The following is a 115,343-nucleotide window of genomic DNA, read 5'->3' on the forward strand; positions in this document are numbered from 1 at the left end:
GATGGTAGTTGGACCTTTGGTCCTGTGAGAGTAGGTCGTTGCCATGCTGGGTGAGAGTTTTCAAGCGTCCCTTAGGGGACGCTTTTTTTGTGTGGGAGGAAGGCCAGGGGTTAAGCCTACTAAGTTAGAAATTAGGCTAGCTAATAAGTAAAGTACTTTTATAGCTCTCGATATAATGAAATACCAATCTAAATTATCACAGTAATTAGCTTCAAATCCCTATAATATAGGATATCTAGCGTATAAGCACGGTAAGGAATATGAGTTTTATATTGTTTTCATTATAGAGTTGATGGTATACTATAGGAATAATAAGTCAGACCCTCCTCTTATTTTGAAAGAAGATTGGCAAGCCAAGACTTAGTCAGCTCAGACTAGCTTGCTAGCTCTTTCAAGGGGGACGAGGTCTAAGTAGCGAATGCGGAGGCTGGGGGGACCTAGCTTCTTTTTGTATATCAATCATTATATCGTCTCCTCAAGGAGACGGACGACTAGCTGCTTTTCATGCGGCCAGTTTGGTTCTTATATTAGTTCAAAGGAATGACGCAACATGTCCATGATTCTCTCTCTTTATCTGACCCTTATGCCAGTCATATTGTCAGGTATTGCCAATATGATATTTTGTAAATCTTCCCTATTAGACTCAGTCAATCAACCCATTGATGCTGGACGTCTACTAGGGGACGGTCGTCGTCTTTTTGGGGCCAATAAGACTTGGAAGGGATTCTGGGGGATGGTGGCCTGGGGCTTACTTGCTCAATTAGTTTGGTCCTATTTTCTGGCGAGTCAGCCGGATTTAGAGAAACTTCATTTAATTTATGCTCATTATCCGAATAAGCTAGCGACTAACCTTCCGCTGGGGATACTCTTGGGCTTGGCCTATGTGCTTTTTGAATTACCTAATTCTTATCTCAAGCGTCGCCTAGATATTTCGCCAGGTAAGACCGCTAAGGATGCTTGGAAGTATCCCTTTATTTTACTGGATCAGATTGATTCCTTAATCGGGATTCTCTTGGTCCTACACCTTTATATTTCGTTAGATTGGGCACAAGTCATTGGACTATTGCTTGTAGGGACATTGACCCACTTAGGAGTTAATCGTCTATTGTATCTAGCGAAACTGAGACAAAATCGATTATAGGAGTAATAAGATGGATACACTCTATCAAGCCAAACAGACCCCAAGCTATGGGGGGAAAATTAATCATCTTTTGGATCTTAGGCAGCTCAATCTCCCAGTACCAAATGGGCTTATTCTATCAGCCGAGCAAGTTATGACTTGGCTAGCTGATTGCTGGCCAGAATTAGCAGCCCCAAGACTAGACTGGGGTAAGTGGCTCAAGTTAGATCGAAAAGTGGTGCAAGACCGGTTAGAAAGTCAGAATCTGCCTGCTAAATTGGAGGAAGCTCTAGGAAATTTTATAGAGGACGGTAAGACCTATATTGTTCGCAGTAGTGCTCTCTTGGAGGACCAGGCGACTACTTCTTTTGCCGGTCAATATGACTCGATAGCAGATTGCCAGACGATGTCATCAATTGCAGCTGGGATTAAGGCTTGCATCTTGTCATTACTTAAACCTCAAGCCCTTGCTTATTGGCATCGCCAAGGGCAATCCTGGCAGGACTTTGGCTTAGCCATTTTAATCCAGGAGCAATGTCAGCCTGATTATAGTGGAGTCTACTTCACCTTGAACCCTGAATCTAATCAAGACCAAGAGATGCTGATTGAGTATGTAGCGGGAGCGGGAGAGCAGTTAGTCAGTGGTCGCGTGAATCCAAAGCGACTAAGCTTAGCCTGGTATGAGCCGGATTTGAAGCTAGTTGCAGCCAGTGGTCTATCTCAAGCCCTACTGGCCAGACTTCATGAACAAGCCATGCTTATTAGCGCCCACTTTGGTCGCCCTATGGATGTCGAGTGGTGTGCATGCGGTGACCAAGTCTATCTAGTTCAGGCTCGCCCTATGACGACGCTGCCTACTCGAGTCAGCCAAGGACGGTGGACGACAGCTAATTTTCGCGATGGCGGTGTGGCAGCTCAATCCTGCCCTAATCTCATGTGGAGTCTCTACTTTGATGCTTGGCAAGAGTCCTTGTCGAGCTTCTTGGAGGTCATTGACTTAGCCCCTAGTGGTCCTATGCCGGACTTGATGCGTCGGCATCATGCTCGTCCCTACTGGAATTTAGGGGTAGTCAAAGCAGCCATGCAGCAAATTCCTGGTTACATTGAACGGGATTTCGATGATGAGCTAGGGGTTAATAAGGATTACGAGGGTAGAGGATACCGAAGTCAGTTAAGTTTGGGTCTTCTGACACGCTTCATCAAGGTGGCTTGGAAGACGCAAAGCCTTACCAAAAAGTTCATGAAAGCAGCCCCTGATAACTTAACTAATTTACAGGACAACTTTAAGCAGCTAGAGTCCGAGATTGCAAGCCTAAGTTACGAAACGCCCTTGGAACAAGTTGAGACCCTCTGGCGTCAAGTCATCTTAAACTGCTACAGAAAAACGGAGCAGACTTATTTCTGGCAAGCCTACATCAATACGGTCCAGCTCTCCATGCAAAAGACACGGCTACTCAAATGCTTAAGCCAAGACCAGTTCTTTCAATTGATTGCAGACCTAGGTAATATTTCCCATACCCAGCCTTTAGAAGAAATGCTAGCCTTAGCTAGTATGATTCGAAATCGGCCCCTGATAAAAGACGATTGGACGCAGCAAACATTACCAGGTTTAGTAGAACTTGCTCAGCAAGAAGGGCAGCGGGATGATTTTAAGGCCTTGGCTGATTTTATGGTTAAGTTTGGTCATCATTCAAGGCGGGAACTGGACTTGAGGGTACCAAGTTACATGGAAGAACCTGAACAAATTTTAGCGCTAATCCAACGCCTAGTGCTTGACGATGCTTATTATGATAAGGCGCAAAAGTCTCTGGTCAGTCAGCACAAGGAACAAGGGCTACCTAGTGGCTTGACAGGACGTCAAAGCCGCAAGATTAAGAAGATTGCGACCTCCTTGCGTCACTTATTGTGGTGGCGAGAAGAATTTAAGGATTGCTCAACTCATGCCTACCACCTGATTCGGCAAGTCAGCCTGGCTTTGGGTCGAGCCTATCTTAAACAAGGCTACCTAGAGCAAGTGGAGGATATCTTCTATCTGACCAAATGGGATCTCTTAGCCTTCATGAATGACAAAGATAGAAGTATTGACATACAGCAACTAGTCAAGCAGGATCGCCATTATTGCCAGTCCTATGATAAATGTCAGGCGCTAGGAGACTTAACAGAAGGTAATTTCCAACCGCTCCCACAAGGCAGTCGGGAAGCTTACTTGAGTGGTATGCCTGCTAGCAGTGGTCAGGTCACGGGGCGAGTGCGCGTGATTTTAGACTTGGCAGATATAGCTAGCATTCAACCGGGTGAGATTTTAGTGACAGCTTATACCGATACGGGTTGGAGCTATGTCTTTGGCATCTTAGGAGGCCTGATTACGGAGACGGGCGGGGTACTCTGTCATGCCTCCATTGTGGCCCGTGAATGTGGTATTCCGGCTCTGGTTTGTGTCCAAGAAGCAAGCAAGAGGCTCAAAACGGGCATGCTAGTCACGCTAGACGCAGAGAAAGGAAAGATTCATCTACATGAAGATTAAAAACTATTTGATTGGAGAGTATGATAAGTCGGTCATACTTACTTACTTGGGAGCGGCCTTTGCCTTAGTAGCTATCTATTGGACCTTACAAGGGCAGGTCCGGCTAGCCATGATGGCCTTTATCCTTAGTGGAATTTGTGATCTCTTCGACGGTGTAGTGGCTAGACGCTTACCACGGACACCAGAACAGGAACGTTTTGGCATTGAAATTGATTCACTCTGCGATATGATTAGCTTTGCTACCTTGCCAGCTTTTCTCCTCATGTCCCAGCTAGCGCTTGGACCTGCCAATCTCTTGCCTGCTATTATCTATGTGCTAGCAGCGGTGACGCGCTTGGGGCACTTTAATCGCTTGGCCAAGCATGATGAGGGGAGTGGGCAATATTTTGTCGGGGTTCCCGTTACTTATGGTGCCTTGTGCTTTCCCTTAAGCTATCTATTAGGTCAGTGGCTGGCTCCTGGATTCTATACTTGGCTGTGGTTGGGATTAGCCATACTCTTAAGTGGCCTATTCGTCTGGAACCAGCCCGTCCCTAAGCCTAACAAGAAGGCTTATCTGGCTTTTGCCTTATTAGCAATTCTTAGTCTAATCGGGCTTTGGGTCTTGCCTTATGGTTAAGGTCTACCAGCGTCAAAGTGGTCAGGTCATAGAGCCTGCAGTCTATCAAGAAGGCTTGGTTAATCGCCTCTATCAGACTAGATGGGGGCGGTGGCTCCTCCCTCTCTTGACACGGCCTAGCATCTCCTATTTGCTGACCCTAAGTGATTACTTGCCCTGGTCAAAAGCTAAGGTAAGAAAGTTCCTAGAGACCTATGACCTGTCTCTGGCTGACTACCAAGAGGGGACCTATCCCCACTTTGCAGCCTTTTTCCAGCGAAAAATTCAGCCAGATTTACGCCCTGTCTGTCCAGAAGGGCAAGTATTAGCCGTAGCCGATGCCAAATTACAAGTTTTTGATATTCATGAAGACTTAAGTTTGGTCTTAAAGGGTCAAAGCTATGATTTGGCAGAGTTATTGGAAGATGACCAACTAGCGCAGGCCTTCCAAGGTGGGCTAGCCTTAGTATTTCGTTTAGGGGTCGAAGATTTGCATCGTTATTTAGCCATTGAATCTGGGGTAATTGTCCATCAGAAAAGCATCAAGGGCAAGTTGCATAGTGTAAGGGAAGTAGCCCAAGCCCAGCGATTGATTTATCGTGAGAATAGCCGGCATTACTGTCTGATTGAGACAGAAGAGGGGCCAGTTCTCCAGATGGAAATTGGTGCACTGCTAGTCGGTCGAATTTATAACCATCATCAATCTTACCTAGTCAGAGGCCAGGAGAAGGGCTATTTTGGCTTAGGTGGGTCCACTATCGTCGTACTATATCCAGCCAATCGTATTGAGCTGGACCAAGATATTAGATATTACTCAGACTTAGGTATCGAAAGCCAGGTCAGAATGGGTGAAAGGATAGGTGTTAAACATGTTTAAGCGTTTAGCGATTTATTATAAGGAAATGTTTCCGCTGGGGTCGCGTTTTATCGTGGCAGCCATTATGTTTTTCGAGATTTACTTTGTCCTCTTGTTAAATGACGGGGTGACCAGCTTTAATTTCAACCATCAAGAATTGATTGGGATTTTCACCATTTTTGTATTCTTAATGATTTTACGTATTGCAGATGACTTCAAGGACTATGAGACCGATCAACGACTCTTCCCCCATCGGGCTTTACCGTCAGGTCGGGTCAAGAAGAAGGATTTAGCTATCGCCTTAGCCTTTATCGTCACGGTCTCTGTTATGTTGAATATCTTCTTCATGAATAATATCTTTTGGTTCCTCTTCCTCTATATCTACGGAACCTTGATGTCTTTCTGGTTCTTTAAGCGAGATAAAATTCAAAATTCATTGCCTTTAGCCTTGGTGACCCATAATCCGGTCATGATGATTCTGAATCTCTATACTATTTCCTTCGTATGCTATAAGTATAATCTGCCCCTATTGTCAGTTCCGACCGTTCTCTTGGCCTTCACCATGTACTTCCCAAGCTTGATTTGGGAAGTCTGTCGTAAGATTCGAGCACCAAAAGATGAGACAGAATATGTAACTTATTCCAAGCTCTTCGGTTATAAGAAGGCTACCCGTTTCATCGAAGTAGTCACCATTCTAGATATTATGACCAACTTCCTTCTGCTCTGGAATATTTCCCATGTAGGGGTCGTGGTCTTGGTGCTTAATGTTATCTGGATGACGGTTCAGTTCGAGCAATTCATTAAGGATCCAACGCTCTTCAATATTCGGGAAAGAGTTGAGCGTTATACCTATATTACTGAGACCACCATGGTCGTCTCAGTAGCTGTCTACCTTTTGATGGGAGTCTTCTAATGAAACAAGTCTATGATCTCCAGAAAGTGGGGGGGAAAGCCTACCACCTCATGGAAATGACCAAAGCGGGGTTACCAGTACCTAGTTTTGCGGTCTTTGCCTTTGACTGTTTTGATCGAGCGGACAGCATGGATTTTCTAGCTAGTCAGGAAGCAGCCTATCAGGCGGGGAATCTAAGTTTGGATCAGCTGAGTCAAGAACTACTGGCTTGGGCTAAAGAGAGTTTTGCTAAGGAAGATTTAAGTCCTGTGCTGAGCTGGGTCAAGCAAACTTTTCCATCTGGTCAGGTGCGTTTGGCAGTTCGTTCATCTGCTAACATTGAAGATGGTGCCGTCTCGTCCTTTGCCGGACAATTTGAAAGCCAGCTAGATGTCCCAATCGACCACTTACCCCAGTCTCTAGAGCATACTTTCTTGTCCCTCTATCAGGTATCCGCTCTGGCCTATCTCTTCAAGCAAGGGATTAGCCTGCCAGAAGCTCAGATGAACTGTCTGGTTCAAGTCATGATTAAGGGGGATTTATCAGGTGTTTATTTTACAGCCAACCCTAAGGGAATTCTTAATGAACACATTGTGGTTGTGGGACAGGGATTAGGTGATCAAATTGTAGAAGATAAGGTGCCTACTAGCATGGTGACTTATCATCCGGCAGATCAGCTATCCTATACGGAACAAGAGCCAGGCGCCCCAAGTTTAACGACTAGTCAACTAGGGGAGCTAGAATCCTTAGCCCAGCAAGCCATGACGCTTTTTGGCCCCTATCTGGATTTGGAGTTTACCTTCCAAGGAGACCGGCTCTACATCTTACAGGCTCGTCCCATTACTACCTTGCCACAAGGCAAGCAAATCATTCTGGATAATAGTAATATTGTGGAGAGCTATCCAGGTCTCTCCACACCCTTAACTATCAGTTTTATTCAAGAAGCCTATGCGAGTATATTCCGTGGCTTGGCTCAAAGATTGGTGGGGAAGGGGGCAGCTGAACTGGCTGCCTATGAGCCGACCTTCCAGAATATGCTCTGTCCAGTCAATAGTCGAGTCTACTATCAAATTCAAAGTTGGTACCAGCTTCTGCAATTGTTGCCTTTCTCTAAAAAAATTATTCCTATCTGGCAGGTTATGCTGGGAGTGAGGGAGACGGAAGTACCGGCCATGCCGGTCCATCTCTCGCCTTGGAAGCGACTTAAGATTATGGGCCGAATTATGCGCGAGTTTTTCACTGCGCCTAAGCAAATGGCCCAGCTAGAACAGGAATTCATCCGGATTCAAGCAGTATTTCAAGAGCGCTTCTCGCCAGATGCGGATTTGGAGCAGTTGACAGCTCTAGTCGGACAGCTTAAGGATGAGATTCTAGCGCATTGGGACATTACCTTGATTAATGATCTTTATGCCTTCGTCTATACGGGTTTATTGAAAAAGTCGCGTCAAGGGCAAGATGTTCAGGCAGAAATTGCCGGTATTGAACAGATTGAAAGTATGCGGCCGGCTCTAGCCCTTCAGGACTTAGTTGGGGAGCTCAAGGATCCCAAGAACCATGCTCTTCGTCAGGCAATAGAAAATGAAGATGCAGCAGACTTTTTAAGTCGACAAGATCCCTTAGTAACCAAGATTCGGGATTTTATCCAAGAATTTGGTGACCGAGCACCCGAAGAACTGAAACTAGAAACACCGACCTTCCGTACCCATCCACAAGGCCTCTTATCCTTGTTAGTTCAAATGTGCCAGCAAGAAGCCCCTGACCTAAAAGCCTCAAATGCTGCAAGCAATCAACCAAGGAGTTGGTGGACGGGCTTTTTACGCCGTCGCGCGATGACTGGCGTGAAGTACCGAGAAAGCTCAAGACTAAATCGGACACGGATTTATGGGATGATGCGGATGATTTTTCGAGCCATTGGGGCGCAACTTGCCAAGCAAGGCTATTTAGAGACAGAAGAAGACATCTTCTATCTGACCAAGGAAGAAATCTTTGAATTGGCCAGACAGCCACACTCAGTATCGGACCTGATTGCAGAAAGACGTGCTAAGCTAGCGGGTGACAAGACCTTACCTAACTTCAGTCGCTATGTCTTCTTGGGTCAAGTATTTGAGAAGTATGTGCGATTTTCAGGGCAGTCACGTAGCCAGTTGAGTCGGGCAGAACACCTGCAAGGGATTGGTTGCTCGCCTGGTCGGGTTAAGGGCCAAGTGCTAGTAGTGGACGATGTTCAAGCCATTGAATCTGCTCAGGGTAAGATTATGGTAACCAGAATGACAGATCCAGGGTGGGTCTATCTCTTAACTCAAGCCCAAGGGGTCATCGCTGAGCAGGGATCCCTCCTGTCTCATACAGCCATTATTTCGCGTGAGCTAGGCATTCCATCAGTTGTGAATGTGCGGGGTGCTACGCAATTGCTGAAAAGTGGGGATTGGATTGAGATGGATGGCTTAAGCGGCCAAGTAACCATTTTGGAGGAGGCGGACCATGCTGACTATTAAAGCTGTGCAGCCTCATTCGCCGGAGCTAGTCGACTTTCTAGCCTTGCCGCAGAAACTTTACGGCAAGGGGCACTTAATGCAGACACCTGAAGAGGAAGCAAGTCTGATTAGTGGGACCCATCCACTTAGCCCGGAAATAGAAGTGAGAGCCTTTGTCGGTTACCAAGATCAGCAAGTTCAGATTCGGGGTTTGCTGACTTATTATCCAGTCGATGGCACTTGCTTCTTAGGCTATTTTGAGTCCCTAGATGATGTGGACACGGCCAAGCAGTTTATAGCTTACATAGCAAATCAGGCCCGTAACTTAGGGGCCGAAAAACTCATTGGTCCTGTTCAGGCTAGTTTTTGGTTAGGCTATCGCATGCAGCTATCTGGCCACGAGGACTTACCTTTTACTGGCGAGCCCCATCAGCCGGCTTATTACCCCAAACTCTGGGAGGCAGCGGGATTCAAATTGACCGAAAGCTATCTGTCTAATTTCTATCCTAAGGTAAGTCCCACTACCCAGGAAGCAAAACTAGCTAAGCGTTATGAGGCTGCCTTAGCAGCGGGGATTACCATTCGATCTCCCCACAAGTCGGATTGGACTGAGGTGTCCTTACAAGTGTTTGAACTCTTGAATCGACTTTACCGAGATTTTCCTATTTACCGTTCCTTGCAAGGGGCACAATTTAGTGCTATTTTTGAGAAGTATCGTTATATTTTGGATTTTTCTATGGTTAAGTTGGCCTATCAGGAGGATAAGCTAGTGGGTTTTTTGATTACCATGCCAGACTATGGAGTCTTGGTTTATCAAAAGTTAAATTTATTTACTTTAGCCAAATTATTTTGGACTAAGCATCGAGCCAAACGCTACATCATACTCTACCTAGGAGTAGATCCGCAGTATTTGGGTTTGGGGTCAGCATTGAGCTATTCAATTTTTAAGCAAGCTCAAGCCAGAGGGGCTTCTGCCGTTGGCGCCTTAATACATCAGCATACCCTGACACGTCACTATGCTGCTGACTTACAGGGAACTAGCCATACTTATGGGCTCTATCAACTCTTACTATAAAAAAGCTCGCACTTGGGATAAGTGCGAGCTTTTTACTTGGTTTTAAATAGAGGGACTAGGATTTCTGAGATTTAAGGCTTTTCGTCACTAACCGCATCAATTGATGGGCCAAAGCCAGGTTCACCACCATGAAAATTAGCCCTAGCAAGGTCCAGATTAGGAGGCTTAGGAGGCTATAGTTCGTTTGATCGATTACTTGCTTGATAATCAAGATGCTGGGTGGAAGCAGCACTAGGCTGCTAGCTAGGGCAGGAATATATTTTCTGATCAGGATGCTTTGGATCAGGTGGATGAGGAGATGCAGGCTGAAGGCTATGAAGGCCCCTAGCCAGACCAGATAGTTAGCAAAATACAGGCTAGCGCCGGTGATGATAATCACCACTAGATACTCCTCTAAGACTGCCAGAGCAAAGCCTGAAGGGGAAAAGTGATCATAAGCAACAGCAATTCTAGGGTACTTGTCTAAAATCGCTTGATTTTTGTCCAGCCATGGACCAAAGCCAATGATTTCTTCCATCTCATGTAGCATAAAAATGACGGGAAATAACCATAAGAGATTTTCCATAATTTGCTTCCTCTCCTTGTTTTTTTACTTTTGTATTGTAGCGCTTCAAGACCAGCATTTCAATCATACTGCATGTATAAAATAGACAGCTAGATGAGACTTTGGGTTATAAGATGAGAATCCTATAAGATTAGTTGTTTTCTCACTGTATTTAAGCTAAAATGTAAGGCTAAAGACTTGTTTCTGAGCACCGTTTACGGTACACTAGGCGTGAGAATACGTATACATAGAAAGAGAGAGAAATACTGTGACAGATTTAAATCCAAATCAGGCGGTGGGATTGGCTACCAAAGCAGTCAGAACGGTTGATTTTGATCAAGAATTTGCCTATGACGGACCTTTAGGTGCCTTTTATACACCTCAATCAACTCGTTTTATCGTTTGGGCACCAACGGCTAAGAGCGTGACCGTTGAACTTTATGAATCCAACCAACCGGATAGTGACTTGGCTAGCGTCCATGTTATGCAACGTGGTGAACGCGGTACTTGGGTCACTGAAATTTTAGGGGACTTGCATCTAACAGCCTATACTTATTTATTAGACCATGGTTCATTAGGCCTTAAGCGCAGCCAGGATCCTTATGCCATTGCGGCGGTAGTCAATGGTGACCGCAGTGTGGTGGTCAACCCAGCAGCCACTCAAGTGGAGGGCTTTGACCGTATGCCGTCTTTTGGCAAGGCGACCGATGCTATTATCTACGAACTTAATGTCCGCGACTTCTCAGTAGCGGAAGATTCTGGCATTTCAGCCAAAGGTAAGTTCTTAGGTCTTGCCGAAGCAGGCACTCATACCTCTAAAGGCCAAGTAACTGGTTTAGACTATCTTAAGTCGCTGGGCTTTACCCATTTGCAATTATTACCAATTTATGATTATGCGACAGTAGATGAGACAGAAGCCAAGCCATCAGCCTACAACTGGGGCTATGATCCTAAGAACTACAATGTGCCAGAAGGCTCCTACGCGACGGATCCTTATGATCCGCTTAGCCGGATTTTAGAGCTCAAGCAAACTATTAAGACCCTTCACGACAATGGTCTGCGCGTCATTATGGACGTGGTCTATAACCACGTTTATCAGTTTGACTTGCAAGCCTTCCAGAAGATTGTGCCAGGTTATTACTTCCGTTATGACCAGGCAGGTAACTTGTCTAATGGGACTGGGGTCGGTAACGATACTGCTTCTGAACGCTATATGATGCGCCGCTATATCTTGGATTCCATCCTTTACTGGACACGAGAATTCAAATTAGATGGCTTCCGCTTCGACTTAATGGGGATTCATGACGTTGAAACCATGTTGGCCGTACGTCAAGCCCTGAATGAAATTGATCCTTCCATTATCGTTTTAGGCGAGGGTTGGAACCTAGGGACTATGTTGCCTTATGAAGATAAGGCTGCCCAACACAATGCCTACCGTATGCCAGGAGTGGCTCATTTCAACGATTCCATTCGTAATGCCCTCAAAGGTGGTAACTTCAACAAGCAAGAAGGCGGCTATGTCAATGGACGTCCTGATTTAGAAAAGTTAGTGGCTCAGAACCTCTTAGTAGGGATTCCTAACTCGGCCTATGCTAGTCCGGACCAAGTCGTCCACTATGTTGAGGCCCACGATGACTTAACCCTTTATGACAAGTTGTGTTACACTCATCCGCATGATTCTGAAGAAGTTCGTGTTCATCGAGCCTTAATGGCGACCAGTTTGGTCCTCTTGGCGCAAGGGATTCCCTTCATTCATGCTGGTCAAGAATTCTTAAGAACCAAGAGACTGATAGAGAATACCTACAATGCACCGGATGAAATCAACCAATTTGACTGGAACCGAGTAGCGGATCATCAAGACACGGTGGATTATGTCCGCGGCTTAATCAAGTTACGTAAGAGCTCACCACTTTTCCGCCAAAACTCTTATGATGAAATTCTCAACTCTCTGGCTGTTTACCAGTTACATGACGGTGTCATTGCCTACCAATTAGAGGATGAGAATTCAGCATATTTCGTTATGATTAATGCTAATGATTGGCGCATGCCGATCACCTATCTGCCACATGGCCTCTACCGCAAGGTAATTGTCGACTATACGGCACCATTGGAAGAAGGCCAAGTCTTCGACCTTAATGGTCACTACGAAATGCCAGGCCTGTCTGTGACCGTCTTGGAACGCGTTGAGAAGGCAGAATAAGTACACAAATCAATCCGACCACTCAAGTGGTCGGATTTTTGTCTTTCAGCATGCAAAAAAAGAGCCACCAGAGCGACTCTTTGACTTCTCGATTCTCCTTAGCCTTCTACGGGGAAGAGGTCTAGAATTTGACCGGTGTAAATATCGCAGACGAATTGGTAGTGAACCAGTTGTTCCCCTTCATAGCGACTAATGCCCCCAATATAAACTTGAGGTTGGCTTTCTAATTCAGGGTATTCAACCGGAACATAGTGAATCCAAGAACCTTCAATCGGTCCTTGTTTAGCAAATTCAGCCTTAACTTCGGCTAGGACCCGGCTCGGGCGTTTAGGTTGGGATTCCAAGTAAAAGAGGGTCCCAGCCACGCCGACAATGGCGCCGGTTAAGAGCAGGAGGCCACCGACGAGGCCTTTACGTGGAGTAGATGACATAGTATTTATCCTTCTTTCATAGGTATGGTGCGCGCTCTATCGAGGAGCGGTAGGTGGGGGCGCACAGGCTTGTGCTCCGTACTCTTAGTGTAACACAAATTCGAGTACAATTCATTGATTTTACTAAGCGCTCGTGAGATAATAAAAAGAGTAAAATCTACCTATTTATAATGGCGAAGGAGGTAGCGGTGCGACCGCGACAGGCATGACATTACAAGGCTTTGACTTAATCAAACATCTGACCGAATTACAAGGGATTTCGGGCAATGAAGGGCAGGTTCGTCGCTTCTTGCAGGAAGAGTTGACACCCCTAGTTGATAAGATCGAAGTATCTGGGATTGGTAACCTCTATGGGATTAAGTATGCCAAGGAACCAGAAGCACCACGTCTCATGCTGGCAGCTCATATGGATGAAGTGGGCTTTATGGTCCGTCAGATTACCTCGAATGGTCTCTTAACGGTGACACCTATTGGGGGCTGGAACCCTTATAGCATCTCAGCTCAACGCTACACCCTTCAAACTCGCAAGGGAGATTATGTCTGCATTTCATCATCTGTGGCTCCTCACTTATTACGGGGCAAGGATGGGGCGGCTAAGTCAGTGGCGCCTGAAGATATCCTATTTGATGCGGGCTTTATTTCCCGCGAAGAAGCCTTGGAATATGGTGTGCGTCCTGGCGATTCCATTGTACCTAAGACAGAAACTGTCTGGACAGCCAACAAGCAAGCCCTAATCGGCAAGGCTTGGGATAACCGCTATGGCTGCGCCGTGATGTTAGAAGCCATGCGGGCAGTCAAGGATAAGAAGCTAGCGGCCACCATTATTGCGGGGGCTAACGCTCAGGAAGAAGTCGGTTTGCGTGGAGCAAAAGGGGCCGTTCATCGCTACCAACCAGATGCCTTTATTGCCGTAGACTGTTCGCCAGCCGATGATACGGATGGCAACAAGGATAAGTTTGGACAGTTAGGGGGTGGCTTCCTCTTACGGGTGCAAGACCCAGGCCACATCACCCACCGCGGTATGCGTGAGTTCTTGCTGGATACAGCAGAAACCCACAAGATTCCATACCAATACTTCTTCTCCAAAGGTGGAACCGACGCGGGTGCCGCTCATGTCAGCAATGATGGGGTGCCTTCAGCTGTTATTGGAGTCTGCGCCCGTTACATTCACGGTCACCAAACCCTTTTCCGTATGGATGATTATGAGGCAGCCAAGGAAATGGTCATCAAAGTCCTAGAGACTTTCGACAAGACAAGCTTAGCGACCATTCGCGCCAATGTCTAAGGACAGACTAAACAAACTAGAAATTTCAGACAAGTAGACGAAAGGAAGACAAGAAATCATATGTGGTTAGCATTCTATAATCCTGGAGGCGTCGGTGACGTGCTCCTTCTCACTAGTGGTCCCGTTTCTTCACACGAGATTGACCCAGATAGCAAAGGTCAGGTAACCGCCCTGCGCCATCATCAATCTCAAGCCATTGTGGGCTATAACCTCTTCGGAGTGGCTGACTTGAACTTAACTGGAGAGGGTCCTGTGACCTTGACTGCCGAGCAAGTGGCTCAAGTCAATGCCCGTATTCAAGCGGCGGGCTTCGATCAAGCGGTTAGCTTTGATGCTTCACCACGCTTGGTCGTTGGTTATGTGGAAGAATGTGTTGACCACCCAGATAGTGACCACTTACATATTACGCAAACACGTGTAGCGGCTGACACTGTCCTACAAATCGTCTGTGGGGCAGCCAATATTGAAGCCGGCCAAAAGGTCTTAGTGGCTCAACCAGGTGCCGTTATGCCAGATGGCTTAATCATTTGGCCAGGCCAATTACGTGGCGTTGACAGCAATGGTATGATTTGTTCTACACGCGAACTAGGTTTGGATGCCATTGAAAATAAACCAGGTATCTGGGTATTGAAAGATGACTTAGCAGTCGGTACACCACTTGAGCAAGTCATCGCCCACTATCAAGGCTAGTTAGCCATTTAGGTGATCAAACTAGCAGCATCAAGCAAGACCAGAAGATGAAAGGACGGTGGCTTATGAAGGACTACCAAGGACCCGCTTACCAGAAGCGGAATGTAAATTACGACAACCGACGTTTTAACCGGGAATCCCAATCGCCTTCAAGCAAGGGCGCCCCTTACAAATTCAAGTCTGCGCTAGAAGAAAAGCAAGAGACCAGCCGGGGCCATCGTCCTGTCTATCATCACGAGCAACCTTGGCGGGATCAACCGCAAAAGATGATTGATGCCAGTCAGACACCACCGCCAGCTACGACAGAGGAGCCATTGGAAGAGGCTGACTATCGGGTAGCCTACCGTGAGCGCCGCAACAGCAATCCAAACCAGCGCTTCAATTCCGATTTGGTGCGGGAACGCATGATGTCAGAGCCAATCGAAGAGGAAAGTCCCGCGCCTAGCTATCGACCGGGTGAGGAGCTAAGATTGCCACAAACCCATTCTGACCGTTTGGATCGTGCCCACGTAGCACCAGCCGAGCGGCGACCTCAAAATGACTGGCCCAAGCCAGGCCAAGCTAGCCGTCGACAGCAAGACCGCCAGGTTCTGGATGAATTTTTAGAAGCGCCGACTTCTCAGCAATCACGCCAAGCTTGGCAAGCTAGCGCCCAAAGAGAGCGGGAGCATCATGAGGCCAGCAGCCAACGTCAAGTCTCGGATGCCCAGGCTAAGTTCCAGTCTATTTTAGAGAATGGGCGAGATAGCCAGGAAGTGGCAAGACAGGCAAGGGCAGAACGTTTCCAACCTAAGGAACTACCTAAACCTTATCAGCCACCGCAATCGCAAGCTGTGACGGAAGTCGGGGTCTCTCGTGAGATTTTGGCCCGTATGCGTAAAGACAAGGACAGTTATTTATTATTTGAAGACTAGAAATTAATTGAGTGAAAGGACGTGTGTAGGTTGATTATGGACAAAGCAACAACCTATCATTTTGTGGGAATCAAAGGTTCAGGCATGAGTGCTCTCGCGCTTATCCTGGTAGGAGAAGGCTATAAGGTACAGGGGAGTGACGTAGGGAAGTACTTCTTCACCCAACAAGGCTTAGAAGCTGCGGGTGTGCCTATGATGGAATTCTCGGCTGACAATATTCAACCTGGCCTGACCATTATTGCAGGCAATGCCTTCGGCGATGACCATGAAGAATTGGTACGGGCGCGCGAATTGGGCTTGCCAATCTACCGCTACCACCATTTCTTAGGTAAATTGATTAAGGGTTATACTAGCATTGCTGTTTCGGGCTGCCATGGTAAGACCTCAACCACAGGTCTTTTGGCGCATACCCTCAAGCACTTAGCCCCTCTATCTTACTTGATTGGGGACGGGACCGGTTATGGTCAGGAATCTGCCAAGTACTTTGGTCTAGAAGCCTGCGAGTATCGCCGCCACTTCCTGTCCTATGCACCAGATTATGCTATTATTACCAACGTGGATTTTGACCATCCTGATTATTTCACTTCTATTGATGATGTCTTCTCAGCCTTCACTAGTTTTGCGGGCCAAACCACGAAAGCTGTAATTGCCTGTGGGGAGGATGCTTATCTACGCCAATTAAAAGCGCCAGTCCCTGTCTACTACTATGGCTTTGACAGCAATTCAACTGTCTATGCAACCAATGTTGAACGGGCTCAAGATGGGTCTTCCTTCGATGTGACCTTTGAAGGCAAGTTCTTAGGACGTTTCCATGTGCCGACCTATGGTAAGCACAATATCTTGAACGCCTTGGCGGTCATTACGGTCTTGACCTTGGAAGGTTTTCCGGCAGATGCCATTGCCCAAAACCTAGCGACCTTCACTGGTGTCAAACGTCGTTTCAGCGTTAAGACAGTGGGGGATTTAACCATCATTGACGATTATGCCCACCACCCAAGCGAAATCAAGGCGACCATTGATGCAACCAAGCAACGCTATCCAGACAAACGCTGTATCGCGGTCTTCCAACCTCATACCTTTAGCCGGACAGTGGCCCTGCTCAATGAATTTGCTGAAGCACTTAACCTAGCAGACCAAGTCTATCTCTGCGACATCTTCAACTCTGCCCGTGAGCAAAGTGGGGAAGTCACCATCCAAGACTTGGCGGCCTTAATTGACCAAGAGGTGGAGATTATTTCTAGCGAGCACCTGTCTCCGCTTATGCAATACAAGGACGATGTCATTGTATTTATGGGCGCAGGTGACGTAGATAAGATTGCCCAACGCTTTGAAAAAGAATATGCCCGCCTACATCCAAATGTCCTCTAAGACTGATTTGGCGGCTAAGACCTAACACTTAATACAAGTCATCACGATCAGCCATTCTTAGCGGCTTGTCCTAAGGGATGCTGCTGGATTGGCTGATTTACTTTGCTTCTGGCTATTAGAGTCTAGGAGCTTATCATTAACACTTAAGGAGGCGCCCCATGACCCAGCGCAAAATTTTACTGATTGATGGAAGTAGTTTGGCCTATCGGGCCTTCTTCTCCATTTTGGATATTGAACGATTTAAGAATAAGGCAGGTTTACATACCAATGCCTTGTTTAGCTTTAACCGCATGCTGGATGGGGTTTTAGACCAATTTAAGCCTACCCATGTCTTGGTGGCTTTCGACAAATCAGGTCATACCTTCCGGACGGAACAATACCCAGAATATAAGGCAGGACGCCAAAAAACACCGGGCGAGTTCCGCGAACAGCTACCCTATTTCCGGGTGCTCTTGGATGCCTATGGCATTAAGTACTACGAATTACTCCACTACGAAGCGGACGATATTTTAGGTACCTTAGCTAAGGCGGCAGACCCAGACGACCAGGTCATGATTGTGTCGGGGGATAAGGACTTGACCCAATTAGCCAGCGACCAGGTGACAGTCTATATCACCAAAAAAGGCGTAAGTGAGCTAGAGCCTTACACGCCTGCCAGCATTTGGGATAAGTACCAGCTGACGCCCCAACAGATTATCGACCTCAAGGGTCTAATGGGCGATAGCTCGGATAATTATCCGGGCATTGAACGGGTAGGGGAGAAGACCGCCCTCAAGTTGCTCCATCAATTTGGAACGGTCGAAGGCCTCTATCAAGGTTTGGATCAACTCAAGCCTTCCAAGATGAAGGAAAACATTATTCGGGACGAAGCCAATGCCCGCCTCAGCAAGTCACTAGCTCGCATTGTCCAGGATGCGCCACTAGAAATCACCCTCGACGATTGCCAACTAGGACAGCGTGACCTAGCTCAGTTAAGTGAATTTTATGTCCAAATGGATTTCCGTAGCTTCCTAGCCCAACTGCATCAAGGGGCGGAAGTCGTCGCTAGTCAAGAGACCACTCGCTATCCCGTGACCTGGTTGGAGTCAATTGAAGATGACCATGTCAAGGCAGCTGGTGCCTTCTATCTGGAGACGCTCAGCGAGAATTATCATTTTGCGCCAGTCCTGGCGGTAGCATGGACCCAAGGCGACCAGGCTTATGCCACAAGTGGCCAAGTTGCCTTTGCTAGCTCAGCCTTCAGAAAATGGCTAGAAGATGGGTCTCTTCCTAAAATCAGCGCAGACCTCAAGCGAGACAGCATCTTGTTGGACCATCAAGGACTGACACTGGCGGGTGTGACCTTCGATGTGGGCTTGGCGGCTTATTTGGTTGATGTCGAGAAGATTAAGGATCTGACTAGCCTGGCCACCTATCTAGACTTGGGCATCCAAGTCCAGCTGGATGAAGTAGTCTATGGCAAGGGTGTTAAACAAGCTCTGCCAGAAAATGAGCGTTTGGCCCAACACTTGGCCGACAAGGTTTCACTTTTGGACCAGGCCGTAGCCCCCTTGACCCAACAGCTAGATGATCTGGGCATGACTCAGCTCTACCAAGACATGGAATTCCCCCTAGCTCAAGTCTTGACGGACATGGAGAAAAGAGGGGTAGCGGTCGATGTGGCCACACTGGATCAGATGAATGACTTGCTCTTAGCACGTTTAGAAGAATTAGAGGCCGAAATTCAAGCATTAGCAGGACAAGCCTTCAATCCTAATTCGCCTAAACAATTGGGTGAAATCCTCTTCGAACGCCTAGGCTTGCCGGTCATTAAGAAGACCAAGACTGGCTACTCGACGGCAGCCGATGTCCTAGAAAAACTCAAGGATGCCCATCCCATTGTGGCAGCTCTACTGACCTATCGCCAGCTAGCTAAGCTTCAGGGAACCTATTTGGCTGGTTTACCTAAGTTTATTCAAGCCGATGGCAAGATTCACACCCGCTTCGTCCAAACCCTGACCCAGACCGGTCGCTTATCCAGTGCGGATCCTAACTTGCAGAATATCCCCATTCGGATGGAAGAAGGTCGCAAGATTCGTCAGGCCTTTGTGCCGTCTGAACCAGGCTGGCAACTCTTTGGTGCCGACTATTCGCAAATCGAGTTGCGGGTGCTGGCACATATTTCAGGTGATCCTCATATGAAACAGGCCTTCTTGGAGGGGCAAGACATCCATGCGGCGACCGCACGACGGGTCTTTGGCCTTTCGGATGATGCGGTGGTGGACAGTGACATGCGACGCCAAGCCAAGGCGGTTAACTTTGGGATTGTCTATGGTATTAGTGACTACGGCCTGTCCCAGAACTTGGACATGCCGCGTAAGGAAGCCAAGGCCTTTATCGACCGCTACTTGGCCGAATATCCAGGCATCTCAACCTTTATGCAGCAAGTTGTGGCTCAAGCCAAGAAAGACGGCTATGTCAGCACCTTGTGGGGTCGGCGACGTGCCTTACCGGATATCTATTCCAGCAACTTTAACTTGCGTTCCTTTGCAGAGCGGACGGCTATGAATACGCCAATTCAAGGGACGGCTGCCGATATTATTAAGGTAGCCATGGTGGCCTTAGATCAGGCCATTCGTCAACGCGGCCTCCAGGCTCGTCTGCTCTTACAGGTGCACGATGAGTTGATTTTAGAAGCACCTCAAGAAGAAATCACCATTTTAGAAGACTTGGTGCCGGAAGTTATGGAGGGCGCTGTTAGCCTATCAGTACCACTCAAGGTAGAAGCAGCCAGTGGCAACAACTGGTATCAATTAAAATAAGGTTCAGGCTCCTTAGCGAGCCCGACCTAGAAAGGAAGTGACTTATGCCAGAATTACCCGAAGTAGAAACGGTACGGCGTGGCCTGACTAGTCTGATTGAGGGCAAGACCATTGCGGAGGTTCAAGTTTTCTGGCCTAAGCTAATTGACTTAAAGCCCCAAGAGACATTGGCTCAGTGGCAAGACTACTTGTGTGGCCAGACCATCCAAGCGGTGGGGCGGCGGGGCAAGTACTTATGGCTGGATTTTGGTTCTCAGGTGCTAGTTTTTCATTTGCGAATGGAAGGTAAGTGCCATGTCTACCCACCAGGTCAGGAGCCTAAGACCAAGCCCAAGCATGTGCATCTAATCATGACTTTTAAGGACGGTAGCCACTTCCATTATGAAGATGTCCGCAAGTTTGGACGTTTCTCTTATATGGCTAAGGACCAATTAGAAAGCTATTTTGCCAGCAAGAAGTTAGGACCTGAGCCCACCCAGGAAACCTTTGACTTATCCCATTTTCGAGCTCAGTTAGCGTCTTCTAAACGGGCGCTTAAGCCCCTCTTGCTGGACCAGACCTTGGTGGCTGGTTTAGGCAATATTTATGTAGATGAAGTCTGCTTTAAGGCGCGGATTCATCCGCAAAGACCGGCCTGCGACCTTACTGTCCATGAGGTCAAACGCCTGCATGCCACTATTATTGAGATTTTGGCGGCGGCTGTGCAGGCGGGTGGTTCTACCATTCGGACCTATCGCAATTCCTTGGGAGCCGCGGGAACCTATCAGGAGTCCTTGGCTGTCTATGGCCGAGTAGATGAGCCCTGTGAACGTTGTGGTCGCCTGATCCATAAGGTTCAATTAGGTGGGCGAGGGACCCATTTCTGTCCGCATTGTCAATCCTCTCGCCTCAAGCATCCGCTAGGAGGGAAAGGCCATGCTTAGAATTGGTTTAACAGGGGGGATTGCCACGGGTAAATCCACTGTATCTAACTATTTAAAGGAACTTACCTATCCATTGATTGATGCGGATGTAATTGCCCGTCAGCTAGTGGAACCTGGCCAAGAGGGCCTGGAGCGTTTGGTGGCGCGATTTGGTAGGGGAATTCTGGATGAGTCAGGTGCCCTTAACCGCCAAGTCTTTGGTCAGCGTCTCTTCGGAGATGCCCGGTTGCGCCAGGAGGTGGATCAGCTTTTGCATCCACTCATTTATGAGGCCTTGGAGGCGGAGAGTCAGCGTCTGGCCCAGGCGGGAGCACAGCTTGCCTTTTTCGATATTCCCTTACTCTATGAGACAGGCTATGACCAAAAAATGGATCAGGTCTGGGTGGTTTATCTGCCCCATGACTTGCAAGTTGAACGGCTAATGGCCCGTAATGGCTGGAGCCAGGACCAAGCGGAGGCAGCCATTGCTAGCCAAGCATCTATTGAAGCCAAGCGTCAGCGGGCAGATCTAGTCATTGATAATCAGGGAACCTTAGCGGCGACCTTTGCCCAGGTAGATCAGGCTTTAAGCCGTCTCTAGCTTGTTCCTCTGACAAGAATTCGTTATAATAGAAAGGAAAAGCGCCCTCTGGCGCCAGAAGATAAGGAGGGAACCCTATGGAATGTCCAAAATGCCATCACCAAAACTCCAAAGTTAATGACTCCCGGCCTGCTGATGGTGGGGCGGCAATCCGGCGGCGGCGGGAATGCCTCAACTGCAAACATCGTTTCTCTACCTATGAACGTATTGAACAGATTCCTTTGCTAGTCATTAAGCGTGACGGTACCCGAGAAGAATTCAGCCAAGAGAAGCTACTGCGCGGCATTGTGCGTTCAGCTGAAAAACGGCCCATTACCATGGAACAAATGCAGGCATTGGCCCAACAAGTAGAAAACAAGATTCGCGAAATCACTGACCAGGAAATTGAATCAGAACAAATTGGAGAATTTGTGATTCCGCTCTTGATGGAATTAGATGAAGTGGCCTATATTCGCTTTGCCAGTGTCTATCGCCAATTTCACTCGCGTGAGAGTTTCTTAAAAGAACTCCAAGCCCTACAAGATCGTTTAAGTGAGAAAAACGATAAGAAATAATGACTTGACTCAAGTCAAATTTAGAAAGGAGGTCCCACCATGTTAAGTCCCTTACAGCCCTTTCGGGTTCGGCAGCAAGCGCCCTTGTCCCAGCTACAGCAGGTGACCCTGCGCCAATGCTATCAGCCTGTCATCGGCACGGTGGGGCTAGCCTTCTATCTGTCTTTAACGGATTACGCGGGAGCGGACGGGGCCTGGAGCCCAGCGGTCATGCATGCTAGTCTGATTGATCAACTGCAAGTTTCGCCGGCCGACTTAAATCAAGCCCGCGGATACTTGGAGGCCTTGGGCTTACTCAAGTCCTATCAACCTAAGAAGGTCCAGGGCAATGCCCAGACTCAATTAGTGTCCTATGAAGTCATAGCGCCACTTGAGGTGGGGAGCTTCTTGCAGCACCCCCTTTATGCGGCTCTGCTGATGAATAAGATTGGGGATCAAGCCTTCTATCGCTTGATGCGCCGCTTTGAATGGGAAGAGATGGATGCTAGCGAATATGTGGAAGTGACCCAGTCCTTCAGTCAGGTCTTCGACTATCCATCAGACCAAGCTATCAAAGATGCTCAGAACCAGGATGCTTTATCTGGCTCCTACCGTCAGCAGACCGCCCCTAATCCAGCAGAAGCCAGCTTGGACCAAGAGAGTCAGGATAGTTTCCGTTATGGTCAGGTTCTGGATATACTAGAAGCGGCCCAAGTCAATAGCCGACTCTTCACGCGGGAACTGCGCCAGCAAATGGCCAGTCTCCATCAAGTCTATGGCTTTGACGAGGAGCAAGTGGCGACAGTCATTAAATTGGCCTACCAAGACCAGACGGAACAAATTGCCATGGATCAATTACCGAGTTTGGCTAAGCGCTATAAGGCTAGCCTAAGCAGCAAGGAATCGGCTTCTAGCCAGGCGGGCCAGCTCAAAGACCAGATTCAAGCCCGGGCCCAAACCTTGCGGGAACAAGGCCACTATAGCAAGAATCAGGCACAAATTATTGCTACGGCGGAGATTTTGCCACCGCTGGCCTTTCTCAAGCAAGTCAAACAGGCCAAGGGTGGCATCCGGAGTGACCAAGAGGGCTACAACCTAGAAGCTGCCTTGGAAAAGGTCAAACTATCGCCTGCCATTGTTAACCTAGCAGTCTATTACCTCTTGGTCATGGAAGGGCGCGACCACCTTTACAAGTCTAATTTTGAAAAATTACTGGATGAGTGGCAGCAAAAGGGGATTAAAGAAGTCCACCAAGTCTTCCGCTATATCGAAGACAAGCGCCAGGCCCAAGCCAAGAAGGATAGCCAGGAGTCAGGACGACCTTATGGTCGGACTCACAAGGGAGCCGGGCCCCATCAGCGCCAAGAAGTGGTGCCTTCATGGTTAGCCAAGCAACGTCAAGAAGGCCAGGATTCAGGTCAGGCATCAAGCCAAGCCAAGCCTGAGGCTAGCCCAGCTGCTAGTCAAGCCACCCAGACCTTCGTCAATCCATTTAAGAAAGGGTCAGCCCAGGAGCTAGACCACTAGAGGAGGAATCTTATGGAGACAATCCAAGACGTCATGCGTCAGATTATGAACCAGCCCCATCTGCAAGAAATTTATGAGCAGGCAGTGGCCTTGGTCCGCCAGGATGAAGCCATTCAAGCCTTCCTCCGAGAACATCAAGCAGAATTAAGTGGGGAAATGATTCAAAATTCCCTTTCAAAACTCAATGAGTTTCGCCTAGAACGTCGGGCGATTGAAGCAGGACAGGCAGGGACTAACCCAGGCTACCAGCCAGAATTATTCATTAACCATAATTTTATTGATGTCCGCTACAAGCCAACCACCGATTACTTAGCTAGCCTCAAGGCCCGTCGCCAAGCCGCTAATTTGGATAACCGCATGATGGCAGATGATGTCCGCCAGGCTCATTTGGCTGATTACATTATTGATTCGCCAGAACGCCAGGCCTTAATTAATGCGGTGACGCAATTTATGCAGACCTATCACCAAGACCCTAAATCAGCGCAGGGTCTCTACATTACGGGCCCTTACGGGGTAGGCAAGACCTATTTATTGGGGGCTTTAGCCAATCATTTGGTGGAAGAAGAGGGGGCGACGGTGACTTTCTTACACTTCCCAACCTTTGCTTCTGATATGCGGGCTTCTATTCGGGACAATAGCACCCAAGCCAACTTGGATAAGGTCAAGCAGGTGGATGTCTTAATGCTAGATGACATGGGCGCCGAGTCTGATCCATCGGGCTGGGTTCGAGACGAAGTCTTGGCCATTATTCTAGAATATCGTATGCGGGAATCGTTACCGACTTTCTTCACTTCCAACTTTTCTCTAAAAGAATATGAAGAAGTCCTAACCTATAATCAAAAAGGCATTAGCCTAGCCAAGGCAGGCCGTATCATGGAGCGGGTTCGTTACCTAGCTCGTGAGATCACCCTCGATGGGCCAAACCGCCGCCAACTCAAACGGCAAGGATAAGGAGTAATAGAATGAATCAACCAGAACCTAATGAACTGATCAAGCGTTATCGGATGACTCGTTTTCTCATGGTCATCGTCTTGGCTGTCCAACTATTCGTCCTGGCAGCCTACTACTTCAAGGAAAAGCAAACGGTCTTAGCCTTTCCTATGATTGTTAATAGCCTTTTCTTGGCTTTGGCCTTGACCCATTTGCGACATATTAAGCCTCGCGATTAAACCAATCAATCCTATTAGCCTCGTTCTATTGGAACGAGGCTTTTTCTTATGATTAGGGGCTTGTCGGATGGGCGCTCGTTACATACAATAGAAGTAAGAAAAAGCAAGGAGTGGATGTCAGATGAAGGTCTTGGTGACAGGACATGGGGGCTTCGCCTTAGGCATGGCGGAAGCCAGTAGGATGATTGTAGGTGACCAGGAGCTTATCGACTGGTTGCCTTTTGAGGAAGGCACTAACCTTAGTGACTACCAAGCTCAAGTCGCTGCTAGAGTCGAGACGGATGGGGAAAAAGGGCTCTTGATTCTAACAGATTTTAAGGGGGGCACCCCCTTTAATGTTAGCATGCTGCTGTCTCAGGGGCATCCACAAGTCGCTGTTCTGGCAGGAACGAATTTGGCCATGATTATAGAAGCCATTGATCAGGCTCCCACAGCGAGTTCAGTGACTGACCTGGCGGATCACTTAGTGGTCATAGGACGCCAAGGTCTGCTTAAGGGAGTTTTGCAAGCGCGGAACTAGGCTTCCTTATCATGCGCGGCTTTTAGCTTCTAAATTTATTTCCTAGTAAATTCAAAGTAATTTCCTAAAAAAATACCTGCTTTTAGTCGCAAGAGCAGGTTATTTTAGTGTATAATAGGAAAGAATACACTGGCAAATCGATGGAGAGGAGTGGACATTATGGCAACGCTGAAAGACGTGGCCAAGAAGGCTAATGTCTCTAAAATGACGGTCTCTCGAGTAATCAATCACCCCCAACTGGTGACGGATGAGCTCAAGCAATTGGTCTATCAGGCCATGGAAGAACTCAATTATCGACCTAATATGGCGGCCAAGGCCCTAGCCCAGAACCGGACCCTAATTGTTAAGGTCTTAATTCTGGAAGAAATGGATGCGACTGAACCTTATTATATGAACCTCTTATCTGGAATTGCCAAAGGTTTAGATAAGTACCAATACTCCCTCCAACTCATGACGGAGAATACCATTGATACAGGGAATAGTGATGGTTATATTATTACGGGCATGCGAGAATCCGACTATGAATGGATTCGTAAAATTGACAAGCCCTTGATTCTCTACGGCGAGAATACCTACGGGGTGCCCTTTGTCGATTCAGATAACCGGCAGGCTGAATTTAAGGCCACTGAGTATGCCTTTAAGAAAGGCTATGACCACATTATCTTTGTTGGGATTGACGTACCAGAATACTTCGAACGCCAACGGGAGCAAGGCTATCAAGATGCTATGGCGCAACATCCAGATCACACGTCGCAAATTCACCGCATTCGGAATTCCTCGACTGCGGCAGCAGAATTGGTTGAGCGTCTGGACGCACATTTGGAACCTAACACATGCTTCGTCTGTGCCTCAGACCGCATTGCCTTAGGCATTCAGCGGGGGCTCAAGTCACTGGGCAGAACCATGCCGGACGATGTTGGGGTTATTGGCTTTGATGGGGTCTTTTTAGACCAGATTGCTAGCCCGCAGCTGACGACTGTGAAGCAGAAAGTCTTGGACATGGGAATTGCCTGTGTGGAACAGCTCATGCGCTTAATTGAGGGAGAAAGCCTCAAGGAAAGGGCCTGCTACTTTGAAGCAGATTTGGTGGAACGAGGTTCGACACGAGCCTAGGTTCTTTTACTACCTATTTAGACGGGGACATGGTAAACTAAGAATGATAAGTACCTAGAGGGGGATATAGAATATGACGGAAGAACGGCTGACGCGGACAGAGCGCATGCGTCAAGAGAAAAAGCGGGGTAAGAAGCCGACCAAGGCTGAAAAACCAGCTAAAGAAGCAAAAGTAAAGAAAGAGAAGCCGCAAAAACAAGGTAAGAAGAAGCGTAAGGGTGGCTTCTCTTGGCGGATTTTCCTAGCTGTCCTGCTCTTCTTAGCAGCAGCGGTACTCTTCTTATTGGATCCAATTAAGAACTACTTAGTGCGTCAAGGTCAAGAAACCAACGCTGTGACGGAATTAAACCGTGATAAGCGGGCTGAAATTGAGTCTAACGAGAAGAAGGAAGTAAGCTATGACTTTGGCGTTATCAAACCGCTAAACCCATATGATGTGATTTCTAGCGGCGTTAATCCTAAGGACCTACCAACAGTCGGTGGGGTAGCCATGCCAGATGTTGGCATGAACTTGCCAATTTACAAGGGTGTGACTAACGAAGGTATGTACCTAGGTGCAGGGACCTTGATGCCTAATCAGAAGATGGGGGAATCTAACTACGCCATTGCCAGTCACCACTCCATCCACAAGGGATTGTTGTTTGAACCTTTAATGCATGCCAAGGTAGGTCAAGCAGTCTACCTAACAGACTTGGATAAAGTCTATAAATATGAAATCAACTATATCGATGAAGTAGACCCAAGCCGAGTTGACTTGATTGAGCCAACTGCCAACCCAATTTTGACCATGGTGACCTGTGATTCTTCACTAACCATGCGGGTAGTGGTACAAGCTAAATTAGTGGATACTAAACCGATTGAAGAAGCAACTTCTGAAATGGTCAAAGCCTTCGAAGCTAAACAAACCATTCCAACTAATAACTAAACAATAAGAAACCCCAGACAGGATGTCTGGGGTTTCTTATCTTATATCCTAGCTAGAATGATGATGGTGGCATTGGCAGGCACCAGGTGGGCACTGGCATGCGACTGTTTGAGGAGCGGATTTGACTTGTTCTTGGAGCTGGGCAATTAAGGCCTGACAGTCAGATTGGCTGAGAGGGTTAGTGGCTAGTAAGTGGGCTAGATAGTGGGCCCGTGTTTTTGTGCAGATTGGGTCTAAGGCAGCCTGAAGGCGACCCAGTGCAGCCTCTTCTTGACTAATAGTAGCATGAAACTGGAAGGGGCTTGTGTCCTGGGCTTTATCTAGGTAGCCCTTTTGGATTAAGCGTGAGAGTAGGGACTTAATGGTTCCCACCTTCCAGTCGGTGCTGGCAGACAGGGTATCGATAAGCTGGCGGCTGGTAATACCAGGTTGCGTCCAAACGACACGCATGAGGCGCCATTCAGCTTCACTAATGTGAGGATGACCTAGCTTGGCTTGAGTGAATGTATCCGTCATAGGCGGGCTCCTTTCCGTAAATAAATTACACTTGTCATCTACTAGTCTAGAGGGTGGTTATTGGCTTGTCAAGCAAGGAGCACAAGATATAGCGCTGGGCCAAATCGCTAGGCTTGAATTAGCCTGATTTAACTAGGGTAGACAGGCTTTTCACCACTACATCTTGTGTTGTCTAGAGGAATCGTGCACTAAATGTTGGGGCTTAAGGCTTGTTTTTCGCCCCAAATATGGTAAGATAGAACATGTTGAAAAATCTATTCAGGGAGGTGTTGAAATTGCTAGTAGTCTACTTATCCATCACAGGTCAAACCCGCAAGTTTGTCAATAAATTAGACTATCCCTTGTTGGAGATTACTCCAGACTCCGTCTTCACTGAAGTCCAGGAACCCTATATTGTGGTCGTGCCGACTTATGAGAAGGAAGCAACCGAGATCGTCAATGAATTTATTGAAGTGGGCAATAACCGCCATTATTTTAAGGGCGTTGCCGGTGGTGGTAACCGCAATTTTAATACCTTATTTGGTTTTACAGCCAAGGATTTGGCCCGAGACTATCAAGTGCCTCTCTTGCACTTGTTCGAATTTCAGGGGTCCGAAAATGATGTTAATAAATTGAAAGAGAAGGTGGAACAACTTGGATAAACCAGTCTTAAAGAGTCGTCCGACTGAAGTCACTTACTTCAAACTCAATAATGAATTAAACCGTCCCGTTGATGGTAAAATCCCTCTCAACAAGGACCGGGAAGCCGTGCGTGCTTATTTCCTAGAGCACGTTAACCCTAACACGGTCTTCTTCTATTCTTTGGAAGAGAAGATTAACTACTTGGTAGATAACGACTTTATCGAACGGGAATTCATTGAGAAATACCCAATGGAGTTCATTAAGGAGCTGATTTCTAGCACCTATAAGATGAAGTTCCGCTTCAAGTCCTTCATGTCTGCCTTCAAATTCTATACCCAATATGCCTTACGGACCAACGATGGGGCCCGCTACTTAGAGCGCTATGAAGACCGTATTGCTTTTTGTGCCCTCTTCTTAGCGGACGGAGACCAGGAATTAGCAGTCCGTTTGCGGGATGAAATGATCAGCCAACGCTATCAACCCGCAACCCCAACCTTCCTCAACTCAGGGCGTAAGCGCCGTGGGGAGTTGGTTTCTTGCTTCTTAATTCAAATTTCTGACGATATGAACTCAATTGGTCGGGCTATCAACTCTGCCCTACAACTGTCTCGAATTGGTGGTGGGGTAGGGGTTAACCTGTCCAACCTACGAGCTGCTGGTGACCCGATTAAGAAGATCGAGAACGCCTCTAGTGGTGTGGTGCCGGTGATGAAGCTCTTGGAAGATAGCTTTAGCTATTCCAACCAATTAGGCCAACGTAACGGAGCCGGGGCAGTCTACCTCAATGTCTTCCACCCAGATATTGTCTCCTTCCTATCAACCAAGAAGGAAAATGCGGATGAGAAGGTGCGGGTTAAGACCCTGTCTTTAGGGGTCGTGGTACCAGATAAATTCTACGAATTAGCCGCCAAAGATGAGCCTATGTACCTCTTCAGTCCATACGATGTGGAACGCATCTATGGCCGTCCATTTGCCTATGTGGATATTACGCAAGAATACGACAACTTGGTTAACAACCCTGAAATCCGCAAATCTAAGATTTCAGCACGTGACTTGGAAAATGAGATTTCTAAGCTCCAACAAGAATCGGGCTACCCATATATCGTCAACATCGACACGGCTAACCGGACCAACCCAATTGATGGGACCATTACCATGTCCAACCTCTGTTCTGAAATCCTTCAAGTTCAACGGCCAAGCCATATTAACAACCGTCAAGAGTTTGAGGTGCTAGGGACCGACATTAGCTGTAACTTGGGTTCAACTAACATTCCAAACATGATTGAATCGCCTGACTTTGCCTCATCTGTGGAGACTGCGGTTCGGGCCTTGACCTATGTCACCGACCACTCTAACATTGAAGCAGTGCCAACGGTTAAGCACGGCAATGATTTGGCCCATACTATTGGTTTGGGCGGCATGGGCTTGCATACCCTCTTCGCCATCAACCAAATGGAATATGGCTCACCAGAATCAGTTGAATTGACTGAAGCCTACTTCTATGCCCTCAACTACTACACCTTAGTAGCTAGCAACAAGATTGCTAAGGAACGTGGCAAGAGTTTTGACAACTTCGAGAATTCTAAGTACGCGACAGGTGAGTACTTCGATGCTTATATCCAAGCACCATTCCAAGTAACTTCTGAAAAAGTGGCAGCTATCATGAGTAAGGTGGCCTTGCCAACAGCAGATGACTGGCGTGCCCTCAAGGAAGCAGTAGCGGCTCATGGCCTCTACCACCAAAACCGTCTAGCCATTGCCCCAACCGGCTCTATCTCCTATGTCAACGAGACCAGTGCTAGCTTGCACCCAATTACGCGTCTGATTGAAGAACGTCAAGAGAAGAAGACAGGGAAGACCTATTATCCAGCGCCAATGCTGTCTAACGAGACCTTACCTTACTATAAATCTGCCTATGATACCGATATGCGTAAGGTGATTGATGTCTATGCGGCGGCCCAAAAACACATCGACCAAGGCATGTCCTTAACCCTCTTCATGCGTTCAGAATTGCCAGAAGGCATGTATGAATGGAAAGAAGGCCGGACCAATAAGATGACGACACGTGACCTTAACATCTTACGTCACTATGCTTGGAAGAAGGGCATCAAGTCCATCTACTATGTACGGACCTTTACGGAAAATAACGACGAAGTCGGCAGCAACGAATGCGAAAGCTGCTCGATCTAGGAGGCGTCAGACATGACAGACAAACAATACTTTAACCAAATTCTTTCCCAGAAGAACAACATGCCAGTAGCTTACTATAAGGCCATCGACTGGAACAAGGTCGAAGACATGATTGATAAGTTAACCTGGGAAAAACTAACCGAGCAATTCTGGTTGGATACCCGGATTCCGGTTTCTAATGACTTGGATGACTGGCGGACCTTGTCCATGGCCGAGCGCGACGTAGTGGCCAAAGCCTTCGGCGGCTTGACCCTCCTGGATACCCTTCAATCTGAAGAAGGGGCGGCGCTCATGAAGGATTTTGTCCGGACCCAACACGAAGAAGCGGTCTGGAACAATATCCAGTTCATGGAATCTGTTCACGCTAAGTCTTACTCCACCATCTTCTCTACCTTAAATACCAAGGCCGAAATCGAGGAGATCTTCGAATGGACTAACACCAACGAGCAGCTCCAGTATAAGGCTAAGAAGATTAACGAAATCTACCAATCTGGCCATGGCCTCAAGATTAAGGCAGCCTCTACCATGTTAGAGACCTTCCTCTTCTACTCAGGTTTCTTCACGCCACTTTATTACTTAGGTAACAACAAGTTGGCCAACGTAGCAGAAATCATCAAGCTCATTATCCGTGACGAGTCAGTCCACGGGACCTATACAGGTTATAAATTCCAATTGGGCTACAATGAATTGCCAGAAGATCAGCAAGCGGAACTCAAGATGTGGGTCTATGAACTCTGTATGGACCTCTACCAAAATGAAGCCAAATACACCCAGTCCCTCTATGACCAAGTAGGTTGGACTGAAAAAGTTAAGGTCTTCATTCGCTATAATGCCAATAAGGCGCTTCAAAACTTAGGTTTTGATCCACTCTTCCCGGATACAGCAGAAGATGTTGATCCAATCGTCATGAACGGGATTTCGACCGGAACATCCAACCATGACTTCTTCTCACAAGTAGGTAACGGCTACCTCTTGGGTGAAGTGGAAGCAATGGATGACGAAGACTATTCTAAATGGCTATAAAAAGAAAGCTAGGACTGCGGTCCTAGCTTTTTCTTTTGACTTAATTGGCTTAGAAATTCTCTCTTACATAGGCATCTAAGGCTAAAAGGGCATCGGCCACATCGCTAGCCGTGAATTTTTGGGCCATTTGATGAATGGTTTCGCCATCTTGAGTAGCTAGGGCGCCGACTTTGACTAGGTCTTCATAGGCCACACCAGCTAATTTCACTTCTTCCAAGGTAGTTGGGAGCCCCAAGGCTTGATAGAAGCGGATGTAGCGGTCTAATTCTTCTTTAGGACGATTTTCCAATACCAATTGGGTCAGGGTCCCATAGGCTACCTTTTCCCCGTGAGTTAGACTGTGAATATCGCCATGCAAGGCAGTAAAGCCATTGTGGATAGCGTGAGCAGCAGCCAGCCCACAAGATTCAAAACCAATCCCACTCAGTAAGGTGTTCGCTTCTACCACTGCTTCTAGGGCTGGCGTCACGACCTTAGCATGGGCTGCAGCAAGCGCTTGGAGGCCATTTTCAAAGAGGGTGGCTTCGCAGGAACGGGCGATGGCTTCAGCTGCAATACTTGGACTGCCACCGGCCATGGTTGCGCCATATGCTTCAATGACAGCACGACCTTCAACCCAGGTAGCTAGGGCATCGGCAATCCCAGAAGCTAGCAGGCGCACAGGTGCTTGGGCAATGACTTGGGTGTCTACTAGGACTAGTTCAGGGTTCTTGCTGTAGAAGAGGTAACGTTCGAAGACGCCTTCTTCTGAGTAAATCACAGAGAGAGCCGAAGTAGGCGCATCAGTCGAAGCGACCGTCGGCAAGATAGCCACCGGTACCTGCAGTTTGTCAGCAATGGCTTTGGCGGTATCAATGGTCTTACCACCACCTAAACCAAGGATGACTTGAATGTCTAGGTCACGACCTACTTGGCTAACGCGGTCAATTTCCACGTCTGAAGCTTCCCCATGGAAGGCTTCGTAGTGAACAAAGGCACTGTGAGCTTTGAGGTCTTCTTCTAACTGACGGCCGGCAATTTCATAAACAGTCGAGTCGGCTAGTAGGAGTGCGCGCTTACCTAGAGCGAGAATATGGTCTAAGCCAGACTTGAGCACGCCTTTACCTTGGACATAACGAGAAGGACTTGCAAATACTTTTTCCATCAAACATCACCTTTTCTTTCTAGATTTGTGGCTGGGCCACTATAACCTCAGTCTAGCACTGGAAGGCTTGTGAAGCAAGTGAAAGACCTTTCATCTTGTGTTGTGTCCCTCGTTCACAAATTTTCTAATTTTTGTCGGGGGAAGGTCCTTTTATGACTGAGGTATAGGCAATCTCTATCTAAGTATAAACTATATTCTTAAATTCAATAAAATACCATATTTTATATAATCGACTTTCAATCTGATAACAGGAGTGCTATACTTAAAGCATAGAATTCTATGACAAACCTAGAAAGAAGGATCTGATAACATGGACTTTACAGGTAAAAGAGCCATTGTCACAGGTGGTGCCAATGGGATCGGGAAAGAAGTCGTTCGCGGTATTGTCGAAGGCGGTGGTTCCGTCATTATCGCCGATATCAATGAGGTAGCAGCTCGGGCAACCATTGCCGAATTTGGTCCAGCCGTTGATTTTGTCCACATGGATTTAAGTGACCATGAGGCCATTGAGACCGCTATGCAAAGTATTCTGTCTAGACCTGAACGCGTGGATATTCTAGTCAACTGTGCTGGGGTCATTTCTGCTAAGCCATTTGATCAATTAAGCTATGAGGAATGGGAACGTACTATCCGGATTAATCTGACCGGTTGCTTCTCTACTATCAGCCAGATTTTCCCTTATTTCAAGGAAGCGGGCGGGGGTCGTATTGTCAACGTCTCCTCAGTAGCCGCTAAATTAGGGGGTGGCCTCTTAGGGACGGCCGCCTATGCCTCTTCTAAGGCGGGCTTGAATGGGCTGACCAAAGCAATTGCCAAGGAAGGTGGTAAATACGGTATCTACTGTAATGCAGTTTGCCCATCCTTCACCCGGACTGAAATGACGACCGTCCTATCTGAAGACGCTGAAAAGAGCCAACGTGTCATCAGCATGATTCCGCTAGGCAAGCGCGCCGAACCGGTTGAAATTGCCCAAATGATTCTCTTCTTCGCCAGCGATTTAGCAAGCTTCATCACTGGGGAAATTGGCGACTGCGACGGCGGCATTACCTTAGATGGTTGATGTCTAAAAGTCCATCTATCTGAAGGGAGCCAAGCAAGATGCAAAAAGCCAAAAAATTCAAAATCCCTGGGGACATTATTATTATCCCTATGTTTATCGGCTGTGCCATTAACAGCCTGCTACCACAGGTCCTAGAAATTGGGGGATTCACCACCCCAATTGTTAAGGGGGCCGGGCCTCTAGTCGGGGCCTTCCTCTTCTTCATTGGGGGGACCATTTCCTTAAAAAATACGCCTAAAGCGGTAGGCCGCGGGGCAGCTATCATCCTATCCAAGATTACCGTCTCCGTTGTCCTAGGGCTCTTAGTAGCCAAACTCCTAGGCGATAATTTCTTGGGCCTGTCAGCCCTCGCCATCATCGGGGCCATGTCTGTGGCCAATAATGCCATGTATGCCGGCATTGTCGATGTCTACGGTAATGAAATTGACGCCGGCGCAGTGGGCATTACTACCCTTAGTGTCGGGCCGATGGTGACCATGGCGGCCTTAGCTTCAGCGGGCTTGGCTAATATTTCCATTTGGAACTTGGTCGGGACGGTCTTGCCCCTGGTCCTAGGGATTGCCCTTGGGAATGCCTTTCCTTTTATGAAGAAAGCTCTATCCAATGGGGTGCCTGCCATTATTATGATTGTAGGTTTCTGCTTGGGGGCCAACATGAGCTTCGGCCAAATTCTTGAAGGTGGTCTGCCGGGTATCCTCTTAGGGATTCTGACCACCGCGCTTGGCGGGGCAGTTGCTATCTGGGTGGACCGGTCTACAGGCGGGTCCGGGATTGCTGGTGCAGCCATTTCTAGTACGGCAGCCAGTGCCATTGCGACCCCAGCAGCCTTGGCGGCTGTGGATGCTAGTTTTAAGGGACTGGAGTCAATCGCCACAACTCAAATTACGGCCTCCGTTATCGTGACGGCTATTTTAACGCCACTCTTGACCGCTTGGGTAGCCAAACGTAATCAGGAAAAGGGCATTGACAGCAAAGCAATCTAAAAAAGGGCCAGCAGAAGATGCTGGCCTTTTTTAGTGGGTTACTTGCTCAGTGGCTGACTTGCCTTGTGGTCGTCTGAATTTGAAAGTTGACGCTTTTAACTTATAAGTAAGTGGAGGAAAGTGACTTTTCAATATGAGGAAAAAACAAACTAAGTTTAATAATTATTTCTAAGATAAAAAGCGCGCCATAGAGACGCGCTTTTTTGACTTTTTAGGAGCCCCAGAGGATTTCGCAGTGGGGACCAACTGTGTCCTGGAAGGACTCAATAGGGGGCTGGTCAGTCACAATGTAATCCAAAGCAGAGTAGTTACTGAGCTTGAAATAGTGGCTGGTATTGAACTTGGAGTGGTCAGCCAGCAAGATGGACTTGTCGGCATTAGCAATCATCTGCTGTTTAAGCATAGCCTGATTGTGGTTGGCCTCGTAGGCAGCGTAGCGATCAAGCCCGCGGCAGGAGAAGAAGGCCAGGTCGGCATGAAAGTTATTGATGAACTGGGTGGCAAAGTCACCCAAGGCGGAGTTGGTACCAAAGTCGATATGGCCACCCGATAGGAAGAGAGTGACATTTTCGAAGTTGTTGAGTATGCGCGCCGCCTCAATCCCATTGGTAATGACGCGCAGATTCTGGTGGGGGGATAGATAGGGAATGAGACTGGCAGCAGTGGTAGAGCTGTCGATGAAGATGGAGAGATTATCGGTGATAAAGGTAGAGGCAATATCGGCGATAATTTCCTTGCTTCTTTGTTCCTCATGAGCACGCGCAGAATAGGTGTACTCAATGTTGTTGCTGTTGGCTAGGCGAACTTCCCCGTGACTGCGGAGAATCTTGCCGTCGCGCTCGAGCGCAATCAAGTCGCGTCTGAGAGTAGAAGTGGAGCAGTAGACGAGTGACTCAAGTTGCGTGGTGGAGATGACTTTCTTTTTGCCGAGAATATCCATAATACGGCTCATCCGTTCAAAAGAAACCATCCATTATCCCTCCTTGATGAACAAATTTGAACACTTCTGACTATATTATAGCATTATTTTTGACCATTTACCAATAGCGCTTTCATCTATTGTAAGCGATTTTACAACGAGGTATCATTATCTTAAAGAAAGGGATGATTGTATGAATCAAGAAGAACGTTTGGTCAGAGACCAAATTTGTGACGTGTGCCACAAAATGTGGCAACTAGGTTGGGTAGCCGCCAACGACGGGAATGTCTCAGTTCGCTTATCTGACGACACGATTATCGCGACCCCAACTGGCATGAGCAAGAGCTTTATTACACCTGAGAAGCTAGTCAAGCTTAATTTGCAAGGTGAGATTTTGGAAGCCAATGAAGGCTACCGTCCATCAAGTGAGATTAAGATGCACATTCGTTGCTACCAAGAGCGTGACGACGTCAAAGCAGTCGTTCATGCCCATCCACCAATTGCCACAGCCTTTGCCTTGGCTCACATTCCGCTAGACAGCTACTCACTGATCGAATCAGCCATTGTCATCGGTTCTATTCCAATCACACCATTCGGGGTGCCATCGACTATGGAAGTGCCAGATGCCATCACCCCATACCTACCAGAACATGATGTCATGCTCTTAGAAAACCATGGGGCTTTAACAGTAGGGAGTGACGTCATCACCGCTTACTACCGCATGGAAACACTAGAACTGGTTGCTAAGTCTACCTTCCATGCGCGTCTCTTAATCTCAACAAAGGGGATTGAAGAAGACGAAATCGCCCGGCCAACCCTAGAGCGACTTTTCGCTATGCGGGCTAACTATAAGGTAACCGGCCGCCATCCGGGCTATAAGAAATACAATGCGGATGGAACAGTTAGAGAATTGGAGGAATAATCATGAGTCAACATCCACGTATTGGGATTCGCCCTACAATTGACGGTCGTCGCCAAGGCGTAAGGGAATCCCTCGAAGTCCAAACCATGAACATGGCCAAGAGTGTGGCTGAGTTGATCAGCAGCACACTCAAGTATCCTGACGGCCAACCGGTTGAATGTGTTATCTCACCTTCAACGATTGGACGGGTGCCAGAAGCAGCCGCTTCTCACGAACTCTTCAAGAAATCCAATGTCTGTGCAACCCTTACCGTGACCCCTTGCTGGTGCTACGGGAGCGAGACGATGGATATGTCACCAGATATTCCACATGCCATCTGGGGCTTCAACGGGACTGAACGTCCGGGCGCTGTTTACTTAGCCGCTGTTTTAGCTTCTCATGCGCAAAAGGGGATCCCAGCCTTCGGTATTTACGGTCACGACGTACAAGAAGCCGATGATACTGAAATTCCTGCTGACGTTAAGGAAAAGATTCTACGTTATGCGCGGGCTGCTTTAGCAACCGGCCATATGCGCGACACGGCTTATCTGTCAATGGGGAGTGTCTCCATGGGGATTGGCGGGTCTATCGTCGACCCAGACTTCTTCCAAGAATACTTGGGTATGCGTAATGAATCGGTCGACATGACTGAATTCACCCGTCGGATTGACCGCGGTATCTATGATCCAGAAGAATTTGAACGTGCCATGACCTGGGTTAAAGCTCATATCAAAGAAGGCCAAGACCGCAACCGTCAAGACTTAGTTCTTTCACCAGAAGAAAAAGCCAAACAATGGGAATTCGTCGTTAAGATGTTCATGATTGGTCGCGACCTCATGCAAGGTAACCCTCGCTTAGCAGAACTAGGTTTTGAAGAAGAAGCGGTGGGCCACCACGCCCTAGTGGCTGGTTTCCAAGGTCAACGTCAATGGACTGACCACTTCCCTAACGGGGACTTCATGGAAACCTTCCTTAACACTCAATTTGACTGGAACGGTATCCGTAAGCCTTATATCTTCGCCACTGAAAATGATGCCCTCAACGGCGTGTCCATGCTCTTCAACTATCTCTTGACCAATACGCCACAAATCTTCGCTGACGTACGGACCTACTGGAGTCCTGAAGCAGTAGAACGGGTAACCGGTCATAAGTTAGAAGGTCATGCAGCGAATGGTTTCCTTCATTTGATTAACTCTGGCTCATGTACGCTCGATGGTACCGGCCAAGCAAGTCGTGATGGGCAAGCCGTGATTAAGCCATTCTGGGAATTGGAACAAAGCGAAGTCGATGCCATGTTGGCGAACACAGACTTCCCACCAGCTAACCGCGAATACTTCCGTGGCGGTGGCTTCTCAACTCGCTTCTTGACTAAGGGTGGCATGCCAGTGACCATGGTTCGCCTCAACCTCCTCAAGGGCGTGGGACCAGTCTTACAAATTGCGGAAGGTTACACCTTAGAATTGCCAGACCAAGTACACCACACCTTAGATAACCGGACCGATCCAGGCTGGCCAACCACTTGGTTCGCACCACGCTTGACCGGCAAGGGTGCCTTCACTTCTGTCTATGATGTCATGAATAACTGGGGCGCTAACCACGGGGCTATCTCTTACGGCCACATTGGGGCAGACCTGATCACCTTAGCATCCATGTTACGGATTCCAGTCAACATGCACAACGTAGCAGAAGAAGATATCTTCCGTCCTAAGAACTGGAGTCTCTTCGGTACAGAAGATTTGGAAGCAGCAGACTATCGCGCTTGCCAAACCTTAGGCCCAATTCATAAGTAGTTAAGCACTTGGCGTCAGCGGGGCTGGGTTTCAGCAAGCTAGCTCCCAGGACGCTGCTTTAAGAAAAGGAGGGTCACCATGACCAAAACGATTATCTTAGCCTGCGTGGGTGGGCTGACCACTTCAATGTTGGTTGAACGCATCAATGAAACCATCCACAAGGATCAACTGGACTACTCTTTCTATTCAGTTGGGATTACCGGGATTAACAACCTCAAGAATATTGATGTCTTACTCCTCAGCCCACAATTAGCCTATTTAGAAGAAAAAGCTAAGGCTAATCTATCTGTCCCTGTAGGGGTCATTTCAGATTCAGACTTCGAATTAATGCAAGGGGAAGCGGTGCTCCGTCAGGCCGAAACCTTGATGGGCGTCAGCCATGAGTGAGGAAGTCCAAGCAACAAGCCCAAGTCAAGCCTTGATGCAGCTGATTCTCAAATCCTCTAAGGCCACAGGTCAAGTCTTGGCCGCCATTCAGGCCGCCCAAGAGGGAGATGCAGCGGCTAGTCAAGACTTGTTGACTCAAGCCCAAGCCCTCAATATGGAGGCGCATAACCTTCAGACGGGTCTAATTCAATCGGAGCTTCAAGGCCAGGAAGCGCCTGTCAGCCTCTTAGCCGTTCATGCTCAGGATCACTTTATGAACAGCCACTTATTGGTGCAAGTTGCCGATATCCTGATTGGCCAAGCTCAGACCATCAAGACCCTAGAAGAAAAGTTAGAAAAATTGGAACAAAAAGTAGGTGAAATTGCATGAGTCATCCAGTCATATTAGAAATGAAAGGCATCGTCAAGAGCTTTGGTCCTGTCAAGGCGCTCAAGGGCGTCGATTTCGACTTACGGGCCGGCGAAGTGCATGCCTTAATGGGTGAAAATGGGGCTGGTAAGTCCACCCTCATGAAGGTCCTGACCGGGATATACGGTGCCAACGAAGGTACCATCCTCTACCAAGGTAAGCCGGTTGCCTTCACTCGTCCTATTGATGCCATGGATGCCGGGATTGTCATCGTCCACCAGGAATTGAATATGATGAACCACCTGAGTGTGGCCCAAAATATCTTCATCGGACGAGAAACGGTTAAGAACCACTTCTTCTTGGACGACGGTGCTAGCATTAAGAAGGCCAAGGAACTCTTTGACCTCTTGAAGCTAGATATTAACCCCTCAGAGAAAGTGGGCAACCTGACCGTTGGTAAGCAGCAAATGGTCGAAATTGCCAAGGCCCTATCCATGGAAGCCAAGGTCATTGTCTTCGACGAACCAACAGCTGCCCTGACCGAATCCGAAATCAATGAGCTCTTCGTCATTATTGATGATTTACGGGCCAAAGGTGTCGGCATTATCTATATTTCCCACCGGATGGATGAAATCGCGCGGATTACCGACCGCGTAACGGTCATGCGGGACGGGGAATATGTCGGAACCGTTAATACCAAAGACACGACCAAGGATGAAATTATCGCCATGATGGTTGGTCGGACTATTTATGAAGATCCAAAGGCTGCCTCGACGGTGGCACCGGACGCGCCAGTGGTGCTTGAAGTAGAACATCTCAATGCTGGCTCCAGTGTCAAAGACGTCAGCTTCAAGTTACACAAGGGTGAAATTCTTGGCTTCTCTGGCCTCATGGGGGCAGGGCGTACCGAAGTAGCGCGGCTCTTGTTTGGTGCAGACCAAAAAGACAGCGGTACCATCCGCATCAAGGGCAAGGAAGTGACCATCAAGTCACCACAAGATGCCATTGCCAATGGGATTGGCTATCTGTCAGAAGACCGCAAGCGTTATGGCTGTATCGTGGATATGACCATCGCCAACAATACGGTCATGACTAACCTAGATGCCTACATTCACTCGGGTCTCATCAACGATGGGGAAATCGTCAAAGCCAGCGACCGCTTCGTCGCTTCTCTTAAGACCAAGACCCCATCCTCCAAGCAGCTGGTTCGCAACCTATCCGGGGGGAACCAACAAAAAGTCGTTATCGCTAAGTGGTTGGAACAGAACAGTGACATCCTAATCTTCGACGAACCAACCCGTGGGATTGACGTCGGGGCTAAGAGTGAAATCTACCGTCTCATGAATGATTTGGTTGCCCAAGGCAAATCCATCATTATGATTTCTTCAGAATTAACCGAAGTTTTGCGGATGAGTGACCGAATTGTCGTCATGTGCGAAGGCAGAAAAACCGGTGAGCTCGACATCAGCCAGGCAACTCAAGAACGGATTCTGGCCTTGGCGACTGACCGCTAGACTAGCAGATAGAGGTGTATAAGCATGAAAGATCAACAGTCCTTATGGATGAAACTAGAAAAAACAGTTGGCTTACAAAAGCTGATTGCGCTGATTGCCCTGATTGTCATCTTTGGCTTCTTCGCAATTTCCAGCGAATCCTTCCGCTCGTTTGATACAGCGGTCAGCATCTTAGATGCGTCTTACTACATTGGGTTCCTAGCCATTGGGGTAACCTTCGTTATCATTACCTCAGGGATTGACTTATCAATTGGGACGGTGATGATGTGCTCGGCCATTATTGGTGGGGTCCTTCATACCAAACTAGGCTGGCCACTCTGGCTTTCACTTTTGGCAATCTTAGTGATAGGGGGTGTATTCGGTTTATTTAACGGGATTCTGATTGCCAAATTCGGTTTGCCACCATTTATTGCGACCTTAGGTACCATGATGATTTCACGGGGGCTTTCTTCCATCGTCTCCAACGTTCAGAGTGTGACCTTCCCATTACGGGGTACAGGCGAAGGCTGGTACAAGGACTTGTTCCGGACCAAGGAAAACTTCCCAACTGGTTTGATTGTCCTCATTATCATCGCCATCATCGCTGCCATTGTCCTTAATAAGACTAAGATTGGGCGTTATATCTTCGCCATCGGGTCTAACAAGGAAGCAACCCGCTTATCTGGGGTTAACGTCATTAAATGGGAAGCCATGGCTTATGTCATCAGTGGTCTCTTCGCAGGTCTAGCAGGGATTGCCTATGCAGCGACTTATTCTACTATCTTACCAGGTACCGGGAACGGGATGGAACTTGATGCCATCGCCGGTGTCGTGGTCGGGGGTACTTCCTTGGCCGGTGGGGTCGGGTCAGTACTTGGGACCATTATTGGGGTCTTCATTATGTCAGTCCTCAAGATTGGTTTGCCATATATCGACTTACAACCACACTACCAATTATTCATTACTGGTTTCGTCGTGATTATCGCAGTCTACTCCGATATCTTGATTCGTCAAAACAAGAAAAAATAGGATCAAGGGGTCAGATGGCTATGGCCTAGTCGTTATGAGGGATTAAGGTCATGGGTCACAACTCTAAAATACACAAAAAAAAGGAGCAACCTATTATGAAAAAGTCATTTAAACTTGCTATCGCAGCTTTTGCATCCTTATTAACCTTGGGTGGTGTCTCCAGCACTGGCTTCGTTGCACATGCTGAAGAAACCCGCGTAGAAGTTATCGCCAAAGGTTTCCAACATGACTTCTGGAAAGCTGTTAACAAAGGGGCTGAAAAAGCTGCTAGCGAATTAGGTGCTAAGATCAACTTCGTTGGGCCACAAAACGAAACAGCGATTGCAGAACAATTGGAACAATTGAACAACGCCATTAACAAGAACCCTAAAGCCATTGCTTTAGCAGCTTTGGATACAGAAGCTGAATTAGATGCTATCAACATGGCGCTCAGCAAAAACATTCCAATCATTGGGTTTGACTCTGGGGTTCCAGGGGCACCAGAAGGGGCGATTAAGGCAACTGCTTCAACTGACAACCACGCAGCAGGTGGGAATGCAGCTGAACACCTATTCCCAATGTTAGAAGGTAAGGTCAAAGACAAACCAGTTCGTATTGGGGTTATCTCTCAAGAAGCCAACTCACTCTCTATCACGCAACGTACTTCTGGTTTCATCGACAAGATGGTCGAACTCTTTGAGAAGAAGGGCGTTAAAGTAGCCGTTGTCGGTCACGATAAGTTCAAGAACGATGTAGCGGAAGCAGACGCCAAAGTCATTATCGAAGTACGGGTACCTGCTCAAGTAGACGATGCGGCTGGTAAGACAGAAGCTTCTACTGTCTTAGAAAAAGCAGATACTATTGCGATCTATGGTTCTAACGAATTTGCAGCCAAGGCCATCATCAACGCTAACGGTGGTTTCTCTGAATCCAAATTAGGAGCAGACAAGATCTTAGCAGTTGGTTTTGACTCTGGGGCACTCCAACAAGATGCTATCCGTAAAGGTATCTTCGTTGGTTCTGTTACCCAAGACCCAATCCAAATCGGTTACCAAGCAGTGAAATTAGCAGTTGAAGCAGCTCAAGGTAAAGAAGTCAAAGACGTGGATACTGGGTCCAAGTGGTATGACGCTAAGAACATCGACTCTGATGAAATCAAAGCCCTCTTATATGAATAAGAAAACCATGTAAACTCTAGTGGAGGCGAATGCCATGACGCGCATGAAACTTTTGGCCATTGACCTGGGGGCGAGCTCAGGTCGCGTAATGCAAGCCATTTATGATGGACAGACCCTCCAACTCACTGAGGTGCACCGGTTCGCTAACGAACCGGTCAGCCTCAATGATGGCTTGTACTGGAATATTTTACACTTACAAAACGAAATCAAACGCGGCATCAAGAAGGCGACTCAAGTCGATGATATTCCCATTCGTTCTATTTCGGTAGATACCTGGGGTGTCGACTATGCCTATTTGGATCAAGCGGGAGATATGATTTACCTGCCACACTGCTATCGTGATAACCGCATGGGTTCTTATGAAGCAGACTTCTATCAAGCTATGGCGCCAGAAAAGCTCTTTGACTTGACGGGGGTTCAGCCAGCGACCATCAACTCGGTCCTACAGCTCTATGCGGACTTGCAGGAAAAACCACATCTCAAGCAAATCGCCCAAAAGGTCCTCTTTATGCCGGATTTGATTAACTATCTACTCTGTGGGGTAGCGGCAACCGAATATACGATTGCCAGCACCTCAGGTTTGTTATCATCCAGTCACCCGGGGAGCTTCGAAGACAAGGTCTTAGACAGCTTCGGGATTCCAAAAGACTGGTTCGGGCAAGTGACCAAAGGCGGGCGCATCTTGCGCCAATTATCGCCACGCATTACTCAAGAGCTCAAGATTGAGCCTTTTGACGTGATCGCAGGGGCGGGCCATGATACAGCCGCGGCTGTGTTGGCTATCCCTTATGCCAGCGACCAACCAACGGCCTTTATCTCTTGCGGGACCTGGTCCTTGGTAGGCTTGGAGTCGGATCAACCGGTCTTGAGTGCAGCTGCTTATGAAGCTGGCTTAACCAATGAAGGCTGCTTCGACGGTCGCTATCGTCTGCTCAAGAACACCACTGGCCTGTGGATTCTGCAAGAATTGCAACGTGATTGGCGCTTGCAGGGTGAGGAACTATCCTTCGCTCAAATGGCCGAATTAGCTCAAGCAGTGACCGACAACCAAACCTGGATTAATCCAAATGATGCGATTTTTGCTTCGCCTCATGATATGGAAGCTAAGATTAAGGAACGTTGTCGTCTGACCAACCAAGCGGTTCCTCAAACCAAGGGACATGTGGTCAGAGTAGTCTTAGAAAGTTTGGCCCTTGCTTATCGGCAGACCTTGGATCAGTTGGAGCAACTGACTGGCCAAAGCATCGACGCCATTCATATGGTGGGCGGCGGGATTCAAAATCGCTTGCTCTGTCAGTTAACGGCTAACTTCTCCGGGCGTCCTGTCCGGACGGGGCCTATTGAGGGCAGTGCCCTGGGCAATATCTTAGCTCAACTCTTGACCTTGGGTGAGATTAAGACCCGCCATGAGGCCCAAACCTTAATTAAAAACAGTGAAACAACACATGATTATGAGGTAGCGGACTTGCCTAATCGTGACCAAATCTATGCTCGCTACCTAGAATTGACGAAAGGTGGTCAATAAATGCTTAAACATATACCAGCTATTTTGAGTCCAGACTTAGTCAAATATTTGATGGAAATGGGTCATGGAGACGAATTAGTCATTGCGGACGCCAACTTCCCGGCTCATCGCTTGGGCCAGCGTGTCATTCGCGCTGATGGTCATGGGGTTCCAGAACTCTTGGACGCCATTCTGACCCTCCTGCCTTTGGATCCTTACAGTGATTACCAAGCAGGTCTAATGCAGGTGGTGCCAGGGGACCCAACGGTTCCGGTCATCTGGGAGGACTACAAGGCCATCCTAGACCGTCAGACCCAAGACCAAGGCTATCAAATCAAAGAAATCGAGCGGTTTGCCTTCTATGAACAAGCCAAAGATGCTTATCTCGTAATCCAAAGCGGGGAGACCGCCCTATACGGCAATATCATTTTGAAAAAAGGCGTGCTCTAGCCACGTCAAAAATTGCAATAGGAGTGAACAATTATGTCAACATTTTATGTACCAGCTATTAACTTAATCGGTAAAGGGGTGATTAATGAAGTTGGTTCTTACGTCAAAGAATTAGGCTACAAGAAAGCTCTCTTAGTAACGGATACCTTCATTGCTTCTAGCGATATCTTACCTAAGGTGACTAAACCTTTAGATGCAGAAGGAATCAACTATGTAGTCTTCTCAGATGTCGATCCTAACCCTTCATGTAAGAATGTCTGGGATGGTCTTAAGGCCTTACAAGAAAACAACTGTGACTTCATTATTTCACTCGGTGGTGGTTCACCACAAGACGCAGCTAGCTGTATCTCGGTTATGGCAACCAATGGTGGTAAGCCTCAAGACTACGAAGGTTTGCACAAATCAGCTAAGAAAGGTTTGCCAGTTGTGGCCATCAACACAACGGCTGGGACTTCTGCTGAAATTACCATTAACTATGTCATTACCGACGAAGAACGTAAGGTTAAAATGGTCATGGTTGACAAGAATAGTTTGGCGCTGATCTCTGTTAACGACCCTGAATTAATGGTATCTAAACCAGCAGCTCTAACGGCTGCAACCGGTATGGATGCCTTGACTCACGCGGTAGAAGCCTTGGTAACACCAGGTGCTTATGGCGTCACCAAGAAACTCTCGATCGGGGCAATCGAATTAATCAAGGAATTCTTGCCACGAGCAGTGAAGGATGGGCATGATATCGAAGCCCGTGAAGGCATGGTCAACGCTATCTTCTTAGGTGGTATGTCCTTCAACAACGCTGGTTTAGGTTACGTCCACTCCATGGCTCACCAACTAGGGGCAGTTTATCATTTACCACACGGTGTCTGCTGTGCCATGTTATTACCAGTGATCGAACGTGAAAATGCTAAGCGCGTACCAGCGGCCTTCCGTGATGTGGCTAAGGCTTTAGGTTTACAAGTTGAAGGTAAATCAGATGAAGAATGCGCTGCTTATGCTATTAGTGAAATCGAAAAATTGTCTGAAACAGTGGGGATTCCTAAGAAGTTAACCGAACTAGGTATTGAAGAAAAAGACTTCGACTTCGAATATCTATCCAAGAATGCCATGATTGATGCCTGCGCACCAGGTAACCCATTCACCCCAACCTTGGAAGAAACCATTGCCTTCTATAAGGAACTCTTCTAGGACCTAACTAGCAAAGATTGATAAGCACCCCATGGCCAAGTTGGGGTGCTTGTTTTAGTTTATGGGAGCCTTATAACTATTGCCTATAACACATGCTAGATTTTTCGTCTAACAGCATAGCTTGACCCTGGCTTAGGACTTAGGTATAGTGAAAACATAGGAAACACGTTGAAGAGAAGAGTAGGGATCAATCCTTGTCTAGAGAGCTTGTGGCGGGTGGAAGCAAGCCTAGGATCTCCTTACAAATGGTCTCAGAGTGGGCGCTTGGCTTAAACCAACGCACGGGGGCACCCGTTACCATGACAGAGTCCTAGCGGACTCACAGAGGCCTTGTCGGTGACGGCAGGGTGAATGAAGGTGGTACCACGAGTGACGCTCGTCCTTTTCCCTAGGGGAGGACGGGCTTTTTTTGTCTTCTCCCGTCAAAAATCAGCCATCAAAGGAGAATCACATATGTCCATTAAAAGTTTTGCCAAGAAAATTACCCTTACCACACTCGCTGCCCTTAGCTTATTTGGCGCGGCCCTGCCTGCATCTGCTGCGACTAAGGTTACGGTCAGCAGTATTGGCTCTGACTACGATGTCTGGAAGTTCATTGCTGAGTCAGAAGAAGCCAAGAAAGCAGGCCTAGAGATTGAGGTCAAAGAAATTGATGGGGGCTTGCCACTTAACAAGTCTGTAGCGGATGGTATCGTGGATGCCAATGCCTTCCAGTCTTTGGGTTACTTAGACGCCTTCAATAAGGAATCCGACAATGCTTTGGTACCGATTGGGACAACCTATATCGAGCCAATGGGGATTTATTCTAAGAAATACAAGAAGATTGAGGAAGTCAAGGAAGGAGCTGTGGTGGCCTTGGCTGATAACCCAGCCAACACTACTCGAGCTTTGCGCTTGCTTGAATCAGCTGGGCTAATCAAGCTCAAACCTGACTTTGATGATGGCGTGGGGACACCCGATGATGTCATTGAAAACCCTAAGAAGCTAGAATTCAAATTAATTGATGACACCACTGCGGTTCGGGTCTTAGACGATGTGGACCTCTCCATTATCGGTAACACCATTGCTTTGGAAGGCGGCCTTAACGTTCTCAAGGATGCCATCTACAAGGAAGAAATCAACGACTCAACCAAGTCACGTATTAACGTTATCGCCGTCAAGAAAGGCCGCGAGAAAGACGAGAAGCTACTTAAACTAGTGGAACTCTACCACACTCCTAAGGTCCAAGAATTCATTAAGGAAAAATTCGAGGGTACCAAGGTAGAAGTGAAAAAAGACATTAAAGATGTCTGGAAGGAAGCTGAATAATGAAAGTAGCCATCGTAGCCGCCATGCAGGAAGAGTTGGCGCCTTTCCGCCAACATTTTGGAGCCAAGCAGCTAGTCTTTGAACAGGCTAAGACTCGCATAGAAGCGGTCAACCCACCTGAGGGGACCGAGATTAGTCAGCTCTACTTAGTAGAGTCTGGCATTGGAAAGGCTAATGCTGCCGCCTGCGCTGCCTGGCTCTTAAGCCAGGTAAGGCCAGACCTAGTCATCAATACTGGGTCGACGGGGTGCTTTGAGCCAAGCGTGGCCTTAGGTGACGTAGTCGTGAGTGACCGTTTTGTCTATAGCGATGTGGATGCTACAGGCTTCGATTACGCTTGGGGGCAGGTGCCACAAATGCCAGCCCATTACCCGGTTGCAGCTGACTTGCTGACTAATCTGCTGGCCCATTTCCAAGGGGCAGGAAAGTCCTATCAGGTTCATGTGGGCACCATTGCGACGTCAGATTCTTTTATGAGCGATCCACAGAGGGTAGCGGAAATCCTGGAACGGCAACCAGGCCTCCTAGCTTCTGATATGGAGAGTGCCGCCCTAGCTCAGGTCCTAGCAAGTTCAGCTTGTCAGGTTCTCAACATTCGGGGCATCTCTGATCATGTTGGCGCCCATGCTCCTCAACTCTTCAAGGATAGTCTGGCACTAGCTGCTCAGAACGCTTTTGATGCGGTACTGACTGTTCTCTATCAAGAAAACTAAGAAAAGTCGAGACTCAGGTCTCGGCTTTTTATTTGTTCTAAAGGAGCGACAATGGGCTATAGGACGCTTTTGTCTTGTTTGGGTTGTCAAAAAATCATTTTAAAAAAAGAGGCATAAAAGGCGGTCTTGCTCACTTTACATGTATAGACTATTACTGTCGCAACAATATCGTAATAATTCATAAAAATAACTAGCAGATATTGCCTTTGAAATCTTAACATAAGCTATTGGAAATCCTATTCTGATAGTGTATAATGAGTTGTCGAAAGATTTTATTGTTCGTAACGATTCTGAAAGAAAGGAAGGGTTTAATGAAATTGAAAAGTCAATTTATGCGTAAGTTCTACCAGATTTTGGCGGTAGTCCTTTTAATTGTGGGGACACTTTTGCCAACTGTGGTGACTTATGCGCAAGAAGTAAGTGCTGACGAATCAACCACGCCCCCTATCGTGGCACCTGTCAGCTCAGAAGAAATCAAGACGGAGGAGGTGACACCAAATCCAACGCCAACCAACCAAGAACCTGCGGCTCCAGCTCAAGAAGCATCCAGTCAGGAATCAAGCAGTGAGTCTGGTTCAACAGGTCTTCGTTCCGCAGATGTCAACGGGGTTTTAAAAATGAGCCTCAACAACAACACCGGGACAGACGCTAAGTACACCACTAGCTCCCACGTTGGGGAAGTGGCAGTCGATGGTTCAGGTCTCAATGATACCCTAGAGGGTGCCTATGTTGAGATTCGGGTCCCTGCTAAGTATGTGGAGACCATGGCAGCAACGGCCGGTGGGGTGGCCAAGGCAGCTGGGGTTCTGACTCAAGATGGGGACAACTACCTCTTGACGGTTCCTCTTAACGCCATTGATCGGACAACCTCAGGGAGTTTCCCATTTAGTATTAAATTTAAGGATCGCTTAACACCAGACGGTTATAGTGTTCAACCTCGGGTGGCCATTCGCCAAGCAGACCGTCGTGTCATTGCAGGTCCATCTTCTGACTTGACCTTCAATGTCAAAGCAGATAAGCCACAACTGCAAAAATTAGTTAAAGGTAACACCTTAGATATGTTTGTCCAACAAGACGTCTATGGTGGGGAGACTGATGGCGGGGACTACCTTAACAGTAAGGCCTCTGACGTGCCATTCTACTTCTTCTTGTCACCACAAGGGATTACCAACCAAACTATTCAGGAATACCGGGCTAATCAAACCTATCGTTCCTATGAAACCATTGTTATCAAGGATACCCTTCCTACTTATGAAGGGGTAGGCGGCCAGACCTTGACCGCAACCTTTGACCCAGCTAAAAACCCAGGCTGGACTGATAATGGTGATGGGACGGTTTCTTATACGGTAACCAACCCAGACCCAGCTTCAGGTGGGGCAGAGACAACCTTGCGGAATGTACGTCTGCGTTTGTCCTTCCCAAATGCTAAGTATAAAAATGGTAACAAGCAAATCGTTCACAAGAATAATGTGGAATTAACCATGACTCCTTACCAACAAGGGCCATCGGAACCTGCTACTGTCTTGAATGATGATGTGCCATTTACCTTGACTAGCGAATTGGTGCCTGCCGGCATGTTCCGTAAGATTGCCAATAATGCTAGCCGACTCCGCTTGCAGCCACAAGCCAACCATGTGGTGGAAGCCTTCTGGAGTTTAGCCTTCCGGAATACATCTGCTTTGCCTGTATCGCAACTGGTCATGGAAGATACCCAATTGGATTCACGTATGTACCCATACAGCCTGACCGTGAGCGGGACCTTAAATATTCCACTAGAAATTTATGGGGTTGGGGAAGATGGCAGTGAAACCTATATCGATACCCTATCGCGTACTAAGCGTTCTATTGAGAATATTGATGACCAAGCTTGGGCTCAAGTTCAAGAACAGGTTGCCAAGGTCCAGAGTGGGGAAATTAAAGATACCGAGGCTGTAGCCGCTACCCGTAAATACAAGGGAATTCGGATTAAGTTGCCCGCAGGTGAGAAACATATGCCAACCACTGGTTTTGCCTTGCAATACCGGACTCGCCTCTTAGACCCATATAACACTAAGCTTCTAACAGACGAAAAGTTCTATAACAACACGGCTACTTTAGATGTTGCCTTGGAAACAGAGGACGGCTCAGAAGTAAGACCTAGACAGTTGACCTCATCAGCTCGTTTTATCGCTGATAAACTAGAAGAGACGGTTCAATTCGACAAAACCACCAAAGTCAACCAAACAGGCACCTTAGGTGAGCAAGTTGTTTATCGTCTAGTCTTCTCTAACTTCGTCGTTTCGCCGGCCCGTGCCTATCGTAACGCCAAGTTTATTGATATCTTACCTCAAGGGGTAACCTTCAAGAGTGCTAGTGAAGAATTAGCAGCTGACAAGGGCAAAATTAAGAATGTTGAAGTAGTGGAAAACTATAACAACTCGGGTCGGACGGCTGTCATTATCGACTTAGGGACTATCCCAGCCTTCTCAGAGACAAAACCTAACTTCCCAATCTTAGTAGAAGGGACCATCAATGAAGGGGCCATTCCAAGTAAGATTCAGAATGCTAATAATAACGAAGATAACCATGCTTACTTCATTTCTGATGAATATGACCCACTCCCTGATGGCATCAAATCTACTTCTTTAGTAGATAATAAGTTCGGTATTCAAGTCAATGGTAAGACACCAGCTCAATTAATCGGGGCTTCCTCAGTGACTACAGTTAACCTACCATCCGAAATTGCTTCTACTAAATACATTCGCCGCAAAGGGGAAAGCTTCCATACCAAACCAGTTATTACTGACTATGATGAAGCCTTCGACTATCGTCTGCAAACACGGAACTTCTCAGTTCTGCCAATGAGACACTTTGTCTTGTATGACCGCCTACCATATAGTGGGGATGTGAATACAAGTAAATTCTCTAACCTCTTAACTGGGCCACTAACGGTGCCAGAGAAATACACGGTTTACTATCATACCGCTGCTGACATGACCAAGAATGCGGGTCAAGAAGTAGGGCGTGATGGCTGGATGACGGCTGATCAAGTCGCTGACTTTACCCAGGTAACAGCTATCAAGATTGTCTTGAACCAAGGTCAAGTTGTAGAGCCGGGTGAAATCATCAACTTCAATGTGCCAATGAAGGCACCTGCCTACACTAACGGCTACATTAACCGTGAGAAAGCAACTAACTTCTTCTCAACCAACCGGGATGCCAATGACTTGACTAGCTTCGGGGATACCAATGCGGTTGTTAACCAATTACCACAGTATATTCCAGTTGCTAAGAAATGGGTCAAAGAGAAAAACTTAGACCAAGTAGTCTTTGAACTATTCCGTAAGAGTCAACCACGCGATGTTTTAGCAAGCATGACCCTGAACGAAGCTAATGGCTGGAAGGGGATCTTCAAGCGTCTGGACAATGGCCAATTGCTAGATCCTAACGTGACGGATTACGATGTGCGAGAAGTGTTACCAGATCGTTATGCTTTGGACTACAATATCACTTCTTCTTATGATGCTACTAACCCTGGCTCAGATGAAGACGAGCATGTCTACGAGATTACCAATGAACGTAAGGTTCGTCCTTACTATGTCGTTAAGAAGTGGGAAGACGACAATAACCGTCTAGGCAAGCGAGTTCCAATCAAGGTTCAGCTCAAGCAAAACGGCCAAGACTACCGTGATCCACTTGATATCACAGAAGCGGACCGTTGGGAAATTACCATTCCAGACCTACCAATCATCACCAACGTTAAAGAGATTGAGTATAGCGCGGATGAGCTTAATGTACCAGCTGGTTACTACAAGGAAATCGTGTCTAACGGTAACACCACTACTATTACCAACAAATTACCTTTACCAACTGGGGCGAATGTGACCTCAGAAGGCATTCAAGGCGCTAGCCAAACCGGGACTCCTAACTTTACACCAGGGACCGTCACCATTAATAGTCAACCAATTACGGTGGCGCTCAAGGCTAACAGCTATCGCCTAGTGGTAGATGGCCAAGTAACGGAAGCTACTTCGACACCGGCTCTGAAAAATGGCCAACAAGTCGGGACCTACACACTTGATCAAGCAACGGGTCAAGTAACTTTCCAACCTAATAAAGACTTTACAGGTCAACCAGATCCAGTTAAGGTTCAGGTTGAAGACGAACATGGCACGCCAGCGACTGCGACCTACACGCCAAATGTTTTAGGGACACAGCCTACAGGGCAAGATGTCACTTCACAAGGCATTCAAGGCGCTAGCCAAACCGGCACGCCAAGCTTTACACCTGGTAAAGTTACCATTGGGGGTAAAGAGGTAGAAGTACCACTTAAGGCTGACAGCTACCGTCTAGTAGTCAATGGGCAAGCCATTGACGGAACTTCAACGCCAGCCCTTAGTGGTGGTGTGGAAGTCGGGACTTACACCTTAGACCAATCGACTGGTCAAGTAACTTTCCAACCTAAGAAAGACTTCGTTGGCACGCCAGATCCAGTGACTGTTCAAGTCAGCGATACTAATGACAAGACAGCGACTGCGACTTACACACCAACAGTCGTCGGGACTGAACCAAGTGGCCAAGACAAGGAAACCCAAGATATTCAAGGTAAGACTCAAAGCACTACCTTGACCTTCACTCCAGGAACTGCCAATGTTGGTGGGACTGATTATACAGTGCCACTTAAGGACAATAGCTTACGCTTTGTAGTGGATGGTGCAGTAACCGAAGAAACCCAAATCGATGCCAAAGATTCGGCCGGGAAGGTCATCGGACGTTACACACTTGATCCAGCAAGTGGTCAAGTCACTTTTGAACCTAACAAGGACTTTGTTGGGACCGCGGCACCTGCTATTGTGCGTGCTTGGGATACCAACGACATGACGGCTGATGCTAGCTACACTCCTACCGTCGTAGGTGTAGTGCCTAGCGGAAGCACCAAGGAAACCACTCACGTTCAAGGACATGAGCAATCTGGCTTGGTAGAATTTACACCAGGTAATGAGCAAGTGCCAATGGACGACCAAGTGGACGCAGTCTTTGACAATGGCGAGAAAGAAATCACCATTCCTAAAGAAGGGACCTACCGTGTTGCCAAAGACGGAACCGTCACCTTCACTCCAGAGAGAACTTTTGTCGGCGACGGCACCGGTGTGACCGTTATTCGTGTCGACAAGAATGGCACCCCTGCACGTGGCAAGTACATTCCACATGTCCTAGCCGTTAAACCAAGTGCACAGGATGCTGAAACAACCGACATTCAAGGTAAAGAACAAGTAGGACAATTAACCTTTACCCCAGGGACGACCGCAGTAGATGGCCAAGATTATTCTGTGCCTATTGCGGCTAACTCCCTCCAATTCTTGGTAGATGGTCAAGTTTCAACTGAGACCACTATTCCAGCCAAAGATGCTAACGGTAAAGAAATCGGGACCTACACCCTTAACCAAAATGGCCAGGTAACCTTCCAGCCTAACAAGGACTTTGTGGGTGACCCAGTACCAGTTCAAGTCCAAGCCAAGGACGAGAACGGGACGCCTGTTGTGGCTACTTACACGCCACATGTTACGGGCGTAAAACCCGTCGGGCTACCTGCGACCTCAACCGGTATTCGTGGCGCTAGCCAAAGTAAGCAAGTAACCTTCCAACCAGGCCATGCAGATGTGCCAATGGATGATCAGGTGCCTGCTAAATTGAAGGATGCCCAAGGTCAATTGGTCGAAAGCCTCAAGGTAGACAACCAAGGGACTTACACTGTGGCAGCTGATGGAACAGTTACTTTCGTTCCAGAGAAGAACTTTGTAGGGCAAGCCCAAGCGGTAACCGTTGTCCGCGTGGATAAGAACGGCACGCCAGCTGAAGCGACCTATACCCCAACCGTTGTTGATGCAACCCCAACTTCAACCAATGCTGAAACTACTGATGTACAAGGTCAAGTCCAAGAAGGGACTGTAAGCTTCGCACCAGGCCAAGCACAAATTGACGGCCAAGCTGTCACGGTGCCACTGGTAGAGAACAGCCTAGTCTTTGTAGTTGACGGTCAAGTGGTTCAAGAAAAAGAAATTGATGCCAAGGATGCCGATGGTAAAACGATCGGGACCTACAAGCTCAACTCTGAGACAGGTCAAGTGACCTTCACACCGCATAAGGATTATGTCGGCACACCAGTTCCAGCTACTATCCAAGCGCATGACACTAATGATGTGACGGTCACCGCCACTTATCAACCTCATGTAACGGGCGTGACGCCTTCTGGTAAGGACGTTACCTCAAGTGGCCTCCAAGGGGCTAGCCAAACTGGTCAACCTGTCTTTACGCCAGGGGATGCCAAGGTGCCAATCACCATTAATGATGAGCAACCTGCACAATTCTTTGTAGGTGGCCAAGTAGTGACTGAAACCAGCATGCCAGCTATGCAAAATGGCGTGGAAGTCGGGACCTATACCTTAGATCCTAAGACAGGTCAAGTAACCTTCCAACCTAAAGCGGATTTCGTAGGGACACCAGATCCTGTGACAGTTCAAGTTAAGGATGCCAACGGGACCCCAGCAAAGGCTAACTACACGCCAACTGTCTTGCCAACTAGCCGTCAAGGCCTTGACAAGGTAAGTCAAGATATCCAAGGTAAGGCTCAAACTGGCCAGCCAGAATTCACCTACAACCCAGACCCTAACAATGGTGGGGCGGATCAAGCTATCCAAGTTTCGGCGCAAAACCCAGCTAAATTTGTGGTTGATGGTGCAGTCTCAGATGCTAGCCAAATCGACGCCAAGGACAAAGATGGCAAGGTTATCGGGACCTATACACTCACTCCTGAGACAGGCCTGATTACCTTCCAACCTAACAAGGACTTTGTAGGGACAGCTCAACCAGCTACTATCCAAGTACTAGACCCTAACGGGGTAGCCGTTTCTGCTACCTACACCCCAACCGTGACACCTGTTACGCCAACCGGAACTGGGGTCACTTCAGAAGGCTTGCAAGGTCAAGCTCAAACAGGTACGCCAAGCTTTGAAGCAGGCCATGCAGATGTGCCAATTACCATTAATGATGAGCAACCTGCTCGCTTGGTAGATCCTACAACAGGTCAAGCAGTCAATGAGACTAGCTTACCAGCTGTCAAAGACGGCAAGACCGTCGGGACCTACACCATTGATCCTAAGACTGGGACCGTCACCTTCCAACCTAACAAGGACTTTGTTGGTACCCCAGATCCAATCCAAGTTGAGGTCAAAGATGCTAACGGCACGCCAGCCAAGGCAAGCTACACCCCAACCGTCACTGCCGTTGTACCACGTGGTGACAATCAAACTACAACCGACATTCAAGGTAAGACCCAATCTGCTACCCTCGTCTTTACACCAGGGTCAGATAAGGTACCAATGGATGACACAGTTGACGCTACCTTCGAAGATGGTTCTACTGAGAAGAAGGTAGAAGGGCAAGGGACCTACACGGTTGCCAAAGATGGCACTGTGACCTTCGTCCCTGAAAAATCCTTCGTCGGGACAGCAGACCCTGTCACTGTCAAACGTCAAGACGTCAACGGGACAGTAGCGACAGCTACTTATACCCCAATCGTGACAGCTGTTACGCCAAGTGGTAGTCCAGCAACTTCAAGTGGCTTACAAGGAGCAAGTCAAACTGGCACCCCAAGCTTCACACCAGGACACCCTGATGTGCCAATCAAGATTGATGCAGATCAACCAGCTCAATTCGTAGTGGCAGGTAAAGCAGTGACTGAAACTAGCCTTCCAGCTACTAAGGATGGCCAAGAAGTCGGGACCTACACCTTGGATCCACTGACTGGCACGGTCACCTTCCAACCTAAGAAAGACTTCGTAGGAGTTCCAGACCCAGTTACTGTTCAAGCCAAAGACGCTAACGGCACCCCAGCGACTGCGACTTACACGCCAAGTGTAACGGGCGTAACACCAAGCGGTAACCAAGTAGAAAGCTATGGCCTGAAAGGTCAAGCCCAAACAGGTACGCCAAGCTTTACCCCAGGGGACGCTAGCGTACCGATGGATGATACCGTGCCAGCCACCTTCAGCAACGGTCAGAACCAATTGACAGTTGCCGGTCAAGGAACCTACACCGTAACGCCAGAGGGCGTGATTACCTTCACTCCAGAAGCTGACTTTGTCGGGACAGCAGATCCAGTGACCATCATCCGTCGCGATGTCAACGGGACTCCAGCAGAAGGTAAGTATGTGCCACATGTCTTAGACCTAGTAGCAGAAAATGCGACTTCTGAAGACATCCAAGGAAAGGTACAAACTGGCAAACCAAGTGCAAAAGATCAAGCAACAGGCAAGGCGCTGACACCAAGTGCTGAGCGACCAGCTCGTTTATTAGATCCAGAAACTCAAAAACCAGTAGCCAATGATCAGTTAGAGGCTAAGGATACTGACGGTAAAGTAGTCGGAACTTATGTCCTAGACCGCCTAACAGGTCAAGTTACCTTTACACCTAATAAGGACTTTGTCGGAACTCCTCTTCCAGCTCAGGTTCAATTTAGTAATGATCAAGACCTTGCAGTTGTTGCCACTTACACACCTACTGTGACACCTGTAACGCCAACTGGTAACCAAGTTGAGTCTTATGGCAACAAGGGCCAAGTCCAAACAGGTAAGCCAAGCTTTACGCCTGGTCACGACCAAGTGCCAATTGATCCAGCTGTTGCGCCAACTTTCGAAGATGGTAGCAAGAAGTTGACAGTGAAGGACCAAGGTACTTATGAAGTAGCCAACGACGGAACCATCACCTTCACACCAGAAGCTAACTTCGTCGGCACAGCAAGTCCAGTTGTCATCGTCCGTGTGGATACTAACGGCACTCCAGCCAAAGGGACTTACACACCGCATGTCTTAGATATCCTACCAGTTGACGCTGAATCTGAAGATGTGCAAGGCAAGGCTCAAACTGGACAGCTAGGAGCTAGAGATCAAGCCAGCGGCCAAGCTATCACGCCAAGTGCTAGCCAACCAGCCCGCTTAGTAGATCCAGCAACTCAAGCACCAACCGATGCAAGCTCTGTGCCAGCTCTGGATGCAGATGGCAAGCAAATTGGGACTTACACTGTGGATCCATTAACCGGCCTCGTGACCTTCCAACCAAATGAGGACTTTGTGGGTAAACCACAAGCTGCTCAGGTAGTCTTCCAACATGAATCTGGTATTAGCGTGACTGCACGTTACCAACCAAATGTTAAGGCTAAGGAAGAGTCAAGCGAGTCTAGCTCAGAAAGCTCAAGCGAAAATTCAAGTGAATCGAGTGCTTCAAGCTCAAGTGAAGCTTCAAGTGACGCTAGTTCCTTAAGCTCAAGCGAGACTTCAAATGATCCAGCTTCAAGCCAAGAATCAAGCGACCCAGATGTTAGTCAATCCAACGAACATTCTGGTGGCAATGGTTCTCGAGGCCAAAATAACCGTCCAGGTGGACGTCAATTGCCTAAGACCGGTGAGAGCGACAGCTTCTTCTGGTTAGCTACCAGCCTCATGGGCTTAGCCATGGCCATTGTAGCCTTAGATCGCAAGGTCAAAGCTAAGAATTAAAGACTTCTAATTTGAAGCAAGCTATAAAATAGGTGAGCCCCTTTCCTGAATAGCAGGAAAGGGGCTCGCTTTTTTTGATTCAAAATAAAAAGCCCCTGAGGGGCTTGCTGGGCAGTCAACCGATACTAGAGTGGTTCTGTCGGCTTACAGAGACACGGCTAGGGGATTGGCTGAACAGGCAAGCTTGTCAGGAGGCCTTAAGTTCAGAAATTAAATCGTAGGGGCTTCTTCGTTAAACTGATAACGTCTTTGTAAGAAAGCCAAGAGAGCTTGGCAGCCACGATAGATTTCAGTGTATGCAGTATCGAAGTCTTCGGTATACCATGGATCCGCAATTTGGGTTTCTTCCCCTGCATAGTGCAAGAGCATATTGACTTCACCACTTGGGCGAGCGCCAATCAAATAATTGATAGCCCGAATGTTGGGTTCGTCCATACCGATAATGTAATCAGCTTTGATATCTTCTAGATTGAGCTGGCGCGCGACATGCTTTGGAATCGGAATACCGGCAGCTTTGAGGCGCTTTTGAGCACCTTCATGCATGGGTTTACCGATTTCCCATGGACTGGTCGCGGCGGAATCGATTGCTATTTTGTCGCTCAGACCTGCCTCCGCCACTAAATGGCTGAAGATAGCCTCTGCCATTGGTGAACGGCAGATGTTGCCCAAGCAAACAAATATAACTTTAACCATAAATATCTCCTTTTTACGTTTGTAAGTAAATTTCGAGGGGATTTATTTGGTTTTGTCCATCTTGACGACCTAAGTTGTAGAGTGACTCGAGAACTCGAATGTCACGTTCGAATCTGCCAACTTCTAGGTGGGCAGATGGGCGTATGACGAAAAGCTCGCCTTGTGCTTCCAAGGTTTCGATCTGGTCTAGAGTCTGGTTATAGTGATAACCACGCTGGTTGAGGGCTTGGACCAAAGCCGGGAAGCGACGATAAACGATTGAATAGAGTGGATTGGTGCGGGTGGCTTTCCGATAAGAGGCGGGTCTGGTAAGGACCACGATTAACTTATCGACATCCAGTTGGCGCGCGTAATGAACTGGAATGCTATCGCTAATACCACCGTCGAGATAGGCGCCGCCGGTTAGATAAGGGCTGGCGTCTAGCTGAATCATTTTAGAGACGAAGGGCAGAGCAGAGCTCGCTCTTAAGACTTCCATCTGGTCAAAGGCATCCTCAATCAAGGCGTATTCGGCCTTACCACTGGCTACATGGGTGACCACCGCATGGAAACGGGTCGGGGAAGCTTTGAAGCGCTCGTTATCGAAAGGATCAAGTATCATTGGGACTTGATAGTAGGCAAAGTCCTTGTTGACATAGTTACCGGTTTTGAGCCAAGAGCTCAGACTCATGTAACGCTTGTCGCCAAGATAGCGCTGGTTATAACGCCAAGCTCGACCTATTTGACCACTGACATAATTGACCCCGAAAAGAGCCCCTGCAGACACAGCCACAATTTCATCCACGGGAATTTGGGCTGCCATCAGGCTATCGAGGACACCGGCTGAATATAAGCCGCGCATCCCGCCGCCTTCGAAGACCATGCCTATCCGCATATTCTGCCTCCTTTACGAGTCGATGTCATAACCCTGTTAGGGTGAGGTTACAACAAACTTTACGAGCCTAAAGTGATTCATACTACCATTGTATACTAAATTGATTCAGAAATAAAGCGACTTTTTCTGAAAAACAGTAGACATTATATGTCAATTGTGTTATAGTTAAATTAAGTTAGCATCTAACTTATTTAATTTTTGGAAAATTAAAGTTAGCGTCTGACTTAATTTTAGGTCTAATTAAAGTTAGTATCTAACTTTATAGGTCAAAAGAGGTTAGAGAATGGTAAAACGAAAGAAGTTAGAGAATGTGACGTCCCTTGGTATCGTCTTTGGGACTTTCGCCCCGCTACACGTTGGGCATATTGATATTATTAACCAGGCCAAGCGTCACAATGATGGGGTCCTCACCATCGTGTCAGGCTATGATGGAGATCGAGGCGACCTGATTGGGCTTAGCCTACGCAAGAGATTCCGTTATACGCGCGAGACTTTCCGCTATGATGACTTGGTCATTGTCGATAAGCTAGATGAAAATCATATTCCGGCCTATCCTAATGGTTGGGTAGAGTGGCTAGCTAAGCTCGATGAGTCCATTGCCCAGTATGTGACCTTCAGTGGCCAAGCTAAGATTGTGGTCTACTGTGGCGAGACAGAGTATAAGGACAAAATCAATGAATTGCGCCCTGACTGGGAAGTGGTTCTAGTAGACCGGTCCTTAATTAAGATTTCAGGGACTATGATTCGGAGTAATCCTCGGATGCATTGGCATCAGATTGCCAAACCATTCCGTCGTTTCTTCTCGACCAATGTCCTCATTGCAGGCTCTGCTTCTAACGGTAAGACGACCTTGGCGCGGGATTTATCGCGTCTCTTCGGTTGTCCTTGGTCACCGGAATATGCCCGCGAGTATCAGGAACGCTACAATGTCTTAGATGATGAATTGGACAAGAACGACTACACCTATCTCTTTACCGGCCAGTTCCGTCAGACTTCGGACCTGATTGATTCGCCAGCTAATAATGGCTTAATTATCGCCGATACCAACTCGACCATTACCATGGCCTATGCAGAGTACTACCTCAAGGATAGTCTGTCTGAGGAAGATTTCCAAGCCTTAACGGATGTCTACCAGTCCATGATTGAGAAGGAAAAGTGGGATAAGATTTTCGTTGTCCTACCACAATCTAACTACGTGGACGATGGGGTTCGAGACATGACCATGGCGGATGAAGAAACCCGAGATGCCTTCACATCCCTAACCATCCAGCTCTTTGAAGAAGCGGGATTGGCTGACAAGATTGTCTACTTAGGTAATCCTAAGCCAGGCCAGACCTTCTTCGAAAGTCTCTACGAAACAGCCAAAATTGAAATTGCAAGCCTATTGAATCAGGAGGTATAAGACATGTCAATTGTTGAAAATTTTAAGACTAAGTGGACCAAGTTACACGATTACTGCACATCAGGCTATAAAGTTACGGGGCGCAACCTCAAAGTCTTGGCCGGCGACACAAAGAAATTAGGCTTTGCTGGCGTCGTCAAGGCCATCTATGAGGACTTAGTAGTGGGCCGTACCCCATTGGAGTGGGCTTATTTAATCATTATGTCCATTGTGCCAATTATTGTTGCTTTGCGCGACCCAGATTCAACCTTGCTAGGCTTTATCGCTTCTATTACAGGGGTTATTAACGTTATTTTGGTAGCTGAAGGCCGTAAATCCAACTACTTCTTTGGTGTCATTACGACCAGTATTTACTTATTCTTAGCTATCGGTAATGGATTCTATGGTGAGGTTTTAACTAATGCCTACTTCGTAGTTATGCAACCGATTGGCCTTTATGTCTGGCTTATGGCAGACCGTAAGCGTCGAGAACAAACCCATCAAGTAGAAGATACACCTACTAATGTCAAGTCCCGTCGCATGAGCTTGGTGGACTGGATTATTGCCTTAGCTCAAACTGCCATTGTTTGGCTTCTCATGGGCTTAGCTTACAAATCTATCGGTGCTAATCGACCTTTCCGTGACTCTGTGACTGATGGGACCAATGTGGTGGGTCAGAAGTTAATGACCGAGCTCTATGCCGAACAATGGATCTTCTGGATTGCTACCAATCTCTTCTCCATTTACCTCTGGTGGGGCACTGATGGCTCCGTCGATATTGTGGTCATGTATCTGCTCTTCACCGTTAACAGTATTGTTGGCATGTATCGTTGGATTCAACAAGCTAAGGCCAATCAATAAGGAGGGACTTCATGCCTGAATTTAAGGACCCTCAAGCCGAAAAGCACTACTACGAGACTGAGGCCAGCCAGGAAGAATTTTTGAACTGGTACCAAAAACAGGAATTTCCCAACTATCCCAAACCAGCCTTAACAGTAGACAATGTTATCTTGCGCTGGTATCAGGCCGACCCAGAGGAGGCGCCCCAACTGCAATTACTCTTGATTAAGCGTAAGGCCCATCCTTTCTTGGGTCACTATGCCTTGCCGGGTGGCTTTGTCGAACCAGACGAAGACACCACCCAGGCCACCATTCGTGAGGTACTAGAGGAAACCCATATCGCCTTGGATCCGCTGCGAATTGAACAGTTGGAGACCTTTGCCAGCCCAGGTCGCGATCCGCGGGCCTGGGTGGTCTCGGTGGCCCATATCGTCTACCTGCCCTATGATAGCGGTCAGGAGGCGGTGGCAGGGGATGATGCTAGCGCCATTTGCTGGGCCAATCTCTCGGTGACCGAGTCAGGAGCTCTCTTGTTAGTGGATAGTGAGAGTCAAGACTTCATTCACGACTTGGCCTTTGACCACGAGTTGATTATTACCAAAGCGGTGAGACGCCTATCCAACAAGTTGGAGTACCATCCGACGGTTCTGTCGCTTCTGCCAAGCACCTTTACCATTAAGGATGTGCGGGCCATCTTCGATGTCTTCAATCATCCCCAATTCCGCCATGTGGGCATGACGGCCTTCAGATTGCGTCAGGAGAAGTATCTAACCTTCCTGGAATTTGGCCATGCGGGTGCTGGTAAACGAGGGCGTAGTCACAAAACCTACACCTATCAACTCAATCCATTTTATTAGCAAGAAAAGACTGCCTGAGGCGGTCTTTTTTGCGTCTTCTTCTTGCTAGAAAGAGACGATTAGAGTAGAATAAGCCTATGTGAAAGGAGAGTAGAGCCAGCTATGAAGAGATTAAGCCTAGAATTGCGGGTTAGCCATATTTTTGGGGTGCGTTTTTTGTCCGTTCTAGTCTTGCTGCTGGTCTTTATGTCCTTAGTAGGCTGGGGGCTACTTTCCTTATATGAGCTCTCCCCCAAAAGCTGGCAGCCAGTCTTAAGCCTATGTTTCTATCTTGCCTGGCCCTTTATCTCGGCTCCTCTGGTTCGGCGGTCTTATGACAAACTCTGGCTCCGACCGGTTACCATACGCGATATCGGGAGTCAAATTGCCATTAAGGTTGGCCACCGAGAGAAGTGCCATGATTGGGCCGACCTGCGCAAGGTCAAGGTGTCGACTGAAGGGCAAAGTAGATACTACGCCTCTCCCGTCATGAGTCTAAATCTGGTGCTGATTTTCAAAGGGCGGACCTATCGCCTTGGGACGGATGATCATATAGAAGACTTGAGAAGCCTGGAACGCTATTGCCAGAGTAAAATAAGAAATAGACGCAAAAAGTCTAAGAAGGCCAAATAGACACAGAGAAGCAAGTCAACCACTTGCTGGAAAGATTGAGCTAGAGTAGAATAAGCCTAGATGAAAGGACGGGAGAACGAGCTATGAAGAAATTAAGCCTAGATTTGCGGGTTAGCCAAATTTTAGGGGTGCGTTTTTTGTCCGGTCTGGTCTTGGTGCTAATCTTTATGTCCTTAGTGGGCTGGGGACTACTTTTCTTGTTTGAGCTCTCACCTAGAAGCTGGCAGCCAGTCTTAGGCCCATGTATGCTTCTTGCCTGGCCCTTTATAGCGGCTCCGATGATTTTTCGGACTCATGACAAAATCTGGCGCCGATCAGTTACCATACGCGATATCGGGAGTCAAATTGCCATTAAGGTAGGCCATCGAGAGAGGTGTCATGCCTGGGACGACTTGCGCAAGGTCAAGGCGGAGCCAGGTTTAACAAAGCATGGCACTGTTACTGCACCCAGGAGCTTGAGTCTATTGCTGATTTTCAAAGGGCGGACCTATCGCCTATGGACGGATGAATATGTAACAGAATTGACAAAATTCCAACATTATTGCCAGAGTAAAATAAGGAATAGAGGCAAAAAATCTAAGAAGTCCAAATAGACATTTGGAAGCAAGTCAGCCACTTGCTGGAAAGTTTGAACTAGAGTAGAATAAGGCTAGATGAAAGGACGGCGAGTCAGACATGGAGACACATCATGAAAGTAAAGAGCTAGAATTCAGCAAGGTCTTGCGGGTTAGCCATGTCTATGGCGTGCGTTTTTGGTCTATTGTGGGGCTGATTCTGGCCTTTATGTCCTTACTAGGCTGGGGGCTACTTTCCCTACTCGATTGGCTCTGGCAAAGGACGCCAGAAGGCGCTCATGAAGCCTTATTGTTGTTAGTCTTCGTGATTTGGCTTTTAGGGTCATCTGCTTTAGTTCAGTGGGCCTATGAGAAAATCTGGCGCCGTCCAGTTGTCATACGAGACTTGGGTAGCCAAGTTGCTATTAGCGTAGGGGATCGCGAGGATCGTCATTCCTGGTCTGATTTAGTCAAGGTCAAGATGCACCGTTATCGTGTGGGCCGCACAGGCCAGACGCGGGTCAAGAGCTTGAATTTGGTCCTGACCTTCCAAGGCAGAAGCTACCGCCTAGGGACGGATGAGCATCAACGCCAGCTAGAGAATCTGCAAAATTATTGCCAGCGTAAAATCTTACAAAATGGTTCAGCTTACTATCAATAAAAAAACAAGCCCTCCTTAGGATTTCCTAGGGAGGGCTTATTTTAATAATAGCTAGCTAGACTTTTGACGTCGTTTTTGAATCAGATGGTTGGTGGCCGCCACATCCAAGCGACGATGCCAAATCATACCTTGCCAGATTAGGATGTAGATGACTAGGACCACCCCTACAAAAGGAAGTAAATCCTGCCAAGAAAAGCTAATCCAGCCATTGTAGAGGGCCGTGATACCGACAATGATTAGGATAGAAGCGAAATGAAAAAGCAAGGCCAAGGTCAGATTATGATCTTCTTCCCACTCCCGATAGTGGAGGGTGACAAGGCCGATGAGGCCACTCATAATGAGCACGGTGACGACTTCGGCAGGTCTAATGGCGCTGGTCCGAAGGAAGACCAGGGTACAGAGCAGATAGGTGAGTGAGCCAATCAGAAGGCCATTGACGAAGGCCAAGGTATGTGTTTTTAACATCTTATATCCCTCCCATGCCCAGCGCTTGCTTGAGTGCTGGCAGGTATTTGCGGCTAACGCCAAGTTTGATTTTGTGGGTCATTAAGGCCACCATATTGCCAGAAAATCCCATTTCAAGCGTGTGCAGATGGTTGATATTGAGCAGGGCGCTCTTGGAGACTTGGACAAAGTCTCGCCCGTCTAAGCGTTCCAACATCTTATTGAGCTGGCCTTTGACTAGGTAAGTAGCCTGTTGGGTATAGACGGTCAACTCATTCTGGTAGACTTCCATGGCAATCAAATCTTGACTAGCCACCATGATAGTCTTGTCATCGACTAAGAGAGGAAGCCGTGTAAGGCCCGAAGAGGCATTTTGATTTTCTTCCAAAAGCTGTAGGACTTGCAGGGCCTCCGCGTTAAGCTTAGCCGCTTCCACCGTCACATTGACCGTATCAGGGGCTAGTTGTGGATTGGGCTCAAATCGTATATTCACAGGGACTTCCTCCTAAAACAGCGTCTTCCCTCCTATTATAGACTATGTAAGGCTAGTTTGCGACTGAATTTGCCTAAGATTGGCATGAGAATGAGGAAGAGGAGGCCAAAGCCTAAGAGAATGAGGACTTCCTGGCTAGCGCTGGTTAAGAAACCAACATCCAAGCCGACACCGGTATGGCGCAAGATTTGTTGTAACATGAAGTCAGGCACCTGCTGGGTCATGGCAGCTTGCGTAGGCGCCAGGAGAATGTGACGGAAGAGAGAGGAGAAGTAAGGGGCGGGTGTGACTTGAATGACCCAACGACTTGCTTGTGGTAAGAGACCTAGCGGCAGGTAGACGCCAGCAAAGAAGCCAAGGGAAGTGGATAGTAATAACATGACATGGCCGAAGCTGGTCACGCTTGTGACGAAGCCAAAGAGTAAGACATTGAAGCTAGTCCAAACCAGGGCTGACAAGACCATAGCGCCCAAGAGTTGAAGTAATTGCAAACCTGATAGGGTCATGCCAGCCGTGAGAGCGTAGTAGGTAAATAATAAGCCTAGGGCAAGAACCTGCATAATCAAACTGATTAAGGCACTGGCTAGGAAGTAGCCAAATTGCATTTGATTATAGCTTAAATCAGTTAAGAGGAAGTCGGCTAGGACACCTTTTTCTTTGTCCGCCACCATTTGACTGAGGCCTGCTGCGCTAGTGGTCGCTCCGACGATGGCCAAGATTCCCCCTAAGAGCCAGTAATCCAAGAAGGTATTAACGCCAGGCAATTGTGGCCATGAAGAGGCCATGTTGTCCTTGAGGAAGGCTAGGTAGAGAATGAAGGTGATGAGGGCACCTAAGAGTGAGAAGAAGACACGACTCTTTTGGATGAAGTAGAGGCGAAGGCAACGAAGTGTGAAGTGTAACATATTAGCGGATCTCCCTTCCGGTTAAATTAATAAAGAGGTCATCGACACTACCGCGATGGTATTCAAAGTGCTTAATGAGTGGGCGGTAACGATCTAAGAGGGGCCAGACGGATTGTTCAGGCTTGAGGTCAACCTTCAAGAGCGGACCATCTAAGCGGACTTGGTAGTCGGGGGCAAGTTCTTGGGCCAAGGCTTGTGGATCTTCAAGATCTAAGCTTAAGGTGTCATAGGCATATTGAGCCTTAAGCTGGCTAACCGTGTCGGCTGCAATCAAGTGACCGTGGTCAATAATGTAGACATAGTCGGCATTTTCTACTTCTTCTAAGTAGTGGGTGGTTAAGAGGATGGTCAGACCTTGTTCTTGGCGTAGGCGCAAGAGAGCATCCCAGATGACATTCCGTGTCTGAATATCTAAGCCAGTTGAGGGCTCATCCAGAATTAGGAATTTAGGCTGGTGAACCAAGGCGCGCGCAATATCGACACGGCGGCGTTGGCCACCAGATAAGGTACCATAGCTTTGCTTCAAGATTGACTCGAGTTCAAAGACTTGGATTAGGAAGTCCAGCTGGCTGGCTTCAAAGTTACGATAGCATTTGGCCCGACTTAAGAGGTTTTGGCCAACAGTTAGATCTTGGTCTAAAATGCTGTCTTGGAAGACCACGCCTAGTTGGCGTTGATAGTCTGAACGGGAGAGTTGCTGACCTTGGAAGATAATAGAACCCTCGCTTGGGGACAAGAGGCCCGTTAGCATCTTAATAGTGGTGGATTTACCGGCACCATTGGGACCTAAGAGGGCTACTAATTGACCTTGAGGGATGGATAGGTTGAGTTGCTGTACGACGGTTTTGTCGCCGTAGCGTTTGGTTAAGTTTTGGGTTTGAATTAACATGGGGGTGTCCTCCTTTACTACAGGCTTATCTTACCATGATGTTTGGCCCTTGAGTTGATAAAAAAGCTAAGTGGTCAAAATTGGGGCTTAAGTGGTAAGAGAGGGGGGCCAAAATGCAAGAAGTGGGAAATGAAGGAGTTTAGGAGGAGGCTATCTGGCAAAAAATACTCAATCAGTCGGTCATTTTTTTGATTATCTTTTGGATGGCTTGTTTACTTAAAATGATAGCGAACAATCTAATAAAGAGAGCGCTTTTACGGGGTGCTAGGCTTTCTTTTAACGAGCCAAGTCCAGCCTAATATGGTATAATAGGGTCAAGAAATTTAAAAGGAAGTGCCCTAATGTCTCAATATGATGTGAAGCAAGTGGCTTGCCACCAATGTCAGGCACCAATCGACGTCAAGGTCTATGAAACAATCGATGTCACTGACCAGTCACCGGAACGTGAAGCCATTCTGTCTGGGGAATTTTTCAAAGTAAAATGCCCTGAGTGTGGCTATGAGGGCATGGCGGATTACGGCTTCCTCTATCAAGATTTACAAAAGGGCCTTGTCCTCTTCTACGAACCAGATCCTAGTTTTTTTGAAGAAGATGTGCAAGTATTGAAGGACACCTTCACCCCTGAACAGATGGCTGTCACCACTATCCGGATTGTACACGGCTTGCCTAATCTCTGGGAGAAGATTCAAATTCATGAGGCGGGACTAGATGACCGCATTGTAGAGTTACAAAAATACTTGGTCTTTGCTGGTTTCCACCAACAAATGCCAGACCAGCCTATTAAGCATATTCTTTATCAAGTGGCCAAGGAAGGCAAAGCCCAATTTCTGCTGGGGGATGACCGAGAATTGGTCGCGACGGTAGCCTTTGACCAAGGCCAGTATGACCTAACCAAGGACAGTTTTGCCCAGGAGCTAGCCCGCTACGGTGGCGGCTTCTTCATCAATCAGCAATGGGCGGAATGGCTCATGGCCCAACTAGAGCAAGACCAAGACTAGGTGATGAGAATGAATCAACAAAGTTCAGAAACCATGGCGGCCATCAATCGTTTCCGTGATCAACGTCATTGGCGACCATATCATAATGAGAAGGATTTGGCTATATCGATTGCGATCGAAGCCGCGGAATTGATGGAAATCTATCAATGGCGAACGCCTGAGGAAGCTAATAGTCAAGACTTAGAACATATTAAAGAAGAAGTAGCAGATGTTTTAATCTATACTTATATGCTGGCAGATAATTTAGGCCTGGATATTGACGACATTATTGCGGATAAACTGCGTAAGAATGCCATCAAGTACCCAGCCCCGCCAACAGCATTAGATGGAGCTACTGCTGAGTAGCTTCTTTTATATTTAAATCACATCTTCGCAAAATGTGGTGACGTTCTTCATATCTTTTTCATATACGTGGTGTAAACTATGAATTGTAGAAAAGTAATCACTTGTTCTAGTAGAGAACAAGGAAATGTTTGGAGTGAGTGAGTATGTTGAAATTTATGCAAGCAATCCAAGCCCATCGTAACTCACAGGTCCTGGCTTGCCAATTGAATCGTTTGAATCAGGATGCCCAAACACTCACCTATCAGGACATGTGGCTAGCCGTTGACCAATTAGCAGGCTGGTTGCAGGAGACCTTAGGCCAGGACCGTTCACCCCTAGTCGTCTACGGACATAAGCATCCCTACATGTTGGTTTATTTCTTGGCTTGTCTCAAGTCAGGTCATGCCTACTGTCCCATTGATTTGTCCATGCCGCTGGACCGGGTGGCCACTATTATTGAAAAGTTGGCGCCGCCTTTGGTTCTTACGACCGAAGACCTGCCCCTAGATTGCCGGCAGCTTAACTTAGCCCAAGCTCAAGCTATCGTGCAAGCAGGTGGCTATGATGCGCCAGCAGAAGAGCAAGCTGTCCAGGGCTTTGAGACAGCCTACATTATCTATACTTCGGGCTCAACTGGCCAACCTAAAGGAGTCTGTGTCTCAGCCGAGAACCTAGATAATTTCTTGACTTGGTATCTGCCACTGATTCCAGCCCAACCAGGAGAGACTCCTGTATTCATTGGGCAGCCTCCTTATTCTTTCGACCTGTCGGTCATGAGTGTCTATCCTGCCCTCTGCATGGGTGCCACCTTATACCAATTGGACAAGGACTTGTTAAGCAATTATGGGGCCTTATTCGATTGCTTCAAGCAGTCGGGCATTTCTACTTGGGTGTCCACGCCGTCCTTTGTGGATACTTGCTTGGCTGATCCGCAATTTAGTCAAGAACTCTTGCCCCAAGTCAGACGTTTCGCCTTCTGCGGTGAGAAACTTCAGGCTCGTACGGCTCAGGCCCTCTTGGATCGTTTCCCACTGGCCAAGGTCTATAATTCCTATGGGCCAACTGAATCGACCGTTATGATGACCTGGGTGGATATCGACCAAGCCCTGATTGATGCTTATCCCGACAATTTACCGGTTGGGCGTGTCCGTCCTGGCAGTCAGGTCAAGTTGCTGCCCCTAGAAGAGGCAGAAGAAGGCCAGGGTGAAATTCAAATCATTGGGGATACGGTCGCTCAAGGTTATTATGGGCAACCGGAATTGACGGCCCAGAAATTTGGCCAAGTTGGTGGTCAACCTGCCTATAAGACAGGGGACGTGGGTTACTTTGAAGATGACTTACTCTTCTGTAATGGTCGGATTGACTTCCAGATTAAGTGGCATGGCTACCGAATTGAACTGGAGGACATTGATGCCAACCTAATCAAGCATCCTCTAGTCAGCCAAGCCATCACCCTACCTAAGTACGAGGGTGATACGGTCAGAAGTTTAGTCAGCTTTGTGGTTTATGACCAGGTCATCCAGCAACGTTTCCAAACGGTGCGTGAACTCAAGGCGCATTTGAAACAGACCTTGCCAGACTACATGATTCCTAAGAAAATCGTCTTTCTGGATAGCCTACCCCTTAATCAAAATGGTAAGGTCGACCGGAAGGCCTTAGGAGGGCTCTTATGACCTACTTTGGCGATGAAAAGTTTGCTCTGATAGCAGCGATTTTCTGCTTAGGCGGACTGGTAATTCGTTGGCGTCAGTGGCCAATCAAATATTGGCTGGCCCTAGGCTCCTTGATTATCTATGCGGGTGTCTTCGGCGCAGATCTCCAACATTTGGCAGTCTCGCTCGGCTTCATGGTCTTTCAGTATGGCTTGATTCAATATCAATTTCGCCACCCTAAGATCAAGTGGCCAGTCTACCTGTCCTTTCTGCCCTTGGTTTTGGCCAAGCTGCATGAAATTTGGCCTATCTACAGCTTTGGCTTTGTCGGCATCTCCTACCTATCTTTTAAGGTGGTGCAGATTCTGCTAGAGACCCAGGACGGCCTCATTAAGGAATTGTCCTTGGTCGATTACCTGAGCTTCCTGCTCTTCTTCCCAGTTGTCAGTGCCGGACCTATTGATCGCTCCAAGCGCTTTGTGGCGGATACGGAGAAAATTCTGGACTGGAAAGACTATTGGGAACTGCTGGGCCTAGGTAGTTATCGCCTGCTACTTGGGGCTGTCTACAAATTTGTCATTGCTGCCGTCATTTTCAAGTGGCTGTCGGCTTTGCAGGTTGGCAATTATTTTTACTATTTGATTAAATACGCCTACGGCTATACCTTCTATTTATTCTTTGACTTTGCTGGATATAGTCTCATGGCAGTAGGGCTCAGTAACCTGCTAGGGATTGAGACCCCAATGAACTTTAAGCAACCATTCTTGGCCATCGATATTAAGGATTTCTGGAATCGTTGGCACATTAGCTTATCCCAATGGCTGCGGGACTTCGTCTTCTCGCGCGTCATGATGAATTTTATTCGTCATAAGCGTTTCAAGACCCGGCTTAATCGGGCCATGGCAGCCTATATGGCCAATATGCTCTTCATGGGCTTTTGGCACGGTTTCTCCTTCCATTATATCCTCTATGGTTGTTACCACGGGGTTTTAATGGCTGGCTTTGAAGCCTATCAGAAGAAATCAAAATTCTATAAGAAATACAAAAACCACTCCCTCTACAAGCTAGTAAGCTGGGCAGTGACTTTGCAATTGGTTGTCTTGGGGATGTTCATCTTCTCCAATAAATTTCCGGAAGTCGTAGGGAAGTGGCTAGGATTTGGACAAGGTTAGGAGTGAGAGTATGGAAGAACAAGTGTTAAGCCTCTTAGAAGAATTGTGTGAAGATGAAGTGGTGCGTGAGGATTTGGATATCAATCTCCGTGACGAAGGGCTCTTGGATTCCTTAGGTTTCGTTGAGATGCTAGTGCGGATGGAAGAAGTCTTCGGCTTCGCAACGGCACCAACGGAGGTCACCTATGAAGAGATTGATACGCCACGTCGAGTCATAGCCTATGTTAAGAAACGAGTGGCTGCTCTATGATTAAAATGAAGGCCTTAGTCTATGCCATTTGCTTAGCCATTGTCAGCATGATTGGCCTCAATGCTTCCTTGTCCGGGGCCTACCAGGTGCCAGATAACAGTATACGTTACGGCCGGCAAGTGGAGAAAAACCAGAGTAAGGATATTTTGACTCAAAATATGGACGCCCAGACCTTAACAGTCTTCGGTTCCTCGGAGTTGGTCCAAACCTTTAAGGAAAACTTCGACCCTAGCGTGGTCTTCAACTACAAGGACTTTCACCTGATGGAAATTGGCCGCGGGAATTATCGCAACCTAACCTTGGCTTCTATCTTGGGTTCTGTAGGGGATAATTTACCTCAACAAAAAGCGGTCTTATTGGAATCCCTGCAATGGTTTACCAAAGAAGGAGTACCACCTAACGCTTTACTCTATCGTCTGTCTTTTGAGCATGTTTATAATACCTTAAGTAATCCTAAGGTGACGGAAGAACACAAACGTGCCTTTATTGATCGTCTGCTAGAAGCCTCGACTCAGCATCCCCAAGTGCACGATGCCTTGGCTCGCTATAAGAAGGCCCTGCTAGATGAGCCAGATAATTGGCTAGAGAATCAATGGGCGCGGGCTCATTACCAGCTAGATGTCTTCAAGAACAAGATTCGCTATGCCCTAGCTGACAAGGATCCTCTGCCATTGGCAGGTGATAAGACACCGGATTATGATTGGGATCAACGTTATAAGACCATTGCCCAGCAAGAAGGGGCAGCAGACAAGACCAACAATAATGAATTTCAGGTTGAAAATCATTATTACACCAATGAAATTGGTCAAGATTTAGAGAAGTTTAAGAACAGTGATGTAGGAAAATACGTCACCGATTCACCAGAAATGAAAGACTTGAACATATTCCTCGACATCGCTCAAGACTTGGGCGTGGATGTCCGTGTCGTCCTCCTACCCGTTAATGGTAAGTGGTATGACTACACCGGCTTCCCTAAGGAAGACCGCCGAGCTATCTATGAGGCAATCAAGCAAGTGCTGGATCAACGTGGGATCAAGTATTATGATTACCAGGATGATGATTACGAGCCTTATGTCATGCAGGATATGTTGCACTTAGGATGGAAAGGATGGACTCGCCTTGAAAAAGATCTTTATGAATATGGTAAGCAAGATTAAATCCTCCAAAATTCTCCAACTCATTCTGTGGATTGCGATTTTCTACGTATTGATTATGATCCTCGTCATCTACGGATTGGCTAAGGATACTGGAGGCGTGCAGCCTTACATTTATAGTAGTTTCTAAGAATTTAGGACTAGGTCAGCTGACCTAGTCCATTTTTTATGCCTTAATCGTTTGAGTGGTCCTGCCAAGACAAAAAGACTATAATAGAGCTAAGAAAATAAGAAAAGGGGAAGTGCTATGACACATAAAGTAGAACGTGATCTGATTAAGACAGACCTTTTCCAGGCAGTCAATGGGGCCTGGTTAGAGACGGCTATAATCCCGGATGATAAGCCAACAACGGGCGGTTTTTCGGATTTGGCCGACAAGGTAGAAGCCGACCTGATGAAGGATTTGGCCGACTTGATTGATCAGCCTGACTCACTGACCAAGATGCAAAAGGAAATGGTTGCTTACTATCAGTTAGCCTTGGATAAGGAGGGCCGCGCTGCTCTGGGTATGAGTCCCTTGCGTCCTTACATTGAGCGCATCCAAGCACTGACCTCAGTAGCTGACCTGACTGAGTGGGCTAAGACCGGTATTTTAGAAGGCCTACCAGGTCCCTTCGGCCTAGGCGTGATCCAAGATATGGCGGATTCCAATCGCTATGTGGTGCATTTGGGCCGACCAGGCTTGATTTTGCCTGACCGGACCTACTATGAACCCGACCATGCGCAAGGACAGCAATTGTTGGCAGTCTACCGCCAAGTAGCCTTGGACTTACTGGCTTTATTAGGCTTGGACGTGAAAGAAGCAGTGGAACTGGTGACAGCCGGCATGGCCTTTGATGCCCGCCTAGCCCCTTATACCTTGTCTAAGGAAGAAGCGGCAGAATATGTGGTCTTCCACAACCCTCGCAAGTTGGATCAAGTGGCGGCTTACTCCGACCAAATCGACTTCAAGGCAGTGTTGGAGTCCGTCTTAGGTGGCTTGCCTGAGACCCTAAACGTGGGCGAACCTAAATTCTTCGAGGCCTTCAAGGAACTAGTAGATCAAGCTGATTTAGATCAACTAAAGGCTTGGCTGACCTTGCGTCTGGTTACGGGCGCAACTAGCTATCTGTCTGAAGAGGCGCGGGCTATCAGCCATCGTATGACCCAGGCCTTGACTGGCAACCCAGCCATGAGACCTTTTGAAAAATTGGCCTACAGCCATGTCAATCAAGCCTTCGACCAAGTCTTAGGTGACTTCTATGCCCAACGCTACTTTGGCCCTGAAGCCAAGGAAGACGTGACCCAAATGGTTAAGAACATGATTGCCATTTATCAAAAACGCCTAGAAACCAAGGAATGGCTTAGCCCTGCCACTCGCGAAAAGGCCATTCTCAAGCTACAGAAAATGGACCTCTTAGTGGGCTATCCAGACAAGATTCCGCCAGTTTATGAGGAGTTAGTCGTCGGCGACCGCAACTTCTTCCAGGCTTCCATCTTCTTTACTCAAGTAGCAACCCGCTATAACCTCAGCAAGTGGAACAAGCCAGTGGACCGCGACCTCTGGGAAATTAGTGCCAACACGGTCAATGCCTACTATGATCCATCTAATAACTTAATCTGCTTCCCAGCGGCTATTCTGCAGGCACCATTCTATAGCCTGCAACAATCAGCTAGCGCCAACTATGGGGGGATTGGGGCTGTGATTGCCCATGAAATCTCCCATGCCTTCGACAATAATGGCGCCCAGTTTGATGAGACCGGTAGCTTGTCTAACTGGTGGACGGAAGAGGACTTGGCTCACTTCAACAGCCTGGCCGATAAGATGATCAAGCTCTGGGATGGGATTCCATTTGGCGACGGCAAGATTAATGGGACCTTGACTGTGTCTGAAAATATTGCGGATGCGGGTGGCCTAAGCTGCGCCCTAGAAGCAGCTCAAGCGCTGCCGGATGCTGACTTGGAAGACTTCTTCTTCAACTGGGCCCGCGTCTGGTGCCGCAAAGCACGACCAGAGTATGTTAACCTGCTCCTCAACATTGACGTTCACTCGCCAGGTGAGTTACGGGCCAATATGGCACCTAAGAACTTGGCGGCCTTCTATGAAACCTTCGGGATTGAGCCCGGCGACGCCATGTACTTGGCACCTGAAGACCGGGTGACGATTTGGTAATCTCAAGATAATAAAAAAGCCCCCGGCTCATGGACTTAGCGCCATGAGTCGGAGGGTTTTTCTTTTAGCCATTAAAGGCATTGACAATGGTGTCGACATTCTTAATCATAACGGAAATGGAGCCGTCTGGATTGTTAATGAACTCAATAACATCAGGGTCATCGTAGAGTTCAGTTGGCACCATGAGCTCGATGCCATTAGCCAGCTTGAATTTCTGCTTGGCGTACTTCTTCTCATATTTAGGCACGTTGTTGACTGCAATCTTGGTTGGGACTTCTCGTTTGACTAGGGCCTCACGCGCCGCGTCCTGGGCGCCTAGGTTGTCCTTGAAGACCTGGCGGGTAATTTCTTCCGCATTGATGACATGGTCCTCTTCTAACTGCTGCAGAATGACCTTCTGAGTAGTCGCTAGGGCTTGATAAGGCTCTTGGTCAAATTGCTTGGCGGTATCGGCGACTGCTTTTTTGATTTGTTTGATTTGTTGAGGCGCTGCTTGAGGTGGGGCGATTTCCAGAATACGTTCGGATAGGTAGAGGCAGCGTTTGCCTTCGATGACATATTGCTTCTCTAGAATTTGGTAGTCACCAGTGGCCAAGTTCAGCAAGAAAAATTCCGATGGCGTCTGAGTGGGGCTAGGGAGAATGGCGTGGTGCATGACCAACTGATTGACTAATTGCGATTCGGCCGAGAGAAAATGGGTCACCTGACTAGAGTAGTCCAGACGTATCAGGCCGAAATAGCGCTGCTCATGGTCGTCGCTAGCCTCGAAGAAGAGATAGTCAGCAGCAGCAATTTCTTCCGCTGGCCCAATCAGATCGAAGAGCTTATCGGCCAGATTAGTAGACTTGTCAATCAGGCTAGTTTGGTCATCCTTGAGATTGGCCCAGAGGGCACTATCTGCTTCAAGCTTGGCGCGTTTGGGTTCTGCCTTTTGGACCTTGGTCAGGAGCTTATCCAGGTAGGTCCGAATCAGGGTCGAGGACAAGTCCATGGCTTCCTGGGACAGGAAGAGATTACCAGCATCCTTATCCAGGATGTGGAGAATGGCTTGGTGAATGTACATGTTGGGGAATCCTTTCTAGTGAAGAAAAAGGGGGCAGGAGCCCCCTAATATTTGTGATGCTTAGACGCGTTGGCCGACAAAATGGACCATGTCATCAACGACTTGACGGGAAGGGGTCGTCATGACATAGAGACTGTCCCCAAGTAAATCAGCGAAGGCCTGCGGAATGCGGGCAGTCATCTTGATCTGGTCAGCGAATCGATCCAGGATGTCTTGGTGGCTGGCCACATAAGTATGCTCATCGCGACGGGCTACCGCCAGGCAGTAGCGACCATGGGCGGTTTGCTTAGGCAGCTCTTGGCCTGTCACTAGCTTAGCCCAATAATCGTAGAGGTCAATATCATGGGCATAGTTGTAGATGTCGATACAGAAGCCACCTGCTGGGCGGTTGTTGTATTCAATGGCGATAAAGTCATCGTCCGGCGTCCGGAAGAATTCGATATGGAAGAAGCGTTCCTTCATGCCAAAGGACTTGATGATGGCATGGCCATATTCAGGCAACTTAGGATGGAGTTCCTTCTCAATATAGAAGGCGTTGTCCTTACGCTCCAAGACTAATTCCAGTGGTGGATAGTAGTAGGTCAGACCGGTTTCGAAGACAATATTGCCCTGGGCATCAATCAGACCATCAAAAGTCGTTACCGTTGGATAAGAGACAAACTGCTCCAGGAAGTAAGGAGTGGACTCGCCCCAAGTAGCCTTGAATTGGGCCACATCTTCTGGCGTCATGAGCTTGTAGGTAGCGGCTGCCCCCACGCCATTGTCAGGTTTAGCGATTAGTGGCAGGCCTAAGTCTTGAACTGCTGCCTCGATTTCTGAAGTCTGGCTAACCACACGACCGTCCACGACCGGTACGCCAGCCTTGCGGAAGTATTCTTTCATGACGGACTTGTACTTGGTCTTAGTCAAGTCTTGGGGTTTGACACCAAAGATATTGAACTGCTGACGCAAGCCTGCATCCAATTCCAGCCAGTATTCATTGTGGGACTCAATACGGTCGATTGGTCCATACTTGTGGAAGAAGAAGGCGACCGCACGCGTGACTTGGTCCAGGTCTTCCAGATTATCCACCCGAAAATATTCAGTCAGAGTCGCTTTGAGCTCATGGTTGAGTTGTTCATAAGGTTCCTGGCCAATCCCTAGGACATTGACGCCATGTTGGCGTAACTTATAGGAAAAGGGCTGGAAGTTAGCAGGGTAGTAGGGAGAAATAACAATATAGTTCATAGGGAATCCATCCTTTCTGCTAGGGTCAGGGGCCTTTAGCCTACCATTCTTCGCTTAGGAAACGTAGGCAATCGGGTAGATAGGTTGCCCAGGCTTCTTCACTGTGGGTGGCGTCAGCCGCAATAATAAGTTGGAGTCGGTCCTGTGGCATGCCACCAGCCAGTAATTGTTGATAGTAGCTGAGGGAGGCGTTGATGTAAATTTGCTTCATGTTACCATGGGTCAGGTCGCGGTCGGTGTCGTCTCCTTCCTGGGTCCCCACTTGGATAAAGATGCGTTGGCTAGGGTCTAGCTTTTGGCGGCTAATGTAACGGTTGAAGGCTTCCACGGTTAACCAGGAGGCACTAGAGAAGACCCCTAGGTTACCAATCTGGTCCGCATATTCCAAGCCCATAAATTGGGTGATATTACCACCCAAGGAAGATCCGGCCATGGCTGTGTGGCGTTTGTCAGGCTTGGTCCGGTAGTGGCTATCGATGAAAGGTTTGACCACATTCATGACGAAGTCAGCATAATTAAGGCCCTTGCCCCCAAGGCGCATTCCTTCAGGAATCGGGGTGTTGGTGAAAGGCCAAGGTGAATATTCGTTGAGGCGGTTTTCGTTATCATTGTCAATCCCGACCACAATCATTTGGGGGATGTCAGGATTCTTCTTGATGGCTGGAATAATTTTCCAGGAGTGGCCACTGAAGGACTCACGGCTGTAGAAGACATTCTGGCCGTCATGGAAGTAGAGAACAGGGTAGGACTTGTTCTCGTTCTTCTGGTAATCCTTAGGTAGGAGGACCCGAATGCGACGGGCTTTGTTGGTATAAGGGACAGTTAATTCATGGGTATGCATTTCTAGGTAAAAATAGGCTGCGTGATGCATGGCAGGGCTCCTTTCTTAGTCCTCCATATTTTAACATGAAGCCAGGGTCTAGGCTAGGAATTTTTGGCCGGGTCAAGCCTTAAGAATATAAAGAAAATGTGAAGAAGGCTAGAAAGTTCTAGGACGAGGCCAAAACGTAGGCTTATAGGGACTTAATTCTATCCCAAAAGATAGTAAGTCTGTAAGAAGTGCCTACTAGTTTTTAATAGGGTGAGCTTTTTATAATATAGATGTCTTTATCTCTCTATCCCAACGAAAGGAGTTTATGATGTATCAAGAAACGTTTGATTTAGAATCTGTCACGCTCAATGTGATCAATTTGCCCTATATGGTGGCCTTCTATCAGCAGGCTTTAGGCATGGCTATCTTAGAAGAAAGTCCTGAGCGTGTAGGCTTAGGCGTCCAAGGCAGTGACCGGCCCTTGCTCTACCTAGAAGCAGTGGCCGCGCCACAGGAAAGCCAAGCCCGTTACGGCCTCTATCACGTGGCCTATCTCTTACCAAGCCGGGAGGACTTGGGGACTTTCCTCGTTCATGCCATCAAGCAAAACCTGCCCCTGATTGGGGCTTCCGACCATGGCTACTCTGAGGCTATTTACCTAGAGGATCCGGAAGGCAATGGCATTGAAGTCTATCGCGATAAGCCAATCAGCCAATGGGAGATTGAATCGGACGGGCGTATCCCAGGCGTGACTCTAGAAATGGACGGTCAAGGCGTCTACGACAGTGCCAAGCCACTTGATGGGCCCTATAAAATGCCTGAAGGTTCACGCATTGGTCATATTCACCTCAGCGTCCAAGATAGTAAGCGAGCGGCCGTCTGGTGGAATCAAGTGCTAGGCATGGAGACTAAATTCCATATGTCTTCAGCGGCTTGGATGTCCTCTGGGACCTATCATCACCAGTTAGCTGCCAATCAATGGGCAGGTAGCCGTCTAGCACCACAAGAACAAGACCAAGCAGGACTTAAGCACTTTAGTATTGTCGCTAGCTCGCCTCAAGAAGAGACCGCAATCGTTAAGCGCGCCCAAGATTTGGGAGCTAAAGTGCAAGCGCTAGAAGGGGGCTGGCAAGTAACCGATAGCAATGGGATTAGCCTAGTTTTACGGCGTTTGTAATCTTGTCTATGCCTGTGCCTTAGGCTATAATAGTCTAGCGTAAGGAGGTTATGGCATGAAATTTTATTCTTATGACTATATGAAAAGTCGAATCAACTTAACGGACTGGTTACAATTGACTATTTTCGTTGGCTTGGCTATCTTAATTGGCTTGGCCATATGGTTTTACTACCATCGCAACAAGGATTCTAAGTACCAAGAATTAGCCATCATTGGGATTATCTGCTTCTTTATTTTAGCAGGGACTCGTTGGCAAGATGCGCAAGATAAGCAAGCAGCCATTAGCCAATATTCTGGGGCTAGTCACTTGATGGAAGAGGTGGCTGAAGATTTGGGGACTAAGCCCGAATTGCTCTACCTTAATACGGAAGCAGCGGCCGACGGAGGCATTATCAAATCCGGTGACCGCTACTATCGGACGATCATCGATAGGGAAGGTCACTACATTCTTGAGGAAATGGCAGTTCAGGTGCCTAAGATCGAATTGGTGGAGGTAGAACCATGACATTGAATTTTTTAGATATCGCCATTAAGTTAGCCTTAGGCTTGTTGGCCTTGGTTGTAGTTATTAATTTGACAGGCAAGGGCAATTTGGCGCCGGCTTCGGCCAGTGACCAGGTCCAAAACTATGTCCTAGGGGGCATTATTGGTGGGGTTATTTATAATCCTGGTATTTCTGTCCTGCAATTTCTAATTATTCTCATGATTTGGTTAGTGCTAGTTCTGAGCTTCAAATGGCTGAAAACCCACAACCAACTTCTGAAGAAGACCATTGATGGGGAACCAACGGACTTGATTAGCCGTGGCGTCATCGATGTGGAAGCGACACGAGCAGCGGGTCTAACGGCTCAAGATTTGGCCTTCAAATTGCGTAGTCAGAATATCTACTCTATCAAGAAGGTTAAACGAGCAGTGATCGAACAAAATGGCAGCCTTAATATTGTGGTTTACGGTGAGGAAAATCCTAAGTATCCTCTCATTACAGACGGACATATTCAATATAAAACCTTGGATTCTATTGACAAGACCGAAGAATGGCTGATGCAAGCTATTGCAGAGGCAGGGCAGGAAGATGTGGCCAAGATTTTCTTGGCAGAGTATATTGATGGTAACATCACCATAGTGGAATACTAGCCATGCGTCTGGATCAAGTCATGAATCAGGCGGGACTAGGTTCCCGTAATCAAGTTAAGCGGCTGCTTAAGAGCTGCCAGGTGCAAGTCGATGGCCAGGTGGAGCGCCGACCTAATCGTAATGTGGATCCTGGCCTACAAGAAATCAAAGTCCAGGGAAGAATCTTGACCCAGCCGGCCGAGACCTATTGGCTATTACATAAGCCCAAAGGAGTCTTAACGGCAGTCAAGGATGACCGCTTCACTACGGTCATTGACTGCCTGGCTCCTCAAGATCAGGCACCAGGCCTATATCCGGTAGGCCGTTTAGACCGTTCTACCACTGGCCTGGTCTTTCTGACAACCAATGGCCCTTTGGGTTATCGCATGCTGCATCCCCAATACCATGTGGAGAAGGAATACCAGGTGGTCGTTAATGGCCCGCTGACCCAGGACCATGTGGCTAGTTTTGCGCAAGGCATTCTGATTGACCAGGATCGGCCCTGTGCGCCAGCCCGCTTGGTGATTGAGACGTCTGGTCTGCAAGAAAGTCGGGCTCGATTAACCATTCGGGAGGGCAAGTTCCACCAAGTTAAAAAGATGTTCCTGTCGGTGGGCGTCAAGGTGACGCAGCTTCACCGTCTGCGCATGGGCCATCTAGTCCTAGACCAGGACCTAGCCCCTGGCGCCTATCGGCCACTTAAGCAAGAAGAACTGGCACAATTGAAGCACTATCTTTAAGGATAGTAATGGGAAATATTTAGCAAAAAGTCAATAATCATTGAGAAAATAGGCGTTTAGCCGTATAATGTATAGTATCAAAAACAGAGTGAGGAGTGTTGAGAGTGAAAGAAATCGTCATTGTCGGTGCTGGTTATGCCGGTATCTCGGCCGCTCGTAAATTGGGTAAGACCTTCAAGAATGACGCGGATGTTAAGATTACTTTGGTAGATAAGCATGCCTATCATACCTACATGACTGAATTGCATGAGGTAGCAGGGGGGCGTGTGGAAGCTAACGCGGTGAAGTATGACTTGCAACGTATCTTCAACAAATACAAGAAAGTACAACTAGTGACGGACACGGTTGTCGGAATCGATGAAGCCACCAAGACTGTCCAAGGTGAAAGCTACAGCTATCATTATGATTATTTGATTTTAGCCATGGGTGGCGAAGCTAACGACTTCGGCGTCGCAGGTGTTAAGGAAAATGGCTTTACCCTCTGGTCACTGGCGGCAGCAGAGCGCATTCGGGCTCACATCAAGGAGTGCTGTGCCAAGGCAGAACACGAACCTAACCAAGCTAAACGTCGTGCCTTACTCAGCTTCATCGTCTGCGGTGCAGGCTTTACCGGGGTTGAAATGGTCGGTGAGCTGATCGAATGGGTACCTCGCTTAGCTAAGGATTACCACTTAGATGAAGAAGAATTCTCTGTTCACTTGGTAGAAGCTGCGCCAAAAATCTTGGCTATGGTGACTGAAAAGGAACAAGACAAGGCCATGCGTTACATGACCAAAGTTGGTATCAAAGTCTCAACTGGTGACGGGATTCAAGCCGTTAACAAGCATAACGTAGAGTTAGCGTCAGGCAAGACCATCGACAGCTACACCACAATCTGGACTGCCGGGGTGCAAGGTAATACCGAAGCCAAGGTCTTTGGTTTAGAGACTGGCCGGGCTAACCGTCTGGTGGCTGACCAATACATGGAAGCTAAGGACCACCCAGGTATCTATGTGGTAGGGGACTTGGTTTACTATGAAGATCCAAATGAAGGCGGTCGTCCAACTCCGCAAATCGTTCAGGCAGCTGAACAAACTGGGGAAACCGCAGCCCACAACATCATTGCCGATATCAAAGGAACGGAGAAACATGCCTACAAGGGTAAATACGATGGCTTTATGGTCTCTATTGGCTCCCGTTACGGGGTGGCCTTCCTCATGGGCAAATGGCATTTGACTGGATTCTTCGCGATGTTGATGAAGCACTTAGTCAATGTGCTCTACTTCTTCACCATTCGTTCCTTCTACTACATGTGGACCTATGTCCGTCATGAGTTCTTCAAGATTAAGGACAAACGCAACATTTTCCGCGGACACTTAGCTGCTCACGGTAACATTCTCTGGTCAGTACCATTGCGTTTCTTCTACGGGTCTGTCTGGCTCTTAGAAGGGCTCAAGAAGGCCTTCGGCCTCTGGGGGACTACTAACTGGTTTGGGGATAAAGTTGTCTTCCCATTTGCTTGGTTACAAGAAACTGCAAATGCTGCAGCATCTGCTGTGACTTCTGGGGCATCTGAGGCAGCTAGCTCTATGTCATCTGTTGTGACTTCTGGTGCCTCTGAAGCTGTGAGCTCCGTATCTTCTGCTGTTACTAGTGGTACTTCTGAAGCAATGAGTTCTGCAGCTAGCTCTGCTGGCGGGGCAGTCGCTCAAGCTAGCCATGCAGTCTTCGGCCTCAGCTACGCTTACGGGGAAAGTCCAAAACCTGTCTTAGATGGCATGCCAGATTGGTTCGCGGCGATTATGCGCTTCTTCGTGCCTAACCGCGATATGGCCCTATTCATGCAAAAATTCATGACCGTTATGGAAATCTTAATTGGTTTAGCCTTGATTGCGGGTCTCTTCGTCTGGTTAATCAATGCCGGGACTGTGGTCTTGGTTACTATGTTCTGTCTCTCAGGTATGTTCTACTGGGTTAACATCTGGTTTATTCCAGTTGCTATCGCCCTTATGAATGGCTCTGGTCGGGCCTTTGGTCTGGACTACTGGGTAATGCCTTGGTTAGGTAAGAAGCTGGATCGATGGCTCTATGGCCGAACCAGTCACCACTATGGGCCACCAGCCTAAAAAATCAAGTAAATAAGGAGGCCCCCGCGTGGGGCCTTACTTTGTAAGAGGCGCTAGTATCTTCTTACTAACTAGAAAGGAGGCCACCCATGGTTCACCCGATATGGGAGTCTTTACCACTTATTCAAGAGGAACTCGTGGCGGTCAAAGCCCTGATGAAGTCAGAGCTCCAGCTTAAAATCCCGGATGTCCGGGAGAAAATTTTGGCCTATATGGATGCCCCAGGCAAGTACCTGCGAGCCGGACTCTGTCTGGCTATGGCCCAGCTGAGCCCAGAGGGCATCACCCAGTCCAAACGCTATATTGCGGCAGCCATTGAGGTTCTGCATCTGGCCACGCTCATTCATGACGATGTCATTGATGAGGCGGATACTCGCCGGGGCATTGAGGCCCTTCATATCCAAAAGTCTAACCGCCTGGCCATCTATGCGGGCGACTATCTGATGACCTATGCGGCTCGCTTGATTCAAAAGAGCCAACAGGAATTTGACCGTAATCCTCTGGATGCCTGGGTTATGGAGGGGATTCTGATTGGGGAGCTGAACCAACTTGCCAACCAATACCGTCAGGGTATGACCATGTATGATTACCTACGACAGATTCGAGGCAAGACGGCCCTCTTATTTGCAGCCGCGACTTTCTTCGGCTACTATAGCCTGAGCCAGTCAGCCCTGCAAAATCGTCAGGCCTTCTATCTGGGCCAAGCAATTGGCATGGCCTTTCAGCTCAGAGATGACCTAATTGACTACCAGGTGGATGCCAAGGTCAGTGGCAAACCCCGTATGCAGGATGTTCAAAATGGTATCTATACGGCGCCCCTAATTTTAGGCTTGCAGGCGGATCCGAGTCTACGCCAAGAACTTAAGGAGCGGGGGCAGCCTTGGAGCCAGCACGAGCTAGACCGGCTCTATCAAGCCCTAGTGGACTTGGGGACTTTGACAGAGACAGAGCGCCTGGTAGACAACTATCTAAGCAAGGCTGAAAAACGCCTAAGAGGACTAGGGGGCAAGCAAGAAATCCAAACACTGGTCAACTTACTCAATCAAGTGATGAAACGACACTTTTAAGAGGGGCTTGTCATGGACATGAGGCCCAAATTGCGTTAAACTATAAGATGTAAACATATACAGTAAAGGGGTAATTGGAATGAAAAAATCATTGTTAAAATCAACCATGCTCTTAGCAGCAGTTTTATCTTTAGGGACTAGCTTGTCTAGCGTGGTTTTAGCGGAAGATGCTAAACCAGCAGCAACCACTACTTTTGAAGTCAAAGACTTGAAAGACGGCGAATACACCGCTGTTTCTGATGCTGACGAACGTGGCTGGAAACTCCACCACACCATCGTGGTCAAAGACGGTAAAGTCGCTTCTTCTAACTACGACTATGTCAACGACAAGGGCGAGAAGAAGTCTGAAAACGCTGAGTACAACGACAAAATGAAAGAAAAAACTAAAGTTTCTGCAGCTGAAGCCATGAAGAAATTAGACGAAAGCCTGGTAAAAGACGGCAAGGCTGATGTAGTGACTGGCGCAAGCCACACTAGCGAAGTTTTCTTCTTCTCTACTAAGGTTCTCTTGAAACAAGCCAAAGAAGGTAAGACTGGCGAAGTCAACATCTCTAAATTACCACTTCAAGATGGTGAATACACTTTGGAAGCACCAGCTGACCAACGTGGTTGGACTACCAAGTTCGTCCTCACTGTCAAAGACGGTAAAGTAGAAAAAGCAGACTACGACATGTACAAAGACGGCAAACGTAAGTCTGAAGATGCTGACTACAACAAGATGATGGCTGACAAGGCTAAAGTCTCTTACGCTGATGCAGTTAAGAAATTAAACGAAGCCTTAGTTAAGTCTAGCAATGCCAATGTAGATGTTGTGACTGGGGCAACCAACACAACTAACGCCTTCAAGACCTATGCTAAACAATTGTTAGAAGCAGCCGCTTTAGGTGAAAAAGAAGTCATCAAAGCTGCCGTTGTTGGCGAATAATAAGAAGTGAAGGGAGGCTGGGATTGTTCCCGGCCTCTATTTTTATGGCTCCAAGCAGAGCCTGCCTGATCTATCAGGTAAGATTAGCTAGGTGGTAGACCAAATAGGCTGTCACCAAAAAGGAGTAAATATGAAGAAAACAACTATAATGCAGGGCTTGGCTTTGGGCCTCTTAATCTTAGGCTCCTTGAGTCCCGTTTGGGTTAGTGCTGAGGAGACCAGCAGCAGCACCAGCCAGTCTGCTAGCAGTGCCAGCTCAGAAGCAAGTTCGGAGCCCTTACCAGTGGTGACCACACCCTTGATGCGGGCTGAGACCAAGCTCCATACGGCCGTCACCCTGCAAATTTTCCATGAGGGGTCAGAGGCAGAAGCAGCCATGACCGAAGCCTACGACTACATGGACCGCATGGAGCAACTGCTGTCGACCAACTTGGAAGGGTCAGATGTCTACCGCATTAATCAGGCGGCAGGCCATGAGGCGGTCAAGGTCGACCCAGCCACCCTGGCCATTATTAAGCAAGCTCTGGAAACGGCCCAATTGTCAGGCGGTCGCTTCGATATTTCCATTGGGGCCGTGTCCAATCTCTGGAAAATTGGTGATGTGGATGCGCGCAAGCCTAGTGATCAAGAAATTCAGGCAGCCCTGCCTAAGATTGACTACCGCAAAATCACCTTAGATGAGGCAGCCCAAACGGTGCGTCTAGAAGAAGAGGGCATGGCCCTAGAATTGGGCGGCATTTCCAAAGGTTATATTGCTGACGGTATTCGCAATATCTTCGCCAAGCATGGGGTCAATACGGCCATTATCAACCTGGGCGGTAATGTCATTGTTATGGGCACCTCGCCATCCAGTCCTGAAGGTTGGAATGTTGGGGTCCAAGACCCTGATGAGGTTCGGGGTCAAGTCGTGGGAACCAAACGGGTCATTGACGGGACAGTCGTGACTTCTGGAATCTATGAACGTTATGTGGAAGTGGACGGCGTCCGCTATCACCACATCCTGGATCCTAAGACGGGCTATCCGGTGGATAATGACCTGTCGGGGGCGACTATTTTTACCAAAGTATCGCTCAAGGCCGATGCCCTGTCGACCACGCTCTTCCTCTTGGGGACCAAGGATGGTCTGGCCTTTATCGAGAGCTTGGATGGAGTTGAAGCTGTGCTGATTGATAAGGATCACGGGGTTCATGTGACCTCTGGCCTCAAGGATAGCTTCCAACTAACGAATGAGGGGTATCATCTTGTTGAAGATTAAGCAAAGACTCGCGATATTCTTTGAATTTGTCGAGCTCAGAACCAAGGTAGCCAGCGTCTTCCCTATGCTAGCGGGCTTCCTCTGGACCTATTACCGCCTAGGACGCTTCAATTGGGTCAATGCTGGCCTCTTCGCCTTGGCTGTGCTGAGCTTCGATATGTGTACGACCGCTATCAATAACGCCGTTGATTACCACAAGGCAGTGGACCTGGATTACAAGACCAGTGAGAATGTCATTGGGGTCTATCAATTAGATTTTGGGCAAATGGTCCGGATTATTTTTGGCCTTTTGGCCTTCTCGGTTATCGTCTCCCTGGTCATTGTCAGTCGGACCGATATCCTTTTGCTAGTGCTTGGTGGCCTCTGCTTCCTAATAGGGATTGGCTATACTTATGGGCCTATGCCCTTGTCGCGCCTGCCCCTAGGGGAAGTCTTTTCAGGCCTCACTATGGGTTTTGGCATCTTCTTCCTAGCCGTCTACATGACTGCCTACGACCAGCTGTTGTGGAGCCAGTGGACAGGCGGGATGGTGACCATTGGCTGGAACTGGGCCCTGACCCTGGAGCTCTTCTGCTACAGTCTGCCCCTAGTCAGCCTAATTGCCGGTATTATGCTAGCCAATAATACCTGTGACTTGGAAGTCGATATCCGTAACCACCGATTCACCTTAGTTTATTACTTAGGCAAAGCGCGAGCGCTAGCCCTCTATACGGGATTGCAAGTCCTGCCATGGCTAGTCCTGGTGAGCCTAGCCCTGACCGGTCGCCTGCCTCTGTGGGGCTTGGTGGCCTTGGCTGGGCTGGCCATTCACTGGCCCAAGGTCCTAGCCTTCCGCGCCAAGCAGGTCAAGCGGGAGACATTCGTCTTGTCAGTCCAATCCTTCGTCTTGGTGGCCAGCCTCTATTGTGCCTGGTTGCTGCTGGGCATTTTCCTATAAAGTATGCGAGCCACTATCCCTTTCTACCAAATGGGATAGTGGCTCTTTTGATATGGGGGAGCAATCAGGGATGATGGCTTGCGGAAGACAAAAAACAGTAAGCCATTTGGCTTACTGTCTTGCTAGCTTATTGCTGTTCTTTTACATATTGCTGGATGGCATCACAGACATATTGGGCGGTGCCAGCCCCAAACTTATCGATGTTTTGTTTGAAGTCTGGATTCTGAACGTAGCCTTTGCCAATACTTGCGAACACCTCAAGCGGGCAGTCAAAGGCGTATTGGCACATATGTTGATGCAGTTTTTCGGCTAAAGCGACATTCTCTTGAGCCGTGGCACTGATACCGTTTGCCAGGTTGTCAGCAAAGGCAAAGAAACAATGATTGAAGCCATCTGCAATTTCTTGTTCTTTTCCTTTTTGTTTTTCAATCGCTGCCTCAACGACTTCTTTACCATACTTGTCCTTGGCTGCTTGCTCGTATTGTTGATTTTCATGGTAGGTGAATCCCTTAAATTTCTCTTGTGTTGACATTGTAACACTCCTTTCTTGAGCCTCGATGGTCTTTTCCAATGTTTCAATCAATGTCAGGAGTTTTTGTTTTTCTATCTGCATTAAATCCAGTTGCCGTCTCAGGTGATAGAGGACCTCGCTATCCTCTTCTTGGAGCAGTCCCTTGATCTTCTTCAGCGAAAATCCCAGGTGCTTATAGAATAGAATCATCTGTAAAAGTGAGAGATCGTCCTCAGAATAGTACCGGTAGCCATTCTCTCTCTTTTGAGGAGACAGTAGGCCAATCTCGTCATAGTGGTGTAAGGTGCGCACTGAAACCCCACTTATTTTGCTCACTTCTTTAATCAAATACATAGACTTACCTCCTAACACACATTAATAATATACCCTTACGTTACGTTAAGGTCAACGCCTTTTTTTAAACTAATTTTCCCCCTAGCAAAATACGGCGTGTTAAGCACATTTTACCGCCAAATGGTGGACACGAGTAGGTGACTAGAACAGAATGGCTGACTACCCATCCAGGGGCGCGCCTACTTAATGATGCCTACAATGCTAGCCCAACCTTCGTCTTGTCAATCCAATCCTTTGTCCTAGTGGCCAGCCTCTATTGTGTTTGGCTGGTGCTAGGCATCCTCTTGCCTTAACTATATTTAAAGCCTACCTAGCTTGGATGATAGGTCCGAGTTAGGGAGGCCTTTTGGCCCCTAAAATAGTCTTCCTTTCAGTGCAATTTGTGGCGAAATGGTGTAAACTAGTAGGTGATAAGACAAGAATGGAAGTGACTGTATGAAAGCAATCCGTCTCATGGATGTTGTAAAATATACCAAGGCCATCGACTATACGGCCAAAGATCGTCAGATTTCAATCACCAGCGTCGAATTTGATGCCCGCAAGGTGACACCTGGCTCTCTATTCGTTCCGCTAGTAGGGGGATCGACAGACGGCCATTCCTATATTCAACAAGCCCTCGATAATGGGGCCGTGGCTACCCTCTGGTCCGCAGACCCAGCTCAGGCACCTAGCGATGACCTGGCAGTGGTTTTCGTAGATGATACCCTCCAGGCCTTCCAAGACTTGGCTAACTTCTACCGTCGGGACCTTAATCCTATTGTGGTAGGGGTAACGGGTTCAAATGGCAAGACCACGACCAAGGATATGACCGCCATGGTTCTCCAAGCCAAGTACAGGGTTCACAAGACCCAAGGTAACTACAATAATGAGATTGGCTTGCCTTATACCTTACTTCAGATGCCAGAAGACACCCAAGTGGCGGTCATCGAGATGGGCATGTCCGATTTCGGGGAAATTAAGCAACTGAGTGAGATTGCCCAGCCTGATATTGCGGCCATCACTCTGATTGGTGAGAGCCACCTGGAATTCTTGGGTTCCCGTGCTGGGATTGCCCAGGCTAAGTTGGAGATTCTATACGGCCTCAAGCCAAATGGCGTCTTGCTCTATCCAGCTAATGAGCCACTTATTGAGTCTGAAATGCCTGAAATTGACCAACCAATTTACCTACGTTCCTTTGGCTTCACAGACCATGCCGATGCCTTTGCCTATGACATGGTGGAGGAAGTGGACCGGACCTACTTCAAGACCAATCTGGAACCTAACGTCACTTGCACCATTCCAGTCCTAGGGGCCTACAATGTCAGCAATGCCCTGATTGCCCTTAGCGTGGCGGAGCTATTGGATGTGCCACTAGAACAGGCAATCTTCCAATTAGCCAACTTCCAATTGACGGCTAACCGCCTAGAATGGTTGACCACCCACCAAGGGGCGCGCCTACTTAATGATGCCTACAATGCTAGCCCAACCTCCGTCTTAGCCGTGTTGAAGAGCTTGGCTGCCCTTAACTTGGCGCCTGGCCAACGCCGAATTGCTGTCTTAGGGGATGTGCGCGAACTAGGTGAAGCCAGTGCCCAACTGCACCGTTCCCTAGCCCAAGGCCTAGCGCCAGAAAGCTTCGAGCGGGTTTACCTCTTCGGTCCAGAAATCGTTAGTCTCTACGAGGCCTTGCAAGACCGCTATGAAGCCAGCCACCTCTTCTACGAGCCAGCTGACCACAGCCGCTTAATTGCGCAATTGCAGGCTGATTTGACAGATAAGGACCTAGTCCTAGTCAAGTCTAGCTTCGGAACAGATCTCTTGCAGGTAGTCACTGCCCTAACTGGCAAGGAGACACACTAGAAGAAAAGAAGAGCGACAAGCAGGAGATAGCTTGTCGCTTTTTTGCATAGCATGAAGGTGGATAGGGGGCCGATGGCTACGCTAGCACTTTCTGGGGCTTAGCAATCCTATTGCATATAGGAAAGAAAGGTTGTACAATTATGGTAGCGTAACCATTTCTTGTCTAACTTGGATTTATGGGATGTAGGTGCTATGAAAAATGAAAAATATTATCAAGTGGAATCTCCTATTATTTTTCTCAATATTAACCTGTTTTTCATCATATACAATGGTTCAGAGGGAGCAAGATGCTCACCTGCGACAACTCTTCTTGCTTCCTGATTCCTATCAACAATTTAGGGTGCCAAGCTATATCAAAGAGCCAGAAAAAAGAGCGCGACTAAAGCAAAAATTAGTGATGCTGAGCCAAGAATTTGATGTCAATCTTGTTGTCAGAATCAGTAATTTAAGTGCTACTTCATTTCAAGAAAGTTATCAGCAAAGAGATAGCTCGCGGATGAATTTTGATTATTTCATAACAAAATTGAATCGAAGTCAACTCTTAGAGCACCTAGAAATGAAGCCTCAAGCAGATGAGAGCTCGGGTCTTATCGCGTCAAGGGTATATAACCATGGGCATTTCTCTGTCTATCAGTTTGATCAATTAGAAGACCATTTTTATAGTCTGTTTCTTGAGACGGATAATCCCCAAACTTATTCGGCTTTCCTCAAGCAATTTCAATTAGCCTACAATGAGGTAATGGGGACAAACTATGGCTTGCAAGCCTTCCAATATAAGGGTGCCAAAGAAACTCTCCTAGGTAGAGATTTCAAACCTGCCATCAAAAGTATGATTTATGGTGCCATTATTTGGCTCTTACTCCTGATGGTCTGGCTACTCAGTAAGTCGAAAGAATTAGCTGTACTGAGAATGCATGGTTATAGCAGTCTTCATGCTTTGTGCCATCTTTGCCTTGATCGCGTAAGCCTTGGTTTTTTACTGACCAATTTGGCAGTTAATCTCTGGTTGATAAAAGATTTGAGCCGCTTAAATTTCCTATGGATAGGGCTGATTTACCTAGCTATCGCTTTGTTAGCTTGGTTGGTTATTGGCCTGCTCTCTTGGCTACCCATAAATTCTCTCTTGGGGCAATTGAAATTTAATCACTACTTTTTAATGCCTGTCATTGCCACTAAATTATTTGGTTTCTTTATTTGCTTTAGCCTGCTATTGCCAATTACGGGTTTGATGGCGGTCTATCGGGTAGGCGAGCATGACCCGTCTCTCAATAATTATGGAGTCCTCTATCCAGGGTTTCCTGGCAAGGACTTCTTTGCTGCGCGAGACGGGGACGACATCTACCGTGGCTTTTCTTTAGTTCCTTTATTTAAATATCTGGATCGCTTTAATTTAATTATCTTTGATACCAGTCAATTGGCTAGGCCTGGTTTTAATCAAGAAAAGCCATTCGGTAATCATGTTATGGTAAATGAATATTACCTTCATAAGTATCCTTTGCTGACGACAAAAGGTCAGCCGATAAAAGTAGATACAGAGTCGCCTAAACGTATCGTAATAGTGCCTGACACACTCTTGCCTTATCTCAAAGAAATTAGGGACTATTATGCAGAAAAAAACAGGAATACGGAAGTGCTTGAACAAGATGTGGAAATCTACGTTCGCGATAGCAAGCAAGCCATTGTTGACCTCAATCATCCTGGTCGTAAGCTAGCTGAAGATGTGATTTTTCTGGTTCAGAAGTACAATGATTATGACCTCAATTGGTGGTATATAGGAGGAATTGGGTTGGAGTCTCGAGCTAAGATTGATATGACGATGATGGCTGCGCAAGACTATAGGGATTTAAAGAATCTGCTCAAGGACTTGGCCCAAGATGACAATTTTGCCTACCTCCTGCCTATCTCCAAGGTCAAGGAAGAACGCTATAAATTAATTATTGGGGAAAATGTGGTCTATCTAAGTCAAATTGGCTTTGCTGTCTACTTGTTGTTTGGCATTACGCTGCTAACGGTCTTGTTATACACTAAAGTCTATGCTAATAAGATTGCCGTAAAATACCTTCATGGCTATTCCTTATCCCATTCCTTTGCTTGGCTTTATCTCATTCTAGCGATTCAAGCCCTCATCTACGTCTTGTATATTTGGGGGAATGGCATGGCGGGTGAGTTTTATCTTGCCCTTGCCTTAATGACTTTAGGTGAGTTAGCAATGATAGGATACAGTATTCGCTCTATTGCCAGACGTCGGATTGTCGATTACATTCAAGGAGGCGAAAATACATGATACACTTAGCCCATATGGATAAAAATTTTGGCCGACACCAGGTCCTTAAGGACGTCAATCTAGATGTTCCTGCTCACTCCTTTACAGTTATTCATGGCAAAAGTGGTAGCGGCAAGTCTACGCTACTCAATATTTTAGGTCTTTTGACTCATTATGATGCGGGCCAATACCAACTGTTTGGACAGCCCGCACCTGCACCCTACAGCAGTCAAGCCATGAAATTGCGACGGGAAGCAATTTCCTATGTTTTTCAAAATTTCGCCCTTATCGACAATGAAAGCATCGAGCAGAATCTTAAGCTAGCCAGTCACTATCTGCCTAAGTCTCAAGCTAGCCGACAGGCCATGTTAGTAGCTTTAGAGGCAGTGAATCTCGACTTGCCACTTAAGACCAAGGTCTACACCATGTCAGGCGGAGAGAAACAACGACTAGCTTTGGCTCGACTCAAATTGCGTGACAGTCGTCTCATTCTAGCCGATGAGCCAACTGGTTCCCTAGATGCCGAGAATAAGACGATTATCATCCAATTACTCAGATCATTTGCTGACCAAGGAAAGGCAGTGCTTGTCGTGACTCACGACCCAGATTTCTTAGAGGTAGCCGACTCAAGGATGGAGTTGAATTAGACTAGATGAGCTATGGTCTCTAAAGCCACGATTTATAAGTAAGCCAGGATGTCATTTGCCTAGTCCTCTCAGTTGTGTTTCCCTTCTAGTCATGGTACACTAAGAGTTAGAGGTTACAACCATACAACGCGTTAACAAAGCAACATGTGTAACTTGACCGCTTGATGGCCGACGGATTCGGCATCGCTTGGCGGTCAATTTTGATGTCTTGATGACAAGATGCCACTGGAATCAACCCCAAAATTTTAGATAGAAAAGAGACGATATACCTTTGAAATTTACAGAACTTAACCTGATTCAGCCCTTGCTCGACTCGCTAGCCGATATGGGCTTTGAAGAGCCAACCCCGATCCAACAACAAGCAGTGCCTGTGGCCTTAGAAGGCCAAGACTTGATTGGTCAAGCCCAAACAGGGACCGGGAAGACGGCGGCCTTTGGCTTGCCAATGCTCAATAAATTGGACAAGAACCAATCCGCCATCCAAGGCTTGGTGGTAGCCCCAACCCGGGAATTAGCCATCCAAGTACAAGAAGAACTCTACCGCCTCGGTAAGTACCAACGTGCCCGTGTTTATGTGGTCTACGGGGGGTCTTCCATCGGTAAGCAAATCGAGTGGATCAAGCGTAACCAACCACAAATCGTGGTCGGGACACCAGGTCGTATTCTAGACTTGATGCGTCGTAAGGCACTTAGCCTCAAGCATCTCAAGACCTTAGTCTTAGACGAAGCCGACGAAATGCTCAACATGGGCTTTATTGAAGACGTCAAGGAAATCGTGGCAACCACGCCAGCTTCACGTCAAACCCTCTTGTTCTCAGCGACCATGCCACCTGAAATCCGCAGCCTAGCAGACCAATTCCTTAAGGAACCTGCTCACGTCAAGATTGAAGCCAAGCAAATGACCGCTGACTTGATTGAACAGTTCTTCATCAAATGCCGGGATGACGAGAAGTTTGATATCTTCACTCGCTTGTTGGATGTTCAGATGCCAACACAAGCCATCGTCTTCTGCCGTACTAAGAAGCGGGTTGACGAAGTGGCACGCGGCCTCAGCCTACGCGGCTACAATGCTGAACTCATTCACGGGGATATTCCGCAACAGAAGCGGACTAGCGTCATCAATGCCTTCCGTCAAGGTCAAGTAGAACTCTTGGTAGCGACTGATGTGGCGGCGCGGGGCTTGGATATTTCCGGCGTGACCCACGTCTACAACTATGATATCAGTCAGGACCCAGAATCTTACGTTCACCGTATTGGCCGTACAGGCCGTGCCGGCAACGAAGGCATGTCCATCACCTTCGTGACGCCAGCGGAAATGTCTTACCTGCGCGTTATCGAAGATTTGACCCGCAAACGTATGCAACCAATGAAGCCGCCAACCTTGAAGGAGGCGCAAGCAGGTCAGGTTCAATCATTGATTGATCAGCTTAATGAGACCTTGGAAGCCGGCGATGCGGATGAGCACCGCAACACGGCCAAACTCCTGCTCAACCACTATCAAGCGAACGACTTGGTAGCGGCTATGTTAGGGCAAATCCTATCTAGCAACAGCCAAGTAGAAGTTCAAATCTCACCACAAAAACCATTGCCAAATGCCCACCGCAAATACGGTGGTTACAAGACTGGCAAGGGCGGCGGCAACGGCCGTCGTGGTCATCACGGTAAGAAGCGGGACTTCCACAAGGACCGTGGCGACCGTCAAGACCAAGGCCATAAGGAACGTTTTGACCGCAAGGACAAGCGGCCACGTTCAGCTGCTAAGCCTAGCGGCAAGCCTAAGACTGAAGGAAGCAAGAAACAATATACCATTAAAAAACGAACCAACTAACCAGAGAATAAGCCCAAAGGAGCGTGGCGATCGTGCGTATTGGAACTGACATTATTGAAATCGACCGAATTCAAGAAGCAGTGGCGCGGTCGCCACGCTTTGCCTCTAAGGTCTTAACGGCAGAGGAATTGGCTCGCTATGAGACCATGAAGGATCATCGGGCCCTCGAATTCTTGGCCGGCCGTTTTGCCGCCAAGGAAGCCTATGTCAAGGCCTTGGGGACAGGTATTGGCCGGATTCGTTTCACGGATATGAGCATTGCCAACAGGCCATCGGGTGCCCCTTATTTTGCGGCAGCCCCCCTGACGTCAGGCGTCCAGCTCAGCATCAGTCATTCGGACCACTATGCTACGGCCACCGTCCTGATTGAGCAAGATGAAGCCAGCTTGCAGGCGGCTTTGGACCAGTATTTGACTAGAGAAGATTAGAGTAAAAGGTAGGAAAGTCTTATGTCACAAGCCAGTGAACACCGCCCAACAGTGGCAATAATTAATCTTAATGCAATTCAACACAATGTGAGGGAAATGAAGCGTCATCTGGAGCCCGACCAGGCCCTCTATGCCGTTGTTAAGGCTAACGGTTACGGGCACGGGGCAGTTGCCGTCGCCAAGGCAGCCCTGGCAGCCGGCGCGCAAGGCTTAGCCGTTGCTACCGTTGACGAGGGGATTGAACTCCGTCAAGCAGGCCTCCTAGCCCAGCCTATCTTAATCTTGGGCTTGGTAGATCCTCGCGCCATCGCTGAGTTGGTCTACTATCGCCTGACCGTCATTGTCTCTGACCTAATCTGGTTCCAGGAAGCCTGGGCTCAGTTAGTGTCCAACCACCAAGAAAGCCTCTTGGATGATGCTAAGCTCAAGGTGCATTTGGCCTTGGATACGGGCATGGGGCGCATCGGCCTACGAACAGTAGAAGAAGTCCAAGCCTTCGCTGAGGGCATTCAGGCCTTTCCATGGGTCAACTGGGAAGGGGTCGACACCCACTTCTCAACTGCCGGCGGGGGTGACCCAGCCTATGTGGAGACCCAGTGGGCTAAGTGGCAGGAGCTGCTGACTGCTGTGCCGGACTCGGTCACTGTACGACACTATGCTAACTCCGCCATGGGCGTTTGGTTCAAGCGTCAACCGGTTTCTTCCATTGAGCGCTTCGGCATCTCCATGTATGGTATGCATCCTAAGGACGAGCGTTCTAGCCTGCCCATTGATTTGCAGCCAGCCCTCCAATTGATTTCGGAAATTGTCTACGTCAAGCAAGTGGAAAAGGGCAGCAAGATTTCCTACGGGGCAACCTATGAAGCCCAAGAAGATGAGTGGATTGCAACCATTCCAATCGGCTATGCAGACGGTTGGTTCCGCCACTACAAGGACATTCCTGTCTTGGTGGAAGGCCATGCCTGCCCAGTCCTTGGCGTCATTAATATGGACCAACTGATGATTCGCTTGCCACATCAAGTGCCAGTGGGAACCACCGTCACCTTGATTGGTCAGGACCACCACTTAGAGAACCACGCTGCAGACTTGGCTCGTCAGGTTGGGACTATTTCCTATGAAATCTTCTGCGGGCTCAGCGATCGCATTCCACGGATTTACCTTCAAGATGAGGAAGGGGAGGACTAAGATGCTTACTGTTCATCAGCTGACCGTCGGGTCACTGGAGGAAAATACTTATGCAGTCGTCAATGAAGCTGGCCAGGCCCTCTTAATCGATCCAGGGGCTGACGCGCCTAAGATTTTGGACTGGATTGAGTCCAAGGGCTGGGCGCCACAGGCCATCCTTCTGACCCATGCCCACCACGATCATATCGGGGCGGTGGATGCGGTGCGGGACCGTTATGGCATCCCACTCTATATGCATCCAGTAGAGTCAGGCTTCCTCAATCAACCAGAACTCAACCTATCGGCTTACTGGGGTCAGCCTTTTACGGCGCGTCCAGCAGAAGTCCTCTGGGAGGATCTAGGGGATAAGGAAGTGGCGGGTTTCCACTTCAAAGTGGTCTTCGTGCCAGGTCATAGCCCAGGCCACGTGGCTTATATTTTTGCTGAGGACCATTTCGTACTATCCGGCGATACCATCTTCGCCCAAAGCATTGGGCGGACGGACCTGCCAGGTGGCTCCTACATTGAGCTTATGCAGTCCATCCATCGGGAGTTGATCCAGTTGCCAGAAGACTATGTCCTCTATCCAGGTCACGGTTCGGCTGTGACCGTGGGCGAGTCCTTGGCGACTAATCCTTATTTTGAAGTCTTTCGCAATTTGTTTAAGCATCGGTTTGAAGAATAAAATAGTTGAAGGGGTGGTGAGGACTGACCCCAAAAAGTGAGAATTAAATAAAAACACCTCCAAGTTGGATTTGGTACAATATAATCAAATGCACATGGAGGTGTTTTTATTTAATTCTCATTTACGGGGGTCAGTGCCAAAGGTTATGAAGTTTGGGCAAGAAAACACAATATCAAAACAATGGCTGATTCAATATTAAACTTAGAGAACAAGGAATTAATTCAATTACACAACTCGATGATCTAATCAAAAAATCTGCCGATGATAGACAAGTCTTGTTAGATAAAATAAAGATAATTGAAGAAGTTAAGTGGATTAACAAGATACTAGATCATACTTCAGGAAAACTGGCCGTTATTGAATGGACAAAAGAAGATCTTTGTGGTGATAAACTTTATCAGATATAGGAGGAAAAATGAAGAAAACTAAAGTTGCCTTTGTATGTGTTCACAATTCATGCAGAAGTCAAATCGCTGAAGCACTGACAAAGAAATTTGCAGGAGATTCTATAGAGGTATATTCTGCAGGAACAGAATTAAAGGATCAAATTAATCAGGATGCAGTAAGGCTTGTCAAAGAAATATATGCAATTGATATGGAAGAGACCCAAAAGCCAAAACTTTTAGATGACATTCCTGAAGTGGATTATCTTATTACAATGGGTTGTAATGTCGTTTGTCCTATTTTACCTTACACTGTTAAAAAAGATGATTGGGGACTTGAGGATCCTAGTGGAAAAAATGATCAAGAGTTTATTAAAACAATTAAGGAGATTGAAAGTAAGGTTCATAAATTAATAGAGGAAGTTGAGGCAATTTATTTTCGTGTGGAATTATAAAAAGGAGTCATCACTTGATGAACTCCTATTTTGAGGCTATATAAGTTGCAGTTTTCTTATATGTATAACGATAGATTAGTGGATTCTCATCTAAGGTGCTTATGTCGAAAATGAAGAAGTGATCACGGTTATCTCTAGTCTTTTCCTTATTGAGGACAAAGTAATTCTTACGAGAAGTTGCCATTGTTTTGAGGATATCATCAGTCAGAAAGGTCAATGGAATATTCATGTTGGAGTAGCGGTAGAAGTCACGTTCAAAATCTTGGTAGCTCTCGCTGTAATAGTCCATTTGTAGGTGATTACGCTGAAATTCAAGCTGATTCATAGAGCACCTCCTCAACAAGTTCAATACTAATAATGTTATGTACTTAAAGTCTTATGCAGATTGGTTATTTTGTTATTAGAATTGGGTACTCCAAGTCTTTTTTTATGAATTTTTTTATTCACTCAAAAAAACACTTGAATTAAGTAATGAAAAGGGTTATACTATATTCAAGCAAATACTTGAATGATATTGGGGGTGAGAATATGATTAAAAAAGATACTTGTGAAATTTACTGTTATGACGAAGAAAAGGTCAATCGAATACAAGGTAATTTACAGACAGTAGATATTTCTAGTGTTGCCCAAATGTTAAAAGCTATTGCAGATAAAAATAGAGCAAAAATTACCTATGCATTGTGTCAAGATGACGAACTGTGTGTGTGTGATATTGCAAATATTATAGGTGTTACGTTTGCAAATGCCTCTCATCACCTGCGAACGCTCCATAAGCAAGGGATTGTTAAGTTTCGAAAAGAGGGAAAACTTGCATTTTATTCATTAGATGATGAGCATATCAGACAAATTATGATGATTGCATTGGCACTTAAGAAAGAGGTGAAGATCAATGTCTAGTGGGAAAGCAAAACAGTTCGAAGAAGAAATGAAAGCCTATCGTGTTCAAGGATTTACTTGTACTAACTGTGCAGCCATTTTTGAAAATAATGTTAAAGAACTTCCCGGTGTTCAGGATGCGAAAGTAAATTTCGGAGCATCTAAAGTTTATGTTAAAGGGACGACAACCATTGAAGAATTAGAAAAAGCAGGAGCATTTGAAAATTTAAAAATTCGAGATGAAAAAGAACAAAGGGTAGAAGGAGAACCTTTTTGGAAGCAGAAAGAAAACATTAAGGTATATATATCAGCTCTTTTACTTGTAGTTAGCTGGTTCTTAGGAGAGCAGTATGGTGAAGAGCATGTTCTACCGACAATTGGTTATGCAGCGTCCATTTTAATCGGTGGATATTCGTTATTTATTAAAGGTCTCAAAAATTTAAGCAGATTAAATTTCGATATGAATACGCTTATGACTATTGCCATTATAGGAGCTGCAATTATTGGTGAATGGGGTGAAGGGGCAACCGTTGTTATCCTATTTGCGATTAGTGAAGCATTAGAGCGTTATTCAATGGATAAAGCACGTCAATCTATTGAATCTTTAATGGATATTGCCCCAAAAGAAGCGTTAATTCGACGAGGCAATGAAGAAATGATGATTCATGTTGATGAGATTCAAGTTGGAGACATCATGATAGTTAAGCCCGGTCAAAAGTTAGCAATGGATGGAATAGTGGTTAAAGGTACATCGACATTAAATCAGGCTGCGATTACAGGTGAAAGTGTTCCAGTAACGAAAATCACAAATGATGAAGTATTTGCAGGAACCTTGAATGAAGAAGGGTTACTTGAGGTTAAAGTAACAAAACGAGTTGAAGATACCACTCTTTCAAAAATCATTCACTTGGTAGAAGAAGCCCAAGCAGAACGGGCCCCCTCTCAAGCGTTTGTCGATAAATTTGCAAAATACTATACACCAGCTATTGTCATACTAGCTCTTTTAATTGCAGTAGTTCCACCATTATTTGGCGGAGACTGGAGCCAATGGATTTATCAAGGATTAGCTGTATTAGTGGTTGGTTGTCCTTGTGCCTTAGTAGTCTCAACTCCAGTTGCTGTGGTTACAGCAATAGGAAATGCAGCGAAAAATGGTGTATTAATTAAAGGTGGTATCCATTTAGAAGCAGCAGGACACTTAAAAGCGATAGCCTTTGATAAAACAGGAACATTAACCAAAGGGATTCCAGCTGTAACAGACATTGTGACATATGGTAGAAATGAAAATGAATTAATAACCATAACATCAGCCATTGAAAAAGGATCGCAGCACCCTCTTGCTTCAGCGATTATGCGAAAAGCAGAAGAAAATGGATTAAAATTCAATGAAGTAACAGTAGAGGATTTTCAATCCATTACAGGTAAAGGCGTTAAAGCCAAAATAAATAATGAAATGTATTATGTGGGAAGTCAAAATCTTTTTGAGGAATTACACGGAAGCATTTCAAGCGATAAAAAAGAAAAAATTGCCGATATGCAAACTCAAGGTAAAACGGTGATGGTGTTAGGAACAGAAAAAGAAATTCTTTCGTTTATTGCCGTAGCCGATGAAATGAGGGAATCGTCTAAAGAAGTTATCGGCAAGTTGAACAATATGGGAATCGAAACAGTGATGCTAACAGGCGATAACCAAAGAACGGCAACAGCCATCGGAAAACAAGTTGGTGTTTCGGATATTAAAGCTGACTTACTTCCAGAAGATAAGCTTAATTTTATTAAAGAACTTCGAGAAAAACATCAAAGTGTGGGGATGGTCGGAGATGGCGTGAATGATGCTCCAGCCCTTGCGGCATCTACCGTTGGTGTAGCAATGGGTGGTGCTGGAACTGATACAGCTTTAGAAACGGCTGACATCGCCTTAATGTCTGATGATTTGAGTAAATTGCCATATACAATAAAATTAAGTCGTAAGGCTTTAGCAATCATCAAGCAAAACATTACCTTCTCTTTGGCGATTAAATTAGTGGCATTACTTTTGGTCATGCCCGGTTGGTTAACACTTTGGATAGCGATATTTGCCGATATGGGAGCAACTTTACTTGTAACATTAAACAGTTTACGCTTATTGAAAATCAAAGAATAGGTTCTAAAATGGGTGTCAACAATCGGGTGCGATCATTGAAAACAATGTTATGCTTCAAAAGGGATATTAACAGGAAATATACAACTAAAGGACGCTTTAACTGAGCAACGGAAAAAGCCAAATTTCTCAATTGATGTTGAGAAATTTGGAGAATGTTTATACGATTAGTAAAGTTGGCGAAAATAATAAAGTTATTAATCTCATGGAGTATTTGAACTTGCAAAAAAATATTTATGAGTCATTGTACTGACCCCAAAAAGTTAGACAAAAAATATTATTGAAAGGATTTAGTTCTATACTGAACAGGACTAAGTCCTTTTAGTTTTGCTTTAATGCGTTTATTGTTGTAGTAAAAAATATACTCGGTAATAGCTTGCTCCAGTTGATCCAGAGACTTGAAATTTTTCTCAAATCCGTAAAACATTTCTGTTTTCAAGATACCAAAGAAGGACTCCATCATGCCATTATCTATGCTGGTTCCCTTGCGAGACATGGATGGACGTATGCCTTTACTGGCAAGAACAAATTAAATGTACCGCATATTTATCTTTCAATTCTTCCACTAACTATACAACTACTTGAGGCGACACTTCCTTTCCAATTCCTTGTATTTTTTTAATATTTCTAATTCAACTTCTTTTCTTTTTAGTTCTAATTTTAATTGATCGATTTCTGAAAGTTCAGCCATTCCTTTTTCGTAAGAATATTGTTTTCCTATCTGTTGGTGGAAACGATGAGTTTCTCCATTTTTATACTATCTAAACCATGTTTCTACTTGAGTTTCATTTTTTTTATGTTTAGCTCCTGCATTATTTGTTTTGTACTATATCCCTGTAATTTCATTTCTACGGCTTTATTCTTTGTATCGACAGAATAGGCCACACATTTTTTAACCATAAAAAGACACCTCCATGTGCATTTGATTATATTGTACCTAATCCAACTTGGAGGTGTTTTTATTTAATTCTCATTTACGGGGGTCAGTGCCTTACTGCTGATTGCCTTTTTAGGCGCTATTTAGATTTATCAATTTCCTTGGCTATTTTGCTCTTTCTAAGCTTCTTATTTGCCACCTTACTTAAGAGAACTAGGGGATTGAGGCTGTAGGATAGTTGCCAGTGAAAGTAGTTGATCCACTCTATGAGGGCGAAGAGCCAAATGGCTACTGCTATCAGGGTAACTGGCCAGGAGCTGAACTCAATTAGGATGATTGGCATGCCGAGGGCTAATAGGATGAGGTCTACTTGCCTGAGTAGTCCATAAATTGGGCCTATCTGCTTGATTGCAAAGTTGGGCTTGCTAAAGCGCTTGATCAGAATCCACCAATAAAGGGAACCTTGTAGCAGGATAAGGCTGACTAGCACGAGGGGGTAAGCAATGGAAATCAGGGCTTGTGGTGTGATCAAGTATTTTTTGAAGAGGAAGAAATTGAGCCAGAAGACAGCAAGGGCAACTAATTCGCCGCTGGCCAGACTATGGAGTTTTTGCTTGATATGACCTCTCACAGTATGCGACACCTCCCTTATCTTCAATTCTAAAGAGCTTAGGAGCCAAATACAAGTTAAATTGAAAAAAGGGCTTCCATATTGCTTGACACTGGTGTATAATGAAAAAAATATTAAAGCAAGAGGTGAATTTAATGAAAGAAACTAGGTCGCTTAACGTCAATTCCCTCAATAGCACTGGCTTTTATTGTTCTTAATTTATGGTATCTAGCGAGTTAGGAGGAAACACCATGAGTCATACGCACTATACACTAGCAGCCAATCGTCAATACGCAAGCAAGCGGACCTTATTTTATTCACTTCTAGCAACTTTCATGTTAGTCTTATCCCTTGTCACACCTAGTCTAGCCTTGGCTCAGTCTAATGCCTTGTCAGGGACTTATCTAGCACAATCTGCCCACCTCATTAAGAAAGTAACCGTCACGGAATCCGATATGGAGCTTGAGATTGATGCCGAGCAACTTGCCAAGCAGGGTCAAGCCTTCCAAACTTTAGTGACCGTCAACCAGCGAGCGCTAGCTAAGAAGATTAAACCCGGCATGACCAGCCAGGAAATCGAGAAAGCACGCCAAGAATTGGGGCTGGATGTGGCCGCCTATCAGAAGGCCCTAGGCCAAGAAGTAGATCCAGATAAGATGGTAGAAGTCCTAGAGAATCAAGTGTCCGGTCTCTACGCCCACGTCAGAGAGACAGGGACCATCTATCTACGGCTAACCAAACCAGAACTGAGCCAGTCAGAAGGCACTATTCGGGTTCGTCTACTAGGCGAAGAAGTTCTGACCTTGACTGAAGTCTCAGATCAGGGCTTTAAGTTGGATCAGGTTGCCTTTGTTAAGGAATAATCTCTTAAGCACCTTGCCTGAGGGCAGGGTGTTTTTGTCTTTGGGAAGGCCTTTTGGGCTTGCAGTTGCTACTTTATCCCGCTACAATAAAATGAGAAGACATAAGGAGGCCGGTCATGACATTTCCAGCAGGATTTCAAGCAAAATACTTAGCCCTATTGGGCCCAGAGGAGGGGCAGGCCTTCCTAGATTCCTTTAAGCTAGAGGCGGAGTCGGGCTTCCGGGTCAACCCTCTCAAGGCCAGTCAGTCAGCTTTGCCTGAATCGGCCCAGCCCATGCCGGGCACCCCTTGGGGCTACTATGGTAAGGTGGCAGGTAGCTCGACCGCCCATGTGACGGGCTTGGTCTATTCTCAGGAGCCAGCCGCTCAAATGGTGGGCCAGGCAGCCGCGCCCCAGCCAGGGCTCAAAGTCCTGGACTTGGCAGCAGCTCCTGGAGGCAAGTCGACCCATTTGCTGTCATACTTAGATAACCAAGGCCTCTTAGTAGCCAACGAAATTTATCCCAAACGTAGCAAGATTCTGGCTGAGAACCTGGAGCGCTTCGGGGCCCGCAATGTGGTGGCAACCAATGAGTCGCCAGAGCGCTTGGCCCAGGTCTTTCCGGCTTACTTTGACCTGATTGTACTGGATGCGCCTTGCTCGGGCGAGGGCATGTTCCGTAAGCAGGCTGAGGCCATGGACTACTGGACGCCGGAATATCCCAGCCAGTGTGCGGCGCTGCAGCGAGAAATTCTGGAGCAGGCGCTGCTGATGCTTAAGCCAGGCGGGACCTTGGTTTATTCGACTTGCACTTGGGCGCCTGAGGAGAATGAGGACATTGTGGCTTGGTTGCTGGAGCACTATCCGCTGACCTTGCTTGAGGTGCCTAAGCTCAATGGCATGGTGGCGGGCCTGACCTATTCTGAGACGGCCCGCATGTATCCGCAACATTTCCGGGGCGAGGGGCAGTTTGTGGCCAAGTTTTGCTATGAAGGGCAGGAGACTGAAGGCAAGTCTCGTAAATTCAAGCCCCTCAAAGCCAAAGTGACGGCTGAGCAGCTCAAGCTCTGGCAGGATTTTGCGGCTAGTCATCTGACCGTGACCTTGCCAGGTGTCCTCCAGACTTTTGGCGACCATCTCTATCTCTTGCCAGAGGGTCTGCCGGATTTAGGCAAATTACGGATTGCCCATAAGGGTCTGCATTTGGGCGAATTCAAGAAGAAACGCTTCGAGCCTAGCTTTGCTCTGGGCTTGGCACTGCGTCCGGATGAGACGGTCAGCCAGGTGGCCCTGTCCGAAGAGCAAGTCACCCGCTACCTAGCCGGCGAGACGGTCGACTTGGCGGAGGACAAACCAAATGGTTGGTACCAAGTCCTAGCGGGCGGCAACGGCCTTGGCTTCGCCAAGGTCACCGGCCGAGTACTCAAGAACTACTATCCAAAAGGCCTACGCCTTCGCCGCAGCTGAGTGGAAACAGGAGAAAGGCCAGGAGCCAGTGGTCCACTCTTTTGAGTGGACCACTAGCTCAGTCAGAAATCCCGGAAAAAGGCGAAAACCGGGTCAAAAGCTAGGAGCCAGTGGCCCACTCCGTCGAGTGAACCACTAGCTCGGCGAGGAGGCTAGGGAAAAGGCGCAAACTGGGTCAAAAGCTGATAGCCAGCGGTCCACTTTGCCGAGTGGACCACTAGCTCGGCGAGAAAGCTTGGAAAAAGGCGCAAAACAGGTCAAAAGCTGAGAGCCAGTGGCCCACTTTGCCGAGTGGACCACTAGCTCAGAGAGAAGCCCTGAAAAGGGCTCAAGCTGCGTCGAAAGCCCATAACCCAAGAAGCAAGCATACAAAAAAGCGAGGCAGCACTGGGCTGGCTCGCTTTTACTTTGACTATAGAGAGATTATTCAGCTTCAGCGTCTGAGGCTGGAATAATAGAGGTTGGGATTTCGTCGATGGTGCCGAAGTACCAGTCGATGGAGTCGCCGGCTTTGAGGACTTGAGTTTTAACCCCGTGATCAGCCACTTGGCCATTTAAGAGGTAAACCCAGGTGTTTTCGCCGTCGTTAACGTTGTCGAAGAAGTTGTCGATGACTTGTTCTTCTTCATTGTATTTGAAGCGGATTTCCTTGTTGGATTCCATTGCTTCGAAGACGGTCTTACCAGCAGCATTTGGTACATCAAAGCTACCGATGATTTCGCCGTGTACATAGAACTTGAAGGTAACGGTGGTAGATTTTTCTTCGCCAGAAGCTTTGGATTCGCTACTTTGGCTTTGGCTAGAAGTGCTAGTGGAAGAGCTAGAAGCGGCAGAAGAGCTAGATTCTGAAGATGAGACAACTTGGGCAATGTTAGACCCAGAGACTTGAGGACTTGGTTGGTTGCCCTTCAAAACCCCTGATAAAATAGCCCATAAAGCAATAATAATCGCAATTAAGAAGACAATCGCCGCAAGTACAAGTGCTAATCGTTTGTTTTTCATACGATCCCTCCTGATTAAGTGTAGTTGCCTATACGTTACCAAGAATCAAGCAGAAAGTCAAATTTTTCGCAATTGTAACCGGATTAGCTAGCATATTATTTCCGTCTTGACGGGCTTTTGGTTATAATATAATGAAGGAAATATATCATGTCAAAAGGAGTGCCGTCATGAGAGTAGAGACCCATTCAGCCCAAGACACCCAAGCCTTGGCAGCAAGCCTGGCTCCCGTCTTACCTGCAGGAACCTGGATTCGCTTGGAAGGGGATCTGGGGGCTGGCAAGACTACCTTTACCCAAGGACTGGGCAAGGCCTTAGGGATTGCGCGAGCTATTAAGAGTCCCACCTATACTATTGTGAAAGAATATGACTTGGAAGGCCAAGCGGCGCCTCGTCTCATTCATATTGACGCCTACCGACTGGAAGAAGGGGGCGCCGATACGGTGGACTTGGCTTCCTATCGCCAGCAGGGCGACTTGGTCTTGGTGGAGTGGGCCCAATTTATCGAAACGGAACTACCGACGGCCTATCTTGACCTGGCACTCTCATACGGTCAAGAGGTCGACGACCGGGTCTTGACCATCCAATGGGTGGGGGGCCAGGAGCCAGAATGGTTGAGCCAATGGAGCAAGGAGGTAAGCGACCATGCCAGATAAGCAGGATGTAGAAGTCATTATTCGCCAGGCAGAAGTCGGCGATGCTCGCGCTATCTTAGGTATGTTGAGCCAGATTCGCCAGGAGTCACCCTTTGTGGTCCTAGCCGATAATTCCGATGATGTGGAGGCACAAGTGACCATCATCGAGCAATATGACCAGCATCCCCACGCCCTCATGCTAGTCAGCGAAGTGGATGGTCAGCTGGTAGGCTTTGCGACGGTTCAGCCCCAAAATCTGCCAGACCTAGCTCATGTAGCCGAAATCGGCGTCTGCCTGATTGCCGAGTATTGGGGCTATGGCATTGGCTCCCTTTTGATGGAGACCATGCTGGATTTTGCCCAGGGGGTGGGACTGCGTGTCCTGCATCTAGAAGTCATTGCGGACAACCTGCCAGCCATCGGCCTGTATAAGAAATTCGACTTCCAGGAGCGAGGTCGACTGACCCAACGCGTGGCCCGTGGCGGCCGCTACTACGATACTATCCTGATGGAACTTGTCCTCAAGGATTCAGGCCAGTAAATTATGTGAAAAGAGGTTAATTTATGGTGGATTTAGCCAAATTACAAGATATCTTAGGGACTTTGACCATCAAAGCCAATGAACCCTTATCTAATTATACCTACACCAAGACAGGGGGGCCTGCTGATTTCTTAGTCTTCCCACGTTCTGTGGAGCAAGTCCAAAGGGTCCTAGCAGCAGTCAAGCAAGAAAACTTGCCTCTAACCGTTTTGGGCAATGCCAGCAACCTCATCGTCAAAGACGGTGGTATCCGGGGCCTAGTCATGATTCTAACAGACATGCAGGAGCTGGTCATAGAAGGCAACCAGTTGAAGGCAGCTAGTGGGGCGGCCTTGATTGAAGCCAGCCGTCAGGCGGCTGCTGCCGGGCTGACTGGCTTGGAATTTGCCTGTGGCATTCCGGGTTCCATTGGTGGGGCCATCTATATGAATGCCGGCGCCTATGGGGGCGAGGTCAAGGATGTCATTAGCCAGGTTGAGGTGGTGACGCGTGACGGCCAGCTCAAGACCTATGCGGGAGCGGACTGCGACTTCAGCTATCGCCACAGTCGTTTCCAAGAAGGGGACGAAGTTATTTTAGGCGTCACCTTCGATTTAGCGCCAGGAGATCAGAGCGCCATTGATAGCAAGGTGGCCGAGTTGACCCACCTACGTCAAAGCAAGCAACCGCTAGAATATCCCTCTTGCGGATCAGTCTTCAAGCGGCCTGAGGGTTACTTTGCCGGCAAGCTCATTCAAGATGCTGGCCTGCAGGGCTACCAAGTAGGTGGGGCGCAAGTCTCGACCAAGCACGCGGGCTTCATTGTTAATGTAGACCATGCGACAGCTACCGACTACTTGGAAGTCATTGAACACATTCGTCTGGTGGTCTGGGCCCGGACTGGGGTCTTCATGGAGCCAGAAGTACGAATTATCGGCGAAGATTAAGAATTTGGGACAGGTTATTCGACCTGTCCTTTTTGCTTGGCGTTATGCAAACTTAATCTAAAAAAATCGTAAATATCGTTGACTATTGAGCGGAGATGGTTCACACTAGAGCAGTGAGATGAATTTATGAACAAAGGAGTGGGAGACTATGACCTGCCGAGTCATCAAACTGGCCGTGTTTGCCCCCCCATTAAGTGGGCATCTCTATCCCGTTCTGGGCTTGATGCAACCCTTATTAGATAACCCTAACTATGATATTACCGTCTATACAGGCCTGACCAAGGTGCCGGTAGTCCAGGCTTTGGGCTTTAAGTGCCAGGCCCTCCTGCCTGATCAACCAGATGTCTTCGACAACATTGCCTCGACCGATACCAAACTCAATGCCTCCACCCTCTACGGGCAGATTCAGGCTGCCATCACCATGTGTCAGGACCTCATGACCCAGGTGGAAGCTATTTTGAGAGAGACTCAACCAGATGTGGCGACCGTGGACTTTGTCTTCGCGCCCCTAGGCATGGTCTGTGATAAGTTGGGCCTGCCATGGTTGACGACCAACCCGACGCCTTTTTCAATCGAAAGTAAGACCGACGCGCCTGCCTTCTTAGGGGGGCTCAAGCCACCTCTTAACTGGCGCCAAGCCTTGCGCAACCGTCTAGGGCGGGGCGCCGTCCATGGCTTCAAGCGTCTAGTCTATAGACTCTTTGTTAAGAAGGCCCTTAAGCGATTTGACCCCGTCATCTATCAGCAGTTTAAGCTCTATCGCGAAAATGGCGAAGAGGGCTTCTATTCGCCTTATGGCATTCTAGCTCTGGGCATGGAAGAATTAGAGTTCCGCAAGGACTTTCCAGCTCATCTGACCTGGTTGGGTCCGACCTATCCTAAGAAGCCAGTAGCTGATTTCCAGTTACCAACTGACCTACCGACAGTCTTGGTGACCAATGGGACCCTGCTACCTTGGGGCAAGGAATCCCTGCTGACCATCGTCAAGCGTCTGGCTCAGGCTCATCCGGATATTTGCTTTTTGGTGACGGCCGGCAGTGAAGCCCGCCAGGACCAACCGGTAGAAGCCATTATGGACAATGTCTACCGCTATCAGTACATTGATTATGAGGCGGTTCTACCTCATGTCGATTACGTCATCCACCATGGTGGGGCCGGTATCCTCTATGCCAGCATCCGTCATGGCAAGCCGGCCTTGGTCATTCCCCATGACTATGACCAGTTTGACTATGCGGCGCGACTAGAGTGGGCCGACGCCGCCTTGGTAGCTAGCCTCAAGCGGCCAGACTCCATTGAAGGGGGCTTTAAGCAGCTCCTAAGCCGGACGGACTGGACTGCTATGAAGACCTTGCAAGGCCAGCTCCTGGCCTATCCGACCCAGGAGCGCTTAGAAGCGGCTATTGCCCGCGTCCTCAAATAAACTAGACTCAAGAGGTTGAAGCAGTTCTTAGCTTCAACCTTTTTGCTTTTGCCCACAAAAAAAGCCCGGGCAAAGCCCAGACTTGATTTGCATGATTAAACTTGTTCTTGGTAGTTGGTCTTGGTTTGGTTAAGCCAAGTGTAGACAACCCCGATTAAGAGGCCACCACCTACCAGGTTACCAAGGTAAGAAACACCCCAGTGGCGTAGGACATTGATTAATTCAAAACCTTTAGCTTCTTTGAAAGGTGAGAAGAGCAGGATTGACATAGAAGCGAAGTTAGCTACCACGTGCTCATTGGTCATGTAGACAAACATGAAGATAGCAGAGAGCACTAAGGTGAGGCGTGCTGCTTGATCCTTAACTAAGACGAAGCAGAGAATGGCAATGTTAACTAAGACGTTAGCCACAATCCCTTCAAGGAAGACTTGGCCGTTGCCACGCGCGAGTTTCGTTTGGATAATACCGACAATGGCTGAGTTTTCATTGAGGTTAGCGAAGGCTGCGGTGTTACCTAAGAGGTAGCCAGCGAACAAGGTCCCAACTAAGTTGAAGATGGAACAGATTAAGAGGACTTTGAGTGCTTTTTTCCAATCAATGGCCTTGCTGAAGGTCCCTGCAGTGAGGAACATCATGTTGGAAGTAGCCAGTTCGCCGTTGAGGAAGACAACGTAAGCCAAACCGAAGGCGAAGATGAAGGCGAACAAGAAGCGGCCTAAGCTTGGGTGTAGGGTGTTGATTTGATCAGCAGCAACAGCCCCAGCTGCGGTTGACAAGGTCAAGAAGGCGCCGGCATAGATAGAGCGCGCTGCATAGCGACCTAGGCTCTCTTCCAGAAGTGCTGCTTTCTTGGTGCAGGCTTTCTTAATAAAATCTACGAATGGTGATAATGACATATCTGACATGGTTTTCCCTCCAATAAAAGATAGTTTCATTATAGCGCATTTTTGGGGGCTTGATAAGTAGCTGAGGCAATAAAATGACAAATTTTCGACAGCCTTTTCATTTGGCTGAGCTTGTGCTAGAATAGGCCAGTAAATAAATTAAGCAAAGGAGTCTCTTATCTTGAGCCAACGCCGTCTCATCCTACCCAGCCTCATCGTCCTAACAGAACTGGTAGGCCTAACCTTCAATCTCTATCCTAATAAATGGCACCAGTTAACCTACTATACCTTGTTATCCAATATCTTGGTCTTGGTCTTCTTCGCTTGGCTAGTGCTAGGGCGGCCGACGCCATCCGCTAGCCTGACCCGTATTAAGGGGGCAGTGACAACTGCCATTCTCCTGACCTTCTTCGTCTATCTAGTCTTGTTGATGCCGACTGCGACAGCTGAACAGTTCTGGCGGGTTCAGAACTTCGCCCTGCATTTTATCGCGCCGGTGCTGGTCATCCTAGATTGGTTCCTCTATGATGCCAAAGGCCACTATCGTTGGTTTGAGCCCTTGACTTGGACGGTGCTGCCCCTTATTTATATGACCTTTGCCCTGATACGGGGTGCTGTCTTCCACCTGCCCATCCCTAACGAGAAGGCCTCACCTTATCCTTACTTCTTCCTCAACATTGACCGCATTGGTTGGTGGGGCTTCAGCAAATATTTTGTGGCCATTTTGGCGGTCTTCCTCTTGTTGGCCTATGGCATGCTAGCCCTGAAACGGGCCCCAAAAGTAGTGCGTTCTCATGAAAAACACTAGTACAGATTAATTCTCATATAAAACAGACCAAAGGCGGAATCTAAAAGATTTGCGCCTTTTTTGTTTTTTTTAGACTGAACACTTTTTTTTTAGGCCTAAAGGGTGTAAACTAGGAGTTAGAGTTTTATCACTAGAAAAAGGAAGTGGCCAAATTTTATGGTAATGTTCAAACGCTTAGCTAACAACATCAAGGGCAAACACCTCAAGATTGTTTTCCCAGAAGCTAACGACAAACGTGTATTAGGGGCAGCTGTTCGTCTACGTGTAGATGACTTAGTTGAGCCAATCCTCTTAGGGAATGTAGAAGAAGTCAAGGCCTTGGCAGCGCAAAACAGCTGGAATATCGACGCCTTCACCATTATTGATCCAGAAACTTATGCAGAATATGATGCTATGGTAGCAGCTTTCGTAGAACGCCGTAAGGGCAAAGCTACTGAAGAGCAAGCGCGCGACTTGCTCAAAGACGTGTCCTACTTTGGGACTATGTTGGTCTACATGGGCTTAGCAGATGGTTTAGTTAGCGGGGCCGTTCACTCAACTGGTGACACCGTTCGTCCAGCCTTACAAATTATCAAGACCAAGCCAGGCATTACCCGTACATCTGGGGCCTTCATCATGGTGCCAGCTGAGAGCGACGGTCAAAAATTAGTCTTTGCAGACTGCGCCATCAACATCAACCCTTCACCACAAGAATTAGCTGAAATCGCAGTAGAATCTGCGCACACTGCTAAAATCTTCGACATCGAGCCACGCGTGGCAATGCTCAGCTTCTCAACCAAGGGTTCAGCTAAGGCTCCTGAAGTGGACAAGGTTGTAGAAGCAACTAAGTTAGCACAAGAATTAGCGCCAGAAATTCTCATCGACGGGGAACTCCAGTTTGACGCTTCTTACTCAGAAATCGTGGCTGACCAAAAGGCACCAGGTTCTGAAGTAGCCGGTCATGCAACGGTCTACATCTTCCCAGACCTCCAATCAGGTAACATCGGCTACAAGATTGCGCAACGTTTGGGTCGCTATGAAGCCGTAGGTCCAATCTTACAAGGTTTGAACGCGCCAATCTCTGACTTATCTCGTGGTTGCGTGGAAGAAGATGTCTACAAGGTAGCCATTATCACCGCTAACCAAGCTTTAGCAAAATAAGCCATGAAGAAGAGGCTGGGCAACCAGTCTCTTTTCTTATCTATGAGCTTGCAAGGCTCGTCGGATAGGGCGGACATGTGTTATAATAAATCATGTGCTAAGAGCACCTAGTCCCCGTACCTCAGTAGGATAGAGGATTCGCCTCCTAAGCGGAATGCCGCAGGTTCAATTCCTGCCGGGGACGTCATTAAGTAAGAGAGTCTGACCAGCTGCCTAGGCAGGGGGTCAGGCTTATTTTTGTGGGCATAATTAGCTAGGCCTGCTAGCAAGATAGTGTTAGAGGACTGGCTAACTTGACCGCTTTTGTGAGAGGGCTTTATTTGCCTATACAATGGACCTGGGGGTGGCTTTCTTAAGTGCAAATTTTTTCCTATTTATGAATTTATGATGAAGATTATTGATTTAATCTAGACTTCTTATCGACATGCCCCACAGGGTCAATTGAATGTGGTAATATATGGGTAAAGGAGGCGAGAGTATGAATCGCTTAAGAAAAATTGGAGCTGCCCTTGCAGTTGCCGGAATGTTAGCGACCTATGTACCTTCTGGACTGGTCCTAGCACAAGTGAATCCTAACTCACCGATTGAAGTATCGGTGGATATTCTGTTGCAAGTTGATGCCAATCCGCCAAAACGTCAGGAAAATGCAACCTATGAAATCCTGGACGAGGCAGGCAATGTCGTTTATCGTCATGAATCTGACACCCAAGCTAGCGAAGCACCTAAGCTAACCGCAGGGAAGTATCGTTTACGCTTGTATGATGGTCAAGGTTTCAAACGTGCGGACAAGGTCCTTAAGGCACAAAAAGTTGAAACTTCTATTCCTAAGCGGTCAGAACAAGATATCGCCGCCAACAAGCAAATACAGGAACAGTCTGACAAGGGGAGTCTCAAGACAGACGACCAAGGTCAGTCCTACTATGAAGTGACCTTCGAAGTAAAGGCAGGCCCAGACTTAGAAAGTGCTGATCATCAAAAGATGGTGTCCAAGTTAGCCGTTACCCTGTCTGACCAAGATGGGGCAGGTAGTGCGCCACAAGCGCCAGCTCAATCCTCTAGCCAAGCACCAGCAGCTAAGCGAAACTTGACGATTAAGGTCTTAGACCAAGCGCAAGCAATTGTGCCGGGTGCCACGGTCACCGTGGAAGGCCAAACAGCCGTGACGGACGAGAATGGGGATGCCCACTTCAAGGATTTAACGCCAGGGACGGTTCACTATGCCGTGACCCAATTGCCAGAAGGCTATGAAGGGACACCAAGCGGTGAAGCTGAACTCCCAAGTGACACCGATCATTCCATTACCTTACAAGTGGCTAAGAAAGCTGAGTCGCAAGTGACTAAGCGCGACTTAACCATTAAGGTCTTAGACCAAGAACAAAAACTTGTACCAGGTGTGACGGTGACCGTTGAAGGCCAAACAGCCGTAACGGATGAAAACGGGGATGCCCACTTCAAAGGCTTGACGCCAGGTACCGTTCACTATGCGGTAACCCAATTGCCAGAAGGCTATGAGGGGACACCAAGTGGTGAAGCCCAACTCCCAAGTGACACCGATCATTCCATTACTTTACAAGTAGCCAAGAAGGCAGCAGCTTCTAGTGAGGCACCAGCTGCTAAGCGCGACTTAACCATTAAAGTCTTAGACCAAGCGCAAGAACTAGTACCAGGTGTCACCGTGACCGTTGAAGGTCAAACAGCCGTGACGGATGAAAACGGGGATGCCCACTTCAAGGGCTTAACGCCTGGTAAGGTTCACTATGCAGTCACCCAATTACCAGGCGGTTACGAAGGGACCCCAAGCGGTGAAGCTGAATTACCAAGCGACACCGACCACTCAATCACTTTACAAGTAACTAAGAAGGCTGAACCTCAAGTTACTAAACGTGACTTGACGGTTAAGATCTTAGACCAAGAACAAAAACTTGTACCAGGTGTCACTGTTAAGGTTGAAGGTCAGACAGCTGTAACGGACGAGATTGGGGATGCCCACTTCAAGGGCTTGACGCCAGGGACGGTTCACTATGCCGTGACTGACTTGCCAGACGGTTATGAAGGCATGCCAAGTGGTGACGCAGAACTACCAAGCGACACTGACCATTCCATTACTTTACAAGTGACCAAGAAAGCTGAAAACCCAGCAGTTCCAGCAGCCAAACGTGATTTGACGGTCAAAATTTTAGACCAAGACCAGAAGATTGTTGCGGGTGTCACTGTAACGGTTGAAGGTCAGACAGCTGTAACGGATGAGAATGGGGATGCTCACTTCAAGGGGCTGACACCAGGGATGGTTCGCTACGCAGTGACCAAGTTGCCAGACGGCTATGAAGGCACGCCAAGCGGCGAAGCTGAATTGCCAACGGATACGGATCACTCCATTACCTTGCAAGTAACCCGTAAGGACCAAGCTTCCGCTTCAAGCTCATCTTCTTCTCAAACTGAGAAGCGCGACCTGACGGTTAAAATCTTGGACAATGCCGGCAAGGAAGTGCCAGGCGTTAGCGTCAAGATTGGCGACCAAGTACAAGTCACCAATGAATACGGCCAAGCTGTCTTCAAAGGCTTGACCCCAGGGACCTTCCACTATGAGATTGTCAACTTGCCAGAAAATTATACCGGCGCCCAAGCAGGCGATGCTGAATTACCTGCTGACACTGACCACTCCATCACTTTGACCGTTCAACGTCAACAGGCAGTCGCTAATGTGACGGTGAAAGTCATGGATGACAATAACCAAAGTGTCCCAGGTGTGACGGTTTACTTAGGTGAATTAGAAGGCCAAACGGACGACCAAGGCAATATCCTCTTCGAAGCCTTGGAAGCAGGTAAGTACACTTACGGTATTAAGGAAGTGCCAGAAGCTTATCAAGCTGAAACAGGTGCTCAAACCTTAGATGTGGCCCCAGGTGCCGACTTACATCCAATCCTCAAGGTCAGCCGTAAGGCCCAAGTAGCCAGCTTGGAACTCAACGTGGTCAACGTTGCCGGCCAAGCAGTAGCAGACGTAACCCTAGCCGTAGGCAACCAACAATTGAAGACGGATGCCCAAGGGAAAGTCACCTTTACCAATCTTAAGGCAGGGGACTACGACTACTATGTAGTGGCCGTTCCAGAACCTTACCAATTGGATCAAACCAAGATTAAATTAACGCTAGCCAACGGGCAGACGGCTAAGCGGACCATTCAATTAGCTGAGAAACCAGCGGCTTCCTCAAGTTCGAGTGCTTCATCTGACAAGGTGACAGCGACTAAGACTTCTGGTGTAGAACGCAAGGACGGCAATTTGCCATCAACCGGTGAACAAGTCATGGCTTGGTTAACACCACTGGCTCTTGCTCTCCTAGCTCTCGGCGGCGCTATTCTCTTCTTCCGTCGTCGCAAGAATCAAGCGTCTACTGATGCCTCACAAGATGAAAATCATGAAGCATAATCAAGACTAGCTGGTCACCTCGCTTTAGAAAGTATTCTAGGCGAGGTGACTTTTTGCTAGCCTAAAAAATAATGGCTCCCAGGCTAATAAAGTGTCGCATTTTTTTGGACAGTGGAGTATAATAGGATTGTAGTCAAGGATATAAATATAGCGAGGGCGATAGCATGCGGTCAAAGGACAAGAAGAATCTACTTTATAATAGCTTATTGGCACTTATTTTGTGCCTGGTCTCTATTGTCTGCGTCTTATCCGTCATGCTCTTCTTACAGACCATTGAAGGACAGAACAGTTCCCAAGAGACTAGCTCAAGTCAGTTAGCCTTAACGGGTCAATCTCAGTCTTCAGCTAGTCAAGAGTCCAGTAAGAAGGAAGCAGAAAGCAAGCCCCAAGATCTGGTTAAGGGTTCTAACCATAACCAAGCGGCTAATTCCTATGCCTATAAGGCCCAGGATGTGCGTAAGCTACTCTACGATTCTAAAGCCTCAGATAAAAAAATAGTATTTTTAACCTTCGATGACGGGGTTAACTTTGAAGTGACGCCTAAGATTTT

General features: G+C 47.5%; 101 protein-coding genes, 1 tRNA gene and 3 pseudogenes (1 of these 105 running past the window's edge). 84 read left to right on the top strand and 21 right to left on the bottom strand.

What is annotated here, in order from left to right; all coding sequences use genetic code 11:
• Positions 1 to 550: 550 nt before the first annotated feature.
• Genes ACO53F_RS03730 through ACO53F_RS03760 form a run of 7 tightly spaced genes read left to right on the top strand, consistent with a single transcriptional unit; the run spans position 551 to position 9,539 of the window.
• On the top strand, positions 551 to 1,141 hold the full coding sequence (locus ACO53F_RS03730) for a CDP-archaeol synthase (RefSeq protein WP_485137359.1): 591 nt from the start codon (positions 551 to 553) through the stop codon (positions 1,139 to 1,141).
• A gap of 10 nt (positions 1,142 to 1,151) precedes the next feature.
• Positions 1,152 to 3,644, top strand: a complete 2,493-nt coding sequence (locus ACO53F_RS03735; RefSeq protein ID WP_485137360.1) for a PEP/pyruvate-binding domain-containing protein — start codon at positions 1,152 to 1,154, stop codon at positions 3,642 to 3,644.
• Positions 3,634 to 4,263, top strand: a complete 630-nt coding sequence (locus tag ACO53F_RS03740) for a CDP-alcohol phosphatidyltransferase family protein (RefSeq protein WP_485137361.1) — start codon at positions 3,634 to 3,636, stop codon at positions 4,261 to 4,263. Before ACO53F_RS03735 ends, ACO53F_RS03740 begins: the two co-directional genes overlap by 11 nt.
• Entirely contained in the window at positions 4,256 to 5,119 is an 864-nt protein-coding gene (locus tag ACO53F_RS03745; RefSeq protein WP_485137362.1) for a phosphatidylserine decarboxylase, read from the top strand. Before ACO53F_RS03740 ends, ACO53F_RS03745 begins: the two co-directional genes overlap by 8 nt.
• A complete protein-coding gene (locus ACO53F_RS03750) occupies positions 5,112 to 6,011 on the top strand; it encodes a UbiA family prenyltransferase (protein ID WP_291431152.1) in 900 nt (299 codons plus the stop codon). The genes ACO53F_RS03745 and ACO53F_RS03750 overlap by 8 nt, the downstream gene beginning before the upstream one ends.
• On the top strand, positions 6,011 to 8,485 hold the full coding sequence (locus ACO53F_RS03755) for a phosphoenolpyruvate synthase (RefSeq protein WP_485137363.1): 2,475 nt from the start codon (positions 6,011 to 6,013) through the stop codon (positions 8,483 to 8,485). The genes ACO53F_RS03750 and ACO53F_RS03755 overlap by 1 nt, the downstream gene beginning before the upstream one ends.
• Positions 8,472 to 9,539 (top strand): hypothetical protein, encoded by a 1,068-nt coding sequence (locus ACO53F_RS03760; RefSeq protein ID WP_485137364.1) that lies wholly within the window; start codon positions 8,472 to 8,474, stop codon positions 9,537 to 9,539. Before ACO53F_RS03755 ends, ACO53F_RS03760 begins: the two co-directional genes overlap by 14 nt.
• 55 nt (positions 9,540 to 9,594) lie before the next feature.
• Here ACO53F_RS03760 and ACO53F_RS03765 read toward each other — a convergent pair whose 3' ends face one another.
• Positions 9,595 to 10,104 carry an HXXEE domain-containing protein gene (locus ACO53F_RS03765; RefSeq protein ID WP_485137365.1) on the bottom strand — a complete coding sequence of 170 codons (510 nt, stop codon included), beginning with the start codon at positions 10,102 to 10,104 and terminating at the stop codon, positions 9,595 to 9,597.
• A gap of 247 nt (positions 10,105 to 10,351) precedes the next feature.
• On the opposite strand from ACO53F_RS03765, the gene pulA reads away from it, so the two are divergent.
• Positions 10,352 to 12,283 carry a type I pullulanase gene (gene pulA / locus ACO53F_RS03770; RefSeq protein WP_485137366.1) on the top strand — a complete coding sequence of 644 codons (1,932 nt, stop codon included), beginning with the start codon at positions 10,352 to 10,354 and terminating at the stop codon, positions 12,281 to 12,283.
• Between the two features lie 98 nt (positions 12,284 to 12,381).
• Here the strand turns inward: pulA and ACO53F_RS03775 are convergent, their stop codons facing one another.
• Complete coding sequence (locus ACO53F_RS03775; protein ID WP_023390987.1) at positions 12,382 to 12,714, bottom strand: hypothetical protein; 333 nt, start codon at positions 12,712 to 12,714, stop codon at positions 12,382 to 12,384.
• Between the two features lie 205 nt (positions 12,715 to 12,919).
• On the opposite strand from ACO53F_RS03775, the gene pepA reads away from it, so the two are divergent.
• The 14 genes from pepA (at position 12,920) to ACO53F_RS03845 (ending at position 27,062) form a co-directional block, all read left to right on the top strand.
• Entirely contained in the window at positions 12,920 to 13,999 is a 1,080-nt protein-coding gene (pepA, locus tag ACO53F_RS03780) for a glutamyl aminopeptidase (protein WP_485137367.1), read from the top strand.
• Between the two features lie 60 nt (positions 14,000 to 14,059).
• Positions 14,060 to 14,689, top strand: coding sequence for a YtpR family tRNA-binding protein (ytpR, locus tag ACO53F_RS03785; RefSeq protein WP_303765774.1), 630 nt, complete (start codon positions 14,060 to 14,062; stop codon positions 14,687 to 14,689).
• 65 nt (positions 14,690 to 14,754) lie between these two features.
• Positions 14,755 to 15,603 (top strand): hypothetical protein, encoded by an 849-nt coding sequence (locus ACO53F_RS03790; protein WP_485137368.1) that lies wholly within the window; start codon positions 14,755 to 14,757, stop codon positions 15,601 to 15,603.
• Between the two features lie 36 nt (positions 15,604 to 15,639).
• Positions 15,640 to 16,971 carry a UDP-N-acetylmuramate--L-alanine ligase gene (gene murC, locus ACO53F_RS03795; RefSeq protein WP_485137369.1) on the top strand — a complete coding sequence of 444 codons (1,332 nt, stop codon included), beginning with the start codon at positions 15,640 to 15,642 and terminating at the stop codon, positions 16,969 to 16,971.
• Positions 16,972 to 17,129: 158 nt separating this feature from the next.
• Complete coding sequence (polA, locus tag ACO53F_RS03800; protein ID WP_485137370.1) at positions 17,130 to 19,772, top strand: DNA polymerase I; 2,643 nt, start codon at positions 17,130 to 17,132, stop codon at positions 19,770 to 19,772.
• Between the two features lie 44 nt (positions 19,773 to 19,816).
• The gene (gene mutM / locus ACO53F_RS03805; RefSeq protein WP_485137371.1) at positions 19,817 to 20,695 is read left to right on the top strand and encodes a DNA-formamidopyrimidine glycosylase; all 879 of its coding nucleotides are present in this window, start codon (positions 19,817 to 19,819) and stop codon (positions 20,693 to 20,695) included.
• Positions 20,688 to 21,275, top strand: coding sequence for a dephospho-CoA kinase (coaE, locus tag ACO53F_RS03810; RefSeq protein ID WP_485137372.1), 588 nt, complete (start codon positions 20,688 to 20,690; stop codon positions 21,273 to 21,275). Before mutM ends, coaE begins: the two co-directional genes overlap by 8 nt.
• A 77-nt stretch (positions 21,276 to 21,352) precedes the next feature.
• Positions 21,353 to 21,829: a transcriptional regulator NrdR gene (gene nrdR / locus ACO53F_RS03815; RefSeq protein ID WP_023390995.1), complete on the top strand. Its 477-nt coding sequence runs from the start codon at positions 21,353 to 21,355 to the stop codon at positions 21,827 to 21,829.
• A gap of 39 nt (positions 21,830 to 21,868) precedes the next feature.
• The gene (locus ACO53F_RS03820) at positions 21,869 to 23,335 is read left to right on the top strand and encodes a DnaD domain protein (RefSeq protein WP_485137373.1); all 1,467 of its coding nucleotides are present in this window, start codon (positions 21,869 to 21,871) and stop codon (positions 23,333 to 23,335) included.
• A gap of 12 nt (positions 23,336 to 23,347) precedes the next feature.
• Complete coding sequence (gene dnaI, locus ACO53F_RS03825) at positions 23,348 to 24,286, top strand: primosomal protein DnaI (protein ID WP_485137374.1); 939 nt, start codon at positions 23,348 to 23,350, stop codon at positions 24,284 to 24,286.
• 11 nt (positions 24,287 to 24,297) lie between these two features.
• Positions 24,298 to 24,504, top strand: coding sequence for a hypothetical protein (locus tag ACO53F_RS03830; protein WP_023390998.1), 207 nt, complete (start codon positions 24,298 to 24,300; stop codon positions 24,502 to 24,504).
• 121 nt (positions 24,505 to 24,625) lie between these two features.
• Positions 24,626 to 25,024: a PTS sugar transporter subunit IIA gene (locus ACO53F_RS03835; protein ID WP_485137375.1), complete on the top strand. Its 399-nt coding sequence runs from the start codon at positions 24,626 to 24,628 to the stop codon at positions 25,022 to 25,024.
• Positions 25,025 to 25,183: 159 nt separating this feature from the next.
• On the top strand, positions 25,184 to 26,137 hold the full coding sequence (locus tag ACO53F_RS03840) for a LacI family DNA-binding transcriptional regulator (RefSeq protein ID WP_485137376.1): 954 nt from the start codon (positions 25,184 to 25,186) through the stop codon (positions 26,135 to 26,137).
• 73 nt (positions 26,138 to 26,210) lie between these two features.
• Entirely contained in the window at positions 26,211 to 27,062 is an 852-nt protein-coding gene (locus ACO53F_RS03845) for a class A sortase (RefSeq protein WP_485137377.1), read from the top strand.
• Positions 27,063 to 27,110: 48 nt separating this feature from the next.
• On the opposite strand, the gene ACO53F_RS03850 is transcribed toward ACO53F_RS03845, so the two are convergent.
• Positions 27,111 to 27,578, bottom strand: coding sequence for a BlaI/MecI/CopY family transcriptional regulator (locus ACO53F_RS03850; protein WP_485137378.1), 468 nt, complete (start codon positions 27,576 to 27,578; stop codon positions 27,111 to 27,113).
• A 242-nt stretch (positions 27,579 to 27,820) separates the two neighbouring features.
• Here ACO53F_RS03850 and nrdI point away from each other — a divergent pair, with 242 nt between their 5' ends.
• Genes nrdI through nrdF form a run of 3 tightly spaced genes read left to right on the top strand, consistent with a single transcriptional unit; the run spans position 27,821 to position 31,412 of the window.
• Complete coding sequence (gene nrdI / locus ACO53F_RS03855) at positions 27,821 to 28,219, top strand: class Ib ribonucleoside-diphosphate reductase assembly flavoprotein NrdI (RefSeq protein WP_485137379.1); 399 nt, start codon at positions 27,821 to 27,823, stop codon at positions 28,217 to 28,219.
• A complete protein-coding gene (gene nrdE, locus ACO53F_RS03860) occupies positions 28,212 to 30,389 on the top strand; it encodes a class 1b ribonucleoside-diphosphate reductase subunit alpha (RefSeq protein ID WP_485137380.1) in 2,178 nt (725 codons plus the stop codon). Before nrdI ends, nrdE begins: the two co-directional genes overlap by 8 nt.
• A gap of 12 nt (positions 30,390 to 30,401) precedes the next feature.
• The gene (nrdF, locus tag ACO53F_RS03865) at positions 30,402 to 31,412 is read left to right on the top strand and encodes a class 1b ribonucleoside-diphosphate reductase subunit beta (RefSeq protein ID WP_180363301.1); all 1,011 of its coding nucleotides are present in this window, start codon (positions 30,402 to 30,404) and stop codon (positions 31,410 to 31,412) included.
• A gap of 49 nt (positions 31,413 to 31,461) precedes the next feature.
• On the opposite strand, the gene ACO53F_RS03870 is transcribed toward nrdF, so the two are convergent.
• Entirely contained in the window at positions 31,462 to 32,556 is a 1,095-nt protein-coding gene (locus ACO53F_RS03870; RefSeq protein ID WP_485137381.1) for a glycerol dehydrogenase, read from the bottom strand.
• A 310-nt stretch (positions 32,557 to 32,866) separates the two neighbouring features.
• Here ACO53F_RS03870 and ACO53F_RS03875 point away from each other — a divergent pair, with 310 nt between their 5' ends.
• Positions 32,867 to 33,616, top strand: a complete 750-nt coding sequence (locus ACO53F_RS03875; RefSeq protein ID WP_485137382.1) for an SDR family NAD(P)-dependent oxidoreductase — start codon at positions 32,867 to 32,869, stop codon at positions 33,614 to 33,616.
• A gap of 38 nt (positions 33,617 to 33,654) precedes the next feature.
• A complete protein-coding gene (locus ACO53F_RS03880) occupies positions 33,655 to 34,599 on the top strand; it encodes a 2-keto-3-deoxygluconate permease (protein ID WP_485137383.1) in 945 nt (314 codons plus the stop codon).
• Between the two features lie 211 nt (positions 34,600 to 34,810).
• Here ACO53F_RS03880 and ACO53F_RS03885 read toward each other — a convergent pair whose 3' ends face one another.
• A complete protein-coding gene (locus tag ACO53F_RS03885) occupies positions 34,811 to 35,569 on the bottom strand; it encodes a DeoR/GlpR family DNA-binding transcription regulator (protein WP_485137384.1) in 759 nt (252 codons plus the stop codon).
• A gap of 142 nt (positions 35,570 to 35,711) precedes the next feature.
• Between ACO53F_RS03885 and ACO53F_RS03890 the strand changes: the two genes are divergently transcribed.
• From ACO53F_RS03890 to ACO53F_RS03950, 13 genes are all read left to right on the top strand, one after another.
• Positions 35,712 to 36,440 carry a class II aldolase/adducin family protein gene (locus ACO53F_RS03890; RefSeq protein WP_023391011.1) on the top strand — a complete coding sequence of 243 codons (729 nt, stop codon included), beginning with the start codon at positions 35,712 to 35,714 and terminating at the stop codon, positions 36,438 to 36,440.
• A gap of 2 nt (positions 36,441 to 36,442) precedes the next feature.
• The gene (locus ACO53F_RS03895) at positions 36,443 to 38,209 is read left to right on the top strand and encodes an L-fucose isomerase (protein ID WP_298076978.1); all 1,767 of its coding nucleotides are present in this window, start codon (positions 36,443 to 36,445) and stop codon (positions 38,207 to 38,209) included.
• A 78-nt stretch (positions 38,210 to 38,287) separates the two neighbouring features.
• Positions 38,288 to 38,596, top strand: a complete 309-nt coding sequence (locus ACO53F_RS03900) for a PTS sugar transporter subunit IIB (RefSeq protein WP_023391013.1) — start codon at positions 38,288 to 38,290, stop codon at positions 38,594 to 38,596.
• The gene (locus tag ACO53F_RS03905; RefSeq protein ID WP_485137385.1) at positions 38,589 to 38,966 is read left to right on the top strand and encodes a PTS lactose/cellobiose transporter subunit IIA; all 378 of its coding nucleotides are present in this window, start codon (positions 38,589 to 38,591) and stop codon (positions 38,964 to 38,966) included. Before ACO53F_RS03900 ends, ACO53F_RS03905 begins: the two co-directional genes overlap by 8 nt.
• A complete protein-coding gene (locus ACO53F_RS03910) occupies positions 38,963 to 40,459 on the top strand; it encodes a sugar ABC transporter ATP-binding protein (protein ID WP_454920633.1) in 1,497 nt (498 codons plus the stop codon). The genes ACO53F_RS03905 and ACO53F_RS03910 overlap by 4 nt, the downstream gene beginning before the upstream one ends.
• Positions 40,460 to 40,483: 24 nt before the next feature.
• Positions 40,484 to 41,467, top strand: a complete 984-nt coding sequence (locus ACO53F_RS03915) for an ABC transporter permease (protein WP_070756093.1) — start codon at positions 40,484 to 40,486, stop codon at positions 41,465 to 41,467.
• Positions 41,468 to 41,562: 95 nt separating this feature from the next.
• Positions 41,563 to 42,624, top strand: coding sequence for a substrate-binding domain-containing protein (locus ACO53F_RS03920; protein WP_485137386.1), 1,062 nt, complete (start codon positions 41,563 to 41,565; stop codon positions 42,622 to 42,624).
• Positions 42,625 to 42,658: 34 nt separating this feature from the next.
• Positions 42,659 to 44,149: a rhamnulokinase gene (locus ACO53F_RS03925; protein ID WP_485137387.1), complete on the top strand. Its 1,491-nt coding sequence runs from the start codon at positions 42,659 to 42,661 to the stop codon at positions 44,147 to 44,149.
• Positions 44,150 to 44,578: an RbsD/FucU family protein gene (locus ACO53F_RS03930; RefSeq protein ID WP_291454007.1), complete on the top strand. Its 429-nt coding sequence runs from the start codon at positions 44,150 to 44,152 to the stop codon at positions 44,576 to 44,578.
• Between the two features lie 33 nt (positions 44,579 to 44,611).
• Positions 44,612 to 45,763, top strand: coding sequence for an iron-containing alcohol dehydrogenase (locus tag ACO53F_RS03935; RefSeq protein WP_485137388.1), 1,152 nt, complete (start codon positions 44,612 to 44,614; stop codon positions 45,761 to 45,763).
• Between the two features lie 453 nt (positions 45,764 to 46,216).
• On the top strand, positions 46,217 to 47,071 hold the full coding sequence (locus tag ACO53F_RS03940) for a MetQ/NlpA family ABC transporter substrate-binding protein (RefSeq protein WP_485137389.1): 855 nt from the start codon (positions 46,217 to 46,219) through the stop codon (positions 47,069 to 47,071).
• Positions 47,071 to 47,784, top strand: a complete 714-nt coding sequence (mtnN, locus tag ACO53F_RS03945; RefSeq protein ID WP_485137390.1) for a 5'-methylthioadenosine/S-adenosylhomocysteine nucleosidase — start codon at positions 47,071 to 47,073, stop codon at positions 47,782 to 47,784. Before ACO53F_RS03940 ends, mtnN begins: the two co-directional genes overlap by 1 nt.
• 311 nt (positions 47,785 to 48,095) lie before the next feature.
• Positions 48,096 to 57,317 (top strand): Cna B-type domain-containing protein, encoded by a 9,222-nt coding sequence (locus ACO53F_RS03950; RefSeq protein ID WP_485137391.1) that lies wholly within the window; start codon positions 48,096 to 48,098, stop codon positions 57,315 to 57,317.
• Between the two features lie 210 nt (positions 57,318 to 57,527).
• Here the strand turns inward: ACO53F_RS03950 and ACO53F_RS03955 are convergent, their stop codons facing one another.
• Positions 57,528 to 58,010 carry a low molecular weight protein-tyrosine-phosphatase gene (locus ACO53F_RS03955; RefSeq protein ID WP_485137392.1) on the bottom strand — a complete coding sequence of 161 codons (483 nt, stop codon included), beginning with the start codon at positions 58,008 to 58,010 and terminating at the stop codon, positions 57,528 to 57,530.
• Positions 58,011 to 58,023: 13 nt separating this feature from the next.
• Positions 58,024 to 58,884, bottom strand: a complete 861-nt coding sequence (locus tag ACO53F_RS03960) for a patatin-like phospholipase family protein (RefSeq protein ID WP_485137393.1) — start codon at positions 58,882 to 58,884, stop codon at positions 58,024 to 58,026.
• Positions 58,885 to 59,167: 283 nt separating this feature from the next.
• Here ACO53F_RS03960 and ACO53F_RS03965 point away from each other — a divergent pair, with 283 nt between their 5' ends.
• The 5 genes from ACO53F_RS03965 to ACO53F_RS03985 all read left to right on the top strand — a co-directional run bounded on the left by ACO53F_RS03965 (position 59,168) and on the right by ACO53F_RS03985 (position 63,789).
• Positions 59,168 to 60,286: an AAA family ATPase gene (locus ACO53F_RS03965; protein WP_485137394.1), complete on the top strand. Its 1,119-nt coding sequence runs from the start codon at positions 59,168 to 59,170 to the stop codon at positions 60,284 to 60,286.
• A 3-nt stretch (positions 60,287 to 60,289) separates the two neighbouring features.
• Positions 60,290 to 61,126 (top strand): nicotinamide riboside transporter PnuC, encoded by an 837-nt coding sequence (gene pnuC / locus ACO53F_RS03970; protein ID WP_485137395.1) that lies wholly within the window; start codon positions 60,290 to 60,292, stop codon positions 61,124 to 61,126.
• Positions 61,127 to 61,137: 11 nt separating this feature from the next.
• Complete coding sequence (locus ACO53F_RS03975) at positions 61,138 to 61,962, top strand: NUDIX domain-containing protein (RefSeq protein ID WP_485137396.1); 825 nt, start codon at positions 61,138 to 61,140, stop codon at positions 61,960 to 61,962.
• 102 nt (positions 61,963 to 62,064) lie between these two features.
• Positions 62,065 to 62,574, top strand: coding sequence for a hypothetical protein (locus ACO53F_RS03980; RefSeq protein ID WP_485137397.1), 510 nt, complete (start codon positions 62,065 to 62,067; stop codon positions 62,572 to 62,574).
• 675 nt (positions 62,575 to 63,249) lie between these two features.
• A complete protein-coding gene (locus ACO53F_RS03985; RefSeq protein ID WP_485137398.1) occupies positions 63,250 to 63,789 on the top strand; it encodes a hypothetical protein in 540 nt (179 codons plus the stop codon).
• A 51-nt stretch (positions 63,790 to 63,840) separates the two neighbouring features.
• Here the strand turns inward: ACO53F_RS03985 and ACO53F_RS03990 are convergent, their stop codons facing one another.
• From ACO53F_RS03990 to ACO53F_RS04005, 4 genes are read right to left on the bottom strand one after another with little or no spacing between them, the layout of a single operon-like run.
• Positions 63,841 to 64,254 carry a DUF3021 domain-containing protein gene (locus ACO53F_RS03990; RefSeq protein ID WP_485137399.1) on the bottom strand — a complete coding sequence of 138 codons (414 nt, stop codon included), beginning with the start codon at positions 64,252 to 64,254 and terminating at the stop codon, positions 63,841 to 63,843.
• Position 64,255: 1 nt separating this feature from the next.
• A complete protein-coding gene (locus ACO53F_RS03995) occupies positions 64,256 to 64,726 on the bottom strand; it encodes a LytTR family DNA-binding domain-containing protein (RefSeq protein WP_485137400.1) in 471 nt (156 codons plus the stop codon).
• 35 nt (positions 64,727 to 64,761) lie between these two features.
• Positions 64,762 to 65,631 carry an ABC transporter permease gene (locus ACO53F_RS04000; RefSeq protein WP_485137401.1) on the bottom strand — a complete coding sequence of 290 codons (870 nt, stop codon included), beginning with the start codon at positions 65,629 to 65,631 and terminating at the stop codon, positions 64,762 to 64,764.
• A 1-nt stretch (position 65,632) separates the two neighbouring features.
• Complete coding sequence (locus tag ACO53F_RS04005) at positions 65,633 to 66,520, bottom strand: ABC transporter ATP-binding protein (RefSeq protein ID WP_268444672.1); 888 nt, start codon at positions 66,518 to 66,520, stop codon at positions 65,633 to 65,635.
• A 341-nt stretch (positions 66,521 to 66,861) separates the two neighbouring features.
• Here ACO53F_RS04005 and ACO53F_RS04010 point away from each other — a divergent pair, with 341 nt between their 5' ends.
• The 7 genes from ACO53F_RS04010 (at position 66,862) to ACO53F_RS04040 (ending at position 74,222) form a co-directional block, all read left to right on the top strand.
• Positions 66,862 to 67,518 carry a CpXC domain-containing protein gene (locus tag ACO53F_RS04010; RefSeq protein WP_298076729.1) on the top strand — a complete coding sequence of 219 codons (657 nt, stop codon included), beginning with the start codon at positions 66,862 to 66,864 and terminating at the stop codon, positions 67,516 to 67,518.
• 9 nt (positions 67,519 to 67,527) lie between these two features.
• Positions 67,528 to 67,863, top strand: coding sequence for a nucleotide pyrophosphohydrolase (locus ACO53F_RS04015; protein WP_485137402.1), 336 nt, complete (start codon positions 67,528 to 67,530; stop codon positions 67,861 to 67,863).
• Between the two features lie 143 nt (positions 67,864 to 68,006).
• Complete coding sequence (gene dltA, locus ACO53F_RS04020; protein ID WP_485137403.1) at positions 68,007 to 69,515, top strand: D-alanine--poly(phosphoribitol) ligase subunit DltA; 1,509 nt, start codon at positions 68,007 to 68,009, stop codon at positions 69,513 to 69,515.
• Positions 69,512 to 70,666, top strand: coding sequence for a D-alanyl-lipoteichoic acid biosynthesis protein DltB (dltB, locus tag ACO53F_RS04025; protein ID WP_485137404.1), 1,155 nt, complete (start codon positions 69,512 to 69,514; stop codon positions 70,664 to 70,666). Before dltA ends, dltB begins: the two co-directional genes overlap by 4 nt.
• 10 nt (positions 70,667 to 70,676) lie before the next feature.
• A complete protein-coding gene (dltC, locus tag ACO53F_RS04030) occupies positions 70,677 to 70,916 on the top strand; it encodes a D-alanine--poly(phosphoribitol) ligase subunit 2 (RefSeq protein WP_070756071.1) in 240 nt (79 codons plus the stop codon).
• A complete protein-coding gene (gene dltD, locus ACO53F_RS04035; RefSeq protein ID WP_485137405.1) occupies positions 70,913 to 72,073 on the top strand; it encodes a D-alanyl-lipoteichoic acid biosynthesis protein DltD in 1,161 nt (386 codons plus the stop codon). Before dltC ends, dltD begins: the two co-directional genes overlap by 4 nt.
• A 244-nt stretch (positions 72,074 to 72,317) precedes the next feature.
• Positions 72,318 to 74,222, top strand: coding sequence for a M13 family metallopeptidase (locus ACO53F_RS04040; protein ID WP_485137406.1), 1,905 nt, complete (start codon positions 72,318 to 72,320; stop codon positions 74,220 to 74,222).
• A gap of 64 nt (positions 74,223 to 74,286) precedes the next feature.
• On the opposite strand, the gene ACO53F_RS04045 is transcribed toward ACO53F_RS04040, so the two are convergent.
• The 3 genes from ACO53F_RS04045 to ACO53F_RS04055 are packed head-to-tail and all read right to left on the bottom strand — an operon-like array spanning position 74,287 to position 77,383.
• Complete coding sequence (locus ACO53F_RS04045) at positions 74,287 to 75,285, bottom strand: nucleoid-associated protein (RefSeq protein ID WP_485137407.1); 999 nt, start codon at positions 75,283 to 75,285, stop codon at positions 74,287 to 74,289.
• 60 nt (positions 75,286 to 75,345) lie between these two features.
• A complete protein-coding gene (locus ACO53F_RS04050) occupies positions 75,346 to 76,512 on the bottom strand; it encodes an ATP-grasp domain-containing protein (RefSeq protein ID WP_485137408.1) in 1,167 nt (388 codons plus the stop codon).
• Positions 76,513 to 76,552: 40 nt separating this feature from the next.
• Positions 76,553 to 77,383: an alpha/beta hydrolase gene (locus tag ACO53F_RS04055; RefSeq protein ID WP_298076741.1), complete on the bottom strand. Its 831-nt coding sequence runs from the start codon at positions 77,381 to 77,383 to the stop codon at positions 76,553 to 76,555.
• Between the two features lie 268 nt (positions 77,384 to 77,651).
• Here ACO53F_RS04055 and ACO53F_RS04060 point away from each other — a divergent pair, with 268 nt between their 5' ends.
• From ACO53F_RS04060 to ACO53F_RS04100, 9 genes are all read left to right on the top strand, one after another.
• Complete coding sequence (locus ACO53F_RS04060) at positions 77,652 to 78,500, top strand: VOC family protein (protein WP_485137409.1); 849 nt, start codon at positions 77,652 to 77,654, stop codon at positions 78,498 to 78,500.
• A gap of 55 nt (positions 78,501 to 78,555) precedes the next feature.
• Entirely contained in the window at positions 78,556 to 79,005 is a 450-nt protein-coding gene (locus ACO53F_RS04065) for a DUF3290 family protein (RefSeq protein ID WP_485137410.1), read from the top strand.
• Complete coding sequence (locus tag ACO53F_RS04070) at positions 79,002 to 79,634, top strand: DUF421 domain-containing protein (RefSeq protein ID WP_023391597.1); 633 nt, start codon at positions 79,002 to 79,004, stop codon at positions 79,632 to 79,634. The genes ACO53F_RS04065 and ACO53F_RS04070 overlap by 4 nt, the downstream gene beginning before the upstream one ends.
• Before the next feature lie 2 nt (positions 79,635 to 79,636).
• A complete protein-coding gene (locus ACO53F_RS04075; RefSeq protein ID WP_485137411.1) occupies positions 79,637 to 80,353 on the top strand; it encodes a pseudouridine synthase in 717 nt (238 codons plus the stop codon).
• A 104-nt stretch (positions 80,354 to 80,457) separates the two neighbouring features.
• Entirely contained in the window at positions 80,458 to 82,458 is a 2,001-nt protein-coding gene (locus tag ACO53F_RS04080; protein WP_485137412.1) for an FAD-dependent oxidoreductase, read from the top strand.
• 89 nt (positions 82,459 to 82,547) lie between these two features.
• On the top strand, positions 82,548 to 83,525 hold the full coding sequence (locus ACO53F_RS04085; RefSeq protein ID WP_485137413.1) for a polyprenyl synthetase family protein: 978 nt from the start codon (positions 82,548 to 82,550) through the stop codon (positions 83,523 to 83,525).
• Between the two features lie 79 nt (positions 83,526 to 83,604).
• The gene (locus ACO53F_RS04090; RefSeq protein WP_298076747.1) at positions 83,605 to 84,450 is read left to right on the top strand and encodes an FMN-binding protein; all 846 of its coding nucleotides are present in this window, start codon (positions 83,605 to 83,607) and stop codon (positions 84,448 to 84,450) included.
• A gap of 130 nt (positions 84,451 to 84,580) precedes the next feature.
• Complete coding sequence (locus tag ACO53F_RS04095) at positions 84,581 to 85,705, top strand: FAD:protein FMN transferase (protein ID WP_485137414.1); 1,125 nt, start codon at positions 84,581 to 84,583, stop codon at positions 85,703 to 85,705.
• The gene (locus ACO53F_RS04100; RefSeq protein ID WP_485137415.1) at positions 85,677 to 86,642 is read left to right on the top strand and encodes a UbiA family prenyltransferase; all 966 of its coding nucleotides are present in this window, start codon (positions 85,677 to 85,679) and stop codon (positions 86,640 to 86,642) included. The genes ACO53F_RS04095 and ACO53F_RS04100 overlap by 29 nt, the downstream gene beginning before the upstream one ends.
• Positions 86,643 to 86,769: 127 nt before the next feature.
• Here the strand turns inward: ACO53F_RS04100 and ACO53F_RS04105 are convergent, their stop codons facing one another.
• Positions 86,770 to 87,507, bottom strand: coding sequence for a MerR family transcriptional regulator (locus tag ACO53F_RS04105; protein ID WP_485137416.1), 738 nt, complete (start codon positions 87,505 to 87,507; stop codon positions 86,770 to 86,772).
• Positions 87,508 to 87,644: 137 nt separating this feature from the next.
• Here ACO53F_RS04105 and ACO53F_RS04110 point away from each other — a divergent pair, with 137 nt between their 5' ends.
• From ACO53F_RS04110 to ACO53F_RS04155, 10 genes and pseudogenes are all read left to right on the top strand, one after another.
• Complete coding sequence (locus ACO53F_RS04110; protein ID WP_485137417.1) at positions 87,645 to 87,800, top strand: hypothetical protein; 156 nt, start codon at positions 87,645 to 87,647, stop codon at positions 87,798 to 87,800.
• Positions 87,801 to 87,942: 142 nt separating this feature from the next.
• A complete protein-coding gene (locus ACO53F_RS04115; protein WP_485137418.1) occupies positions 87,943 to 89,346 on the top strand; it encodes a UDP-N-acetylmuramoyl-tripeptide--D-alanyl-D-alanine ligase in 1,404 nt (467 codons plus the stop codon).
• A 199-nt stretch (positions 89,347 to 89,545) separates the two neighbouring features.
• Positions 89,546 to 91,630, top strand: coding sequence for a hypothetical protein (locus ACO53F_RS04120; protein ID WP_485137419.1), 2,085 nt, complete (start codon positions 89,546 to 89,548; stop codon positions 91,628 to 91,630).
• Positions 91,627 to 92,256 carry an ATP-binding cassette domain-containing protein gene (locus tag ACO53F_RS04125; protein ID WP_485137420.1) on the top strand — a complete coding sequence of 210 codons (630 nt, stop codon included), beginning with the start codon at positions 91,627 to 91,629 and terminating at the stop codon, positions 92,254 to 92,256. Before ACO53F_RS04120 ends, ACO53F_RS04125 begins: the two co-directional genes overlap by 4 nt.
• Positions 92,257 to 92,527: 271 nt before the next feature.
• Entirely contained in the window at positions 92,528 to 94,084 is a 1,557-nt protein-coding gene (gene cshA / locus ACO53F_RS04130) for a degradosome RNA helicase CshA (RefSeq protein WP_485137421.1), read from the top strand.
• A gap of 32 nt (positions 94,085 to 94,116) precedes the next feature.
• Positions 94,117 to 94,512: a holo-ACP synthase gene (gene acpS / locus ACO53F_RS04135; protein WP_485137422.1), complete on the top strand. Its 396-nt coding sequence runs from the start codon at positions 94,117 to 94,119 to the stop codon at positions 94,510 to 94,512.
• Positions 94,513 to 94,533: 21 nt separating this feature from the next.
• Entirely contained in the window at positions 94,534 to 95,697 is a 1,164-nt protein-coding gene (alr, locus tag ACO53F_RS04140; protein WP_314180920.1) for an alanine racemase, read from the top strand.
• 1 nt (position 95,698) lies between these two features.
• The gene (locus tag ACO53F_RS04145; protein ID WP_485137423.1) at positions 95,699 to 96,361 is read left to right on the top strand and encodes an MBL fold metallo-hydrolase; all 663 of its coding nucleotides are present in this window, start codon (positions 95,699 to 95,701) and stop codon (positions 96,359 to 96,361) included.
• A 132-nt stretch (positions 96,362 to 96,493) separates the two neighbouring features.
• Positions 96,494 to 96,768, top strand: a pseudogene (locus ACO53F_RS04150) (hypothetical protein); the annotation flags it as partial.
• An 8-nt stretch (positions 96,769 to 96,776) separates the two neighbouring features.
• Positions 96,777 to 97,199: an arsenate reductase ArsC gene (locus ACO53F_RS04155; RefSeq protein WP_023391623.1), complete on the top strand. Its 423-nt coding sequence runs from the start codon at positions 96,777 to 96,779 to the stop codon at positions 97,197 to 97,199.
• A 25-nt stretch (positions 97,200 to 97,224) separates the two neighbouring features.
• On the opposite strand, the gene ACO53F_RS04160 is transcribed toward ACO53F_RS04155, so the two are convergent.
• On the bottom strand, positions 97,225 to 97,524 hold the full coding sequence (locus ACO53F_RS04160; RefSeq protein WP_485137424.1) for a DUF5960 family protein: 300 nt from the start codon (positions 97,522 to 97,524) through the stop codon (positions 97,225 to 97,227).
• 203 nt (positions 97,525 to 97,727) lie between these two features.
• Here ACO53F_RS04160 and ACO53F_RS04165 point away from each other — a divergent pair, with 203 nt between their 5' ends.
• Together ACO53F_RS04165 and ACO53F_RS04170 are read left to right on the top strand one after the other, a co-directional pair.
• Positions 97,728 to 98,096, top strand: coding sequence for an ArsR/SmtB family transcription factor (locus ACO53F_RS04165; RefSeq protein ID WP_314760352.1), 369 nt, complete (start codon positions 97,728 to 97,730; stop codon positions 98,094 to 98,096).
• A complete protein-coding gene (locus ACO53F_RS04170) occupies positions 98,089 to 100,218 on the top strand; it encodes a heavy metal translocating P-type ATPase (RefSeq protein ID WP_003783705.1) in 2,130 nt (709 codons plus the stop codon). Before ACO53F_RS04165 ends, ACO53F_RS04170 begins: the two co-directional genes overlap by 8 nt.
• 274 nt (positions 100,219 to 100,492) lie before the next feature.
• Here the strand turns inward: ACO53F_RS04170 and ACO53F_RS04175 are convergent.
• From ACO53F_RS04175 to ACO53F_RS04185, 3 genes and pseudogenes are all read right to left on the bottom strand, one after another.
• Positions 100,493 to 100,738: pseudogene (locus tag ACO53F_RS04175) on the bottom strand (transposase); the annotation flags it as partial.
• Between the two features lie 49 nt (positions 100,739 to 100,787).
• A pseudogene (locus ACO53F_RS04180) lies at positions 100,788 to 101,115 on the bottom strand (helix-turn-helix domain-containing protein); the annotation flags it as partial.
• Between the two features lie 116 nt (positions 101,116 to 101,231).
• Entirely contained in the window at positions 101,232 to 101,723 is a 492-nt protein-coding gene (locus ACO53F_RS04185) for a hypothetical protein (RefSeq protein ID WP_485137425.1), read from the bottom strand.
• Between the two features lie 230 nt (positions 101,724 to 101,953).
• On the opposite strand from ACO53F_RS04185, the gene ACO53F_RS04190 reads away from it, so the two are divergent.
• Positions 101,954 to 102,565, top strand: coding sequence for a hypothetical protein (locus ACO53F_RS04190; RefSeq protein WP_485137426.1), 612 nt, complete (start codon positions 101,954 to 101,956; stop codon positions 102,563 to 102,565).
• A 116-nt stretch (positions 102,566 to 102,681) separates the two neighbouring features.
• On the top strand, positions 102,682 to 104,013 hold the full coding sequence (locus tag ACO53F_RS04195) for an RsmF rRNA methyltransferase first C-terminal domain-containing protein (RefSeq protein WP_485137427.1): 1,332 nt from the start codon (positions 102,682 to 102,684) through the stop codon (positions 104,011 to 104,013).
• Positions 104,014 to 104,436: 423 nt separating this feature from the next.
• Here ACO53F_RS04195 and ACO53F_RS04200 read toward each other — a convergent pair whose 3' ends face one another.
• Complete coding sequence (locus tag ACO53F_RS04200; protein ID WP_485137428.1) at positions 104,437 to 105,015, bottom strand: DUF4430 domain-containing protein; 579 nt, start codon at positions 105,013 to 105,015, stop codon at positions 104,437 to 104,439.
• Between the two features lie 167 nt (positions 105,016 to 105,182).
• Here ACO53F_RS04200 and tsaE point away from each other — a divergent pair, with 167 nt between their 5' ends.
• The 4 genes from tsaE (at position 105,183) to ACO53F_RS04220 (ending at position 108,534) form a co-directional block, all read left to right on the top strand.
• Positions 105,183 to 105,668 carry a tRNA (adenosine(37)-N6)-threonylcarbamoyltransferase complex ATPase subunit type 1 TsaE gene (tsaE, locus tag ACO53F_RS04205; protein ID WP_035364114.1) on the top strand — a complete coding sequence of 162 codons (486 nt, stop codon included), beginning with the start codon at positions 105,183 to 105,185 and terminating at the stop codon, positions 105,666 to 105,668.
• Entirely contained in the window at positions 105,658 to 106,188 is a 531-nt protein-coding gene (locus ACO53F_RS04210) for a GNAT family N-acetyltransferase (protein WP_485137429.1), read from the top strand. The genes tsaE and ACO53F_RS04210 overlap by 11 nt, the downstream gene beginning before the upstream one ends.
• A gap of 23 nt (positions 106,189 to 106,211) precedes the next feature.
• Positions 106,212 to 107,114: a UDP-N-acetylmuramate dehydrogenase gene (gene murB, locus ACO53F_RS04215; protein WP_485137430.1), complete on the top strand. Its 903-nt coding sequence runs from the start codon at positions 106,212 to 106,214 to the stop codon at positions 107,112 to 107,114.
• 148 nt (positions 107,115 to 107,262) lie between these two features.
• Positions 107,263 to 108,534, top strand: a complete 1,272-nt coding sequence (locus tag ACO53F_RS04220; RefSeq protein ID WP_485137431.1) for a nucleotide disphospho-sugar-binding domain-containing protein — start codon at positions 107,263 to 107,265, stop codon at positions 108,532 to 108,534.
• A 95-nt stretch (positions 108,535 to 108,629) separates the two neighbouring features.
• On the opposite strand, the gene ACO53F_RS04225 is transcribed toward ACO53F_RS04220, so the two are convergent.
• Positions 108,630 to 109,430 carry a formate/nitrite transporter family protein gene (locus tag ACO53F_RS04225; protein ID WP_485137514.1) on the bottom strand — a complete coding sequence of 267 codons (801 nt, stop codon included), beginning with the start codon at positions 109,428 to 109,430 and terminating at the stop codon, positions 108,630 to 108,632.
• Positions 109,431 to 109,599: 169 nt separating this feature from the next.
• Here ACO53F_RS04225 and ACO53F_RS04230 point away from each other — a divergent pair, with 169 nt between their 5' ends.
• From ACO53F_RS04230 to ACO53F_RS04250, 5 genes are all read left to right on the top strand, one after another.
• A complete protein-coding gene (locus ACO53F_RS04230; RefSeq protein WP_485137432.1) occupies positions 109,600 to 110,226 on the top strand; it encodes a Pr6Pr family membrane protein in 627 nt (208 codons plus the stop codon).
• Between the two features lie 156 nt (positions 110,227 to 110,382).
• Positions 110,383 to 111,366, top strand: a complete 984-nt coding sequence (gene pta, locus ACO53F_RS04235; RefSeq protein ID WP_485137433.1) for a phosphate acetyltransferase — start codon at positions 110,383 to 110,385, stop codon at positions 111,364 to 111,366.
• A gap of 110 nt (positions 111,367 to 111,476) precedes the next feature.
• A tRNA-Arg gene (locus tag ACO53F_RS04240) sits at positions 111,477 to 111,550 on the top strand.
• A 294-nt stretch (positions 111,551 to 111,844) separates the two neighbouring features.
• The gene (locus ACO53F_RS04245; protein WP_485137434.1) at positions 111,845 to 114,793 is read left to right on the top strand and encodes a SpaA isopeptide-forming pilin-related protein; all 2,949 of its coding nucleotides are present in this window, start codon (positions 111,845 to 111,847) and stop codon (positions 114,791 to 114,793) included.
• Between the two features lie 164 nt (positions 114,794 to 114,957).
• Positions 114,958 to 115,343: the 5' portion of a polysaccharide deacetylase family protein gene (locus ACO53F_RS04250; protein WP_314693635.1), read on the top strand. Its footprint extends 559 nt past the window's final position; only the first 386 of its 945 coding nucleotides appear in the window; the start codon lies at positions 114,958 to 114,960; the stop codon falls past the right edge of the window.

It is taken from the genome of Abiotrophia sp. (assembly GCF_057275535.1).

Coding starts and splice junctions, on each gene's coding strand:
- ACO53F_RS03730 (WP_485137359.1), top strand. CDS start 551: ATGTCCATGATTCTCTCTCTTTATCTGACCCTTATGCCAGTCATATTG.
- ACO53F_RS03735 (WP_485137360.1), top strand. CDS start 1,152: ATGGATACACTCTATCAAGCCAAACAGACCCCAAGCTATGGGGGGAAA.
- ACO53F_RS03740 (WP_485137361.1), top strand. CDS start 3,634: ATGAAGATTAAAAACTATTTGATTGGAGAGTATGATAAGTCGGTCATA.
- ACO53F_RS03745 (WP_485137362.1), top strand. CDS start 4,256: ATGGTTAAGGTCTACCAGCGTCAAAGTGGTCAGGTCATAGAGCCTGCA.
- ACO53F_RS03750 (WP_291431152.1), top strand. CDS start 5,112: ATGTTTAAGCGTTTAGCGATTTATTATAAGGAAATGTTTCCGCTGGGG.
- ACO53F_RS03755 (WP_485137363.1), top strand. CDS start 6,011: ATGAAACAAGTCTATGATCTCCAGAAAGTGGGGGGGAAAGCCTACCAC.
- ACO53F_RS03760 (WP_485137364.1), top strand. CDS start 8,472: ATGCTGACTATTAAAGCTGTGCAGCCTCATTCGCCGGAGCTAGTCGAC.
- ACO53F_RS03765 (WP_485137365.1), bottom strand. CDS start 10,104: ATGGAAAATCTCTTATGGTTATTTCCCGTCATTTTTATGCTACATGAG.
- ACO53F_RS03775 (WP_023390987.1), bottom strand. CDS start 12,714: ATGTCATCTACTCCACGTAAAGGCCTCGTCGGTGGCCTCCTGCTCTTA.
- pepA (WP_485137367.1), top strand. CDS start 12,920: ATGACATTACAAGGCTTTGACTTAATCAAACATCTGACCGAATTACAA.
- ytpR (WP_303765774.1), top strand. CDS start 14,060: ATGTGGTTAGCATTCTATAATCCTGGAGGCGTCGGTGACGTGCTCCTT.
- ACO53F_RS03790 (WP_485137368.1), top strand. CDS start 14,755: ATGAAGGACTACCAAGGACCCGCTTACCAGAAGCGGAATGTAAATTAC.
- murC (WP_485137369.1), top strand. CDS start 15,640: ATGGACAAAGCAACAACCTATCATTTTGTGGGAATCAAAGGTTCAGGC.
- polA (WP_485137370.1), top strand. CDS start 17,130: ATGACCCAGCGCAAAATTTTACTGATTGATGGAAGTAGTTTGGCCTAT.
- mutM (WP_485137371.1), top strand. CDS start 19,817: ATGCCAGAATTACCCGAAGTAGAAACGGTACGGCGTGGCCTGACTAGT.
- coaE (WP_485137372.1), top strand. CDS start 20,688: ATGCTTAGAATTGGTTTAACAGGGGGGATTGCCACGGGTAAATCCACT.
- nrdR (WP_023390995.1), top strand. CDS start 21,353: ATGGAATGTCCAAAATGCCATCACCAAAACTCCAAAGTTAATGACTCC.
- ACO53F_RS03820 (WP_485137373.1), top strand. CDS start 21,869: ATGTTAAGTCCCTTACAGCCCTTTCGGGTTCGGCAGCAAGCGCCCTTG.
- dnaI (WP_485137374.1), top strand. CDS start 23,348: ATGGAGACAATCCAAGACGTCATGCGTCAGATTATGAACCAGCCCCAT.
- ACO53F_RS03830 (WP_023390998.1), top strand. CDS start 24,298: ATGAATCAACCAGAACCTAATGAACTGATCAAGCGTTATCGGATGACT.
- ACO53F_RS03835 (WP_485137375.1), top strand. CDS start 24,626: ATGAAGGTCTTGGTGACAGGACATGGGGGCTTCGCCTTAGGCATGGCG.
- ACO53F_RS03840 (WP_485137376.1), top strand. CDS start 25,184: ATGGCAACGCTGAAAGACGTGGCCAAGAAGGCTAATGTCTCTAAAATG.
- ACO53F_RS03845 (WP_485137377.1), top strand. CDS start 26,211: ATGACGGAAGAACGGCTGACGCGGACAGAGCGCATGCGTCAAGAGAAA.
- ACO53F_RS03850 (WP_485137378.1), bottom strand. CDS start 27,578: ATGACGGATACATTCACTCAAGCCAAGCTAGGTCATCCTCACATTAGT.
- nrdI (WP_485137379.1), top strand. CDS start 27,821: ATGTTGAAAAATCTATTCAGGGAGGTGTTGAAATTGCTAGTAGTCTAC.
- nrdF (WP_180363301.1), top strand. CDS start 30,402: ATGACAGACAAACAATACTTTAACCAAATTCTTTCCCAGAAGAACAAC.
- ACO53F_RS03870 (WP_485137381.1), bottom strand. CDS start 32,556: ATGGAAAAAGTATTTGCAAGTCCTTCTCGTTATGTCCAAGGTAAAGGC.
- ACO53F_RS03875 (WP_485137382.1), top strand. CDS start 32,867: ATGGACTTTACAGGTAAAAGAGCCATTGTCACAGGTGGTGCCAATGGG.
- ACO53F_RS03880 (WP_485137383.1), top strand. CDS start 33,655: ATGCAAAAAGCCAAAAAATTCAAAATCCCTGGGGACATTATTATTATC.
- ACO53F_RS03885 (WP_485137384.1), bottom strand. CDS start 35,569: ATGGTTTCTTTTGAACGGATGAGCCGTATTATGGATATTCTCGGCAAA.
- ACO53F_RS03890 (WP_023391011.1), top strand. CDS start 35,712: ATGAATCAAGAAGAACGTTTGGTCAGAGACCAAATTTGTGACGTGTGC.
- ACO53F_RS03895 (WP_298076978.1), top strand. CDS start 36,443: ATGAGTCAACATCCACGTATTGGGATTCGCCCTACAATTGACGGTCGT.
- ACO53F_RS03900 (WP_023391013.1), top strand. CDS start 38,288: ATGACCAAAACGATTATCTTAGCCTGCGTGGGTGGGCTGACCACTTCA.
- ACO53F_RS03905 (WP_485137385.1), top strand. CDS start 38,589: ATGAGTGAGGAAGTCCAAGCAACAAGCCCAAGTCAAGCCTTGATGCAG.
- ACO53F_RS03910 (WP_454920633.1), top strand. CDS start 38,963: ATGAGTCATCCAGTCATATTAGAAATGAAAGGCATCGTCAAGAGCTTT.
- ACO53F_RS03915 (WP_070756093.1), top strand. CDS start 40,484: ATGAAAGATCAACAGTCCTTATGGATGAAACTAGAAAAAACAGTTGGC.
- ACO53F_RS03920 (WP_485137386.1), top strand. CDS start 41,563: ATGAAAAAGTCATTTAAACTTGCTATCGCAGCTTTTGCATCCTTATTA.
- ACO53F_RS03925 (WP_485137387.1), top strand. CDS start 42,659: ATGACGCGCATGAAACTTTTGGCCATTGACCTGGGGGCGAGCTCAGGT.
- ACO53F_RS03930 (WP_291454007.1), top strand. CDS start 44,150: ATGCTTAAACATATACCAGCTATTTTGAGTCCAGACTTAGTCAAATAT.
- ACO53F_RS03935 (WP_485137388.1), top strand. CDS start 44,612: ATGTCAACATTTTATGTACCAGCTATTAACTTAATCGGTAAAGGGGTG.
- ACO53F_RS03940 (WP_485137389.1), top strand. CDS start 46,217: ATGTCCATTAAAAGTTTTGCCAAGAAAATTACCCTTACCACACTCGCT.
- mtnN (WP_485137390.1), top strand. CDS start 47,071: ATGAAAGTAGCCATCGTAGCCGCCATGCAGGAAGAGTTGGCGCCTTTC.
- ACO53F_RS03950 (WP_485137391.1), top strand. CDS start 48,096: ATGAAATTGAAAAGTCAATTTATGCGTAAGTTCTACCAGATTTTGGCG.
- ACO53F_RS03955 (WP_485137392.1), bottom strand. CDS start 58,010: ATGGTTAAAGTTATATTTGTTTGCTTGGGCAACATCTGCCGTTCACCA.
- ACO53F_RS03960 (WP_485137393.1), bottom strand. CDS start 58,884: ATGCGGATAGGCATGGTCTTCGAAGGCGGCGGGATGCGCGGCTTATAT.
- ACO53F_RS03965 (WP_485137394.1), top strand. CDS start 59,168: ATGGTAAAACGAAAGAAGTTAGAGAATGTGACGTCCCTTGGTATCGTC.
- pnuC (WP_485137395.1), top strand. CDS start 60,290: ATGTCAATTGTTGAAAATTTTAAGACTAAGTGGACCAAGTTACACGAT.
- ACO53F_RS03975 (WP_485137396.1), top strand. CDS start 61,138: ATGCCTGAATTTAAGGACCCTCAAGCCGAAAAGCACTACTACGAGACT.
- ACO53F_RS03980 (WP_485137397.1), top strand. CDS start 62,065: ATGAAGAGATTAAGCCTAGAATTGCGGGTTAGCCATATTTTTGGGGTG.
- ACO53F_RS03985 (WP_485137398.1), top strand. CDS start 63,250: ATGGAGACACATCATGAAAGTAAAGAGCTAGAATTCAGCAAGGTCTTG.
- ACO53F_RS03990 (WP_485137399.1), bottom strand. CDS start 64,254: ATGTTAAAAACACATACCTTGGCCTTCGTCAATGGCCTTCTGATTGGC.
- ACO53F_RS04000 (WP_485137401.1), bottom strand. CDS start 65,631: ATGTTACACTTCACACTTCGTTGCCTTCGCCTCTACTTCATCCAAAAG.
- ACO53F_RS04005 (WP_268444672.1), bottom strand. CDS start 66,520: ATGTTAATTCAAACCCAAAACTTAACCAAACGCTACGGCGACAAAACC.
- ACO53F_RS04010 (WP_298076729.1), top strand. CDS start 66,862: ATGTCTCAATATGATGTGAAGCAAGTGGCTTGCCACCAATGTCAGGCA.
- ACO53F_RS04015 (WP_485137402.1), top strand. CDS start 67,528: ATGAATCAACAAAGTTCAGAAACCATGGCGGCCATCAATCGTTTCCGT.
- dltA (WP_485137403.1), top strand. CDS start 68,007: ATGTTGAAATTTATGCAAGCAATCCAAGCCCATCGTAACTCACAGGTC.
- dltB (WP_485137404.1), top strand. CDS start 69,512: ATGACCTACTTTGGCGATGAAAAGTTTGCTCTGATAGCAGCGATTTTC.
- dltC (WP_070756071.1), top strand. CDS start 70,677: ATGGAAGAACAAGTGTTAAGCCTCTTAGAAGAATTGTGTGAAGATGAA.
- dltD (WP_485137405.1), top strand. CDS start 70,913: ATGATTAAAATGAAGGCCTTAGTCTATGCCATTTGCTTAGCCATTGTC.
- ACO53F_RS04040 (WP_485137406.1), top strand. CDS start 72,318: ATGACACATAAAGTAGAACGTGATCTGATTAAGACAGACCTTTTCCAG.
- ACO53F_RS04045 (WP_485137407.1), bottom strand. CDS start 75,285: ATGTACATTCACCAAGCCATTCTCCACATCCTGGATAAGGATGCTGGT.
- ACO53F_RS04050 (WP_485137408.1), bottom strand. CDS start 76,512: ATGAACTATATTGTTATTTCTCCCTACTACCCTGCTAACTTCCAGCCC.
- ACO53F_RS04055 (WP_298076741.1), bottom strand. CDS start 77,383: ATGCATCACGCAGCCTATTTTTACCTAGAAATGCATACCCATGAATTA.
- ACO53F_RS04060 (WP_485137409.1), top strand. CDS start 77,652: ATGTATCAAGAAACGTTTGATTTAGAATCTGTCACGCTCAATGTGATC.
- ACO53F_RS04065 (WP_485137410.1), top strand. CDS start 78,556: ATGAAATTTTATTCTTATGACTATATGAAAAGTCGAATCAACTTAACG.
- ACO53F_RS04070 (WP_023391597.1), top strand. CDS start 79,002: ATGACATTGAATTTTTTAGATATCGCCATTAAGTTAGCCTTAGGCTTG.
- ACO53F_RS04075 (WP_485137411.1), top strand. CDS start 79,637: ATGCGTCTGGATCAAGTCATGAATCAGGCGGGACTAGGTTCCCGTAAT.
- ACO53F_RS04085 (WP_485137413.1), top strand. CDS start 82,548: ATGGTTCACCCGATATGGGAGTCTTTACCACTTATTCAAGAGGAACTC.
- ACO53F_RS04090 (WP_298076747.1), top strand. CDS start 83,605: ATGAAAAAATCATTGTTAAAATCAACCATGCTCTTAGCAGCAGTTTTA.
- ACO53F_RS04095 (WP_485137414.1), top strand. CDS start 84,581: ATGAAGAAAACAACTATAATGCAGGGCTTGGCTTTGGGCCTCTTAATC.
- ACO53F_RS04100 (WP_485137415.1), top strand. CDS start 85,677: ATGAGGGGTATCATCTTGTTGAAGATTAAGCAAAGACTCGCGATATTC.
- ACO53F_RS04105 (WP_485137416.1), bottom strand. CDS start 87,507: ATGTATTTGATTAAAGAAGTGAGCAAAATAAGTGGGGTTTCAGTGCGC.
- ACO53F_RS04115 (WP_485137418.1), top strand. CDS start 87,943: ATGAAAGCAATCCGTCTCATGGATGTTGTAAAATATACCAAGGCCATC.
- ACO53F_RS04120 (WP_485137419.1), top strand. CDS start 89,546: ATGAAAAATATTATCAAGTGGAATCTCCTATTATTTTTCTCAATATTA.
- ACO53F_RS04125 (WP_485137420.1), top strand. CDS start 91,627: ATGATACACTTAGCCCATATGGATAAAAATTTTGGCCGACACCAGGTC.
- alr (WP_314180920.1), top strand. CDS start 94,534: ATGTCACAAGCCAGTGAACACCGCCCAACAGTGGCAATAATTAATCTT.
- ACO53F_RS04145 (WP_485137423.1), top strand. CDS start 95,699: ATGCTTACTGTTCATCAGCTGACCGTCGGGTCACTGGAGGAAAATACT.
- ACO53F_RS04155 (WP_023391623.1), top strand. CDS start 96,777: ATGAAGAAAACTAAAGTTGCCTTTGTATGTGTTCACAATTCATGCAGA.
- ACO53F_RS04160 (WP_485137424.1), bottom strand. CDS start 97,524: ATGAATCAGCTTGAATTTCAGCGTAATCACCTACAAATGGACTATTAC.
- ACO53F_RS04165 (WP_314760352.1), top strand. CDS start 97,728: ATGATTAAAAAAGATACTTGTGAAATTTACTGTTATGACGAAGAAAAG.
- ACO53F_RS04170 (WP_003783705.1), top strand. CDS start 98,089: ATGTCTAGTGGGAAAGCAAAACAGTTCGAAGAAGAAATGAAAGCCTAT.
- ACO53F_RS04190 (WP_485137426.1), top strand. CDS start 101,954: ATGAGTCATACGCACTATACACTAGCAGCCAATCGTCAATACGCAAGC.
- ACO53F_RS04195 (WP_485137427.1), top strand. CDS start 102,682: ATGACATTTCCAGCAGGATTTCAAGCAAAATACTTAGCCCTATTGGGC.
- ACO53F_RS04200 (WP_485137428.1), bottom strand. CDS start 105,015: ATGAAAAACAAACGATTAGCACTTGTACTTGCGGCGATTGTCTTCTTA.
- tsaE (WP_035364114.1), top strand. CDS start 105,183: ATGAGAGTAGAGACCCATTCAGCCCAAGACACCCAAGCCTTGGCAGCA.
- ACO53F_RS04210 (WP_485137429.1), top strand. CDS start 105,658: ATGCCAGATAAGCAGGATGTAGAAGTCATTATTCGCCAGGCAGAAGTC.
- murB (WP_485137430.1), top strand. CDS start 106,212: ATGGTGGATTTAGCCAAATTACAAGATATCTTAGGGACTTTGACCATC.
- ACO53F_RS04220 (WP_485137431.1), top strand. CDS start 107,263: ATGACCTGCCGAGTCATCAAACTGGCCGTGTTTGCCCCCCCATTAAGT.
- ACO53F_RS04225 (WP_485137514.1), bottom strand. CDS start 109,430: ATGTCATTATCACCATTCGTAGATTTTATTAAGAAAGCCTGCACCAAG.
- pta (WP_485137433.1), top strand. CDS start 110,383: ATGGTAATGTTCAAACGCTTAGCTAACAACATCAAGGGCAAACACCTC.
- ACO53F_RS04245 (WP_485137434.1), top strand. CDS start 111,845: ATGAATCGCTTAAGAAAAATTGGAGCTGCCCTTGCAGTTGCCGGAATG.